95 protein-coding genes and 1 pseudogene (2 of these 96 cut by a window edge) are annotated in these 115,343 nt (G+C 70.9%); 56 read left to right on the top strand and 40 right to left on the bottom strand.

Annotated features, from left to right (window positions below; genetic code table 11):
• Nucleotides 1-1,328: the 3' portion of a threonine--tRNA ligase gene (gene thrS, locus JIG36_RS39630; RefSeq protein ID WP_203381602.1), read on the top strand. Its footprint begins 673 nt before the window's first position; the window shows 1,328 of its 2,001 coding nt (coding positions 674-2,001); the start codon falls outside the window, past its left edge; it ends in the stop codon at nt 1,326-1,328.
• Nucleotides 1,329-1,455: 127 nt separating this feature from the next.
• Here thrS and JIG36_RS39625 read toward each other — a convergent pair whose 3' ends face one another.
• The 3 genes from JIG36_RS39625 to JIG36_RS54425 all read right to left on the bottom strand — a co-directional run bounded on the left by JIG36_RS39625 (nt 1,456) and on the right by JIG36_RS54425 (nt 6,550).
• Nucleotides 1,456-2,901 carry an MATE family efflux transporter gene (locus JIG36_RS39625; protein WP_203381601.1) on the bottom strand — a complete coding sequence of 482 codons (1,446 nt, stop codon included), beginning with the start codon at nt 2,899-2,901 and terminating at the stop codon, nt 1,456-1,458.
• Between the two features lie 281 nt (nt 2,902-3,182).
• The gene (locus JIG36_RS39620; RefSeq protein ID WP_203381600.1) at nt 3,183-3,620 is read right to left on the bottom strand and encodes a MarR family winged helix-turn-helix transcriptional regulator; all 438 of its coding nucleotides are present in this window, start codon (nt 3,618-3,620) and stop codon (nt 3,183-3,185) included.
• 227 nt (nt 3,621-3,847) lie between these two features.
• Nucleotides 3,848-6,550 carry an ATP-binding protein gene (locus JIG36_RS54425; protein ID WP_203381599.1) on the bottom strand — a complete coding sequence of 901 codons (2,703 nt, stop codon included), beginning with the start codon at nt 6,548-6,550 and terminating at the stop codon, nt 3,848-3,850.
• A gap of 84 nt (nt 6,551-6,634) precedes the next feature.
• On the opposite strand from JIG36_RS54425, the gene JIG36_RS39610 reads away from it, so the two are divergent.
• Nucleotides 6,635-6,883, top strand: a complete 249-nt coding sequence (locus JIG36_RS39610) for an SCO4226 family nickel-binding protein (RefSeq protein ID WP_203381598.1) — start codon at nt 6,635-6,637, stop codon at nt 6,881-6,883.
• Between the two features lie 7 nt (nt 6,884-6,890).
• Here the strand turns inward: JIG36_RS39610 and JIG36_RS39605 are convergent, their stop codons facing one another.
• The gene (locus JIG36_RS39605) at nt 6,891-7,604 is read right to left on the bottom strand and encodes a nicotinamide mononucleotide transporter family protein (protein ID WP_203381597.1); all 714 of its coding nucleotides are present in this window, start codon (nt 7,602-7,604) and stop codon (nt 6,891-6,893) included.
• A gap of 36 nt (nt 7,605-7,640) precedes the next feature.
• On the opposite strand from JIG36_RS39605, the gene JIG36_RS39600 reads away from it, so the two are divergent.
• The 5 genes from JIG36_RS39600 to JIG36_RS39580 all read left to right on the top strand — a co-directional run bounded on the left by JIG36_RS39600 (nt 7,641) and on the right by JIG36_RS39580 (nt 16,598).
• A complete protein-coding gene (locus JIG36_RS39600; RefSeq protein ID WP_203381596.1) occupies nt 7,641-8,639 on the top strand; it encodes a magnesium transporter CorA family protein in 999 nt (332 codons plus the stop codon).
• A 78-nt stretch (nt 8,640-8,717) separates the two neighbouring features.
• The gene (locus JIG36_RS39595) at nt 8,718-11,753 is read left to right on the top strand and encodes an FtsX-like permease family protein (protein WP_203381595.1); all 3,036 of its coding nucleotides are present in this window, start codon (nt 8,718-8,720) and stop codon (nt 11,751-11,753) included.
• Nucleotides 11,750-14,761, top strand: a complete 3,012-nt coding sequence (locus JIG36_RS39590) for an FtsX-like permease family protein (RefSeq protein WP_203381594.1) — start codon at nt 11,750-11,752, stop codon at nt 14,759-14,761. Before JIG36_RS39595 ends, JIG36_RS39590 begins: the two co-directional genes overlap by 4 nt.
• Nucleotides 14,762-14,772: 11 nt before the next feature.
• Nucleotides 14,773-15,426, top strand: coding sequence for an ABC transporter ATP-binding protein (locus tag JIG36_RS39585; protein ID WP_203381593.1), 654 nt, complete (start codon nt 14,773-14,775; stop codon nt 15,424-15,426).
• Between the two features lie 170 nt (nt 15,427-15,596).
• Nucleotides 15,597-16,598 carry a fructosamine kinase family protein gene (locus tag JIG36_RS39580; protein WP_236049146.1) on the top strand — a complete coding sequence of 334 codons (1,002 nt, stop codon included), beginning with the start codon at nt 15,597-15,599 and terminating at the stop codon, nt 16,596-16,598.
• A 234-nt stretch (nt 16,599-16,832) separates the two neighbouring features.
• Here JIG36_RS39580 and JIG36_RS39575 read toward each other — a convergent pair whose 3' ends face one another.
• Both JIG36_RS39575 and JIG36_RS39570 read right to left on the bottom strand, forming a co-directional pair.
• Nucleotides 16,833-17,141, bottom strand: coding sequence for a hypothetical protein (locus JIG36_RS39575; RefSeq protein WP_203381592.1), 309 nt, complete (start codon nt 17,139-17,141; stop codon nt 16,833-16,835).
• A 116-nt stretch (nt 17,142-17,257) separates the two neighbouring features.
• Nucleotides 17,258-18,100, bottom strand: coding sequence for an ABC transporter ATP-binding protein (locus JIG36_RS39570; protein WP_203381591.1), 843 nt, complete (start codon nt 18,098-18,100; stop codon nt 17,258-17,260).
• 69 nt (nt 18,101-18,169) lie between these two features.
• On the opposite strand from JIG36_RS39570, the gene JIG36_RS39565 reads away from it, so the two are divergent.
• A complete protein-coding gene (locus JIG36_RS39565) occupies nt 18,170-19,108 on the top strand; it encodes a ribose-phosphate diphosphokinase (protein ID WP_203381590.1) in 939 nt (312 codons plus the stop codon).
• A gap of 180 nt (nt 19,109-19,288) precedes the next feature.
• Here the strand turns inward: JIG36_RS39565 and JIG36_RS39560 are convergent, their stop codons facing one another.
• Nucleotides 19,289-20,371 (bottom strand): lytic polysaccharide monooxygenase auxiliary activity family 9 protein, encoded by a 1,083-nt coding sequence (locus JIG36_RS39560; protein ID WP_203381589.1) that lies wholly within the window; start codon nt 20,369-20,371, stop codon nt 19,289-19,291.
• Nucleotides 20,372-20,612: 241 nt separating this feature from the next.
• Between JIG36_RS39560 and JIG36_RS39555 the strand changes: the two genes are divergently transcribed.
• From JIG36_RS39555 to JIG36_RS39525, 7 genes are all read left to right on the top strand, one after another.
• A complete protein-coding gene (locus JIG36_RS39555) occupies nt 20,613-21,431 on the top strand; it encodes a DMT family transporter (protein WP_203381588.1) in 819 nt (272 codons plus the stop codon).
• Between the two features lie 60 nt (nt 21,432-21,491).
• A complete protein-coding gene (locus JIG36_RS39550; protein ID WP_203381587.1) occupies nt 21,492-21,791 on the top strand; it encodes a hypothetical protein in 300 nt (99 codons plus the stop codon).
• A 23-nt stretch (nt 21,792-21,814) separates the two neighbouring features.
• Nucleotides 21,815-22,519: an SIR2 family NAD-dependent protein deacylase gene (locus JIG36_RS39545; protein WP_203381586.1), complete on the top strand. Its 705-nt coding sequence runs from the start codon at nt 21,815-21,817 to the stop codon at nt 22,517-22,519.
• Between the two features lie 68 nt (nt 22,520-22,587).
• A complete protein-coding gene (locus tag JIG36_RS39540; protein WP_236049110.1) occupies nt 22,588-24,618 on the top strand; it encodes a hybrid sensor histidine kinase/response regulator in 2,031 nt (676 codons plus the stop codon).
• A 113-nt stretch (nt 24,619-24,731) separates the two neighbouring features.
• Entirely contained in the window at nt 24,732-26,528 is a 1,797-nt protein-coding gene (locus tag JIG36_RS39535; RefSeq protein ID WP_307873092.1) for a serine/threonine-protein kinase, read from the top strand.
• Nucleotides 26,529-26,708: 180 nt separating this feature from the next.
• Nucleotides 26,709-26,939: a TM2 domain-containing protein gene (locus JIG36_RS39530; RefSeq protein ID WP_203381584.1), complete on the top strand. Its 231-nt coding sequence runs from the start codon at nt 26,709-26,711 to the stop codon at nt 26,937-26,939.
• A 414-nt stretch (nt 26,940-27,353) separates the two neighbouring features.
• Nucleotides 27,354-29,531, top strand: a complete 2,178-nt coding sequence (locus JIG36_RS39525) for a carbohydrate-binding protein (RefSeq protein ID WP_203381583.1) — start codon at nt 27,354-27,356, stop codon at nt 29,529-29,531.
• 281 nt (nt 29,532-29,812) lie between these two features.
• Here the strand turns inward: JIG36_RS39525 and JIG36_RS39520 are convergent, their stop codons facing one another.
• The gene (locus tag JIG36_RS39520) at nt 29,813-30,418 is read right to left on the bottom strand and encodes an HAD family hydrolase (RefSeq protein WP_236049144.1); all 606 of its coding nucleotides are present in this window, start codon (nt 30,416-30,418) and stop codon (nt 29,813-29,815) included.
• 201 nt (nt 30,419-30,619) lie between these two features.
• Between JIG36_RS39520 and JIG36_RS39515 the strand changes: the two genes are divergently transcribed.
• The gene (locus JIG36_RS39515; protein WP_203381581.1) at nt 30,620-31,684 is read left to right on the top strand and encodes an MFS transporter; all 1,065 of its coding nucleotides are present in this window, start codon (nt 30,620-30,622) and stop codon (nt 31,682-31,684) included.
• A gap of 30 nt (nt 31,685-31,714) precedes the next feature.
• On the opposite strand, the gene tuf is transcribed toward JIG36_RS39515, so the two are convergent.
• Nucleotides 31,715-32,905 carry an elongation factor Tu gene (gene tuf / locus JIG36_RS39510; RefSeq protein WP_203381580.1) on the bottom strand — a complete coding sequence of 397 codons (1,191 nt, stop codon included), beginning with the start codon at nt 32,903-32,905 and terminating at the stop codon, nt 31,715-31,717.
• Between the two features lie 423 nt (nt 32,906-33,328).
• On the opposite strand from tuf, the gene JIG36_RS39505 reads away from it, so the two are divergent.
• Nucleotides 33,329-34,942, top strand: a complete 1,614-nt coding sequence (locus JIG36_RS39505; protein WP_203381579.1) for a cellulase family glycosylhydrolase — start codon at nt 33,329-33,331, stop codon at nt 34,940-34,942.
• Nucleotides 34,943-34,951: 9 nt separating this feature from the next.
• Here the strand turns inward: JIG36_RS39505 and JIG36_RS39500 are convergent, their stop codons facing one another.
• Nucleotides 34,952-35,167: a hypothetical protein gene (locus JIG36_RS39500; RefSeq protein ID WP_203381578.1), complete on the bottom strand. Its 216-nt coding sequence runs from the start codon at nt 35,165-35,167 to the stop codon at nt 34,952-34,954.
• A 600-nt stretch (nt 35,168-35,767) separates the two neighbouring features.
• On the opposite strand from JIG36_RS39500, the gene JIG36_RS39495 reads away from it, so the two are divergent.
• Nucleotides 35,768-36,085, top strand: coding sequence for a MerR family transcriptional regulator (locus tag JIG36_RS39495; RefSeq protein WP_203381577.1), 318 nt, complete (start codon nt 35,768-35,770; stop codon nt 36,083-36,085).
• Between the two features lie 47 nt (nt 36,086-36,132).
• Here JIG36_RS39495 and JIG36_RS39490 read toward each other — a convergent pair whose 3' ends face one another.
• Both JIG36_RS39490 and JIG36_RS39485 read right to left on the bottom strand, forming a co-directional pair.
• Nucleotides 36,133-36,423: a PLD nuclease N-terminal domain-containing protein gene (locus JIG36_RS39490; protein WP_203381576.1), complete on the bottom strand. Its 291-nt coding sequence runs from the start codon at nt 36,421-36,423 to the stop codon at nt 36,133-36,135.
• Between the two features lie 145 nt (nt 36,424-36,568).
• Nucleotides 36,569-37,369: an SGNH/GDSL hydrolase family protein gene (locus JIG36_RS39485; protein ID WP_203381575.1), complete on the bottom strand. Its 801-nt coding sequence runs from the start codon at nt 37,367-37,369 to the stop codon at nt 36,569-36,571.
• A 219-nt stretch (nt 37,370-37,588) separates the two neighbouring features.
• Between JIG36_RS39485 and JIG36_RS39480 the strand changes: the two genes are divergently transcribed.
• Entirely contained in the window at nt 37,589-37,975 is a 387-nt protein-coding gene (locus JIG36_RS39480) for a hypothetical protein (protein WP_203381574.1), read from the top strand.
• 166 nt (nt 37,976-38,141) lie between these two features.
• Here the strand turns inward: JIG36_RS39480 and JIG36_RS39475 are convergent, their stop codons facing one another.
• The 5 genes from JIG36_RS39475 to JIG36_RS39455 are packed head-to-tail and all read right to left on the bottom strand — an operon-like array spanning nt 38,142 to nt 43,131.
• Nucleotides 38,142-39,914, bottom strand: coding sequence for a HelD family protein (locus JIG36_RS39475; RefSeq protein ID WP_203381573.1), 1,773 nt, complete (start codon nt 39,912-39,914; stop codon nt 38,142-38,144).
• 2 nt (nt 39,915-39,916) lie between these two features.
• The gene (locus JIG36_RS39470; RefSeq protein ID WP_203381572.1) at nt 39,917-40,195 is read right to left on the bottom strand and encodes a DUF6510 family protein; all 279 of its coding nucleotides are present in this window, start codon (nt 40,193-40,195) and stop codon (nt 39,917-39,919) included.
• The gene (locus tag JIG36_RS39465; protein WP_203381571.1) at nt 40,192-40,947 is read right to left on the bottom strand and encodes a ferredoxin reductase; all 756 of its coding nucleotides are present in this window, start codon (nt 40,945-40,947) and stop codon (nt 40,192-40,194) included. Before JIG36_RS39465 ends, JIG36_RS39470 begins: the two co-directional genes overlap by 4 nt.
• Nucleotides 40,917-41,516 (bottom strand): sulfite oxidase-like oxidoreductase, encoded by a 600-nt coding sequence (locus tag JIG36_RS39460; protein WP_203381570.1) that lies wholly within the window; start codon nt 41,514-41,516, stop codon nt 40,917-40,919. The genes JIG36_RS39465 and JIG36_RS39460 overlap by 31 nt, the downstream gene beginning before the upstream one ends.
• A 43-nt stretch (nt 41,517-41,559) precedes the next feature.
• Nucleotides 41,560-43,131: a S8 family serine peptidase gene (locus tag JIG36_RS39455; RefSeq protein WP_203381569.1), complete on the bottom strand. Its 1,572-nt coding sequence runs from the start codon at nt 43,129-43,131 to the stop codon at nt 41,560-41,562.
• Nucleotides 43,132-43,334: 203 nt separating this feature from the next.
• On the opposite strand from JIG36_RS39455, the gene JIG36_RS39450 reads away from it, so the two are divergent.
• Nucleotides 43,335-44,033: a hypothetical protein gene (locus tag JIG36_RS39450; protein WP_203381568.1), complete on the top strand. Its 699-nt coding sequence runs from the start codon at nt 43,335-43,337 to the stop codon at nt 44,031-44,033.
• A 65-nt stretch (nt 44,034-44,098) separates the two neighbouring features.
• On the opposite strand, the gene JIG36_RS39445 is transcribed toward JIG36_RS39450, so the two are convergent.
• On the bottom strand, nt 44,099-45,859 hold the full coding sequence (locus tag JIG36_RS39445; protein ID WP_203381567.1) for a S8 family serine peptidase: 1,761 nt from the start codon (nt 45,857-45,859) through the stop codon (nt 44,099-44,101).
• A gap of 326 nt (nt 45,860-46,185) precedes the next feature.
• Here JIG36_RS39445 and JIG36_RS39440 point away from each other — a divergent pair, with 326 nt between their 5' ends.
• Complete coding sequence (locus tag JIG36_RS39440; RefSeq protein WP_203381566.1) at nt 46,186-46,947, top strand: hypothetical protein; 762 nt, start codon at nt 46,186-46,188, stop codon at nt 46,945-46,947.
• Between the two features lie 81 nt (nt 46,948-47,028).
• Here JIG36_RS39440 and JIG36_RS39435 read toward each other — a convergent pair whose 3' ends face one another.
• Entirely contained in the window at nt 47,029-48,612 is a 1,584-nt protein-coding gene (locus JIG36_RS39435; protein WP_203381565.1) for an IPT/TIG domain-containing protein, read from the bottom strand.
• Between the two features lie 449 nt (nt 48,613-49,061).
• On the opposite strand from JIG36_RS39435, the gene JIG36_RS39430 reads away from it, so the two are divergent.
• The 7 genes from JIG36_RS39430 (at nt 49,062) to JIG36_RS39400 (ending at nt 55,800) form a co-directional block, all read left to right on the top strand.
• Entirely contained in the window at nt 49,062-50,156 is a 1,095-nt protein-coding gene (locus JIG36_RS39430) for an IPT/TIG domain-containing protein (RefSeq protein ID WP_203381564.1), read from the top strand.
• Between the two features lie 86 nt (nt 50,157-50,242).
• Entirely contained in the window at nt 50,243-51,499 is a 1,257-nt protein-coding gene (locus JIG36_RS39425) for an IPT/TIG domain-containing protein (protein WP_203381563.1), read from the top strand.
• 101 nt (nt 51,500-51,600) lie between these two features.
• Nucleotides 51,601-52,341: an NUDIX hydrolase gene (locus JIG36_RS39420; RefSeq protein WP_203381562.1), complete on the top strand. Its 741-nt coding sequence runs from the start codon at nt 51,601-51,603 to the stop codon at nt 52,339-52,341.
• On the top strand, nt 52,338-53,234 hold the full coding sequence (locus JIG36_RS39415) for a protein kinase family protein (protein WP_203381561.1): 897 nt from the start codon (nt 52,338-52,340) through the stop codon (nt 53,232-53,234). The genes JIG36_RS39420 and JIG36_RS39415 overlap by 4 nt, the downstream gene beginning before the upstream one ends.
• A gap of 14 nt (nt 53,235-53,248) precedes the next feature.
• The gene (locus JIG36_RS39410; RefSeq protein ID WP_203381560.1) at nt 53,249-54,205 is read left to right on the top strand and encodes a hypothetical protein; all 957 of its coding nucleotides are present in this window, start codon (nt 53,249-53,251) and stop codon (nt 54,203-54,205) included.
• On the top strand, nt 54,202-55,404 hold the full coding sequence (locus JIG36_RS39405) for an adenylosuccinate synthetase (RefSeq protein WP_203381559.1): 1,203 nt from the start codon (nt 54,202-54,204) through the stop codon (nt 55,402-55,404). Before JIG36_RS39410 ends, JIG36_RS39405 begins: the two co-directional genes overlap by 4 nt.
• Before the next feature lie 105 nt (nt 55,405-55,509).
• Nucleotides 55,510-55,800 carry a DUF1540 domain-containing protein gene (locus JIG36_RS39400; protein WP_184957254.1) on the top strand — a complete coding sequence of 97 codons (291 nt, stop codon included), beginning with the start codon at nt 55,510-55,512 and terminating at the stop codon, nt 55,798-55,800.
• A gap of 93 nt (nt 55,801-55,893) precedes the next feature.
• Here JIG36_RS39400 and JIG36_RS39395 read toward each other — a convergent pair whose 3' ends face one another.
• From JIG36_RS39395 to JIG36_RS39360, 7 genes are all read right to left on the bottom strand, one after another.
• A complete protein-coding gene (locus tag JIG36_RS39395) occupies nt 55,894-57,039 on the bottom strand; it encodes a DUF5925 domain-containing protein (RefSeq protein WP_203381558.1) in 1,146 nt (381 codons plus the stop codon).
• Nucleotides 57,040-57,301: 262 nt separating this feature from the next.
• Entirely contained in the window at nt 57,302-57,736 is a 435-nt protein-coding gene (locus JIG36_RS39390; RefSeq protein ID WP_203381557.1) for a nitroreductase family deazaflavin-dependent oxidoreductase, read from the bottom strand.
• Nucleotides 57,737-57,797: 61 nt separating this feature from the next.
• Nucleotides 57,798-58,559, bottom strand: coding sequence for a class I SAM-dependent methyltransferase (locus JIG36_RS39385; protein WP_203381556.1), 762 nt, complete (start codon nt 58,557-58,559; stop codon nt 57,798-57,800).
• 200 nt (nt 58,560-58,759) lie between these two features.
• The gene (locus JIG36_RS39380; RefSeq protein ID WP_307873091.1) at nt 58,760-59,962 is read right to left on the bottom strand and encodes a VWA domain-containing protein; all 1,203 of its coding nucleotides are present in this window, start codon (nt 59,960-59,962) and stop codon (nt 58,760-58,762) included.
• A complete protein-coding gene (locus tag JIG36_RS39375) occupies nt 59,959-62,406 on the bottom strand; it encodes a DUF5682 family protein (protein WP_236049108.1) in 2,448 nt (815 codons plus the stop codon). The genes JIG36_RS39380 and JIG36_RS39375 overlap by 4 nt, the downstream gene beginning before the upstream one ends.
• Nucleotides 62,399-63,460, bottom strand: coding sequence for an ATP-binding protein (locus JIG36_RS39365; RefSeq protein WP_203381555.1), 1,062 nt, complete (start codon nt 63,458-63,460; stop codon nt 62,399-62,401). Before JIG36_RS39365 ends, JIG36_RS39375 begins: the two co-directional genes overlap by 8 nt.
• A 90-nt stretch (nt 63,461-63,550) precedes the next feature.
• On the bottom strand, nt 63,551-66,322 hold the full coding sequence (locus JIG36_RS39360; RefSeq protein ID WP_203381554.1) for an SWIM zinc finger family protein: 2,772 nt from the start codon (nt 66,320-66,322) through the stop codon (nt 63,551-63,553).
• Between the two features lie 102 nt (nt 66,323-66,424).
• Between JIG36_RS39360 and JIG36_RS39355 the strand changes: the two genes are divergently transcribed.
• On the top strand, nt 66,425-67,069 hold the full coding sequence (locus JIG36_RS39355) for an NAD-dependent epimerase/dehydratase family protein (protein WP_203381553.1): 645 nt from the start codon (nt 66,425-66,427) through the stop codon (nt 67,067-67,069).
• Nucleotides 67,070-67,089: 20 nt separating this feature from the next.
• Here the strand turns inward: JIG36_RS39355 and JIG36_RS39350 are convergent, their stop codons facing one another.
• Entirely contained in the window at nt 67,090-68,094 is a 1,005-nt protein-coding gene (locus JIG36_RS39350) for a glutathione S-transferase family protein (protein WP_203381552.1), read from the bottom strand.
• 159 nt (nt 68,095-68,253) lie between these two features.
• On the opposite strand from JIG36_RS39350, the gene JIG36_RS54420 reads away from it, so the two are divergent.
• Genes JIG36_RS54420 through JIG36_RS39335 form a run of 3 tightly spaced genes read left to right on the top strand, consistent with a single transcriptional unit; the run spans nt 68,254 to nt 72,044 of the window.
• Nucleotides 68,254-70,281, top strand: coding sequence for a sensor histidine kinase (locus JIG36_RS54420; protein ID WP_203381551.1), 2,028 nt, complete (start codon nt 68,254-68,256; stop codon nt 70,279-70,281).
• Nucleotides 70,278-70,916, top strand: a complete 639-nt coding sequence (locus JIG36_RS39340; RefSeq protein WP_203381550.1) for a response regulator — start codon at nt 70,278-70,280, stop codon at nt 70,914-70,916. The genes JIG36_RS54420 and JIG36_RS39340 overlap by 4 nt, the downstream gene beginning before the upstream one ends.
• Nucleotides 70,917-70,943: 27 nt before the next feature.
• Nucleotides 70,944-72,044: a calcium:cation antiporter gene (locus JIG36_RS39335; RefSeq protein WP_203381549.1), complete on the top strand. Its 1,101-nt coding sequence runs from the start codon at nt 70,944-70,946 to the stop codon at nt 72,042-72,044.
• Between the two features lie 175 nt (nt 72,045-72,219).
• On the opposite strand, the gene JIG36_RS39330 is transcribed toward JIG36_RS39335, so the two are convergent.
• The gene (locus JIG36_RS39330; protein WP_203381548.1) at nt 72,220-73,254 is read right to left on the bottom strand and encodes a LacI family DNA-binding transcriptional regulator; all 1,035 of its coding nucleotides are present in this window, start codon (nt 73,252-73,254) and stop codon (nt 72,220-72,222) included.
• Nucleotides 73,255-73,412: 158 nt separating this feature from the next.
• Between JIG36_RS39330 and JIG36_RS39325 the strand changes: the two genes are divergently transcribed.
• On the top strand, nt 73,413-74,810 hold the full coding sequence (locus JIG36_RS39325; protein WP_438870790.1) for a DUF1996 domain-containing protein: 1,398 nt from the start codon (nt 73,413-73,415) through the stop codon (nt 74,808-74,810).
• A 121-nt stretch (nt 74,811-74,931) separates the two neighbouring features.
• Here the strand turns inward: JIG36_RS39325 and JIG36_RS52725 are convergent, their stop codons facing one another.
• From JIG36_RS52725 to JIG36_RS39310, 3 genes are all read right to left on the bottom strand, one after another.
• The gene (locus tag JIG36_RS52725; RefSeq protein WP_203381547.1) at nt 74,932-75,498 is read right to left on the bottom strand and encodes a DUF305 domain-containing protein; all 567 of its coding nucleotides are present in this window, start codon (nt 75,496-75,498) and stop codon (nt 74,932-74,934) included.
• A gap of 314 nt (nt 75,499-75,812) precedes the next feature.
• Nucleotides 75,813-76,187 carry a VOC family protein gene (locus tag JIG36_RS39315; RefSeq protein ID WP_203381546.1) on the bottom strand — a complete coding sequence of 125 codons (375 nt, stop codon included), beginning with the start codon at nt 76,185-76,187 and terminating at the stop codon, nt 75,813-75,815.
• Nucleotides 76,188-76,499: 312 nt separating this feature from the next.
• Complete coding sequence (locus JIG36_RS39310) at nt 76,500-79,535, bottom strand: discoidin domain-containing protein (protein ID WP_307873090.1); 3,036 nt, start codon at nt 79,533-79,535, stop codon at nt 76,500-76,502.
• 167 nt (nt 79,536-79,702) lie between these two features.
• On the opposite strand from JIG36_RS39310, the gene JIG36_RS39305 reads away from it, so the two are divergent.
• The 3 genes and pseudogenes from JIG36_RS39305 (at nt 79,703) to JIG36_RS39295 (ending at nt 82,490) form a co-directional block, all read left to right on the top strand.
• Nucleotides 79,703-80,059: a YciI family protein gene (locus JIG36_RS39305; RefSeq protein WP_203381544.1), complete on the top strand. Its 357-nt coding sequence runs from the start codon at nt 79,703-79,705 to the stop codon at nt 80,057-80,059.
• A gap of 186 nt (nt 80,060-80,245) precedes the next feature.
• Nucleotides 80,246-80,932 (top strand): annotated as a pseudogene (locus tag JIG36_RS39300) (response regulator transcription factor); the annotation flags it as partial.
• 241 nt (nt 80,933-81,173) lie between these two features.
• Nucleotides 81,174-82,490 (top strand): sensor histidine kinase, encoded by a 1,317-nt coding sequence (locus JIG36_RS39295; RefSeq protein ID WP_203381543.1) that lies wholly within the window; start codon nt 81,174-81,176, stop codon nt 82,488-82,490.
• Between the two features lie 85 nt (nt 82,491-82,575).
• Here JIG36_RS39295 and JIG36_RS39290 read toward each other — a convergent pair whose 3' ends face one another.
• Together JIG36_RS39290 and JIG36_RS39285 are read right to left on the bottom strand one after the other, a co-directional pair.
• On the bottom strand, nt 82,576-83,352 hold the full coding sequence (locus JIG36_RS39290; protein ID WP_203381542.1) for a DUF5995 family protein: 777 nt from the start codon (nt 83,350-83,352) through the stop codon (nt 82,576-82,578).
• 168 nt (nt 83,353-83,520) lie between these two features.
• On the bottom strand, nt 83,521-86,337 hold the full coding sequence (locus tag JIG36_RS39285; RefSeq protein WP_203381541.1) for a helix-turn-helix transcriptional regulator: 2,817 nt from the start codon (nt 86,335-86,337) through the stop codon (nt 83,521-83,523).
• A 179-nt stretch (nt 86,338-86,516) separates the two neighbouring features.
• Here JIG36_RS39285 and JIG36_RS39280 point away from each other — a divergent pair, with 179 nt between their 5' ends.
• The 3 genes from JIG36_RS39280 to JIG36_RS39270 all read left to right on the top strand — a co-directional run bounded on the left by JIG36_RS39280 (nt 86,517) and on the right by JIG36_RS39270 (nt 91,923).
• A complete protein-coding gene (locus tag JIG36_RS39280; RefSeq protein WP_203381540.1) occupies nt 86,517-87,149 on the top strand; it encodes an adenylate/guanylate cyclase domain-containing protein in 633 nt (210 codons plus the stop codon).
• Between the two features lie 185 nt (nt 87,150-87,334).
• Nucleotides 87,335-89,386 carry a DNA gyrase/topoisomerase IV subunit B gene (locus JIG36_RS39275; protein WP_203381539.1) on the top strand — a complete coding sequence of 684 codons (2,052 nt, stop codon included), beginning with the start codon at nt 87,335-87,337 and terminating at the stop codon, nt 89,384-89,386.
• 14 nt (nt 89,387-89,400) lie between these two features.
• Nucleotides 89,401-91,923: a DNA gyrase/topoisomerase IV subunit A gene (locus JIG36_RS39270; protein ID WP_203381538.1), complete on the top strand. Its 2,523-nt coding sequence runs from the start codon at nt 89,401-89,403 to the stop codon at nt 91,921-91,923.
• Nucleotides 91,924-92,054: 131 nt separating this feature from the next.
• On the opposite strand, the gene JIG36_RS39265 is transcribed toward JIG36_RS39270, so the two are convergent.
• From JIG36_RS39265 to JIG36_RS39255, 3 genes are all read right to left on the bottom strand, one after another.
• The gene (locus JIG36_RS39265) at nt 92,055-92,708 is read right to left on the bottom strand and encodes a hypothetical protein (protein WP_203381537.1); all 654 of its coding nucleotides are present in this window, start codon (nt 92,706-92,708) and stop codon (nt 92,055-92,057) included.
• A gap of 42 nt (nt 92,709-92,750) precedes the next feature.
• Complete coding sequence (locus tag JIG36_RS39260; protein WP_203381536.1) at nt 92,751-93,113, bottom strand: DUF2203 domain-containing protein; 363 nt, start codon at nt 93,111-93,113, stop codon at nt 92,751-92,753.
• 357 nt (nt 93,114-93,470) lie between these two features.
• Complete coding sequence (locus tag JIG36_RS39255; protein ID WP_307873089.1) at nt 93,471-93,806, bottom strand: TM2 domain-containing protein; 336 nt, start codon at nt 93,804-93,806, stop codon at nt 93,471-93,473.
• A 206-nt stretch (nt 93,807-94,012) separates the two neighbouring features.
• Between JIG36_RS39255 and JIG36_RS39250 the strand changes: the two genes are divergently transcribed.
• The 8 genes from JIG36_RS39250 to JIG36_RS39215 all read left to right on the top strand — a co-directional run bounded on the left by JIG36_RS39250 (nt 94,013) and on the right by JIG36_RS39215 (nt 103,503).
• Nucleotides 94,013-94,873, top strand: coding sequence for an NAD-dependent protein deacetylase (locus tag JIG36_RS39250; protein WP_203381535.1), 861 nt, complete (start codon nt 94,013-94,015; stop codon nt 94,871-94,873).
• 165 nt (nt 94,874-95,038) lie between these two features.
• Nucleotides 95,039-96,040 (top strand): LacI family DNA-binding transcriptional regulator, encoded by a 1,002-nt coding sequence (locus tag JIG36_RS39245; RefSeq protein WP_203381534.1) that lies wholly within the window; start codon nt 95,039-95,041, stop codon nt 96,038-96,040.
• Between the two features lie 91 nt (nt 96,041-96,131).
• Complete coding sequence (locus JIG36_RS39240; RefSeq protein WP_203381533.1) at nt 96,132-97,820, top strand: ABC transporter substrate-binding protein; 1,689 nt, start codon at nt 96,132-96,134, stop codon at nt 97,818-97,820.
• Nucleotides 97,821-97,894: 74 nt separating this feature from the next.
• Nucleotides 97,895-98,977, top strand: coding sequence for an ABC transporter ATP-binding protein (locus JIG36_RS39235; protein WP_203381532.1), 1,083 nt, complete (start codon nt 97,895-97,897; stop codon nt 98,975-98,977).
• Nucleotides 98,974-99,954 carry an ABC transporter permease gene (locus JIG36_RS39230; protein ID WP_203381531.1) on the top strand — a complete coding sequence of 327 codons (981 nt, stop codon included), beginning with the start codon at nt 98,974-98,976 and terminating at the stop codon, nt 99,952-99,954. The genes JIG36_RS39235 and JIG36_RS39230 overlap by 4 nt, the downstream gene beginning before the upstream one ends.
• Nucleotides 99,955-99,957: 3 nt before the next feature.
• The gene (locus JIG36_RS39225) at nt 99,958-101,040 is read left to right on the top strand and encodes an ABC transporter permease (protein WP_203381530.1); all 1,083 of its coding nucleotides are present in this window, start codon (nt 99,958-99,960) and stop codon (nt 101,038-101,040) included.
• Nucleotides 101,041-101,042: 2 nt separating this feature from the next.
• Nucleotides 101,043-102,047, top strand: coding sequence for an ABC transporter ATP-binding protein (locus JIG36_RS39220; RefSeq protein WP_203381529.1), 1,005 nt, complete (start codon nt 101,043-101,045; stop codon nt 102,045-102,047).
• Nucleotides 102,048-102,114: 67 nt separating this feature from the next.
• Nucleotides 102,115-103,503 carry a GH1 family beta-glucosidase gene (locus tag JIG36_RS39215; protein WP_203381528.1) on the top strand — a complete coding sequence of 463 codons (1,389 nt, stop codon included), beginning with the start codon at nt 102,115-102,117 and terminating at the stop codon, nt 103,501-103,503.
• A 29-nt stretch (nt 103,504-103,532) separates the two neighbouring features.
• Here the strand turns inward: JIG36_RS39215 and JIG36_RS39210 are convergent, their stop codons facing one another.
• Nucleotides 103,533-104,771: an ROK family protein gene (locus tag JIG36_RS39210; RefSeq protein WP_203381527.1), complete on the bottom strand. Its 1,239-nt coding sequence runs from the start codon at nt 104,769-104,771 to the stop codon at nt 103,533-103,535.
• Between the two features lie 100 nt (nt 104,772-104,871).
• Between JIG36_RS39210 and JIG36_RS39205 the strand changes: the two genes are divergently transcribed.
• Complete coding sequence (locus tag JIG36_RS39205) at nt 104,872-105,702, top strand: class I SAM-dependent methyltransferase (RefSeq protein WP_203381526.1); 831 nt, start codon at nt 104,872-104,874, stop codon at nt 105,700-105,702.
• A 54-nt stretch (nt 105,703-105,756) separates the two neighbouring features.
• Complete coding sequence (locus tag JIG36_RS39200; RefSeq protein WP_203381525.1) at nt 105,757-105,972, top strand: hypothetical protein; 216 nt, start codon at nt 105,757-105,759, stop codon at nt 105,970-105,972.
• 94 nt (nt 105,973-106,066) lie between these two features.
• Here the strand turns inward: JIG36_RS39200 and JIG36_RS39195 are convergent, their stop codons facing one another.
• A complete protein-coding gene (locus JIG36_RS39195) occupies nt 106,067-106,639 on the bottom strand; it encodes a TetR/AcrR family transcriptional regulator (protein ID WP_203381524.1) in 573 nt (190 codons plus the stop codon).
• Nucleotides 106,640-106,705: 66 nt separating this feature from the next.
• Between JIG36_RS39195 and JIG36_RS39190 the strand changes: the two genes are divergently transcribed.
• The 4 genes from JIG36_RS39190 to JIG36_RS39175 all read left to right on the top strand — a co-directional run bounded on the left by JIG36_RS39190 (nt 106,706) and on the right by JIG36_RS39175 (nt 109,910).
• Nucleotides 106,706-107,533, top strand: a complete 828-nt coding sequence (locus JIG36_RS39190) for an SDR family NAD(P)-dependent oxidoreductase (RefSeq protein ID WP_203381523.1) — start codon at nt 106,706-106,708, stop codon at nt 107,531-107,533.
• Nucleotides 107,534-107,621: 88 nt separating this feature from the next.
• Nucleotides 107,622-107,942, top strand: coding sequence for a hypothetical protein (locus JIG36_RS39185; RefSeq protein WP_203381522.1), 321 nt, complete (start codon nt 107,622-107,624; stop codon nt 107,940-107,942).
• A gap of 98 nt (nt 107,943-108,040) precedes the next feature.
• Nucleotides 108,041-108,763, top strand: a complete 723-nt coding sequence (locus JIG36_RS39180; RefSeq protein ID WP_203381521.1) for a hypothetical protein — start codon at nt 108,041-108,043, stop codon at nt 108,761-108,763.
• A 145-nt stretch (nt 108,764-108,908) separates the two neighbouring features.
• Nucleotides 108,909-109,910 carry an App1 family protein phosphatidate phosphatase gene (locus JIG36_RS39175; protein WP_203381631.1) on the top strand — a complete coding sequence of 334 codons (1,002 nt, stop codon included), beginning with the start codon at nt 108,909-108,911 and terminating at the stop codon, nt 109,908-109,910.
• Here JIG36_RS39175 and JIG36_RS39170 read toward each other — a convergent pair.
• The gene (locus tag JIG36_RS39170) at nt 109,884-110,066 is read right to left on the bottom strand and encodes a hypothetical protein (protein WP_203381520.1); all 183 of its coding nucleotides are present in this window, start codon (nt 110,064-110,066) and stop codon (nt 109,884-109,886) included. The genes JIG36_RS39175 and JIG36_RS39170 overlap by 27 nt on opposite strands.
• A gap of 17 nt (nt 110,067-110,083) precedes the next feature.
• Between JIG36_RS39170 and JIG36_RS39165 the strand changes: the two genes are divergently transcribed.
• Genes JIG36_RS39165 through JIG36_RS39155 form a run of 3 tightly spaced genes read left to right on the top strand, consistent with a single transcriptional unit; the run spans nt 110,084 to nt 114,085 of the window.
• A complete protein-coding gene (locus JIG36_RS39165; RefSeq protein WP_203381519.1) occupies nt 110,084-110,746 on the top strand; it encodes a hypothetical protein in 663 nt (220 codons plus the stop codon).
• A 16-nt stretch (nt 110,747-110,762) separates the two neighbouring features.
• Nucleotides 110,763-113,537, top strand: a complete 2,775-nt coding sequence (locus JIG36_RS39160; protein WP_203381518.1) for an ATP-binding protein — start codon at nt 110,763-110,765, stop codon at nt 113,535-113,537.
• Nucleotides 113,538-113,572: 35 nt separating this feature from the next.
• The gene (locus JIG36_RS39155; protein WP_203381517.1) at nt 113,573-114,085 is read left to right on the top strand and encodes a YceI family protein; all 513 of its coding nucleotides are present in this window, start codon (nt 113,573-113,575) and stop codon (nt 114,083-114,085) included.
• Here JIG36_RS39155 and JIG36_RS39150 read toward each other — a convergent pair.
• Nucleotides 114,082-115,343: the 3' portion of a DEAD/DEAH box helicase gene (locus JIG36_RS39150; protein WP_203381516.1), read on the bottom strand. The gene runs 226 nt beyond the window's last position; 1,262 of the gene's 1,488 nt are visible here — the last part of the coding sequence; the start codon falls outside the window, past its right edge; it ends in the stop codon at nt 114,082-114,084. The two genes, JIG36_RS39155 and JIG36_RS39150, sit on opposite strands and share 4 nt — an antisense overlap.

Raw genomic sequence — 115,343 nt, 5'->3', positions numbered from 1 at the left:
GTGGCTCCGAGAAGAACCCGCAGCTGCAGCGCATCTACGGCACCGCGTGGCCGTCGCGGGACGAGCTGAAGGCGTACCTGAACCGGCTGGCCGAGGCCGAGCGCCGCGACCACCGCAAGCTCGGCACCGAGCTCGACCTGTTCTCGTTCCCCGACGAGATCGGCTCCGGCCTGGTCGTGTTCCACCCCAAGGGCGGCATCATCAAGCGCGAGATGGAGGACTACGTCCGCGCCCGCCACATCGAGGAGGGTTTCCAGTACGTCGGCACGCCGCACATCAGCAAGGAGGGGCTGTTCCACACCTCCGGGCACCTGCCGTACTACAAGGACACCATGTTCCCGCCCATGGAGCTGGAGGGCGCGGACTACTACCTCAAGGCCATGAACTGCCCGATGCACAACCTGATCTTCAGGTCGCGCGGGCGGTCCTACCGTGAGCTGCCGCTGCGCTTCTTCGAGTTCGGCACGGTCTACCGCTACGAGAAGTCGGGCGTGGTGCACGGCCTGACCCGGGTGCGCGGCCTGACCCAGGACGACTCCCACTCGTACGTGACCGCCGAGCAGGCCCCGGGCGAGATCAAGCACCTGCTGCAGTTCGTCCGGTCGCTGCTCGACGACTTCGGCCTCGACGACTACTACCTGGAGCTGTCGACCCGCGACCCGAAGAGCGACAAGTTCATCGGTACGGACGAGCAGTGGGCCGTGGCGACCAAGGTGCTGGAGGACGCGGCCACCGAGTCCGGCCTCGAGCTGGTGCTCGACCCGGGCGGCGCGGCGTTCTACGGCCCCAAGATCAGCGTCCAGGCCAAGGACGCGATCGGCCGGACCTGGCAGATGTCGACCATCCAGTACGACTTCAACCAGCCGGCCCGCTTCGGGCTCGAGTTCCAGGCGGCCGACGGCACCCGGCAGGAACCGGTCATGATCCACTCGGCCAAGTTCGGGTCGATCGAGCGGTTCTTCGGTGTGCTGGTCGAGCACTATGCGGGCGCGTTCCCGGCCTGGCTGGCCCCGGTGCAGGTGGTGGGCATCCCGATCCGCGACGACCACGCCGCGTACCTGGAAGAGTTCGTCGCCAAGCTGCGGAAGGCCGGCGTGCGGGCCGAGGTCGACCACTCGTCGGACCGCATGCAGAAGAAGATCCGTACGGCCCAGCAGCAGAAGATCCCGTTCATGGCGATCGCCGGCGACGACGACGTCAACGGCGGCACGGTCAGCTTCCGCTACCGCGACGGGTCGCAGCGCAACGGCGTCTCGCTGGACGAGGCCGTGGCCCACGTCGCCGAGATCGTGAAGTCCCGGACGAGCGTGAGCCCCTCGGCAGCGTGACCGTTCCCGCCGTGCTCGGCCGTTCCCGCCGTGCTCGGCGGCGTGACTGCTCCCGCTGCGTGAGCTTGTAAAAATGGCCGGCGCCCTGTTCAGGGGTGCCGGCCATTTCTGTGTGGCGGATGCGGCCTTACGCGGCGGCCTCTTCGAGGACGGCCTCGGCGCGCTCCGGGCTGCCCTCGGCCAGGCCGCGCTCGATGGTGGCGCGGGAGGCGAACCAGATGCCCAGCCCGACCAGGAAGACCAGGCCCTCGGTGACGGTCAGGGCCCAGATGATGCCGGGCAGGCCGTACCAGAGGTTGCCCAGCAGCACGATCGGGATGAAGAGCACGCCCTGGGCCATGCCCATCACGATCGCCGGCTTGGCCAGGCCGGCCGCCTGGAACAGCGAGGTGATCAGGCCGGCGAAGCCGTTGGCGACGGTCGCGACGAGCTGGGCGGCCAGGATCGTGACGCCGATGGTGAGCACCGCGTGGTCCGACGAGAACGCCGAGAGCACCTGCTCGCGGAAGAGGAACACCGAGCCGCAGAAGACCAGCATCACGGCGCCGATGGTGATCGCGCCGGCCCGCAGCGCGGAGTTCAGGCGGGCCCGGTCGCCCTTGCCGTAGGCGTAGGCGAACAGCGGCAGGATGCCCAGCGTGACCCCCATGATCAGGAACTCGGGGACCTGGGCGATGCGAACGGCCACGCCCATGGCGGCGAGCGGGCCGTCCCCGTACGCGGAAGCCAGGTTGTTGAGCACCAGAACCGTGACGATCATGAACGCGGACTGCAGGAGTTCGCCGACCCCCACGCCGAAGACCGGCTTGACCACGTCGCCCCGCAGCGTGAACCACCGCGGCGCCAGGCTGACGTGCTCGCTGTTGCGCTGCAGCCACCAGGCGAAGTAGGCGACCATGACGCCGTTGGCCAGGCCGGTGCCGAGCGCCGCGCCGGCCACGCCCCAGTGGAACAGCAGGATGAAGACCACGTCGAACACGATGTTGGCGACCGTCGACAGAATCAGCCCGATCATCGCCTGCCGCGCGGCGCCCTCGGCCCGCACGATCTGCTCGAGACAGAAGGCGGCGGCCAGCACCGGGACGAAGGCCAGCATGACGGCCACGTACTCGCGGGTGGCGGGTACGGCGGCGGCGTCCGCGCCGAGCAACGTCACCAGCGGGTGCAGCAGGAGCAGGCCGACGCCGGCGATCACGGCCCCGGTGATGACCGAGCCCCAGACCGCGAACGACGAGACGTGCTTGATCTCGCCCGCCTTGGCCGGGTCGTGTTCGGCCGCGCCCAGCAGCCGGGAGATGAGTGCGCCGCCACCGACGCCGAAGACGCCGCCGATCGCCATGACCAGGCCGAGCAGCGGGGTGCCGAAGGTGATCGCGGCCAGCAGGGCGGTGTCGTGCTGGGAGCCGACGAAGCCGGCGTTGATCACGTTGTAGACCGCGCCGACGATCATCGCGGCGGCCATCGGCACGCAGAGGTGAACGAGAGCGCGCAGGATCGGGGCGGTGGAGAGGTACCAGCGGTTGGTGCCGACGGCGTCGGGCTGCGCTGTTGGTTCGATGGTCGTGGCGCTCATGTCAGCCTCTTTCGGAAATATCCGGGCAGCGCTGAGTCGCGGTTGCGGCGCGGTTCTGTGTCCGGAGCAGGTGGGGTCGCGGCGACGGGCCGGCGGTGATGGGCGTGCTTGTCCGCGCGGCGGCCGGTGCCGTCGCGGTGGGCTGGTGCGGGGTCTGGTGTCTAGCGGCTTGCTCGCGCGGCGGCCGGTGCCGTCGCGGTGGGTTGGTGCGGGGCCTGGCGTCTAGCTATTTCCGCGCGGCGGCCGGTGCCGTCGCGGTGGGTTGGTGCGGGGCCTGGCGTCTAGCGGGTCGGGTGGGGCAGTTCCGCCGTGATCTTCTGGAGCAGGGCCTGGAGGGTGGCGCGCTCGGTGTCGTCGAGCGGCGCCAGGATCGTCTCGTCGGCATCGCTCATCGCCGTCTCGAACCCCGCGACCAGCTCGCTGCCGGCCGGCGTCGCGTAGACGCGTTTGCTGCGCTCGTTGCCGGGCTCCGTGCGGCGCTCGACAAGCCCGCGGCGTTCGAGCCCCTGCAGAAGACTCGACACACTGGCGGCGCTGGTGCGGGTGATCTCGGCGATGTCCCGCTGGATCGCGCCCGGGTTCTGTCCCAGGTATCCGAGCACGAAGCTCTGCTCGAAGCTGAGCTCCCGCTCCCGTACCCAGTCCTCGGCCGCCTTGCGCTGAGCCCATCCGATCCAGCGGAGGAGCTCGAGCGAGGTGGTCAACCGTGGTGCGTCCATGCTTAGAAAGCTAAACGTTAGAGCTCTAACTGTCAACGCCCTAACTGATTTGCACCCGACGCCGTTGATCACCACTCCAAGATCAACGATCACCCCAGGGGCCCACCCTCCACTGGGGGAGCCCCCTCAGCCATTGTCGCGGGGAATGCTGATCAATGCGGGTGCAGAGCGTGGGCCCTGTGGACAACTCCTGTCTGTGGACAACGCCCGCGGCCGGGGCGGATGTGCTAGCGGGCGGCGACCCAGGTCGCGATCTGGGCGCGGCGCGAGACGCCCAGCTTGGTGCGGATGTGCTCGACGTGGGCGGCGGCTGTCTTGGGCGCGATGGTCAGGGCGGCGGCGATCTCCCGGTTCGTCATCCCCGCGGCCACGAGCCGGGCCACCTCGAGCTCGCGCGTCGACAGGGCGGTCGCCACCGGTGTCACGGGCGGGGTCGATGGGGCCTGCCCGGCGGCGAGGGTGAAGGCGTGCGTGGCGGCGGCCCGGAAGACGGCGGCCTCGGCCGGGCGGCGGGAACGGGTGGCGCAGCGGGCCTGATCGAGCTGGACGGCGGTGCCCTCCCAGAAACGGCGGCGGGACGACCAGGAGGCGGCGGCGGAGGCCAGGGTGTCACGGGCCTTGCCGGTCTGGCCCTCGTGCAGCTGGATCAGGCCCTCGGCGTGGTCGAGGGCACCCAGGGTGCCGGGGATGCCCCGCTCCCGCAGCAGCTCCGACGTGCGGTCGAGCCACCCTCGGGCCGCGGTCGCGCCCGAAGCGGTCAGGTAGGCGCGGACGCCCGTGACGACGTACGGGAAAAGGTATGCCGCATCTCGCACCGCCGCCGAGGCCGCGTAACCCTGCTCGCACCGCGCGATCGCCCCGGCCGGATCGTTCCGGGCCAGCGCCACCTCGGCCAGCCCCCACCAGGCGGGTGAGAGGCGCTGCAGTTCGCGCATGCCCGAGGCCAGGCTCTCGGCCGTTTCCAGGTGCGAGACCGCTTCCCCGTACGCCTGCAGGCCGAGCGCCAGATATCCGAGGACGTGCCGTGCGGTGATCTCGGTGGTGATGCCGCCCCGGCCGTCGGCCAGCGCCTGCCGCGCGGTCGTCCCGGCGGCCGCCCAGTCGCCGGTGGCCCACTGCACGTGGGCCAGGTGGGCCGCCATGTAGTGCCGGTCGTTGAACTGCTCGACCCGCTCGGCGTAGGCGATCCCGTCGGTCAGGACCCGCGCCGCCTCGTCGTACTCGACCAGCACCGACATCGAGGAGCCGAGCATCCGGAAGGCCCGGGCGGCCTGGGCCTCGAACCGCTTCCCGGCGGCCCGGGTGATCGCGTCGCGCAGCAGTCCGGTGCCCTCCCGCATGCGGCCGGCGAACAGCAGCACCGAGCCCACCGTCGCGTCCAGATCGCAGTCGACGCCGTCGCCGACGCCCAGCTCGCGGGCCGATTCGCCGTGCTCCAGGGCCTCGGTGAGCCGGCGGTCCAGCATGTACGCCGCGGACAGCGCCGCGTGGATCTCGCCGGGCCGGGCCGCCGGCGGCAGTGCTTCGCGCAGCGCCCCGGCCCGTTCCTCCAGGCTCGCGCCGAGCAGGTGCCGCACGGCCACCCAGTCGGGGACCAGCGCGGCGGCCCCGGCGGCGTCACCGAGCTCCCGCCGTACGGCGTAGGCCTCGGCGAAGCAGGCGGCGGCCTCCTCGTTCTCGTCGGTCGCGGCCAGTTCGCGGGCCAGGGCGGCCAGCAGCCCGGCCCGGTCGTGGTCGGGCAGCCGGGCCGGCCAGGTGCGCCGCGCCCGGCGGTACAGCTCGGCGGCCTCGCGGTGCGCCGACATCGCGACCGCCTCCCGGGCGGCGGCCCGCGCGTGCCGGAACGCCTCGTCCGGCCGCCCCGCCCGTTCGTAGTGGTCGCTGGCCAGCGCGTCGGGCAGACCGGCGGCCGCCTCCGCGTGCAGGCCGCGGCGCCGGTGCGGGGCGATCTCGGCGTAGAGCGCGTCGCGGATCAGGGCGTGCCGGAAGTCGTACCCCTCGCCGTCGGGCCGTGGGCGGACGAAGAACCTTCCGGTCAGCTCGCGCAGCCCGTCGTCGACCGCCGCCGGCGCCTCACCGGTGATCGTGGTGAGCCGGTCGAGGTCGAACGAGCGGCCCAGCACCGACGCCGCCTCGGCCAGCGCCCGGGTCGGCGGGCTCAGCTGCTCGGCCCGGGCCAGCACGGCGTCGGCCAGCGTGTCGGGCACCGCGCCGGGCGCGGCCAGGAACTCCTCGACGTGCAGGGGGATGCCGTCGCTGCGGGCGTGCAACGCCTCGGCGGCCGAGGTGGCCAGCCCGGCGCCGGTGATCGCGGCCGCCGTCGCCGCGGTCTCGGCCGCCGAGAACCTCGGGAGCCGCACCTCCTCGGCCAGCCGCTGGGTGAGCAGCCGGGTACGCCACTGCCGCATCGGCACGCGCGGGTAGAGCTCATCGGAGCGGTAGGTGCCGACCAGCATCAGCCGGGCCGACGCGGCGAGCCGGGCCAGGCGGGCCAGCACGTCGAGCGTCAGATCGTCGGCCCAGTGCAGGTCTTCGAACGTGAGCAGCGTCGGGCCGGCCGGGAAGGCGATCAGCTCGGCCAGGTCGGCCACGAGCAGCCGGCGCCGGCGGGCCGCGTCACCCTCGACCAGCTCGTGGAGGCGCTCGGTCAGCCGCGCGCCGACCGCCGTGGTCGCCGGGTCGCGGCGCAGTTCGGCGCCGAGGTCGGCCAGCAGCCCTCCGGCCACCTCGATGTCGCCGGGCGCGGCGCCGGCGCCGGCCACCGCATAGCCCGCGGCCCGGGCCCGCCGGGTGATCTCGGTGAGCAGCCGGGTCTTGCCGATGCCGGCCTCACCGGCCAGGAACAGCAGCTCGCCGGTGGGCGCGGCGAGGCGCCGGTCGGCGAGGGCGAGCAGGTCCTGCCGGCCGACGAGCACGGGGCTGGCCACCACGCCCGGAACTTTAGGTCAGGGAAACGGGCCTCCGTAGGTGGTCTGACCGATGTCCGACGCCCCGGCCGCGACGATTCTCGGGGCATGGCGAAATTCATGGACGTACACAGCGGATTCCACGGCGTCACGGCCGAGCAGCTGAACGAGGCGCACGAGGCCGATCTCAAGATCGAGGGGGACGAGGGCGTGCACTTCGAACGGGCCTGGCTCGACCCCGAGGCGGGCAAGGTGTTCTGCCTCAGCAGCGGCCCCAGCAAGGAGGCCGTCATGCGTGTGCACGAGCGGGCCGGCCACCCGACGACCGAGATCTACGAACTCTCCACCGAGGTCTAGCAAAGGGCTAGACCGGAAGGGCCGCCTGCTCCAGCGCGGGCGGCCTTTCCGGCTCGCGGGAGATGCGCAGCCAGACGACGAAGCCCCAGATGACGAAGCCCGCATAGACGGCGTAGAGGATGGCCGACGGGTAGTAGCCGAAGTGCAGCAGCTCGGGGACGCCCACGAGGTCGACGGCGATCCAGCAGAGCCAGAACTCGACCCAGCCACGGGCCATCGCGTACGTCGCCAGCATCGAGCCGACGAAGATCCACGAGTCGGCCAGGTAGTACCACCACGGGACCGGGAAGCCCGCGCCGATCTCGCGGAACACGACGAAGCAGAGCGCCACCGCGGCCAGGGCCAGCACGCCGTAGGAGAGGCGCTGCCGGGGCGTCGCCCATCGGGGAGAAACGGCGATTCCCTTCGTACGGCGCCGGTTCGTGTTCCACCGCCACCAGCCATAGACGCTCGCGACGAGGAAGAAGACCTGTCGTGCGGCCTGGCCGTAGAGCGGGGTGCCCTGGTCGTTGCCGACCGCCTGGCCCATGAAGACCGTGAACAGCAGCACGTTGCCGACGATGCCGACCGGCCACGCCCAGGCGCTGCGGCGCAGGCCGAACAGCGCCGAGCCGAGGCCGAAGGCGTTGCCGACGATCTCGCGGTAATAGATCGCCTGATCCGCGGTCACCTGCCACTTGGCGGTGTAGAACGTGGTCAGCAGTTGGTCGAGCCAGGTCACGGTTCAGCGTAGGCCGGGCGGGGGCATAGTGGGTACGTGACGTCCCCCTCGTGCCCGACCGCCACCCGTCTCTATGAGAACGGCAAGGTGATCGCCCAGGACTTCGGCTACGACGAGGTCTCCGGCCTGCTCGCCAAGCACCCGGGCGCGGTGCTCTGGCTCGACCTGTTCGCCCCCGAGCCGGGCGACCTGGAACTGGTCGCGAAGGAGTTCGAGCTGCACCCGCTCGCCGTCGAGGACGCGATGACCGACCACGAACGGCCCAAGCTCGACCGCTACCCGCACCACGTCTTTCTCAACGTGTACGCCGTCGACATCGCCACCAAGGACTCCGAGACGCGCTTCGGCAAGACCGAGATCAGCGCCTTCGTCACGCCGCGGGCCCTGATCACGGTCCGCAAGTCTCCCAGCGACACGTCGAAGTTCGTCGACCGATGGGAGGCCGAGACCGATCTGGACGCCGCCGACGGCGTCGGCTTCCTGCTCTACGGCCTGCTCGACGTGGTGGTCGACGGGCAATATGCGGCCACCCAGCGCCTCGACACGGCGATGGACCAGGTCGAGGACGCGCTCCTGGAAGAGGGCGGCGCGCCCCGGGCGGTCCGGATGAAGGGGATCCACCAGCGCAAGCTGCTGGCCGCCCTGCGCCGCGCGGTCGCACCCATGCCCGAGCTGGTCGGCCAGTCCATGCGCTCCGACCTCGGGCTGGTCGATCAGAACCTGCGCCCCTACTACCGCGACGTCGAGGACCACGCCCAGCACACCCTCGACGAGGTCGAGCACCTGCGCGACCGGATCGACTCGCTGCTGCAGGCCGACACCGCCGAGCAGGGCAACGTGCTCAACGACACCACCCGCAAGCTGGCCGCCTGGGCCGCCATCGTGGCCGTGCCGACCGCGCTCACCGGCTACTTCGGCCAGAACCTGCCCTACCCCGGCTACGAGAAGCTGTCGGGATTCCTGGTCAGTTCGGCCCTGATCGTGCTCGGTTCGGTCGGGCTCTACCTCTATCTCAAGCGGCGCGGCTGGCTCTGAACCACGGTTGTCCACAGGCCCCCCGCGAGCATCACCGGTGGCGTAACCTCCGGAGCAATCCAGCGGGGGGGAGGGTGGATGTTCGCGCTCATCTGGGGTGCCGTGCGCACCCGCACCACCCAGGTCCTCACCGTGCTGGTGCTCACCGCGCTCGCGGCCGCCGTGGCCGCCGCCGGGCCCTGGTTCGCCTACGCGAGCATCAACCGGGCCGCCGCCGCCGACGTGGCCGCCGCCCCCAACGAGCAGCGGACCGTCTCGGTGCAGCAGATCTCCACCATCGAGGGCGACCCGCAGGCCGCGCTCGACCAGCTCGAGTCGACCGTGCGCGGGCAGCTGCCGCTGCCCTCGGCCGACCCGATCACCGGCCTCGCCCTGCCCCTGGGCGTCCGGGCCGGCGGCGCCACACCGAGCATGAGCGTGGCCTACCGCGAAGGCTTCTGCGACCACCTGAGGCTCGACGGCCCCTGCCCGTCGCAACCGGGCGAGGCGGCGATCAGCGCCGCCGCCGCCCAGCAACTCGGCCTGACCGCGGGCGACACCCTGACGCTGCGGGCCTCCCAGAACGCCGACCCGGTGAGCCTGACGGTGGTCGCGCGCTACACGTACGCCGACGCCACCGGGCCCTACTGGAACAACCCTCTGTTCAAGGCCGAACAGGGGCTCGATCCGGCCTTCACGCCGCTCGACACGTTTCGCCGGCGCGAGCTCGCCCAGCCGACCGTCGCGTTCGACCTGACCCTGCCCGAGTCCCTGCTGCGCGGCGACGGCGGCTACCGGCTGGGCCCGGCGCTGCAAGAGGCCCAATACCGCCTCGCCGCCTCAGGTCTGCGCCTGGTCAATTCGAGCGGCCCGCTGCTCACCGCGATCAACCACGACCGCGAAGAGATCCGCCTCGGCGTCGTCGTCGCCATGCTGCAGACGCTGGTGCTCACCTGGTTCGCGATCGGGCTGGCCGGCCGTTACACCGGGCGTGACCGGCGCGGCGACGCGGCCCTGCTGAAACTGCGCGGCAGCACCCGGTCGGCGATGCTGCGCCTGGCCTGGGGTCAGCATCTGCTGCCGCTGACCGTGGGCGCCCTGGCCGGGTTGCCGGCCGGCTATCTGCTCGCCCGGTGGCTCTCCGGCCCGGTCGTCGCCCCGGCCCAGCGCGTCGAGGCGCTGCTGCTCTCGCTCGCCGCGGTCGGGGCCGTGCTGGCCGGGGGCCTGCTCGTGCTGGCCGCGGTCGAGGGCGTGGTGCTGCGCAAGCCGGTCGCCGAGCTGCTGCGCCAGGTGGGCTCGGGCCGCGGCGACTGGCGGGCCGGCCTGGCCGACCTGCTGCTGCTCGCGATCGCGGTCGCCGCCGTCTATCAGGCCCGGTCGAGCGCGCCCGGCAGCGGACTCGCGGCGGCCGCCCCGGCGCTGGTCGCGCTGGCGGTGGCACTGCTGCTGGCCCGCCTGCTCGGGCGGATCGCCGACCGGGGCGGCAGCGTGGCGATGCGTACGGGTCATCTGCGGCTCGGCCTCACCTCGGTGCAGGTCTCCCGGCAGCCCGGCAGCGACCGCGTGTTCGCGCTCGTGGTCGTCGCGGTCGCGCTGTTCGCGACGACGCTGGGCCTGTGGCGCGGCGACGTGGCCGCCCGCGCCGAGCGCAGCGGGGCCGAGCTGGGCGCCGACCGGGTGCTCACCGTGCAGGCGGCCAACCGCACGACGCTGCTGCGGGCCGTCCGCGCCGCCGACCCCGAGGGCGACAAGGCGATGGCGGCCGTGATCGACACCGGCAGCACCCCGCCGACGCTCGCGGTCGACAGCTCCCGGCTGGCCTCGGTGGCCTACTGGCGTCCCGAGTTCGGCCCGGTGGGTCTGCTGGCGGCGGCCACCGCCGAGAGCCCCGGTCCGTCGCCCGTGCCCCCGATCACCGGCGACCGGCTCACCGTGCGCGTCCGCTCCGAGGGCCGCGCCCCGGCCGCGCTCGGCCTGGCCCTGCAGAACGAGAGCAGCGGCGCCGGCGTGGCCGTGCAGTTCCCCACGCTGCGCCCCGGCGAACAGACCCTCACGGCAGCGGTCACCGGCTGCGCCGAGGGCTGCCGGTTGCTGCGCTGGGTGCTGAGCAGCCCGCCCGAGCGCAACGGCGACCTTCTGGCCGCCCCGCGCGGAAGCGCGGTCACGGTGCGGGCGCTCACCCAGACCGGCTCGCCGGTCGAGATCCTGGGCGCCGCGCAGCTGGGCGACATCGCGCGCTGGCGGCCCGGCACGGTCGGCGCGGCGCTCGACATCGCGGCCGGCGACGGCACGCTGCGCATCGCGGCCGACCCCAACAAGGCCGGCAACCCCGACATCGGCAGCCAGGTGTTCGCCGTCGACGCGGCCGTGCCGCCGCCGGTCGTGATGGCCGGCGCGATGCCCGAGGACTGGCGCTTCGACGAGCCCTGGCTGGGCTCCTACGGCGTCCAGCCGGTGCCGGTGCGCATCGCCGGGACGACCGGGGTGCTGCCCGTGCTGGGCCGCGGTGGCGTGCTGCTCGACCTCGAGACCAGCCGCCGGATCGCCGGTGACGCCAACCCTCCCGGGCGGTTCCAGGTCTGGCTGTCGCCGCGGGCCGATGCCGCGACCGTCGACGCGCTGCGCCGGGCCGGGCTGACGATCAGCGGGGAAGAGACGGCGGCCCGGCGGTCGGCCCAGTTCGCCGGGCAGGCGCCCTCGGCGATCACACGCTTCGGCATGGTCGCCGGTGTGGTCGGGTTGCTGCTGGCGGCCGCGGCCATCGCGGTGGCCGGGGCCGTCGACCGGCGCGGCCGGCTCGAGCAGCTGCGGGCACTGCGCCGTCAGGGGCTCCCGCTCGACACCGCGGTCGGGACGGCGTACGCGGGAACCTCGGTCCTGATCGTGACCGGTCTGATCGCCGGGCTGGTGGCGGCGGCGATCGCGAACCCCGTGGCCCGGGTGGCGGTGCGCGGTTTCGCCGACGGCTGGAACGTGCTGCCCCCACCCGGCGCCCTGGGCTGGCCGGCGCTGGGGATCGCGGGTGCGGTGTCCCTGGTGGTGCTCGGGCTGGTCGGGTGGCTCTCGGTGCTGCCGCTGATCCGCGGCCTGCGCGCCGGCTTCACGGGGGCCGGCTTCACGGGGGCCGGCCGATGATCCAGCTCGTTCTCGCGATGATCTGGACGCGTCGGGGGCAGGCCGTCACGCTCGCGCTGCTGGCCCTGTTCGCGGTGGCGTCGGCGGTCGCCTCACCGGCCTACCTGACCGCCATCGACCGCGCGATCGCCGCCGGTCAGATCGCCACCTCGACCGCCGCCGAGCGTGGCGTGGTGATCGCGGGCACCGTCGACAACCGGGTCCAGAGCGGCGCGCCCGACTTCGCCAACGTGGGCGCCGCACTGGTCGAACTGCCCGGTTTCACGTACGTCTACGGGTCGTCCTTCCCGACCGTGGGCCTCGAGAAGGACGCCGTCTATCCCAGCCGGCTCGTGTTCCGGCAGGACGCCTGCGCCAACGTCCGCATCGTCAGCGGCCGCTGCCTGATCGGCGAGGACGACGTGATCGTCGGGGCCGCCACGGCGCGCCGGGCCGGGCTGGCCGCGGGCGACGCGGTGACCCTGACCTTCGCCGCGTTCGTCGACGACCCGCACGACCCCTACTGGGAACCGAAGGGTGTGCCCAAGCGGCTGGTGATCGCGGGGACGTACGAGGTCGACGACACCGCGGACCCCTATTGGGGCTCGCACGGCTATTTCACGTCGATCCCGGCCCGCGGGCCCACCGAGCCGATCCTCACCGGCTCCACCACGTTCGCCACGATGGACCACGGCATGACCGACCTGACCATCGACGGCACGGCCGGCGCCGACGCGCTCGACGTCGACAACCTCGGCACGCTGGACGCCGGCCTGCTCGCGCTCACCCGCAAGGCCACCGAGATCGGCCCCAACCTGCAGGTGAACACCGAGATCCCCTATCTGCTGCAGCGCATCGAGTCGGGTCGCGAGGCCGCGCACCTGCTGGTCCCGGTGCTGGCCGTCCCGCTCGTGCTGCTGGCCTGCTTCAGCATCTTCCTCGCGGTCGGCTACGGCACCCAGGGCCGCCAGTCCGAGCTCGCGGTCGTCGCGCTGCGCGGCTCGCGGTGGTGGAACCGGTGGTGGCTGGCGACCGGCGAGAACCTGTTCGCGATCCTGGCCGGCGCCGTGGCCGGTTGCCTCGCCGGGCAGCTGCTGGTCAACGCCGTGGCCGCGGCCCGGTTCCCCGGAGTCGGCGCCGACCCGGGCTGGGCCTCCCTGCGCTATGCCCCGTTCGCCGCGCTGGCCGCCCTCGCCGCGGCCGTGCTGGCCCAGCGCCGCCAGCTGCTCAGCCCGGTCGCCACCCTGCTGCGCCGCAACCCGGTGCGGGTCAACGGCCCCCGCGCGATCGCCGTCGAGGCCGTGGTCATCCTGCTCGCCGTGGTCTGCGCGGTGCAGCTGGCCGTCTCGGGCGGATCGCTCACCGGCGTCGGCCTGCTCGCCCCCGCGTTCGTCATGCTCGCGCTGGCCCTGCTCTCCGCGCGGGCCCTGCTGCCGCTGGTCACCCGCTATGCCACCCGGGCCCTCGCGGCCGGCCGTCTCGGGCCCGCGCTGGCCGGCTTCCAGCTCTCCCGCCGCCCCGGCGCCCAGCGGCTCTTCGCGCTGCTGGTCGCGACGGTGGCCGTCGCCGCCTATGCGACCTGCGCGGTCGACGTGGCCGCCCGGGGCCGGGTCGTGCAGTCCGAGCTCGGCGTCGGCGCGGCCCGGGTGATCCAGGTCGAGCCGGTCTTCCGCAGCCAGCTGCTGCACGCCGTGCGGGAAGTGGATCCGGAGGGCCGTTTCGCGATGGCCACCACCCGCCTGCGCAGCGGCGACAGCGCCGAACCGGTCGGCCTGGCCGCCGACACCACCCGGCTGGCGGCCGTGGCGAGCTGGCCCGCGGGTGGCCCCTCGGCCCAGGAGGTCGCCCACGAGCTGCGGCCCGGCGCGCCGCCGCCGATGGTGATCGGCGGGCCCGACCTCAAGATCAAGGCCACCGCCGGTGACGTGATCAAGGGCAAGGAACTCCGGCTCAACGTCGTCGTGTCGTCGCTCGCCGACCAGGGCGAGGCGCTGGTCAGCCTGGGTGACCTGCGCCCGGGCGAGTGGACCTACGAGCAGAACGTCGCCGCCTGCTCCCGGGGCTGCCGCATCAGCGGACTCCAGTTCATGGTCAACGACAAGGTGGTCGGCGTGACCGGCCACCTGACCATCGAGAGCGTGACCAGCGGCGCGCCCGGCGACACGGTGACCCCGGCCGTTCTCGCCGACCCAAGCCGCTGGCGGATGCCCAGCTTCGGGCGGGTCAGCTCGGCTCCCGGGGGGCTGCGGGTCGACATCGACGCGCCCGGTGAGCTCCCCGAGGGCGCGTGGCTGCACCCGGTCGACACGCCCTATCCCCTTCCCATCGCGTACGCCGGACGACCGCCCTCGGGCGACGTGCTGACCGGCCTCGACGGCTTCAGTTTCGCCGTCGACGATGCGGCCGGCCTCTCCGCCGTGCCCCGTCTCGGTCAGCGCGCCACCCTGGTCGACCTCGAATACGCCGACCGGCTCGCGATCGACGCCGCCCCGGCCCTGCTGCCCGAGGTGTGGCTCAACCACAAGGCCCCGCCCGACATCGACGAGAGGCTCACCGAGGCCGGCCTGACCGTCCTCTCCGACGCCCGGGCCGCCCAGGTGCACAGCCAGCTCTCCCAGCAGGGCCCGGCCCTGGCGCTCTGGTTCCACCTGATCGCCGGCGGGCTGGCCGTGCTGCTCGGCGCCTTCGCCCTCGTGCTGGCAGCGGCGGTCGACCGGGCCCGTCGCGTCGAGGACCTGACCGCGCTCCGCATCCAGGGCCTGGGCCGCGCCACTACGAGCCGGGCCACCCTGTGGACCTATCCGGCGCTGGTCGGCATAGCCTCGCTGGTCGGGGTCGTCACCGCGCTGGCCGGGTGGGCCGCCACCGGCTGGGCCCTGCCGCTGGCCGGCATCCATCCGGCCGCCCTGCCGCTGCCGTCGTGGCCACGCGTGCTGGTGCTGGCCGGCGCGGCCGCCCTGGTCCTGTTGGTGCTGGCCGTGGTCGCCCTGACCACCGGCCGCGATCTCCGTAGCCGAATCAAGCCCTAGGGGAGACCTCGATGAAGACACTCAGCGTCGCCGGCGCCGACCTCGCCTGGGACAGCGACCTGACGGTGCTGCGCGGCGTGACGGTGGAGGCCCGCCCCGGCCAGATCCTGGCGGTCACCGGGACGTCCGGCGCCGGCAAGACCACCCTGTTGAGCGCGATGGCCGGCCTGCTGACGCCGGTCTCGGGCGAGGTGCTGGTCGACGGGGAACGCCTGACCGGCCGCGACCAGGCGGTCAAACTCGGCGTGGTGCTGATCCCGCAGGACAACGGCCTGGCCGCCATCCTGACCGCCGCCGAGAACATCTCGGTCGCGGTCATAGCCACCGGCGGCACGGCGGCCGAGGCGCGACGGCGTACGGCCGAGGCGTTGGAGCCGCTGGGCTTGTCGGGCCAGGCGAACCAGCTGATCGAGGAACTGTCGGGCGGCCAGCAACAGCGCACGGCGATCGCCCGGGGCCTGGCCCTTCAGGGCGACATCCTCCTGGCCGACGAGATCACCAGCGAACTGGACGCCGCGAACCGCCAGCGCGTGATGGAGTTGCTGCGGGCCGAGGCGACCCGGGGCGCGGCGGTCGTCTTCGCCACGCACGACCCCGAGGCCGCCGCCGCGTGCGACCGCGAACTCCACCTGGGCGACGGCGAGGCCAACTGGGTGCGGCCGTAGCTGCCGCGCCCCGGCGGGATTCACGCACCTGGCGGTTTGGGTGCGGCGCGTGCCCCGGTCGTGGCGCCGCGTTTGACGTTTTGCGTACCCGTCGGTTGGGTCGTGGCGTGCGCCCCGGCCGCGCCGTCGCCCCGTTCGACGTTGTGCCCGACCGGAGGAGAGCACTGCTGATGGCCGCGACTGCTTTTCTGGCGGAACGGTTGTCGCGGGCGGGGATCCGCGACGTCGTCTCCGTCGAGCAGGTGAGCGGTGGGCTGGCCGCGCTCGCCGGGATAGCCCACCGCAGGGACGCGCTGTCGGTCTTCGTCAAGGCGTTCGCCGAGGCGCCGGATGGTGACGCGTTACTCGCCGGTGGTGCCTTTGCCGCCTCGTCCGCAGGGCCGGGCGATGACGTTTTCGTCGCGTCCGGAGTGCCGGGCGGTGACGTTTTCGTCGCGTCTGGAGTGCCGGGCGATGACGTTTTCGTCGCGGAGGCCGAGGGGCTGGCGGCCCTGCGGGAGCTCGGCGGGCTGACGACACCCGACGTGATCGTGGCGAACCAGGAACTGCTTGTGTTGTCGCTCCTGCAGCCGAGGCCACACAGCGAGGCTTTCTGGGAGCAGTTCGCCCACGCGCTGGCCCACCTCCACACGAGCACCGTCCACGCCCGCTTCGGCTGGCATCGCGACAACTGGCTGGGCCGCCGCCGGCAGGTCAACACGTGGGCCGACGACGGTTTCGCCTTCTTCGCCGAACGCCGTTTGCTGCGCTGGCTCCCCGAACCCCGCGTCGAGGCCGCACTCGAACCCGCCGATCGCGCTGCGCTGGAACGCTTGTGTGACTGTCTCCCCGAGCTGTTGCCCCCGCGGCCGGCCTGCCTGACCCACGGCGATCTGTGGTGCCAGAACGTCATGGCCACTCCCGACGGCCGAGCGGCACTGATCGACCCTGCCGTCTCCTACACATGGGCCGAAGTGGACCTGGCCCACCTCTGGACCACGGCGCCCCCACCGGAGTCGCAGCGGTTCTTCGACGTCTACGCCGAGCTGACCGACCTCGACCACGACTGGCGGGCCCGCATGCCGATAATCCAGCTGCGGCAGCACTTGGCGGTCCTGGCCCAGTTCGACGACGACTGGGGCGCCGCCAAGACAATCCGCGCGACCTTGGCACCGTTCCGCCCCAGCCCCTGATCGACCGTCGTCGCCCCGCGCTGGCCCCGTCGTCTCCGCGCTGTCCCCGTCGTCCCGCGCCGTCTCCGTTGTTGCCCCGCGCTGTTCCCTGTCAGCGCTGGGCGAGCTGTCCGCCGAATACGACGCCTCTTCCCCGGGCAGCCGACAAACCGGCCGCACGCGGCGCCAACAGGTCCCCACCGCTGCGTGCGGCGGGGACCTGTTCCGTGGCGTGCGTCAGCGGAAGGCCGTCCGCTAGAGGAGACGGTGGGCGTTGGACACGATGCCCGACACACCTCGGACCCGCTTGCCCTGCGCGTAGGCCTCGGCGCCGGCCGCGACACCCGCAATCGAACCAGCGACGACGGCGGCCTGCTGGGCATACGCGGCCGCCGCCGGAACTCCGCCCGCCGCATAAGCCGCCCCAGCGCCATGCGCGGCCGCGGCCGTAGCACCGGAGTGACCGGCAATGACCTTCGCACCGACCGCGGCCGCCTTGGCCGCGCCGGCCTTGGCCGCGAACGCCTTCACCGCAAAGATGACGCTGAGAGTGATCGGATCCATGGAGACCCTCCTGTGGGATGCGGCCCAGGGCTCCGGGCCGGTTGCCAGGTTCGAGAACCCGCCCACCCGGAATGTTCCACCGTTCCGTCGAAGGGGTGAACGCCGCGGCACAGACCTCAGGGCACCTGCTCGGTGCCGCCGGGCACCAGCGTGACCTCGCCGTCGATGTGCTGCACCGTGAACAGCGTGCCCGGCGGATAACTGCCCAGCACCTCGGGCGGCAGCTGCACCGTGCCGTCGCCCGCGACCACCGCGAAATCCTGGCCGTCGCGACCCTCGGCACCGACCCGGCCGTCGCGGATCGTCACCGCGCGGCCCAGCCGGGCGCCCACCTCGTTGTCGTGGGTGACGACCACGATCGTCGTCTGGCGTTCGGCGTTCACCGTCTCCATCGCGGCCAGCACCTCGTCGCGGCCGGCGGTGTCGAGCCGGCTGGTCGGTTCGTCGACGAGCAGAAGGCCGGGCCCGGTGGCGATGCCGACGGCCAGGGCGGCGCGCTGCCGGCCGCCGGGAGTCAGGTCGCTGAGCCTCTGCCGCCCCTGGCCGGGCAGCCCGACCAGGTCGAGGATGCGGTCGGGGTCGTCGAGCTGGATGCCGCGGGTGTGCGCCGCACGGCGTTGCGCGAGCCAGATGTTGCGGTGCAAGGACGCGTACGGAAGGAGGTTGCGCGCCGCTCCCTGCAGGACCACGCCGATCTCGGTCCCCCGCAGGCGGGAGATCTCACCGTCGGAGAGCTTGCCCATGTCGTACGTGCCGATGTTGATCCGGCCCGCCGAGGGACGCATCAGCCCGGCCAGCAGCGCGATCAGCGTCGACTTGCCGGAGCCGGACGGGCCGACGAGCGCGAGCGTCTCACCGGGCGCGATGGACAGGTCGACGCCGGCCAGGGCCACCACGTCGCCGGCCTCGGCGCGGTAGATGTGCACCACGCGCCGGCAGGCCACGGCAAGTCCGTTCATGCGATCACGCTAGCGGTTTGGCACTCCCGGTGCAGACCCGTACGGGTGCCGCATTTTAAGGTGAGGTACGTGCGCGACATTGCCGTTTTCTCCGGATCCGCCCATCCCGACCTTGCCGCCGAGATCTGCGAGCACCTGGGTGTGCCGCTGCTTCCCACCCGTACGTCCCGGTTCGCCAACGACTGCATCGAGGTGCAGCTGCAGGCCAACTGCCGGGAGCGGGATGTCTTCCTGATCCAGCCGCTGGTTCCGCCCGTACAGGAAAATCTGGTCGAACTGCTCTTCATGCTCGACGCGGCGCGCGGTGCCTCGGCGGGACGCATCACGGTGGTCCTGCCGCATTACGCGTACGCCCGTTCCGACAAGAAGGACGCCCCGCGCATCTCGATCGGGGGTCGCCTGGTCGCCGACCTGCTGACCACCGCGGGCGCCGACCGGGTGCTCGCCATGACCCTGCACTCGCCGCAGGTGCACGGCTTCTTCAACATCCCCGTCGACCACCTGCACGCGTTGCAGGAGATGGCCCGCCACTTCCGGGGGTACGACCTGAGCAACACCGTTGTCGTGTCGCCCGATCTGGGGAACGCCAAGGAGGCGGCCGCGTTCGCCCGGCTGCTCGGGGTCGACGTGGCGGCCGGCGCCAAGCAGCGCTTCGCCGACGACAAGGTCGTGATCAGCACGATCATCGGTGAGGTGGCCGACCGCGACGTCATCGTGCTCGACGACGAGATCGCCAAGGGCAGCACGGTCTTCGAGCTGCTGGACCGTCTGCGCGAGCGCAACGTCCGCAGCGTCCGGGTGGCCTGCACGCACGGCCTGTTCGCGGCCGACGCGGTGCGGCGCCTCTCGGAGGAGAAAGAGATCGAGGAGATCGTCTGCACCAACACAGTGCCGATTCCCGTACGGAACCGGACCGACAAGCTGACGATCCTGTCGGTGGCGCCGGCACTGGCCGAGGCGATGCGCCGCATACACAACGGCGAGTCGGTCAGCGCGCTGTTCGCATAGCGGGGGGATTTAGAACGGGGGACGGGGAGGGCAGATACTCCGTCCCCCGCAGCCCTAAATGTGTGATCCGCCGGTCGAGCCGTGCTCCTTTCGCCGGGTCGAGCGCCTTGGGAGCGCTCCCAAATCACTGTAACGGCTGACGTTCCCCGGCGCCAGAGCCGGCGCCGGGGAAGCCTCCGGTCAGGTGGTCGCGGCGCAGGTCACCGTGGGCGTGGCCGCGGTTCCGGTGCCGATGAAGCCGAAGCTCGTGGTGCCTCCGGCCGCCAAGGCGCCGTTGTAGGTGGCGTTCCGGGCCACCAGCGAATTGCCACTCACCGACACGGTCGAGTTCCACGACTGCTGGACCGCGGGCGCACTGCCGTACGACAGAGTGACCGTCCAGCTCTTGATGGCCGCCGAGCCCGCGGTCACCTTGACGTCAGCCTGGTAGCCACCGGACCACTGGCTGCTCAGCGCATAGGTTGCCGAGCACGCACCGGAAGCCGGGGGCGTGGTGGTCGGCGGCGTGGTGGGAGGCGTGGTCGGCGGAGTCGTCGGCGGCGTGGTGGGGGGCGTCGTCGGCGGGGTGGTCGGAGGAGTGGTCGTCGTCCCGCCGAAGTTCACGTCACTGCAGAAGTAGTAGGACTGGTCGAGGTGGCTGGCCTGCCAGATCGTGTAGACCATGGCCCGCCCGCTGCGCCCCGACAGCGACACCGGGATGTCGATCTCGACGCCGTCGCTGCGCTGCGTCCACTGCGCGGCCGGCGTGTTGCCGATCTCGGACACCTTCGTCAGGTCCGACCACTTCAGCGCCTGGGTCACCGGGTTGAAGCCGGGCTTGGTCACGTACACCCAGATGTAGTCGGCACCGTGCCGCGCCCCGTCGAACAACTTCACGTTGAAGCTGTTGCCGACGTTGGTCGCCTTCCAGTCGCCGACGGTGTCCATCGCGTTGTAACGCCCGCCCTCGGTGTGGCCGGCGCTGCACAGCTGGCCGTCCGGGATGGCGCCCTGGTGGTTACCGGCCACCCCCTCGCGGAACAGGCCGTTCCAGTTCCACATCGCGTTGGGGTTGGCCTGCCAGGCCTGCCAGCACATCGGGTCCTCGGTGGCCATCGTGGGGTCCTGGAACTTGCTGCCCCAGCGCTCGTAGCAGCCGTAGTTGCGGGAGGCCGGGCCGGTGACGTTGCCGTGCGCGTTGGCCGGGGAAGCGGGCACGAAGAGGACGGTGAGTCCGGCGAGGAGAGCGCCGGCGACCGCACTGAACAACATTCTGCGTTTCATGAGGGCATTTGCTCCGCATGGGTCGGTGGCCCGGTGGACAGGCCAGGGGATCCGGCGGGAGCTGCCCTCAACTCCCGAGAAACACCGGCGGGTGTCGTAACACGGTCGCACAGAATTGATGTTTGTCAATACTGATCGGCCGAAAGGAGTAGATGGCGAGCGGCGACTACTGCAACGGGCGTAGTCGGTTTACTGCTCTCGGTAGATGTGCCGCGGGCGTTCGCGGACAAGGCTGGTCACCATGATTACCGCGGTGGCCCTGTGCGTCCTGTCAGCCGTGGCCTACGCGTCCGGGGCCCTGATGCAGCAGCGGGTGGCGCAGTCCTCGATGCGCGCGTTGCTGCGCGATCCGCGGTGGTGGCTCGGGATGGGCGCGAACGGCGCCGGTGCGGTGCTGCACGTGGTCGCCCTCCGCTACGGCTCGCTGACCCTGGTCCAGGCGCTCGGCGCGCTGACGCTGGTGGCGGCGGTTCCCCTGGCCGCGGCGGTCGGCCGACGCCGGGTCACCCGCGCCGAGCTCGTCGGCACGGCGCTGACCACCGGCGCGCTGGTGGCCCTGCTCGTCGTCACCGGATCGTCGAGTCAGGCGCTCACGGTGCGCGAGAGCGCCGGCGTGTTCCTGGCCGCGGCCGCCGTGATGGGCTGGGCCGCGCTGCAGCCGCGGCTTCCCGGTCTCGGCGCCGCCGCGGTGGGCGGGTTGGGCTTCGGCGTGGCGTCGGCCCTCACCCAGGCGGTCACCCTGCGGCTCGGCGCCGGCCTGGCGAGCATTGTCGCCGGGGTGGCCGCGGTCCTGGTTCTCAACGTCGCTGCCGTCTGGTTCACCCAGCGCTCCTACCGGGTGGGGCTGGCCGCCCCGTTGGCCGTCGGGACGGTGGCGAACCCGGTGGCGGCCGCCGTGATCGGCGTGGTCCTGCTGGGCCAGAGCTTCCAGGGCGGCGCGACCGGGGTCGTGGTCGCGCTGGCGAGCGTCGTGGTCCTGACCGCCGGCGTCGTGACGCTGGCACGGGAGCAGGCCCGGCCGGTGCGTGCCCGCCGTGCCGAGCACGCCCTGGCGTCATGAGGATATGAATTGCCGGCAGTCGATGGAAGGGATTGACAAGCTGCTTTACGGTACGAGGTTGTGCAGCCCTACCCGCCCCGTCGGCCGGAGCCGGAGCCCTCCTTCCTCGAGCGGGAGTTCATCGGCATCCCGATCTTCGTCCATATCGCGGCGACGGCTGTGAGCTGCGGGATCTGGCCCCTCGCGCTGCTGATCGTCTATCCGATCAGCGCGGTGAAGAGCCGGATCGACCGGGCGGTGGACCGGGTGGTCGACCCGATCGTCGACCGCCTGTTCGCGGCGGTGCTGAGGATCGTGTCCTGGCCGTTCCGCTTCCTCTACCACCGCTACCTGAAGGATGACCGCCCGAACCGGCCCTGAGGCCCGACCGGCACACTTGCCCGATGGAATCCCTCGAACGCGCGGCGGCTCTGATCGCCGGGGCCGAACGGCTCGTCGTCTTCACCGGCGCGGGCATGTCGGCCGAGAGCGGTGTGCCCACGTTCCGGGACGCGTTGACCGGACTGTGGGCGCGCTACGACGCTCAGGCTCTCGCCACACCCGAGGCCTTCGCGGCCGACCCGGCCCTGGTCTGGGGCTGGTACGAGTGGCGCCGTGAGCTCGCCCGGCGCGTACGCCCCAACGCCGGCCACGAGGCGATCGCCCGCCTGGAGCATGCCACCGTGATCACGCAGAACGTCGACGACCTGCACGAGCAGGCCGGCTCCAAAAATGTGGTCCACCTCCACGGCAGCCTGTTCGCACCACGCTGCTCGGCGTGCGCCGCCCCGGCCGAGCAGGGAGCGCAAGGGGACCCGCCTGCGTGTGAGAGCTGCGGAAACCCCGTACGGCCGGGAGTGGTCTGGTTCGGTGAGGCGCTTCCCGTCGACGCCCTCGAGAAGGCAGTGGAGGCCGCCGCCAACGCCGACGTGCTGATCACCGTCGGAACGTCGGGCGTGGTCTACCCGGCCGCGGAGATTCCCCAGGTGACGGCCCGCATGGGCGGTACCGTCATACAGGTCGATCCCGAGCCCACCCCGCTCGACCCGATCTGCACGGTCACCCTGCGCGGCACCGCGGCGGGAGTGCTCCCGCAGATCATCAGATGAATGGTTGCAAACCTGGCGAATAGGCACCACGCACCTCGTGCGGCGCGGATCATGTCGTCATGGGTGTCATGGCTTACCCCCTCCGGTACGCACTTGCCGATCTCGCCCTGGCGCTCAGCCGGGTCTCCAACGATCCGGCGGCCGTGCGGTCCACGGCCGCCCGCGCCGCCGCCGACATGATCGGTGACGGCGCCGGCGTGCAGCTGCTGCGCGACGACGGCCGCTACGACTCGATCACGTACCACCACATCGACGACGAGCGGTCGGCGTCGCTGTCGCGGGTGCTCGACCACGTCGACCAGCTCCCCGACGACGACTTCTCGACCGCGCTGGCGGCCAGCCGGCGGCCCATCGTGCTGGCGGGCGACGGCGTCGAGCCGCTGGCGGGTGAGGAACACGAGATCCACTCGGCCGTCCTGTGCCCGGTGATCGTCGACAACACGTACGCGGGCTATCTGGTGTTGACCCGGGAGGCGCCCGGCTCGTTCTACTCCACGGCCGAGGTCGAGCTGGCCCGCGACATCGCCGGCGAGCTGGCCCTGGCCTGTTCGAGCGCCCGGGCCCTGGAACGGCTGCGCGCCAGCGAGGAGCGGTACCGCCGGGTTCTCGAGACGATCCCCGAGGGTGTGCTCCAGCTCGATCCGGACGCCGTGGTGACGTACGCGAACGAACCGATCGGTGTTGTCCTCGGCATGCCGCGCTCGCAGCTCGTCGGCGTCTCGCTCCGGGGTTTCCTCAACGACCAGGGCCAGAAGGAGCTGAACCGCCGGATCAACGAGTGCCGCGAGGGCCGCTCCACGGTCGGCGGCACCCGGCTCATGCGGGCCGACGGTTCGCAGCGCAGCGTCCGGATCAGCATGATGCCGCTGATGGGCGATCACGGCGAGTTCACCGGCGTGGTCTGCATGGTCACCGACACCACCGACCACATCGACGCCCGTGGCCTCAAGCGCCAGCTCGACCACCTGCGCCGGCTCGACAGCCTGGGCCAGCTGATCGGCGGCATCTCGCACGACTTCAACAACCTGCTGACCGTGGTCGGCGGTTCGGCCGAGATGATCTCGTCGTCGGCCGAGGAGGGCAGCCAGCACCACCGGCTGGCCACCGACATCCTGGAGGCGGTCGGCACCGGCCGGTCGCTGACCCACCAGCTGCTCGCGTTCGGCCGCAGCGACGGCAACCGGCCCGAGATCATCCCGATCCCCGACCTGCTCACCGACGTCCAGAGCCTCTTCTCCCGTACGCTCGGCGAGCACATCGGCCTCGACCTGGCGTTCGGCCCCGACGTCTGGGCGGTGCGCGCCGAACGTGGCCCGCTCGAGCAGGCGCTGGTCAACCTGGCCGCGAACGCCCGCGACGCCATGCTGCACGGCGGCATGCTGCGGGTGGCCGCGATGAACGAGACGATCGAGCCCGGGAAGGGCCCCGAGGGGGTGCCGCCGGGCCGGCTCGTCCACATCGTCATCACCGACACCGGCGTGGGCATGACCGACGAGGTACGCCAGCGCGCGCTCGAACCGTTCTTCACCACCCGGCCCACCGCGGCCGGTCTGGGTCTGGCCACCACGGCCGGCATCGTGCAGGGGATCGGCGGCCACATCGAGCTGGAGTCCGAGCCGCGGATGGGCACCACGGTCCACCTCTACCTGCCCGCCGCCGAGGAGAAGACGGCCTCGGCCGTGGGCCGCCAGGGCGCGCCGACCGTGATCGGCCGGGTCCTGATCGTCGAGGACCAGCCCGAGGTGGCGCAGCTCGTGCAGCGCCTGATCGAGCCCGCCGGCTATGTCATCACGGTCGCCACCGACACCCTGCAGGCCGTGAGCCTGGTGGCCGCCGGGCAGCATCCCGACCTGCTGATCACCGACGTCGTCATGCCGACGATGACCGGCCCCGAACTGGCCGCCGCGCTGCGGACGCACCGCCCCGACCTGCCGGTTCTCTACATGTCGGGTTACACCGCGGCGTCGCTGGGACCGCAGCTGCACCTCGACGACAACAGCATGCTGATCGAGAAGCCGTTCACCCGTTCGACGCTGCTCGGGGCGATCCGCACGCTGGCGGGGACACAACCTTCGAACGAGGGCGCCACCGCCAAGTAACGGGGATTCCGCGACTCCGACCGAAGGTGCGAAACCGGGCGCAAAGGCTTGCGATCTGATCCGGACAAAACGCAGTATTCCGGGGCACTGTCCGCTTCGGAAGGACCTGTCTGGTGACCCAGGATCGCACGTCGGATCGGTCGAGCGTCGGAGTACGCGCCGACACGTACGGCACGTCGACCATGGACTTGAGCGGGCGGTTCGTCGGTAGCTCGTATGTGCTGCAGCGCCCGATCGGCCAGGGTGCCACCGGCACCGTGTGGGAGGCGCTCGATCGGGCCTCGGGCGAGTCGGTAGCCGTGAAGCTGCTGCACGAAAGCCTGCTGCGCCAGCCCAAGCTGGTCACCCGCTTCGTGCAGGAACGCTCGATCCTGCGGATGCTGCGGCACCGCAACGTCGTGCGGGCCCGCGACCTGTTCAGCGTCGGCGAGACCCTGGGCCTGGTGATGGACCTGGTCAGCGGGGGCAGCCTGCGTGACCTGCTGCGCGCTCAGCAGACCGTGCCCGCGGGCGAGGCGGCCCGGCTCACCGCCCAGGTCGCGGCGGCCCTGGCCGAGGCCCACGACCTGGGCGTGGTGCACCGCGACCTCAAGCCCGACAACATCCTGCTCGCCACCGCGGACGGCCGGCCCGACACCCGGCTCACCGACTTCGGCGTGGCGCGCATCCTGAACACGCCGAGCATGACCACACCCAACGCGGTGGTGGGCACCCCGCACTACATGTCGCCGGAGGCGTTCCACGGGTCGGCGGCCAGCCCCGCGACCGACGTCTATGCGCTCGGTGTGCTGCTCTACGAGCTGGTCAGCGGCCATCCGCCGTACCTCAGCGACTCGATCCCCGACCTGATGCGCCGGCACTGCGAGGGCAACCCGGTGCGCCGGCCCGGCATCCCCGGCCCGGTCTGGGACGTGATCATGGCGTGCATGGCCCAGAAGCCGCGCCTACGCCCCTCCGCGGCCGAGCTGGTGGCCGACCTCTCCGACGCCGCCCGCCGCTTCGCCGACGTGCCCGCGCTGCCCGCGCCGTCCATCGAGTCGCTGGTCGAGCCGTCCCGCGAGGCGCCGGTGCTGCAGCCCGCCATCGAGCCCGTACGCTCCGAGCCCCTGCTGCCGCCGCACCCCGACTCGATCGTCCCCGCGCCGCGCCGTCCCGAGCGGCGCAACGCCGTGCCGAGCCACCGCTGGGCCCGCCCCGGCATCACGATGTCGGTGATCGCGGGCGCGATGGTCGCCTCGGCGGTCGCCACCACCGCCTGGAACATGGGCCGCGACTCGGGCGAGCCCACCGATCTGGCCGCGCCGCAGGTGGTCACCGCTCCCGCCCCGTACGTCGCGTCCCCCGCGCCGGCTTCGGGCGCTGCCCAGCGCAAAGCCACCACCCAGGCTTCCGGTCGCGCCCTGACCGGCAATTCCCGGCCCCTCAACACGCCCGCACCCACCACCAAATCGACGTCAACCCCTTCCCCCGTACGGGATGAGCCCGCCCCGCCGCGACCGACGCGCAGCAAACCGCCCAAGACCCCGAAGCCCGAGGCCCAGCCGTACGGCGACTGGCAGTGCGACCAGGGCGTGGCGGTCGACTGGCGGACGAAGACCGGCGTGGTCGCCAAGCCGTGCCGCATGACCGGCCGCGACATCCGCTACCAGGCCTCGCTGACCGGCCAGGGCGGCGCCCGGGGGCGGATCACCGTGGCCGTGCGCGAGAGCGCGTCCGGCCGCACCGTGGGCCGCCCCAAGACATGCGACAACCTGAACTTCGAGGGCGACCCGCTGGCCACCCGCAACTGCGGACCCGCCGCAGTGAAGCCAGAGCGCGGCCACACCTACTCGGTGGTGGTTTCGTTCAGCTACATCCGCGACGGCCGCACGTTGGCCGGCGAGTCCCGGGGAGAAAGCTTCACCTGGTGACCGGCGGCGGCGCGCACATCTCGTCGACCGCGCTTCCCCCCGGGCACAGCGCACTGCCGGCGGCTTGGGCGCTCGGCGTTCGACGGCGCGAAAAACATGGCCGAGATCTGTTGTGCAGCGAGATCGACGTTCGCTACTGTGCGTCGGTTTTCCATGCTGACTTTGAGAACGGACATAGACATGACTGCCACGACCGCTGCTGCGACCGGCCAGAAGTCCTGGATCGTCGCCCTGCTGCTCAGCTTCTTCCTCGGCGTGCTCGGCGCCCACCGCTTCTACGTCGGCAAGATCGGCACCGGCATCCTCATGCTGATCACCCTCGGTGGCTTCGGCGTCTGGACGCTGATCGACTTCATCATGATCATCGTCGGCAAGTTCTCCGACAAGAAGGGTCTCGCCCTCGCGCGCTGACCCAGCTTCACGGCTACACCGCGCCCGGGTTCGCGTTCACCGCGCAAGCCCGGGCGCGTCGCTTTCCGGCCCCCACGTCTCCGCTCGGATCGCCGGCCGCCCCGCATCCCCGCCGTGACGGTCGCCGGTCCCGCCCACCGTCGCCGGGCACGCTCTCGTCGACCCGCCAGCTCTCCAGCCTGTCCACTTGCCAGGTCGTCCACTTTCTACGGTCCCGCCTCACGCTCGCCTCACACGCTTGCCGGCCCCGCCTCACGCTCGCCGCCTCGCCTCACACGCTTGCCGCCTCGCCTCACACGCTTGCCGGCCCCGCCCACACTCGACGGGCTCGTGACGAAGCTGTTGCGGGTTAGTTAAAGAGCTCAATAAACTCCCCTAACAGATAGCGGTTGATCTATCCGTGGGGGAGATCTGGTGAAGCGATCCTGGACGGCGACGCTGGCCGTGGCGTCGACGGCGATAACATTCCTGGCCACTGCTCCGGCCACCGCCGGCGCGGCGAAACACCGGGTTACCGGCTCGTACTCGACGGGTGCGGCCAACGCCTGGGCGCCGCTGCCCGCGACGCCGGCGGGGGCGGTGGCGGATGCGACCGTGGTGGTCGACCCGTCTCAGGAGCGGCAGCGGTACAGCGGCATCGGGTTCTCGATCGACGAGACCAGCGTGTCGAACCTGTGGAAACTCACGCCGGCCGAGCGGGAGAAAGCCGTGCGGCTGCTTGTGGATCCGCGGCACGGGGCCGGGTTCGACCGGTTCCGGCTCACCATCGGCAGCCCGGACCTCATCGAGCATCTGCCCTTCTGGTCGTACGACGAACTGCCGGCCGGGGTCACCGAGGACTTCGCGCTCCGGTACTTCTCGATCCAGCGCGACATCGACCTCCACATGGTCGACACGATCAAGTTGATCCAGAAGTACAACCCGCAGGCCACGTTTTTCGCGTCGGCCTGGAGCGCGCCGGCCTGGATGAAGACCAACAACCGGTTCACCGGCGAGGTCGCGCTCAAGCCGGGCAGCACCACCGAGCACTATCAGGTGGGCAAGCTGCGCGACGACTGCATCGACGTGCTGGCGCGGTATTACGTCAAGTACATCCAGTCAATGCGTCAACATGGAATCAACGTTGACGCCATCACCCTGCTCAACGAGCCGGGCATGGACGTCGTCTACCCGGCCATGGACATCAGCGTTGAGCAGCAGCAGAAGCTCAGCGTGGCGATCAAGCAGCAGTTCCGGCGCGCCGGGTTGTCCACAGAGCTGTATGTGCACGACTTCAACTTCTGGGACTGGCGTGATCCGAACAGCACCGCCACCAAGAACTACTACCGGATCTTCAACGACCCGGCCACGCGGCGGGCGGCCGACGCGATCGCCTTCCACCCGTACTGGGGCGACCCGGCGGTCATGCGCGAGGCGTACGAGCAGTTCGGCAAGCCGGTGCACATGACCGAGACGAGCGACCTCAACCCGGCCACCGTGCTCAGTTACTTCCGGTTGAACGCCAGCAGCTACACGCTGTGGGCGCAGGCCACCGACCAGACCGGCGGCACGCTGCACTGGACCGACAAGCGCGACAACAATGTGGACTGGGAGGAGGTCGGCCGCACCACCAAGTGGCCCGATCGGCTCGTCAAGGTCAACACCGAGACCAAGACGTTTTCCGTACGGGATGAGCTCTACCCGCTCGGCCAGTTCGCGCGCTACCTGACCCGCAAGGACGTACGCGTCGAGTCGAGCGCCCCGGCGGCCGGGGTCAGCAACGTCGTCTACCGCGACGGCGACCGGTTCACGGCGATCCTGGCCAACTCGGCGGCGACCGCCCGCAACGTCCGGATCGTCCTGGGCGGCGACTCGTTCGTGGTGACCGTGCCGGCCGGCGCCTACGCCACCTACCAGTGGAAGGCCGACCCGCCCCGCCGCGACCACACGCCCGTACTCCGTGACGTTCCGCCACTGACGGTCGACCAGTACGCCACCACGCTGTTCCGCCTGTCGGCCACCGATCGTGACCGCGACCGGTTGGCCTACTACGCAACGGATCTGCCCGCCGGCGTGTCGCTGGACGCGTCGACCGGCGTGGTGACGCTCAGCCCGACAACCTCGGGCGTGCAGCGGCTGACTTTCCACGTCACCGACGGCGCATCGCGGGACACGGTCACGGTCGAGGTCACCGTCCGGCCCAAGGGCGCCCCCATCGGCGTACGGGTGGAAGCCGAGTCGTACGCCGCGCAGAACGGCTGGACCGAGGGCGGCGCGAACTTCGTCGAGAGCAACGCGGGCGCGAGCGGCGGCAAGAACGTCGGGTGGACCGCGCCCGGCAACTGGTTGAGCTACCGGGTCGACGTCGCGCAGGCCGGCACGTACGACCTGGAGCTGCGCGTCGCCAACGGCACGGGCGCGGTGGCCGCCGACGCGATCTCGTTCCGCGACGCCGCCGGCGCCAAGCTGGCCACCGTCTCGGTGCCGGACACCGGGGGCTGGGCCGCTTACCAGTCGGTGCACGTGCCGGTGATGCTCGCGGCCGGAGACCAGCTGGTCACCGTCTATTGCGAAACCGGCGGCTTCAACCTTGACTACATCCAGCTCAGCTGACCAGGGAGGCGGTCAGGTCGCCCGCCGCCGAGCGACCTGACCCGCCTACCCGAGCAGGTCGATCCGCCCGCACGCTCAACATTGACGCGCTCGCTCAACATTGACGGGCGCGCTCAATGTTGACGGCGTGCGCTCAACGTTGACGGCGTGGGCTCAACGTTGACGGGCGCGCTCAACATTGACGGAGCGCGCGCTCAATGTTGATTTGCGCGCGGAGAAGCTGGGATGTCGGCGGGTGTCGCGGCTACGTCGGCGACGTGCGTCCTGCGTACGCGGGAAGCTCAGTTGATCTTTGACGAGTGACGCTGCCAAGGGGGCGGCACGCGGACGGCGGCCATGCCCGCGGCGGCGGCGGCCTGCATGCCGAAGTCGGTGTCCTCGAAGACGACACACCGCTCGGGTGCCACGTTCAGCAGCTTCGCCGCGGTCAGGAAACACTCCGGGTCGGGCTTGCCGTTGACGTAGTCCTCCGCGCACACCATCACGTCGAACCGGTCGAGCAGACCCAGCGCCTTCAACGAGGCGGTCACCGATTCGCGCCCGCTGCCCGACACGACGGCGAACGGCACTTTCCCGTACGCGGCCTCGATGTGCTCGAGAACCTCGGGAACCGCCCGTACGCCGGGCAGAAGCTCCTCGAAGAACCGTTCGCGGCGCTCGTTCACGGCGTCGGCCGGCATGGTCAGGCCCTGCCGGGCGTTCAGGTCGGCGATCACCGAAGCCGGCGTGCGGCCGCCCCACGCGTAGAACAGCTCCTCGCCGAACTCGGCGCCGTACTCCTCCAACGCGCGCAACCAGGCCTGATGGTGCACGGGCATGGAGTCGGCGATGGTGCCGTCACAGTCGAACAGGTATGCGTCGAACTCGCCCTCGGGCAGCGGCAACATCACGCCGATCACGATAATCCGGGCCGCTGTCCGATTCGGGGGTGCGCCGTTCGTCGGAGACGTGAGACTCACTTTCGGGGTCTCTCGGCCGACCGGGAGGACAGCGTGACCGTCACCAAGACCGAGCCGGGCCTGGGTACGAACCGGTGGATCGTCACCGCCGTGTTCCTGCTCAACGGGCTGACGTTGTCCACATAAATCGTGCGGGCGCCCTCGTTCAAGACCACCCACGACCTCAGCGACGCCCGGTTCGGGCTCTCCGGCCTGCTCTTCGCCCTGGCCGCACTGGCCTGCATGCAGGGCATCGGCCCGCTGGTGGCCCGGGTCGGCACGCGGGCCGTCCTGCGCGTCGCGCTCACGGTGATGCCGGTGCTGCTGGCCGGTCTCGCGGTCGCGCCCGGCCCGTGGTGGTATCTCGGCGGCGCGGCCGTGCTGGGCGGTGTGCACGGCGCCACCGACGCGGCGATGAACGCGAGCGCGGTCGCCGTCGAGCGGGAGGCCGGGCGGCCGATCCTCAACAGCTGCCACGCCGCCTGGAGCGTGAGCGCGGTCATCGCTTCGCTCTCCACGGCCGCGCTGGCCCACTACGGCGTCTCGCTGACCGTGCACCTAGTCGCGGCCGGGGTCGTGCTGCTGGTGGCCGGCCTGATCACCGTACGGCGGTTGCCGGACAACGGGCGGGCCGAGACCGAGCCGGATTCCCCGGTGTCGGTGCGGTCGGGCTGGAGCCGTCCGCTGATCCTGCTGGGCCTGACCGCGACCGCACTGATGATCTGCGAGGGGGCGGCGCTCGGCTGGGGCGGCATCTTCCTGCACGAGGTGCGCGACGCCTCGGTGAGCCTGGCCGCGGTCGGAATCACCGCCTACACCGGCGGCCAGACCCTGGGCCGGCTGGTCGGCGACCGGCTCAGCGGGCGCGGTGGCGGCAACCGGCTGTTCCGCCTGGGCGCGGTGGTCGCGGCGGCCGGTTTCTCGGTGGCCGTTCTGGCCCCGCACGCGGGGGTGGCGGCGGCCGGGTTCGCGCTGGCCGGCCTCGGCTCGTCGGTGCTGGTGCCGCTCACCTTCAGCGCCGTCGGCCGGCTGCCCGGCGCGTCGACGGCGGCGCTGGTTTCGCGGCTGACCACGTTCACGTACACCGGGATCCTGCTCGGCCCGGCCCTGATCGGCTGGGTCGCCGGGCAGATCGGGCTGGCCGCCACCATGACGGTGGTGATCCCGCTGCTCCTGTTGGTCGTCCTGGTCCCGCGCCCAGGAAAGGACGGGTGACCGGTCGTAAACCGGCCACCCGTCATCGCGCTAGTCGAGCAGGCCCGTAACCGTGCCCGCGGCGACCGTGCGGTTGCCCTCACGGACGGCGAAACCGACGCCCACCTCGAGCGCGACCGGCTTGCCGAGCGTCACCGTGACCTTGTCGAGCGTGTCGCCCGGCATGACCAGGTCGACGTCGCCCAGGTCGAGCCCGCCGGACACGTCCGTGGTGTGGAAGTAGAACTGCGGCCGGTAGTTCGCCTCGAACGGCGTGTGCCGGCCACCCTCCTCCTTCGTCAGCGCGTACATCCGCGCCTCGAACTTCTGGTGCGGGGTGACGCTGCCGGGCACCGCCACCACCTGTCCGCGCTGCACCTGCTCGCGCTTGATGCCGCGCAGCAGGATGGCCGCGTTGTCGCCGGCCTCGGCCGTCTCGAGCGACTTGCCGAACGTCTCGAGACCGGTCGCCACGGTGGCGATGGTCGGCCCGAGCCCGACGACCTCGACCGGGTCGCCGACGCGCAGCGTGCCGCGCTCGATCTTGCCGGTGACCACGGTGCCGCGGCCGCTGATCGTGAGCACGTTCTCGATCGGCATCAGGAACGGCTCACCGAGTTCGCGCGGCGGGATCGGCACGTACTCGTCGACCGCGTCGAGCAGGTCGCCGATCGACTTCACCCACTGCGGGTCGCCCTCGAGGGCCTTCAGCGCGCTGACCCGCACCACGGGCACCTCGTCACCGGGGAACCCGTACTCGCTGAGCAGCTCCCGCACCTCGAGCTCGACCAGGTCGAGCAGCTCCGGGTCGTCCACGGCGTCGCTCTTGTTGAGCGCCACCACCAGGTAGGGCACGCCGACCCGCTGGGCGAGCAGCACGTGCTCGCGGGTCTGCGGCATGCTGCCGTCCTGCGCGCTGACGACGAGGATCGCCCCGTCGACCTGGGCCGCACCCGTGATCATGTTCTTCACGTAGTCGGCGTGGCCCGGCATGTCGACGTGCGCGTAGTGCCGGTTCGGCGTCTCGTACTCGACGTGCGCGATGGTGATGGTGATGCCGCGGGCGGCCTCCTCCGGGGCCTTGTCGATGCCCTCGAACGCCACGTACCGGTTGGAGGCCGGGTCGCGGTCGGCGAGAACCTTCGTGATGGCGGCGGTCAGGGTCGTCTTGCCGTGGTCGACGTGACCCATCGTGCCGATGTTGACGTGCGGCTTCGTACGGATGAACTGGCTCTTGGCCATTTTTTCTCAGTCCTCACTGGATGTAAGGGCAATGTGGGGATGCGCGCCTGTTGCCAGGCAGGGCGCGCCAGAACCGCGCACGGTGGGACCACCCTCCCCCTACGGTTCTGCTGCTGGTGGGGAAGGGTCAGATTCGCGTATCGGCGCCGCTGATTGTGCTCACGCACACGGGAGCCGCCGCGAGGGGCAGCTGCAGACCGGGTGCGTACATGTGGATCACGGTAGGCCAGAACGCCGAACCCCTCCACCGTATTTCCGCCCCGGTGACAGACGCCCGGTGACAGGCGCGCCCCGATGACAGACGCGCCCGGTGACAGGCACGCCCCGACGGCAGACGCGCCCGGTGACAGGCAGCCATGGTGGTGACAAGACATCGATGCCTTGCGATGATGGGAGCGCTCCCACGTCAACGAAAGGCAAACCGTGAAATCGAGACTGAGAAAGGCCGGCCTGGCGTTCCTCGCCGCCTCCATGGCCTTCGCCGGAACCGTCTACGGCGTGACGAGGGCCTCGGCCGACGTCGTGGCCACCTTGAACGCCTCGCAACTGGTCGCCGACATGGGCGCCGGCTGGAACCTCGGCAACTCCCTGGAGGCCAGCAACAACGGCGTCCCCAGCGAGACGGCCTGGGGAAACCCGGTCGTGACGCAGGCCCTGATCGACCGGGTGCGGGCCTCGGGCTTCAAGACGATCCGGATCCCGGTCTCGTATCTGGGCAACATCGGGGCCGGCCCGAACTACACGGTCAACGCCGCCTGGCTGGCCCGGATCAAGGAGGTCGTCGACTACGCCCACGGCCGCGGCCTGTACGTGCTGATCAACATGCACGGCGACGGGTACAAGACCGTCACCGGGTCGTGGCTCATCTGCGACGCGGCCGACCAGACGACGGTCAAGGACAAGTACCAGAAGGTCTGGCAGCAGGTGGCGACCACGTTCCAGGGCTACAACGACCACCTGATCTTCGAGTCGATGAACGAGAACTTCGACGGCCAGTACGGCAACCCGACCCAGCCGTGCTACTCGAACATCAACGCGTACAACCAGATCTTTGTGGACACCGTACGGCGGACCGGCGGGAACAACGCGTCCCGCTGGCTGCTGACACCGGGCTGGAACACGAACATCGACCACACCGTGGGCAGCGGCTTCGTGCTCCCCACCGACCAGTACCGGTCGTCGTCCATCCCCGCGAGCGAGCAGCGGATCATGATTTCGGTGCACTACTACGACCCCTGGGACTTCGCGGGCCAGGAGGACGGCACGATCACGCAGTGGGGTGCGGGCGCCACCAACCCGGCCAAGAAGTCGACGTGGGGCCAGGAAGACTTCATGGACGGTCAGTTGAAGAAGATGTACGACAAGTTCGTCACGCGGGGCTATCCCGTGTTCGTCGGCGAGTACGGCTCGATCGACAAGACGACGTACGACTCGGCGAACAACCGCTACCGGGCCGACTACGCGCGCACCCTGGTGGCCACCGCCAAGAAGTACGGTGCGGCCACTGCCTACTGGGACAACGGCTGGAACGGGCAGCACGGTTTCGGCCTGTTCAACCGCAGCTCGGCCACCGTGACCCAGCAGGGCATCATCGACGCCATCATGGGTGCCGTCGGTGGAGGCCAGCCCACCACGCCGCCCGCAACGACCCCGCCGGCGACGACTCCGCCCGCCACGACTCCGCCGGCCACGACGCCGCCCGCGACCACGCCGCCCGCGGGCAACGGAACCTGCCGGGTCAGCAACGCGGTCAACGCGTGGAACTCCGGCCTGACCAACACGGTCACCATCACCAACACCGGCACCGCCGCCGTTAACGGCTGGTCGCTGGTCTTCACCCTGGCCGCCGGGCAGACCATCGTCTCGGGCTGGAACGCCGGCTACGCGCCGACCAGCGGCACGGTGACCGCGTCCAACGTCAGCTACAACGGGACGCTCGCGCCGGGCGCCTCGACCAGCATCGGCTACCAGGCCAACCACACCGGCAACGCCGCGGCGCCCAGCGGGTTCCGGCTCAACGGCGTCGCCTGCAGCTGAGTCAGGCTGCTACTGACCGAGACGGTCAGCCGGCGACTTGAGGAGCTCGGGGTTGTCGTCGGGGGCCACGAAGACCGGCTGACGCAACTGGTCCGGCAGGCCCGATCCGCCGTGGATGACCAGCGGGACGGCACTGGCCTCCTGGGCCTGCCGCAGCGCGCACCAGGCCGGAACCGTCGGCCGTCGGCACCGTAAACCGTCGGTAACCGTCCATCCGACGGCCATGGCCGAAGGCGGCGCGACGGTCGGTCAACCCTCGGGAACCCACCGAGAAAATCTGGTCCCTGGAGACTCCACTTTCTCGGTGGAGCTGGGTAATGTTGCCGTCGTTGACGAGGAAAACGGTAGAAAACGCCGACGACTGAGTCCTTCCAGGGGCTCGCTCCGCGTCCGCGGGGCAAGGTAAGAAGGCACCACAAGACCTTGACGTCATTCCAGGTCAGGGCAGCTGCAGGCAGGGCCGATGCAGGTTCGGGGCTCTGCCTGATGCAGGAATCCGCTGTGCGGACCGGGCCGTGAAGTCGCGTGGGTCCCGTCCGTGGGCGGACTGCTGTTGCAGGCAGGTAAGTGAAGCAGAGGAAAGGGAGGGCTGGACGCCGTTGGATCGCCCGCCGTCGAGACGTAGTCCGAGGCTTACGGTGGACACCGTGGTCACATCGAACGTGAGGTGGTCTCCGGTCACGCTTATGCGATCCTCGCACCCGCTGATAGCGACGTGGTGCGGAAAAGAGAACCCGACGAACCTGTCGGTAGATGGTGTATTCAACCTGTAATCCCGGGCCCCGGCGCTGTCTGCGCCGGGGCCCTCGTCACGTAGAGGGATCTATGGCCCCATCCGAAGAAATGTTCGACGACGACGACTACCCCGCGTACACGATGGGCCGCGCCGCGGAGATCGTGGGCGCGTCGCAGGACTTCCTCCGCCGGCTCGACGAGGCGAAACTCATTGCCCCGTCCCGATCGGGCGGGGGTCACCGTCGCTACTCCCGATATCAGCTGCGCCTGGCCGTACGGGCGCGCGAGATGGTCGACCAGGGCACCGCCCTCGAGGCCGCGTGCCGGATCATCATCCTGGAGGATCAGCTCGAAGAAGCGCTCCGGCTCAACCGGGAGCTGCAGGAAGGCCAGGCGGGCGCCGTCTGACCTGCACACACGGTCCTTCTCCAGCGTGAGGAGGGCCGTTTCGCATGTCAGCGGTCGGGGTCACGCTCGTCGAGGGCGGCCGCCAGGGACTTCAGGAACTCAGGGTTGTCGTCGGGGGCCACAAATACCGGCCTCGCGCGCAGCGGGACGGAGGGGACCGGGCGGCCCTTCACGAACCACGCGATCGCCCCGATCGGGGAGATCAGCAGGATGGCGAACATCCAGGCCGTCCAGGGGGCGGTCCGGATCGCGCTCTCGTCGGCACGGAGACAGTCGACCAGCGCGATGAGCACGAGGGCGACGTCGAGCAGCAGCAGGAGAGCGAAGACCTGGGCCATGGGACAAGACGATCCCGGCCGGGGGAGTGATCCAGCGGTCCCGTACGGGTGCGATCGGGTCGCGCCTGGACGTCTCGGGACGCTTCACAGCGCCCCGAGACGTGGCCGGCGGCTCGGTGCTGACGAGAGTGCCGCAGAGCGACTGTTACAGCGCGCTGATCAGCGCCGGCAGGTATCCGTTGGTGTAGCCGTTGAGGTTGGGGTGGAAGGAGTTCTGCGGCGGCACCACGGTGAGGCCGTGCAGGTAGGGGTTCGACGAGCAGATGCCGTGACCGGCGAACTCGTCGCGCACGTCGGAGAACGTGAAGCCGGCCGCGGCGGCCCGGGCCGCGATCACGTCGTTGAGCACCTGGGCGCCCTCGTTGAGCGAACGCCGCTTGGCCAGGCTCATGCCGGCGATGCCGCACGACGCCGACGAGGTGTCGAACAGCGTCGGATAACCCAGGACGATCACCCGCGCGTCGGGGGCCTTGCGCTTGATGGCCCCGTACGTCGCGTCGAGCTTGGCGGGCAGCGAGGAGGTGATGTCCGTACGGGCGGAAGTGACCTGGGCGGCGCAGGACGCGTCGGTCCCGACCTGGCAGCCGAGAACGGTGGAGGCGAAGCCGGCGTCGTTGCCCCCGATCGTGATGCTGATCAGGTCGGCCGATCGGCTCAGCAACGGAACCTGCAGGTTGCGGACGTCGCCGGTCTCGGCACCCCCGCAGCTGAGATTGGTGAACGACTTGGGCTTGTTGCGGGCCGCCCACTGGCCGGGATAGCCCTGTTTGCTCTGGAAACACAGGATGCTCTGGCCGGGCGCGCCGACTCCCGAGGAGTAGGAGTCGCCGAGCGCGACGTAGTCGGTGGACGCGTAGCTCGCGGCCGCGGCGGCGGGTGCGGCTATGCCGAGGGTGAGCAGGGACGAGGTGACGAGCATGCCCAGGGTGGCGAGACGTCTGCCCATCGGGTGGCCTCCGGTCCGTGGGGGAGAGGAAGCCGGAGCGCTCCGGTTACTGAACGGTAATTGAGGGCCTTGATAAAAGACAGACGGTGACATTCCCGTTACGGAGTAGTAACGTACGTCGATGTGACCTGCATCGATGGCAGGCGGTGACAGCGCATTCACACGACTGCCACAGCCGATCTTCAGGCTGCCCTCAGCCCGCGCGGCTAGGTTCCTCACATGGAAGAAGAACGGGCACGTCGGATCGTCGAAACGCTGCGAGCGCGCAACGTCTTCGCCCATGTGAAGCTGCCGCAGGCCGGCATCACGCAGTACGGCATCCGCGTCGTCCTGCCCGACGGCCGCGAGGCGATCTGGGACAACGACGGCACGGCCGGTCTCGAGGCCCAGATCATGCGCAACGGCATCCTGGTCGGCTTCGTCCCGTCGATCCCCGAGTCGGAGAACTTCGGCGACGGCCAGATCATCGAGGCGATCGCCACCGCCGACTACGACCGCCCGGTCGGTCGTTCCACCCCGTCGTCGTCACCCCGTCCCGCGCCGCCGGCCCGGCCGCCCGCGCCCGTCTCGCTCGCGCAGCGGCTGCGGGGCAGTTTCCGAGGCTGAAGTTGGCGGAAACAAAACGGAGCGGCTGATCAGGGCTGAAGTCGACGGAAACAAATCGGAGCAGCAGCCGGCGGAAACAAACCGGAGCAGCCGAGCGGTTGAAGTCGGCGGAAACAGGCTGGAGCGACTGGCCGGGGCTCGGGCGGCGGGTAGCGGAGAGCGGCGGCTACGGGTCGGGGCTGATCAGCTCGATCAGGCGGTCCAGCGCGACCGGCCAGAGCTCGGGCGTCAGGTTGGAGAGCAGCGTCTCGGCCAGCGCGTGCGCGACCGTGTTGATCCGCTCCTCTACCGCGGGGTCGAGCGGAACCGGGGCCAGGGCCGGCGCGACGGGCTCGGGTTCCGGAACGGCTTCCGGCTGGTCCGACGGCGTCGCCGGCTCGGACGAAGGGGCCGACGGGATCGCCGGCAGATCCTCCGGTGCACCCACCAGATGCAGATACCCCGTGGCCCGGGTCAGCGCGATGTACAGCAGCCGATGCCCGCGCGGATCGTCGTCGACGATGAACCCCGGCTCGACCACCACCGCCGCGTCGAACTCCAGCCCCTTGGCCTCGTGCGGCCCGAGCACCGTGATCGCCGGGCTGCGTTCGTCACCCGGGGACGACCGCCAGGGCAGCTCCTCGGCCCGCAGCAGCGCCTCGACCTCGTCACGGCAGCGCGGCGGGCAGACGATCGCGACCGACCGCCCGTCCGCGGCGTGGTCGGCGGCCGCGGCGACCACCACGGTGGCCCGATCGGCCGGGTCGACCGGCGCGATGACCGGGTCGGCCGGACCCTCCCTCACCGTGGTGGGCGGTTGAACACTCGGCGCGGCGGTCGGCAGCAACTCGGCCGCGAGGTCGAAGATCTGCCGGGGCACGCGGTAGCCGAAACGCAGCTCGCGGTGCACGTGGGGCATCTCCGACGGCAGGTGCGCCAGCACGTCGTGCCAGTCGTCACGCGCCCACGGCCCGGTCGACTGCGCCATGTCGCCGACCACGGTCAGGGAACCGTTCGACGAGCGCCGCGACACCGCGCGCAACTGCATGGGCGAGAAGTCCTGCGCCTCGTCGACGACCACATGGGCGTACGTCTGCGGCTCCTGCCCCGACAGATGCTCGGCCTCGTCGAGAAGCGGCAGGTCGGCGTCGCTGAACGGCGGCTCCTCGCCGTCCAGCCGGTAGAGCGCGTTGATCTCCCGGTCGGTGAACTCGCCACCGGCGGCCGCGGTCAGCAGCGCCCGCGAACCGAACAGCTCGGCCAGGAACGCCGCCGCGTCGAACTCCGGCCACAACCGGTCGGCCAACAGATCGGCCGCCTCGAGGATGAGTTTCGGGTCCTGGGTGCCGGCCACCAGCGCCGCCCGCAGCAGCCGCCGGCGATCACCGGGCGTCGCCTCGCTCGCCTTCGCCGTGGTGATCACCCGCTGGATGGTCGCGGGTTCGAGCTGAACGACCTTTCCCCGTACGACGATCAGGGCCGGCACCTTGCCCAGCTGCTCGCGGTGCTTCTCGATCGCCCGGCCGAGCAGCCCCGCCATCCGGGCCTCGCCCTTGAGCCGGGTCACGTGGGGCTGTTCGGGCCGGCCGGTGGCGGCCTTGGGCAGCAGCCCGTCGATCGAACTGTGCGCGACCCCGGCCCAGCCCCACCCGTCCAGCAGCCCGCGGGTGCGCTGCGCGAACGCATGCGTCGGCCCCACCACCAGCACCTCGTTCGCGGCCAGCCCCAGGTCGGGCTCGGCCAGCAGCCAGGCGACCCGGCGCAGCGCGGTGTCGGTCTTGCCCGTCCCAGGGCCGCCCTGGATGACCAGCACACTCTCGGGCGCCGTACGGATGAGCTCGGCCTGGGCGGCACGGATGGTCGCCACGAAGTCGGGGCCCGCCTCGTCGGGGGTGGCCCGCGCCATTTCGGCGAGCAGCGGGTCGTCCGGCGGCCCGGTCACGGCCGGCCCGGTGGTCAAGGTCAGCTGCCTTCGAGCGGCACTTCGAGCCGTACGCTGCCCCGCAGGTCGAGAAAGACCCGGTCGGGGGCGCGTACCACCCGGATGACGACGTCTTCGCAGTTCGGGCAGCGCGCGACCAGCCCGGGGGACTGGTGCCACAGCATCAGCGTGCCGACCGCGTCCGTGTGGGTGCAGCCCGCGCACATGTAACGGGCCGCGGTCACGTCCACCGCGAAGATCTCGCGTAGGTCGCCCGCCATCGCGTTGCCGTCGAGTGGCATCCCCGATTCCTGCGTCACGACGTACCCCCGAATCTCTCGGTGCGGATCCGGCGTGGGTCGTGACCGAGTGCGACCAGGATGTCGGCCGCGGTCTCGACGAACGTCGTGGGACCGCAGACGTAGCAGTCCGGTGCGAAGTCCGGCGGCCAACCGTACGTGTTCAGCGCCGCCACGTCGATCCTCTTCGGGGGCGAGGGCCACCCGTCCGGCGTCTTCCGCGTGTACACGAAGTGGACGTCGAGACCGGGGTCATCCCGTACGCGTCGTCGCAGTTCCTCGGCGTAGAGCACATCCTCCGGCGTACGGACCGAATAGATCAGCCGGAAGAGCTGGCGCGCGCCCGCGGTTGCCCGGGCCCGCACCATCGCCATCAGCGGCACCACGCCCGAACCGCCGGCGACCAGCAGCACCGGCGACGTCTGCTTGTCGCGCCACACGAACCAGCCACCGACCGGGCCGCGCAGCTCGATCTGCTCGCCCACCTCGACCACGTCGGTCAGGTAGGGCGACACCTCGCCGTCGTCGAGCCGCTGGATGGTCAGCTCGACCTTGCCGTCCGGGTGCGGCCAGGCCGAGGCGATCGAATAGCTGCGCTGCGCGCGATATCCGTCCTCGGCCGTCAGCCGCACGTCGATGTGCTGGCCGGGCAGGTGGCCCGGCCAGTCCGGCACGTCGAGCACGAGCGTGCGCGCGGTCGAAGTCTCCCAGCGGGACCCGGCGAGCGTCGCCGCCCGCCAGGTCAGTCGCCCTGATACCGCTGTTCGCGCCATGGGTCTCCGTACATGTGGTAGCCCGCGGCCTCCCAGAAGCCGGGCTCATCGTCACCCATCAGCTGCAGGCCGTTGACCCACTTCGCTGATTTCCAGAAATAGAGGTGCGGGACCACGAGCCGCGCCGGGCCGCCGTGCTCGGGTTCCAGATCTTCGCCATCGAACTTGTACGCCACCCAGGCCTTGCCGTCGAGAAGATCCTCCATCGGTACGTTCGTCGTGTACCCGCCGAAGCTGTGGACCATCGTGTAGTCGGCCGAGGACTCGACGTCTTCCAGCAGCGTGTCGAGCGAGACGCCGCGCCACGTGGTGCCGAGCTTCGACCACTTGGTCACGCAGTGGATGTCGACCGTGACGTCCTCGGCCGGCAGCGCCTGGAACTCGGTCCAGTTCCAGCTCGTCTTGTCGCCGGTCTCGGTGGTGATGGTGAAGCGCCAGCGGTCGAGCGGGATGCGCGGGGTCGGTCCGGCCGAGAGCACCGGAAAGTCGTGTGTCAGGTATTGACCGGGCGGCAGGCCGGGCACCGACTCACGCCGTCGGCCGCCGAATCCCCTGGAGATGATGCCCATGGAAGATGAGTAAACCGCATGATCATTTCCTGGGACAGCACTCTCAGAGCCGGATCGTGAAGCTTGTGGTCCCGGACACGACGACACGATGTTCCAAACCGGGGACAAGGCCGTCGAAACGCGCCACCTTGGTCGCCGGGTAGGTCAGCACCGTCGTCCACTCCTGACCGTCGAGGCGCTGGAGCTGGACCGGGTCGCCCTCCACGCCGACGATCACGACGATGAGGCGGCCGGGGCCGGGACGGACGAGCCGGATGTCCGGAACGGCGGGCGCCGACGGCGTGGGCTGCGCGGTCCGGGAAGGCGTGGGCTCCGTCGTCTGTACGGGCGCGGGCGTGGCCGGTGCGCTGGTCTCAGGCGTTGTCGAAGGCGTTGAAGGCGCAGTCGTGGTCGCGGTCGGGGTCGGCTTCACGGTCGGGCTCGCGGCCGGCGGCGTCAGGGTGGCCAGCGCCGCGGCGGCGTCGATGCGGCCCGCGCCGAAGTCGTCGTCGCGTCCCGGCTCGCCCAGGTCGACGGCCGACTCCACGATCGTCTTCTCCACCTGGTCGGGGCTGAGGCCACGGTCGGCGCCCCGCAGCAGCGCGGCCAGCGCGGCCACGTGCGGCGAGGCCATCGACGTGCCGTTCATGCGCATGTAGCGGTTGCCCGGAAACGTGCTGACGATGTCGCTGCCGGGAGCGGCCACGTCGACGTACCCGCCCCGGTTGGAATAGGCGGCGACGGCGTCGCCGGAGTCGGTGGCGGCGACCGCGATCACGCCCGGGTCGGCGGCCGGATAGCTGGTCGGGCTGCCGGTGCGGCGGGAGTTGCCGGCCGCGGCGACCACGACGACACCCTTGCTGCGCGCGTACGCGACGGCGTTGGTCACCGCCCCGACCTGCGTGGTGGCGCTGACCGACAGGTTGATGACGTCGGCGCCGTGGTCGGCCGCGTACGTGATGCCGTTGGCCACGTCCGACATGTAGCCGTTGCCGTTGGCGTCCAGAACGCGTACGGGAAGGATCTGGGCGTCCGGGGCCATGCCCGCGATGCCGTCGCCGTTGCCGGTGAGCGCGGCGATGGTGCCGGCCACGTGGGTGCCGTGCCCGTGCGGGTCGGCGGACCGGCCCTCGGTGCCGGTGACGAGGTCGACGCCGGGCAGCACGTGCCCGGCGAGGTCAGGGTGCGTGGCGTCCACGCCGCTGTCGACGACCGCCACCGTCACGCCGGCGCCGGTCGAGCGCGGCCAGGCGCCGTCGGCCCGCACCCGGGCGAGGTCCCACTGCGCGGGCAGCAGCGGGTCGGTGGCGGCGATCGACACGGGGACGTCCGCCTCGACGCTGACCGCGCCGGGCGCGCGCTGCCCGTCGGCGACCAGGGCGGTGGCGGAGCGCCGGTCGGTGGCGGTGCGGACCGACACGACGGGGCGGCCGGCCCGGTCGACCGTGGTGCTCACGACCCGTACGGGAAAGGTCTGGGAAACGGTGGCCGGGAGCAGGCGCTCGGGCTGGACGTGGAGACCGGTCGTGATCGCCGGCCAGGCCGGCTCGCGCTCGGCGTGGGTCAGCGCGACCCCACCGGTCACCGCCGCTGCCACCGCTCCCGCCGCCGCACATCCCGCTACGAACTTCCGCATGTCTGACCCGCCTCCCGTTGGCTTCGGTCAGGCATTTCGGGCCGGTCGGGTGTCGTGGCGGGAAGCAACGTGGTGTGGCTCGGTTGCCGGTCGTTTCACACCCTCGCGTGCCGCTTGGCAGTTGACCGTCGCAAAGCCAATGGGCGGCCGCTTGGCTGGCCGTTTTGGAGCTATTTGTCCGCCTCGGGTGGCAGCATGGGTTCGTGCCGGACAACCACGGGATGACAGTGCACGACGAGAACGGTGTCTACCGCTCCGGGATCAGGGAGCGTCGCATTCAGCGGCGCAAACAGTTCGGGGTCGGGCTGGCCGGGCTGGCCGTCTTCGGCGCGGCCGGGGTCTTCGGCGTGCAGGCGATCCAGCTCGCCCAGAGCACGACGACCCGCGAACCGAAGGCGATGACGCCGCTGGTCTCGCCGTCGCCGTCGCCCTCTCCCACGGTCTCGGCCGCCAAGCCGCCCCGGCAGCGCGCCCGGTCGCTCGGGCCGGGGAAGGTCACGCGTTCGGGGGCCCGGCAGGAGGCCAGCCCCACGCCGACGCCGTCCCCCTCTGTCTCGGCCGTGTCGCCCTCGGGTGGGGTGGCGGCCGCCGACGCCGTGAACCGGCACGACGAGAACACCGGTCGAGGGGTCATCCGGGTGACGTCGGCCGGTTTCGACCTGACCGGGCAGCCGGAGCTGTCGATCGTCGGCGACTCGGGCTGGCTCGTGGGCCGGGCGCGATGCACCAAGACCGTACGGAACGAGCCCGGCAGCCGGCCGCGGATGGAACCGTCGACGCTGGTGTGCTGGCGGGTCTCGGAGGACCGCAGCGTGGTGACCGTCGCCGTGACGCAGCGTGGCCGGCCGTCGTCGGGGGAGAGTGTCGCGGTGCTCGAACGGGAGTGGGCCCGGCTGGGCTGAGATGCGTGTGGAAACGCCGAGGGCCCCGGAATTGCCGTTCCGGGGCCCTCGGCTGCTTCTGGGTGTTACCGCCGCTTCACGGTGACGACCGGCTTCTGCACGGTCTTGGACTTCTTCGCGGCCTGGCCCGTCGCGCGGACCGTGAACGAGGTGACGGGCGAGGTCACCGCGTTCGACGTGGGGGTGGCCGTGACCACCAGGCGGATCTGGAAGCTGGTGGTGGCCTTCACCTGAACGGCGACCCGTCCGTACGAGTCGGTGGTGGCCTTGGTCCAGCCGATGCTCGCCGAGCCGGTGGCGTTGACGCCGATCTGCACCGGCTTGTTCGCCCAGGCGACGTCGCCGGCCGTGACCGTGTAGGTGATCATGGCCGCGCTGTTCTGCGCGACCGAGGTCGACGACGTCGCGACCCGGACCACCGGGGTGGCGCTCGTCGTGGTCTTGCTCGGGGTCGGGGTCGCGGTGGTAGGCGCGATCGTGGCGGGCGCGGTCGTCGGGGCCGTCGTGGCCGGGGCGCTGGTGCTCGGGCTCGCGGTCGGCGTCGTAGTGGCCGGGGCCGTAGTGGTCGGCGTCGTGGTGGCGGGGGTCGTGGTGGCCGGCGTCGTGGTGGTCACCGTCGCCAGCGCGGCCGCGGCGTCGATCCGGCCGTAGCCGAAGTCGTTGTCGCGGCCCTTCGCGCCCAGGTCGACGGCCGAGGTCTCGAGCGCGCTCTGCACCTGGTCCGGCGTGATCGACGGCTGGGCCGCCTTGAGCAGCGCGGCCACGGCGGCCACGTGCGGCGACGCCATCGAGGTGCCGCTCATGCTCGCGTACCCGGTCTTCTTGCCGAGCGCGGTCGGGTAGGTGCTGAGGATGGCCGTGCCGGGCGCGGCCACGTCGACGTAGCTGCCCGAGTTCGAGTAGGTGGCGACCTTGTCGGCCGAGTCGGTGGCGGCCACACCGATGACACCGGCGTCGGCGGCCGGGTAGCTGGTCGGGCTGCCCTTCTCCCGCTCGTTACCGGCCGCGGCGACAACCACAACACCCTTGCTGCGCGCGTACGAGATGGCGGTCGACACCGCGTTGACCTTCGACTTCGACCCGAGCGACATATTGATCACGTCGGCGCCGTGGTCGGCGGCCCAGATGATGCCCTCTGCGGTGTCCGACATGACGCCCGACCCGTTGGCGCCCAGAACCCGTACGGGCATGACCTTGGCGCCTGGAGCCACCGCGCTCACACCGACCCCGTTGCCGGTGACCGCCGCGATGGTGCCCGCAACGTGCGTACCGTGCCCGTTGGGGTCAGTGGTGCCACCGGCCGTGTTGGCGATCGCGTCGTATCCCGCGACCAGGTTGCCCACCAGATCCGGGTGCTTGGCGTCGACACCGCTGTCCAGAACAGCTACGACCGTGCCTTCACCGGTCGACTTCTTCCAGGCGTCGGCGACCGAGATCTTGCTGAAGTCCCACTGCTGCGCACGGTAGGTGTCGGTCCCGCTGGGCACCTCACTGGCGGTGACCACGGCGTCGAGCTCGACACCAACGGCGTTCTTGGCCTTCTGGCCGGCCTCAACGGCACTCTCGGCGCCGGCCTTGCTGGTAGCAGTCGTCACCTTCACAACCGGCTTGCCGTTCGCGTCCACGCTGGTGGTGACGACGCGTACGGGCTTCTGGGCAGACACCGTGGCCGGCACAAGCTGAGCCGCCGGCTCACTGAGGTTGTACGTGGCAGGCCGCCACTCGGTCGCCGCGGTGGTGGTCGCGGGCAGCGCGATGGCGGCGACGCCGGCCACCGCCCCTACGGCCAGAGTGCCCACCGCATAGCGACGCAGGTGCTTCCTCATACGTGTCCTCCCCTAGGTCAGTCGGAGAGAACACTCGGCAGCCATATTCGGTCTGACAGAACTTCGTCCGGTGCAGCTCGGTTGCGCCGGTCAGGTGGAGGCTTGGTTGTGCCGGTCATGTGGTGTCTTGGTTGCGCCGGTCAGGTGGTGTCGGCCGGTTTCGGCACCTCGCGCGGGAGCCGTTGCCACGATGAGGGTTCGGGCTCGCACAGGCGGGCCGTCGGCCGTGGGGCTGGGCCGCGTGCGCGAGGTGGCCGGCACGGGCAGCGCTCCCGCCGCCGCGTGGTCAGCCGCGGGCCATCAGCCGCAGACCGGGAGACGTGTACGTGGATACGGAAGACGACGCTCAGCGCACCCCACCTCAGGGCACCCGACCTCAGGGCGCCTCGCCGTTCCGGCGCCGGATGGTCATCGGCGGGATCGGGCTGGCCGCGGTGCTGGGTGGCGGGGCCTACCTGATGACGGCGCAGGTCTCGGACCGCCAGGCGACGACGTCGGCCCCGGACGTCGCGCCGGTCCAGCCGGCCCCGACAACTTCGGCCGCGCCGGCGACCTCGGACGTGGCGCCGCCGCCGAGCGTGTCGGCGACCGGGATGACCAGTGCCGGCACTGCCCGGCCTCCCGCCGAGCCTTCGCCGTCGCGTTCGCCTTCGCCTGCACGGTCCGAGGACAGCGCGGCCGTGCGGCGCGAGATCGACCGTGCGCGGGCCCAGGCGGCGAAGGACGGGCATCCGCTGCAACGGCCCCTTCAGCAGAAGGCGCAGGCGGTGCCCGGCAGCCAGGTCTCCACCCGCACCGAGCCGACGTCTGAGGGAACCATCCGGATCAGCACCGCCCGGGCCGACCTGACCGGCCAGCAGGACCAGTTGATCGCGGGCGACGGCGGAAAGCCGGTGGGGAGCGCCCGGTGCACCCAGAAGGTTCGCTTCAGCGAGGGCGCGCCGGCTCGCGAGGTCGCGAACCTGCTGCTGTGCTGGCGGATGTCGGCCGACCGGAGCGTCGTGACCCTGGCCGTGGCCAAGGAGGGAACACCGTCGTCATCGATCAGCACCGCCACGATCGACCGGGAGTGGGCGAGGCTGGACTGAGTCTTTCACTGAACAAACAGCAAACGGCCGGCCCGCGGATTGCGGACCGGCCGTTTTGACTATCGGCTCAGCGAAGCCTCATCAGTAGTCGGCGACCGTGAAGGTCGAACCGCTGGTGATGATGGACTTGACGTACGCGTCCGAGGTCTGGGCGTCGACCGAGCCGTTGTTCACGACGGTCACGGTGTAGGTGCCGTTCGGCACCTGCGGGCCCGGGTTGTTGGTGATGACGTATGAGCCGGTGGCCGTTCCCGAAGCCGGGGCGGACATGGTCGCCGTGGTCGCGTTGGTCACGGCCGTGATGGTCGTGCCGGCCGGGATGTTGTTGCCGGAGATCGTGCGGCCGACGTCAACCGCGTTGAAGGCGGCCGAAGCCGTCGACGTGATGGTGGCGGAGTTCGCCGTCAGCGTCGCGTCGGTGAAGCTCCGGGACGGAGCCAGGGTGATCGCCGTCGCCGACGAGACCGAGGCCGACTTGTTAAGGGTCGCCTTCGTACCGTCGATGAGCGAGGAGATTACGGTTCCGGCCTGGATGCCGGTCACGCCGGACACGGTCTGGCCGATGTCGGCCAGGGTGAAGGAACCGCTGGTGGCAGTGAACGTGGTGCCGCTGATCGTGCCGGTGACGTTGCGCGTCGAGGCCAGCGGGACGCCGTTCAGGTAGAGGCTGCAGACCAGGTTGGTGTCGCTGATCGCCAGCACATTCAGGCACTCGGTGACCTGACCAGTGGTCTTCGAGGTACCCGACCGGGCGGGGTTGTAGTCACCCCGGACCAGGTAGACGTGAGCGTTGGAGTCGTTCGGGGTTACACCGTTGGACGTCGAGAAGTCCATCGACGAGAAGCCGACGCCCTGAACGTCAAGATCGGTCCGCACGCGAGTGTTGGGCGAGGTGGTCGGGCTCGAGACCACACCGTTGGTGTAGGTGAACGCGGCCGAGCGGGTGAGCGAACCGCCGTTGGGCACGGCGACGACAACCGCGTAGGGGCCGCCCGCAGCCTTCGCCGGGATGGTGCCGACGAACGAGGTGGCGTTGGAAGCGAGGTTGGTTCGCGTGACCGACGTGCCGCCTACGGTCACAGTGGCGTTGGCGAGGTTGGTGCCGGCGATCGTGATCGTCCCGCCGCCCTGCGCCGGCGACGTCGCCGGGGTGATCGAGGTGACCGTCGGGGTCGGGCCGACCGTGTAGTTGCGGGCGGGGTTGGGGGTACCGTCCGACGCCGATGCCAAGGGCGTGTTGGAGGCGGTGCCGTTGTAGGCGCAGACGCTGAAGGTGCCGGTGGTGCCGGACAACGAGTTCGCGGTGGTAACGCCGGACGGAACCGTGACGGCCAGCTTCGACGTGGAAACCACTCGAACATCGGCGGGTGCGACGATCGTGCCTGCCGTCGGGGTGCCGTAGGTGGTGGGGCAGGTCGCTGCGCCGGCGAAGACCACGGCCGTGGTCCCCTGCACGAATGCGTTTGTCCCATCGACCAAGGGGGACGGACCGGAGAGCGTGACGGAATTGCCACCGCCGCTGGGGCCGAAGGTAGGAGCGACGGTGGCCGTCTCAGCCGCCGCCCAGCTCGGGGTCGCGGTGAACAGGACGGCCGCTGCGCTCACGCCGACGACGGCTCCCAGGCGAACCGCCTTCACGCGCAACGGTGTTTTCTTTTCTTGCATGGGTGGGCCTCCTACGGTCTCTGCGGACCGCTTCGGTGGATTTTGTGGCCCGGACCCATAAGTGGATGCGGCGGGCCGTCTCGCCGGAAGCGTAACCAAATCAGAGATGGCACATGGTGAGAGTTTTGAACTCGAACAGAGAAAGTCGACCGGTTCGCTTATCACAGTTTCCGACGGTCGGTGACGTTTTCCGGAAATTCGCGTGCCCAACGTTCTCCGAGTTAAATTCGTAACTGCCGAAACTGCGTGAATGCTGCGAGTTACGCTCCCCTGCGAGACGGCCCGACCGGCTTCCGGGCAATGCGGGCCTGCAAAAAATCCAACCGACGCGGTTCGCAAGACCGTAGGAGGACAAACGCATGCGCAAGTCCCGCATTCTCGCCAGTTCGCGCGTCTCGAGCGCGGAGCCGACGCTCCAGTCCCAGCTGATGCGGCGTCGCGCCATCGCCGTGGCCGGTGCGGCCGCGATGGCCACGTCGGCCTTCATCATGCCGTCGCCCGCGCACGCCGCGCTTTCCGGCACCATCGCCGTCACCTCTCCGAGCAATGCCAAGATTGCGGCCGACACGGCTAAGCAGGTCGTGCTTCTCACCGTTTCCGGCGCTGGTGCGCCCGTCCTGTCCGAGGACACCGTGACTGGCGTCGATCTCGGTGGCGACGCGGCCTGCCAGAATCTCGACACCTACGTCGTTACGAGTGCGACCACCATTTCCGTCAAGACGCCCACGGGTGGTTGCCCGGTTTCTTCGGGCGGCACCGCTGAGCCCATCGTCCTTCGCATCTCGGGCGACACGCTTACCAAGACGAGCGCCATTACCTTTGTCCCGCCGCCGGCCATCGCCGCCGTCGGGGACAACCCGGTAATCACCGACAACAGCGTTTCTCTCCTGCCCGCCAACCAGGTGAAGACCTTCAACTCCGCGGGCGGTCAGTACGTTCGCATCACCGCCGACGCCGCTTTCGCTTTTGATCCGAGGTCCAGTGCCGCGCTGTCGGTCAACATGGGCGGCAAGGCCGGAACGGACGTCAAGGTCTATGCCACGGCGACCGGCACTACTCCGCTCGCGAACACCGTTGCCGGCAGCGTCGGCAACGCCCTGACGTTCAAGACCGCTTCCGGCATGACGACCACGGACCCGCTGGTCACCATCACGCAGAACGGCGTCAGCAAGTCGTTCCTGCCCGCCGCGACCGGCGTCTCGGTGGTCACACCGCCGACGGTCACGGGGCTGAGCTTGACCTCGGGCCGAGCGGGCGACGCGACCGCGGTCACGGTCAAGGGCACGAACTTCGACAAGGTCGGCGGGAACTACGGCACGACCACTCTGGTCAAGTTCTGCGGCCAGAACGCGACCTTCGCCGCGACTCCGGTCAACGCTGCGGGCACCGAGATCTACGCCATCACGCCGACCGCGGTCACCACGATGCTCGGCGCGAGCAAGTACGCCGGCCCGTGTGACGTTGTGGTCACCAACTCGACGCCGTCGGCGGGCAACACCAGTGCGGTCAACGCCGCGGCGTCCTTCACCTTCGTGAAGGAATAGTCCGGCCGGTAACCAGCAACTTCGGCGGTCTGTCCGGCCCTCTCGGCCGGGCAGACCGCTGCTTTTTCGAGGAGGGTTGTTCTCCCATGAACCGGAGTTCTTCGAGCCGGGCCGGGCTGGCCCTGATCGGTGTCACGTCGCTTGTCCTGGCCGCGACCGGCGCGCCCGCGTCGGCGGCGCCGGCGTTGACGATGACCTTGAGCAGCACCACCGGGCCGGGCGGCGGCGCGACGATCGTCGGCTCGGTCACCGCCAACTCGGTGACCCCGGTGCCGTTCCCGGCCGGCACCAACCCCACGGTGCAGTTCCAATACGTCGGTACCACCGCGGCCTCCAGCGCCTGCAGTGCGTCGGCCAAGGTGGTGAGCCCGATCGTGGTCTCGAACCTGCTCACGACCGCGGGGACCCTGACCGTCAACCCGGCCGCGGTCAAGCGGATCAGCACCACGAAGATCGTGTTCCAGGTGCCGTCCAGTCCGTACCCGGTCAACGACGCCAACGGGAATCCCAGCACCGTCAACCCCAACGGTCTGGTTCTCATGGGTGGGCAGACCTCGTCCCGGTGGAGCGTCTGCGTCTACGACAGCGACAACGTCACCACCAGCACGCTCCTGGCCACGGCGACCTACACCCTGGCGATCAAGCCGACCATCACCTCGATCCTGCCGGCGAGCAGCCCGGCCGGCGGCGGCCAGACGATCACCGTGAACGGCACGGGCTTCGCCGCCACCTCGGTGGCGACCACGGCCACGGCCGGTGGGGTGGCGCTGACCAACGTCAAGGTCGCGGCCAACGGCAACAGCTTCACGGCGACCACCGGCCCCCGGGCGGCCGGTGACGGGCTGCCCGTCGTCGTCAACGCGCCGGGCGGCACCGTGAGCAGCCTCGACCCCGACAACAACAGCCAGACGAACGACCCGCCGATCCCGTTCAGCTACACCAACGGCATCTCGATCACGCCGAATCAGGCGGCCGCCGGCACACAGGTCACGATCGACGTCATCGGCGCCGGTTTCTCCAGCCTCACCTTCGACGCGGGTGCGGCGCCGATCGGCAGTGGGGCGCACGTGTTCCTGGTCAAGGACGCCTACGTGGCGAACAGCAACCGGGGCGTGGCCGAGTGCACGGGGGTGTCGGTCATCCGCGACACCGAGCTGATCTGCACGTTGGACCTCGCGGCCGACCAGTTGAACCCGGCGAACAGCGCGACGATGCCGGGTGTCGCGATCGCCGAGGGGGCGTACGTGCTCACCGTTGTCGCCGACGGCGGCACCGGCGCCGGGGGGAGCGCCAACCCGACGATCGTCAGCAGCGGCGCCACGTTCACTGTCGGGCCCTACTGACCGAACCGCGCCACGGCTTGTATTGACAAGCCGTGGCGCCGCCGTGTTAGGTTCTTCTCGCACCGAGAAATACTCGATCTGAGAACAACCTGGAGCACGGGATGGGCGAGAAGGAATTCCTGGCCTCGTACGACCCGGGGGCATACCCGGCGGTCGCCGTCACCACCGACGTGGTGGCGCTGACCATCCGCGATGCGCGGCTTTGTGTCCTGCTTGTCGAGCGCGCCGAGCACCCCTTCGCCGGTCGGCGGGCGCTTCCCGGTGGGTTCGTCCGGCCCGACGAAGGGCTGGACGCGGCGGCGCTGCGGGAACTGGCCGAGGAGACCGGCGTCGGCGCGCTCGAGCGGGTTCATCTCGAGCAGCTCAAGACGTACGGGAATCCGGGTCGTGACCCCCGCATGCGGGTCTTCTCCGTCGCCTATCTGGCCTTCGCGCCCAGCCTGCCCGACCCGAGCGCCGGTGGGGACGCGGCCGGCGCCTACTGGGTTCCGGTCGAAGAGGCCACCAACCTCGCCTTCGACCACGACGACGTGTTGGCCGACGGGCTCGAGAGGGCTCGCGCCAAACTCGAGTACACGCCGCTGGCCACCACCTTCGCGGGGGACGAGTTCACGATCTCGGAGCTGCGGCAGATCTACGCCGTGGTGTGGGGCGAGGAACTGCACGCCGGCAACTTCCACCGCAAGGTCCTGTCGGTGCCGGGCTTCGTCGAGAGCACGGGCGAGACCGCGACCCGGGGTGGCGAGCGCGGCGGACCCAAGCCCAAGCTCTACCGCGCCGGCGACGCCCGTCTGCTGCACCCGGCGCTGCTGCGGCCGACCCGTGAGGACGACGTCCGATGAGGTTCGCCGAAGCGGTCGAGCGGATCGAGCGGGCCACCTCGTTCGGCGAGCTGGGCGGGGATGGAGAGGCCACCTACCGGGCGTACGCGAAAGCCGTCCATCCGGATGCCGTGAGCGATGACCGGACCGCGATCGCCACGCACGCCTTCGCCACCCTGTCGCGGCTCTACCACCAGCGGAACCAAAGGGTCATCACCGGTGACATCGCCGATCTGGCCGCGGGGGAGAACGGGACGCTGACCAAGGTGCCCCGCAGTCCGGCCGACAACGACCTGATGGAGGCCGAGGCGGACGCCCTCAAGATCCTGCGAGACAAGGGCGACCCCCAGTACCGGCCGTACGCACCGAAGCTGATCGAGACGTACCTGCACGAGGACGCCGAAAGGAAAAGACGGCGTATCAACGTACAGGAACGGCTTGTCGGTTTTGTGCCACTGACCGCGGTGGCTAAGAAAAGGGACCCGCGCGACACGGCCTGGATCTGGCGCCGCCTGCTGGTCGGCCTCGGCTGGGCCCACCGAGCCGGCGTGATCCACGGCGCCGTTCTCGAGGAACACGTTCTCATCCACCCCGAACAGCACGGCCTGGCCCTTGTCGACTGGTGCTATTCCGGCGCCAGTGTGAAGGCGATCGTCGCGCGGCAACGCGACGCCTACCCGCCCGAGGTGCTGAACGAGAAGACCGCCAGCCCGGCCACCGACATCCACATGGCGACCAGCCTCATGGTCCGCCTGAGCGAGGACCTGCCCAAGCCGTTGCGCCGGTTCGCCGACGGCTGCCTGTACGACGCGCCCCGCATGCGGCCCCAGGACGCCTGGCGCCTGCTCCACGAACTCGACGAGACCCTGCACAACCTCTACGGGCCGCGCAAATTCCGGCCCTTCACGATCTGACGGAGGACAGAACCATGGGAAGCGGACGCTGGTCCACCGACGTGTACACCGCCGCCGACAACTACCGCCGGGCCACCGGCGCGAGCGCCTTCGCCTACAGCGACAGCGGGGCCCGGCAGGCCCACGCCGCGCTCGACCCCAAGGGCGTCACCAAGCGGGAGAGCCGCGACAGCGACGAACACCCGTTCAGCACGCCGATCGCCGTGCTGTTCGACGTCACCGGTTCGATGGGCGGCGTGCCCCGCGTGCTGCAGACCAAGCTGCCCCAGCTGCTGGGCCTGCTGACCCGCAAGGGCTACGCCACCGACCCGCACATCCTGTTCGGCGCGGTCGGCGACGCCACCTGCGACCGGGTCCCGCTGCAGATCGGGCAGTTCGAGTCGGACAACCGGATGGACGAGGACCTGGCCCGCATCGTGCTCGAGGGCGGTGGCGGCGGTCAGATGACCGAGTCGTACGAGCTGGCCATGTACTTCATGGCCCGGCACACCTCCCTCGACTCCTACGAGAAGCGCGGCCGGCGCGGCTACCTGTTCCTGATCGGCGACGAGATGCCGTACAAGAAGGTCAACCCGCGGGAGGTCGAGAAGTTCATCGGCGAGCGCACCGAGCCGATGAGCACCGAGGCCCTGGTCGTCGAGCTTCAGCGGACGTTCGACGTCTACTACCTGCTGCCCACCGCGGCCGGTCACGGCGGCAACCGTGACGTGCTGAAGCGGTGGCGCGGGCTGCTCGGACAGAACGTGCTGGAGCTCGACGACCTGGACGCGGTGTGCGAGACGATCGCGCTCACGGTGGGTCTCGGCGAGGGAACGATCGACCTCGACGCCGGCCTCGACGACCTGGTCGACGCCGGTTCCGCACACCGGAACACGGTCGGCAAGGCGCTGGCTCCGCTGCAGCGTGGCGGCGTGGTGCGGCGGGGCACGCTGCCGGTCGGCAACGCGGCTTCGGGGAACGAACGACTGTGAGCGAGCACGTCGCGGTGGTCGACCTCGGTTACGGGGACGCGGGCAAGGGCACGGTGGTTGACGCTCTGTGCGCGGCCTCGGACGTACGGGCGGTGCTGCGCTTCAACGGGGGAGCGCAGGCCGCACACAACGTGGTCACCGAGGACGGCCGGCAGCACACGTTCGCGCAGTTCGGTTCGGGCACGCTGCGTGGCGTGCCCACCCACCTGACACGCTTCGTGGTCGTCGATCCGCTCGCGCTGGCCTCCGAGGCGGCTGTTCTAGGCAACCCGTTCGAGCTGCTCACGGTGGATGGGGACGCCCTGCTCGCCACTCCGTGGCATCGGGCGGCGAACCAGCGCCGGGAGCTCGCGCGCGGCGGCGGGCGTCACGGTTCGTGCGGCATGGGCGTCGGCGAGACCATGGCGTACGCGCTGAGTCACCCGCAGGCGCCGCGCGTCTCCGACACCCTTTCCCGTACGGGACTCCGCCGTCGCCTGGCGGCGGTGGAGTCCGACCTCGGGCCGGCCGGGGTGCCCCTCGACGATGTGGTCGACGCGTTCCTGGCTTTCGGCCGCACGGTGTCGATCGTCGGTGCCGAGTTCACCGGACGCCTGCTCGGCGAGGGCCCGTGTGTCTTCGAGGGGGCGCAGGGGGTGCTGCTCGACGAGTGGCGCGGCTGGCACCCGCACACGACCTGGTCGACCACGACGTACGACAACGTGGCGTCGCTCTGTGGCGATTTCAAGCGGATCGGCGTCGTGCGCACCTACACGACCCGGCACGGCGCGGGCCCGTTCGTCACCGAGGACCCGGCGCTCGACCTGCCCGAGGGCCACAACGCGACGGGGGAGTGGCAGGGCGCGTTCCGGGTCGGGCACTTCGACGCGGTCGCCCACCGGTACGCGGTCGAGGTGGCCGGCGGGGTCGACGCCTTGGCCGTGACCCACCTGGACAGCCCCGGCCGCTGCCCGGCGATGCGGATCTGCAACTCGTACCTGCTCGACGGCGAGCCGTGGAACCGGATCGTCCCCGGCCCCGCCCGTGATCTCGAATACCAGGAGGCGCTCACGGCCCGCCTGAACCGGGCGCGGCCGGGCCCGCTGATCCGGCCGGACGACTGGGCCGGGGCCATCGAGAGCCTTCTGTCGGCCCCGGTGGAGATCGAGTCCTACGGACCCGGCGCCGCCGACAAGAAGCTCTTGAATAGCATTTGTTAGGGACGCCTTACCTAAACAATTAAAATCGTGGTGTAGTTTCGGCATTTCCGGGAAATGGTTTATCGTCGACGTGACCGGGTTGCGGAAAATGGAGGCGACGAACTCATGACTCAGATGCTGGAAATGCCCCGCGTGCAGACCTGCACGGTGACCAGCTGTGGCTACAACCACGACGGGTGCACCGCCTTCGCGGTCACCATCGGCAGTGCGATCTCGGCCGAGTGCGACACCTACGTGACCGGCGACAAGGGGGGCACCGGCAAGGCGTTGGCGCAGGTGGGCGCGTGTAAGCGCTCCGACTGCACGCACAACCAGAACCTCGAGTGCAAGGCCCCCGCGATCGTGGTCGGCGAGTCCGGCGACAAGGCCGACTGCATGACGTACGAAAAGGGCTGACCATACGCTCGGTAATGCGCCCGCCGTTGCTCCTCGCGACGGCGGGCGCATTTGTTTTAGGTTAGCCTCTGTGCGGTTTAGGCTAGCCTTCCTTTACAGATACATACCCGTGCTGGGTTCCGGTTTCGGAACCGTTACCGGCTCGCTACCGGTCTTGAGCGCATACAGTTCGGCGAGCGTCGCGCCCTGAGCGCCGATGCCGCGCGACGTGCCCAGCCAGGCGACCGCTTCGGCGTACGGGAGACGGCCGACCTCGATGCTGGCCAGGCACCGCCCCGGGCGCACGACGGCCGGGTGCAGCGACGCCAGGTCCTCGTTGGTCGTGATCGCGATCAGCGCGTTGCGGCCCTGACCGAGCAGACCGTCGGTGAGGTTGAGCAGCCGCGACAACGACTGCCCGGCGCTCGCCTTGGCCTCGCCGCTGATCAGCTCGTCGCAGTCCTCCAGCATCAGCAGGCGCCAGCGTGGCTCGTCCTCGTCGTCGCTGCCCAGCGCCACGCTCATCAGATAGGCGGGGTCGTTGAACAGCCGTTCCGGGTCGAGCACGCAGTCGACCTGGCACCACGAACGCCACTGCTGGGCGAGCGCGCGCAGGGCCGTCGTCTTGCCGGTGCCGGGTTCGCCGTGCAGCAGCAGGAGGCGGCCGCTGATCGTCTTGGCGTCAAGCGCCATCAGCCGTTCCAGGGTGGCCGCGACCGGGCTGGCGTAGTTGCGGCGGATCGTCTCCCACGGCGCGGCGTCGATCTCCCGCGCGGCGCGGCGCGGGCCGTGCTGTCCGAAGTGCCAGAACCCGATCGGCACGTTGTCAGGAGTCGGCTCGGGCTCCTGGACGGCGTCCTTCACGGCCGCCTCGAGGATGGTCTCGGCCAGTTCGGCGCTGACCGCGGTGACCGTGACCCGGGCGCGGCGGCTCTGCTTCCAGCGGTTCACGTGCAGCGTCCAGCCGTCGCCGACGGCGAGCCGGCCCTGGCCGTCCTCGTCGAGCGCGTCCCGGACGACGCGGGCGTCCTCGACGGTCAGGGGTGCGTCGGCGCGCACGTTCTCCAGATACTTGCTGCGGCCGTACGGCTCCCGGCCCGTGACGAAGGCGTCCAGCGCGAGCAGGTCCACCACGTCGACCAGGCGGTCGCCGTCGTCCACCGCACCGGCCAACGGCAGGGTGGCCGACACGGGCGCGGTGGGCGCCTGATCGACGTGCCGGCTGCCGAGCCGGTCGACGGACTGGTGGGGAGTACGCATACAACGATGATCGTCCGTCGATGCCGTTATGGCACCCGGTTTTCCCTCAGTTCACCCGCGTCCCCTACCGTCGCGTCCCCCGTCACAGCGTGCCCCGCGGCCGGGTCTCCGGCTGTCGCGTCCCCTGTCTTGCGGTCGGGTGTCCGGCCGTCGCGTCCCCTGCCTTGCGGTCGGGTGTCCGGCCGTCGCGTCCCCTGCCTCGCGGTCGCGCTTCCTCCGCCGCGTCCCCTGCCTTGGGGTCGCGCTTCCTCCGCCGCGGCTCCTACCGCCGCGTGAGGACGAACACCGGGATGAGGCGGTCGGTCTTCTTCTGGTACGAGGCGTAGTTGGGGAAAGCCGCAACCGCGCGCTCCCACCAGACCGCGCGCTCGTCCCCCTCGATCTCGCGCGCCACGTAGTCGTGTTCCTCGGTCTCGTCGCGCAGCTCGACGTGCGGCTGCTTGCGCAGGTTGTAGACCCACACCGGGTTCTTCGGGGCCCCGCCGAGCGAGCCGACCACCGCGTATTCGCCCTCGTGCTCGACCTTCATCAACGGCGTCTTGCGCAGCTTGCCGGTCTTGGCGCCCACGGAGGTCAGCAGCACCACCGGATAGCCGTTCAGCTCGTTCCCGGCGGTGCCGCCGCTCTCTTCGATCTTGTCGGCCTGCTTGCGGGCCCAGTCGGAGGTGCTGGGCTCATATTCTCCAGTCAAAGGCACCAACCCAGCTTAGGCGCGCCCCTGCCCACCCGATCCCGAGACGTCAATCACCACGCGGGTTTCAGCGCAGGCCGACGACTGCCGCGTCCGTGCCGCCTCGCCACAGCACGCCGGCCTCGCTGAAGCCGGCCACCCGCAACGCGTCGACGTGCCACAGCGCGGGCGGCGTCCACTCCTGACTGTGCCGCGTCTGTGGATAGATGCGCTCGCGCTCGACCGCCTTGGGCGCCAGGAACTCGTCGGCCGCCGCGCGCGCCCACCAGTCACCCCACGACGTAGCTGCGCCCGCGGCATAGCGCGCCTCACGCTCGGCCCGGCCGTGATCGCGCAGCCGCTCCGACAGCGTGGGCAGCGACTCCTCGGGCATGTGGTCGGCGTTCACGAAGATCCCACCCGGCCGCAGCACCTCGCGAACCTCCCCGTAGAGCGCCGCCACCCGCTCGGCCGGCAGCCAGTGCAGGGCGGTCGCGGTCAGCACGGCGTCGAAGCCCTCTTCCGGCAACTTCGCCCGCCACCCCGGGTCACCCAGGTCGGCGTCGACCACCGTGCCGCGGTCACGCAGCGAGGCCGAGGCGATCGCCATCAGCACCGGATCCTGGTCGAGCACCGTGACCCGCGCCCCCGGGAACCGGGCCAGCGTGCGCAACGAGATCGTGCCCGTGCCGCCGGCCAGATCAAGCACTCGCGGCGCCGAGCCCTCGGTCGTGGCAGCAACCGCCTCGAGCATCGCGGCGAACCGCTCCTCCCGATCGGGCAGGAACGCCTGCTGCTGCCGATCCCAGCTTTCCTGCCACACACGAGGGTTGCTCAAGTAAGCACTCATGACGTACACGCTAGTTACCGCACCCACCCCTCACAACCCTCGTCCCGCCCGCCGCGACACCCCTCCCAAGCCTCGCCGCCGACACCGTCGGGAGCCCTGCCGCACGCCGCCGCACTCCCCGCCGGGAACAGCCGCCCGCTGCCGCCCGCGCGCCCACTCCGCCCCGCGTTCGCGATGCGCCTGCGACCGCGGCCACGGCGTCACCTGCCTCCGCCCTCCCGGCGCTCGTCCGCGAACCGTTCCGCGAACGCCTTCAGATCGCGGCGCTCGATCGCGGCCGCCATGAGGTCGGGGAAGGCGTCCGGCGTACACGCGAAAGCCGGCACACCGAGCGCCGCGAGCGCCGCCGCGTTCTCGTGGTCGTAGGCCGGCGCCCCCTCGTCGGAGAGCGCGAGCAACACCACGACCTGCACCCCGGCCGCCGTCATCTCGGCCACCCGCCGCAGCATCTGGTCGCGCACGCCACCCTCGTACAGGTCGCTGATCAGCACGAAGATGCTGTCGCGAGGCCGCGTGATCAACTGCTGGCTGTACGCGATGGCCCGGTTGATGTCCGTGCCCCCGCCCAGCTGCGTGCCGAACAGCACCTCGACCGGGTCTTCGAGCTGCTCGGTCAGATCGACGACGGCGGTGTCGAAGACGACCAGCGACGTACGCAGTGACTTCATCGACGCCAGCACGGCCGCGAACACGCCGGAGAAGACAACCGAAGCCGCCATCGAGCCCGACTGGTCGACGCACAGCACCACATCGCGCTGCACGGCGGAGGTGCGACGCCCGTACCCGATCAGCCGCTCCGGAATGACCGTGCGGTGCTCGGCCTGGTAGTGCTTGAGGTTCGCCTGGATCGTGCGGTTCCAGTCGATGTCGGCATGCCGGGGCCGGTTGATCCGGGCGGCCCGGTTGAGCGCCCCGGTCACCGCGGCCCGGGTCTTCTGCTCGATCCGCTTCTCCAACTGCTCGACCACCGTACGGACGACCTGCCGGGCCGCGTCCTTGGTCTTGTCGGGCATCACGCGGTTCAGCGAGAGCAGCGTGCCGACCAGATGCACATCGGGCTCGACGGCGTTCAGCATCTCGGGTTCGAGCAGCAGCCGGGTCAGGTCGAGCCGCTCGATCGCATCCTGCTGCATGACCTGGACGACCGTGCTCGGAAAGTACTCCCGGATGTCCCCGAGCCAGCGCGCCACCTTGGGCGCCGACCCGCCCAGCCCCGCCGACCGGCGGCTGCTGCGTTCCCCGTCGCCCTCCCCACCGGAGTCGTAGAGCGCGGACAACGCGGAATCCATCGCCCCGTCCCGGCCCTCCGCCTTGCCCAGCGCTTCCTCGGCCGGCCCGCCGAGAACCATCCGCCAGCGCCGCAGCCGTTCCCGAGCCGTCTCGTCCACGGTCTCGTCACTCACAAGGCCTCCCCGGCCGTCACGTCGTGGCCCAGCAAAGCCCGGAGCGTGGGCAGCACCAGATCGGCCCGGCCCGGATCGAAGCCGAGCCCACCCGCGGTCGCCCCCGGATCACCGGCCCGCGGCCCGGCCACCCGCTCTCCGATGGCCCGCCGCTCGCCGGTCTCGAACGCCCCGAACGTGCGCCGCAGCAACGGCAGCACATCGTCGAACGCGTCGGCCGCAATGTCCGCGAGCCAGTCGTCGAGCAGCGCGAGCAGTGCGTCGTCGTGCACCAGCAGCAGCCCGCCACCGGACAGGAACCCCTCGACCCAGGCCGCCGCGTGGGCCGGGGCAGTTCCGACGGTCAGCGGCAGACGCATCCGCCGCCGCACCTCGGCGCCGTCGAGCCGGCCCGCGTCGAGCAGTAGCCGGGTCAGCCGCCCGGCGAGCAACCCGTGCAGGTCGGCCCGCCCGGCCAGCGACGCCAGCGTGGAGAGCCAGCGTTCGCGCAGGTCGTCGTCTTCGAGCAGGCCGACCGCGGAATGCACCCCGTCGATCCGATCGCGCAGCATCTTGGCCGCCTCGTCCGAGAGCGAGCCGACCGCCGACGGCAGCGCGGCGCAGACCCGGCCGAGCAGGCTGGTGGTCACGGTGGCGAGCCCGGCCACGTCCGTACGCCGCACATCGCCGTATCTCAGCGTGCGCGCCAGCGCCGGGATCGCCGCCATCAGGTGGTTCACGTCGGCGTCGAGCGCGGCCCGGGTGTCGAGGGAGGCCAGCACCCGCGGGTACGCCTCGGCGAGATCGGCCAGCAGGCAGGTCTCGACCAGCGCGGTCACGTCGGCCAGCGTCTCGGCCTTGTCGGCGGCCCGCACGACCTTGGCCGTGGCGGCCGCGGCCACCGTGGTGCCGTACATGCTGCCCTCGACGAGGCTGACCGCGAACTCGGGCTGCCATCGCAGGCGCCATTCCTCGCGGAACGTGCCCGTGCCCCGGCGGGTCGCGGCGGGTTCGCCCCACGGCACCCCGATCGTGCGCAAGCGGTGCAGCAGACGGCTGCGTTTGAGGTCGGTCTCTTTCCGCAGGTCGAGGTCGAGCGCGCGCTCCAGCGCCTCCGGCTTGAGCCGGGCCGAACGCTGCTGGGCGGCCAGATCCTTCGCCAGCGGTACGGAGGGCATGTCGTCGGGCACCCCACCGAGGCGTTCACCGACCACGAGCTTGCGGGTGATCAGCTCGACCCGCAGCGGTTCGCCGTCGCACATGACCGACTCGGCCGCCTCGGTCACCTCGGCCAGCCCGGCCAGCGGCCGCCCGCGCAGCGTCGCGAGCGCCTCGGCCAGCCGGGCGGCCTCGATGATGTGGGCGGAGGAGGTCGGCACCCCTTCGGCCCGCAGCACCCCGGCCGCGTCGACGAGCCAGCGCGGCACCACCTCGTCGGCCGAGGTGAACAGGTGGTGGTACCAGCCCGGCGAGCTGACACCCGCGCCGTACCCCGACCACGACGCCAGCCGCCCGTAGGTCCACGGCACCCAGGTGAAGTCGACCTTCGCCTTCCGGCGTCCCTTGAGCAGCGCGTTGTCATCCTTGACGGCAACCTTGCGGGCCAGCGCCGGCACGTGCCACGCCCCGCAGACGACCGCGATGTCCTCGTACGTCTTGCGCACCTCACGGAGCACGCTCCGCATGTACGCCTCGCGCACCAGGTCGTCCGGGTCTTCCGGCGACGCCTCGCGGATGGCCGTCATGGCCTCGGCGATGGCCTCGAACGCGGGCATTCCCCGATGCTCCACAACGTCTTCCCACCACCGCTCGGGATCGTCGTACCCCGCCGCGGCCGCCAGCTCCCCGATCGGATCAACCGGCCGCACCGCCCGCGCCGGCTCCGCCTCACCCTGGTCCGCGTCGGCTGGGTCCGCGTCGTGTCCACCCGGCTGTCCAGCGCCGACGTCGGCGTCTGAGGGGCCCAGCGACTCCGCGTCGGCCTCATCGGCGTCCGGCCCGTCAAGCGACTCCGCCGGCGCGCCAGGCGACGGCAGCGGCTGCGCGACCGGCCCGGCCGGCGCCACCGGCGTGTCCGGCGTGTCCGGCGTGTCCGGCGTGTCCGGCGTGTCCGGCGTGTCCGGCGCGAGCCTCGCCACCGGCGCGTCACCGGCCAGGCGATAAGCGAACGGCAGGTCGAAGAACCGGACCGGCACCCCCCGCTCGACCGCCCACCGGATCGCCTGCCACTCCGGCGAGAACACCGCGAACGGCCAGAACGCCGCCCGCCGCGGATCGTCGGACGCATAGCCCAGCAACGCCACCGGCGGCTCCAGCCCGGCATCGGCCACCCAGCGCACCAGCGCATCGGCCTCGGGCGGGCCCTCGATCAGCAGCACGTCGGGCGGCTGCCGTTCGAGTTCCTGCACCACGGCCCGGGCCGACCCCGGGCCGTGGTGACGAATGCCGTAGAGACGCTCAGGCATCGCGGGCGGCCCGGTAGAAGTCGCGCCAGTCGGACCGCTCCCGCACGACGGTCTCCAGGTATTCGCGCCACACCACACCGTCGGAGACCGGGTCTTTCACGACCGCGCCGACGATGCCCGCCGCCACGTCGGCCGGGTGCAGACGGCCGTCGCCGAAGTGCGCGGCCAGCGCCATGCCGTTGGTGATCACCGAGATCGCCTCGGCCGTCGACAGCGTGCCGGTGGGCGACTTCAGCTTGGTGCGGCCGTCTTCGGTGAGGCCGCTGCGCAGCTCGCGGAAGACCGTCACCACGCGCCGGATCTCGTCGAGCGCGGCCGGCACCTCGGGCAGGTCGAGCGACTTGCCGAGCTGGGCCACCCGCCGGGCGACGATCTCGACCTCGTCGTCGGCCGAGGCCGGCACCGGCAGCACCACCGTGTTGAACCGGCGCCGCAGGGCGCTGGACAGCTCGTTGACCCCGCGGTCGCGGTCGTTGGCGGTGGCGATCAGGTTGAAGCCGCGCTGCGCCTGCACCTCGGTGTTCAGCTCGGGCACCGGCAACGTCTTCTCGGAGAGGATCGTGATCAGCGCGTCCTGCACATCGGACGGCACGCGGGTCAGCTCCTCGAGCCGGGCGATCGTGCCGGTCTGCATGGCCCGCATGATCGGGCTGGCCACGAGCGCCGCCTCGGACGGGCCCTCGGCCAACAGGCGGGCGTAGTTCCACCCGTAGCGGATGGCCTCTTCCGCCGTGCCGGCCGTGCCCTGCACGAGCAGCGTGGAGTCACCCGAGATCGCCGCGGCGAGGTGTTCGGAGACCCACGTCTTCGCCGTGCCGGGGACGCCGAGCAGCAGCAGCGCCCGATCGGTCACGAGCGTGGACACCGCGACCTCCATGAGACGGCGGGGTCCCACGTACTTCGGGGTGATCTTGGCGCCGTCGCCGAGCAGATAGGTCACCACGGCCTGCGGGGACAGCCGCCAGCCGGGCGGGCGGGGCCGGTCGTCGGCGTCGGCGAGCAGGGCCAGCTCTTCGGCGTACTGGTCCTCGGCGTGCGGGCGCAGTGCGGTCACGTGTAACTCCTTGTTCTCGGCCAGAACCGCAGGTTATCGCCTGCCTCTGACAAGAAATCGGCGTCGGGTCGTCCGGTGTGGAAGGTGGGATCAGGAGGCTCTGAGCTCGTCGAACATCTCTTGGCGGAACGTCAATGTGCGGGCCAGGTCGGCCACCGGCCGTACGCGGGAGGAATCACCCGAATCCTGGTCGAGCTGCAACGCGAGGCGGGACACCAGATCGGCGTACGCCGGAGGCATGGCCAGCCCGGCCTCGCGGCACAACTCGCCCAGCTGCCACGTGTGCCGGTCGGTGCGGGCGCGGTGGGCGATCGTCTCGAGAACGGCCACCGACAGGTGCTCGGGCCACCGGCCGGGATGGATCGCGAGCAGCCGGTTCGCCAGCCCGTCGTCGCGGCGCAGTGCTTCGGCGGCCATCCTTCCCAGCTCGTCGGGCGGAAGAACGAGATGCAGGTCCCACCGTACGGATTCCCGCAGCGCCCCCGACACGTCGGTGAGCAACGCCGTGGCCCAGGCGGCATCCTGCTGGACGACCGCGGCCTTCGCCCAGCCGTGCAGCAGCGGAGCCTCCCAGTCGTTGCTGCGCACCAGCCGCAGCATCGTGGCCGGATCGGACCACGTGTCGAGCGGAGTGGCGGCGACGATCTCTTCCAGCAGCCAGGCGCTGACCCCGATGCCGCGCGCGGGCGTGGACGCCACACCGTCGCGGCGCAGTCCCGCGTCGAGCTCCTCGGGCGGCGACACGACCAGACGGTCGGAGCCGATCATGCGTCGTTCGCGCCGCACCATCGTCAGGGCGCGCTCGGCCATGCGGCCGCGCAGCTGCGAACCGGGCAGCCGCCGCAGCAGGTCGAGGGCGGCCTCGCGCACCTCCTTGCGGCGGTCGTCGAGGGCGCGCTCGAGGAACGGGTCGTCGTCGGTGGACAGGCCGGTGGAGAGGGCGCCGACGAACCGGGCCCGGTCGTCGGACGACTCCTCGGCCCACGTGCTCTCGACCAGCTCGCGGGCCCGGGCCGGGTCGGTCGACCGCAGCTGTGTCAGGTAGCCCACCCGTTCGCCCGAACTGCCGGTGTGCCAGTCGGGGAGGACCACCGCGACCTGCGCCTCGTCACGCAGCCAGCGCCAGTCGACACGCATGCCGGCCAGCCACGCGCCCCGGCGACCGGCCACCCGGGCCAGGGCCGGCCGGACGATCGAGTTGCGGCGGCCCGCGTCGAGCAGCGCCGGCAGGGCGGACGGCGGCACGTGACCACCGCGCTCGGCCGCGGCGGCGAGCCACTGGCTCAGCAGTTCCTGGGCGAGCTGAGCGCCACCCGGCACGGCACCACTCAGGATGCGTTGCAGGCGGAGGCCGGCCGCGGAGGGCAGCGGCGCCTCCGTCTCGCCCGGCGTGGCGTGCACCGCCTCGTGGCCGTGGCCGGGCAGTGCCCCCGCCCGCCGGCGGGTCAGGGCCACGGCGGCGGCGTCGAGCAGCGCGGCCTCGCCCGTCCAGGGGCGGCGGTTGGTGCCGACCAGGGCCGACGCCAGCAACTCGGGCGGCAGCTCGGGGTGGCGTGGCGCGCCCGCATCGGGCAGCGGGGGAGCGGCGGCCACGAATTCGCCCCCGGCCCACGCCGCCAGCGGCCGCAGACCGGCCGGCGACCACTCGGCGGCCACGGTCGCCGGATGCCCGCCGGCCGCGGCCAGAAGCCACCACGGATCACGGTGCCCCGGCGCGAGCGGAAGGGCGGCGCCGCTCTCGTCGACCAGCCAGCCGTCGCCGCTCGGCACGACACCGGCGAGCAGCACCGGCGCGTCGAACCGCCAGGGCTCGGCGGCGACGGTCTCGCTGTATCCGGCCAGCGCCCCGGCCAGGGGCAGGGCGCCGCTGGGCTCGCGGAACGGCTCGGCCGCGCTCGCCTTCTCGGCCACCAGGGCCCGCAGCGGCGCCGAACCCGGATAGAACGCCAGCTCGCCGCGGAACTCCGTGCCCGGCACCAGATCGGAGGTCATCGGCTGGCCCGGCGCCGCGAACGACAGCACCAGCGCGAACCGGCCCTGCGCCTCGCCCCGCAGCCACGTGCGCCGGGTGGTCAGTGCGCCGTCGTCGATCTCGACCTGGCCGAGCACCTGCCACCGGTCGGAGACACGCGGCCCGGCCAGCACCTCTTCGGTGGCGACGGGGAATCCGATGCGGCTGCGGACGGTGGCGGCCAGCTCGGGCGGCAGCTCGGCGAGCCGGTCGTAGCCCGAGACGAGCAGCCGCAGCAACGCCAGCTCGCCCAGGAGCCGGTCGGCCCAGTGCGGCCCGATGCCCGCGATCGTGCCGAGCCGGCGCACCGCGTTGGCCGCACTCGGCGCCTGAGCGTCGACCAGACGAGCGGCCATCGCCTCGTACGGCTGGTGGCCCGAACGCTGGGCCCCGGCCAGCCCCTGCCGGATCTGGTCGTCGAGCCACCGGCGCAGCTCGGCCATGCCACCCGCGACCCGCTCGGCGCGCTGCTCGACCCGCTTGGCGGCGGCGACCGGATCGGGCGCGGAGGCCGTCTTGGGCTTGGCCGCGGCCCGGGCCGCCCGTGCGGCCTGCCACTCCTTCGCGAACTCGGCGGCCGGCGCGTCAGCCACATCGGACTCGGCCCACAGCATCAGCAGCGCCAGCGAGTGTTTGCACGGGATCTTGCGGCTCGGGCAGGAGCATTTGAACGCCGGGCCGGTCAGGTCGACGCAGACCTGATAGTTGCGGCACTGTCCCCACAGGATGTCGTCGAGCCGCCCGGTCGCCGACCAGGAGGCCGGGAACGACAGGCTGCGGGCGGCCTTCACCGACGAGGCATCGGGGGCGAGTGTCTCGACCTGAGCTGCGGACCATCGTTCGACTGGCACGGGGAAACCCTAGGCCGCCCGTACGACATTTTCGGCCGCCCTGCTCACGCCGCCCGCAGGCAGTGAAATGATCAGTGGAGAGGGCTCACCGAGGGGGGAACGATGAAGGTCGTGGTCTTCGGGGCGACCGGCATGGTCGGCCAGGGCGCGCTGCGCGAGAGCCTGCTCGCTCCCGACGTCGAACAGGTGCTGGCGGTCGGCCGGACCCCGACCGGCGTCTCGCACCCCCGCCTGCGCGAGGTCAGCCTGAAGGATTTCGCCGACCTCACCCCGATCAAGGAGGAGCTGCGCGGCTTCGACGCCTGCTTCTACTGTCTGGGTGTCTCGTCGGTCGGCATGGATGAGGCCACCTACACCCGCATCTCCTACGACTACCCGATGGCCGCCGCGCGCACGTTCGCCGAGCTCAACCCGCAGACCACTTTCGTGTACGTCTCCGGGGCCAGCACCAACCCGAACAGCCGCCAGATGTGGGCCCGGGTGAAGGGCCGCGCCGAACTGGACATCATCGAGCTGCTGCCCAACGCGTACGCGTTCCGCCCGGGGATGATCCAGCCCACGCACGGCGTCCGCTCGAAGACCAACTGGTACAACGCCGTCTACACGGCCGTGGCGCCGGTGGTCCCGCTGCTCGAGCGCATCGCCCCCAGATACGTCACCACGACCGACAAGCTCGGCCAGGCCATGCTCCGGGCGGCCCGGGTCGGTTACGCCAACCACATCGTCGAGAACGCCGACTTCCGCTGACGCCACGGCCGCGCCGCGGGTCAGGCGGCGCCGTGACCCGCGGGGACCACCTCGGCAAGCTTGGGCGGCGGGGGCGGCGTGCCGTCACCGAAGGGCCGGCCGCCCAGCTTCTCGCGGCCGTGCTCGGTCAGCCAGCCCGACAGATCGGGACCGGCGGGCACGATCCCGGTCGGATTGATGTCCTTGTGAACGATGTAGTAGTGCTGCTTGATGTGCACGAAGTCGGTCGTGTCGCCGAAGCCGGGCGTCTGGAACAGGTCACGGGCGTAGGCCCACAGCACCGGCATCTCGGTCAGCTTGCTCCGGTTGCACTTGAAATGCCCGTGATAGGCGGCGTCGAAGCGGGCCAGCGTCGTGAACAGCCGGACGTCGGCCTCGGTGATCGTGTCGCCGACCAGGTAGCGCTGCCCGGCCAGCAGCTCCGAGAGCTTGTCGAGACCGGCGAAGAGCCTTCCGTACGCCTGCTCGTAGGCCTCCTGCGTGCCCGCGAACCCGGCCCGGTAGACGCCGTTGTTGACGTCCGCGAACACGAACCGGTTGACCTTGTCGATCTGTTCACGCAGCTCGGCCGGGTAGAGCTGGGGCGCGCCCTCCCGGTGGTAGCGGGTCCACTCCAGGGACAGGTCGATCGTGATCTGCGCGAAGTCGTTCGTGGCGACCTGCCCCGTCGGCACGTCGACCATCGCCGGCACCGTGATCCCCTTGTCATAGCCGGGGAACCGCTTGAAGTAGGCCTCCTGCAGCCGCTCGATGCCGAGAACCGGGTCACGGCCGTCCGGGTCCAGGTCGAACGTCCAGCTCCGCTCGTCGTGGGTGGGGCCGGCGATGCCCATCGAGAGCACGTCCTCGAGGCCGAGCAGCCGCCGGACGATGATCGCCCGGTTGGCCCACGGGCAGGCGCGGGCGACCACGAGGCGGTAGCGGCCGGGCTCGACCGGATATCCGTCCCGGCCGTCCGCGGTGATCCGGGTCGTGATGTACCGCTGGTCCCGGTTGAATTCGCCCTTCGGGTTCACATACGCCATGGAACCATCCTGCGGCCCGCGAGGCCGATGTGCCCGGCGAACGCCCACCCCCATACCTTCGTACGGGGTCGGGCTCTCGCGGCACCCCACGAATGTCCCGGGTCAGGCAGGACATTTGCCCGCTGCCCGCGGGACACCGCGGCTGCGACGATGACCCGCGTGACGCACGACGACCGAGCATCCCGCACACCAGCCGCCGTCGCGGTCGGCCTGGGCCTGGCCGTGCTGGTTGTCGCGACCATCCTCGACCTCCAGGTGCCGGGCGAGCATCGCGAGCTCACCCAGACCGAGATGGTGTGGACCGTCGGCCTGCCCGGCCTGGGCCTGCTCATCCCCGGGGCGATCCTGCTGCGACGGCTCCCGCGTCATCCCGTGGCCTGGCTGCTCGTCGGCTCCGGGCTGCACTGGATCTTCGATGGGGCCGCCGCGACCTGGCTGGCGTATGCGACCCTGAACGACCTGCCGGGTGCGAGCGCCGCGTTCTGGATCTACAACCGCCTCGGCGCCGCGCTGCTCATCTGGCTTCCGCTGCTGCTGTTCATCTACCCGAGCGGGCGCTTTCCGAGCGGGCGGTGGCGCCTCGCGGCGTACGGGGGAATGATCCTCGCGTCTCTGGCCCCGCTGGCCACTCTGGTCGTCCCCTCGCAGGTGGCCGACGCCCGCGCCGGTCAGCCGTCACCGGCCGTGTTCGCCGGGCTCGGCCTCGACCCGGCCTCGCTCCCGCTGCCCGACGGCTGGTGGCTCCCGCTGCTCACCGCCATGTGGATCGCCCTGCCGCTCGGCATGATCATCTCGTTCGCGGTCGTGGTCCGCACGTTCCGGCGCACCACCGGCGACGAACGTCTGGCCCTGCGCTGGCTGCTCTGGGCCGCCCTGGCCGACGTGCTCGTCTTCCTGTCCGCCCTGGTCCTGCCCGCCTTCTCGGGCATCGCGATCGGTCCCGCGGTGGGGCTGACCGGCGCCGCGATCACGATCGGCCTGGTCCGGCCCCGCCTGGTCGACGTCGACCGGCTGCTCGGCGGCACCGCCCTCTACGGCGCCATGGCCGCCACCGTCCTGGTCGTCGACGCGTGCATCCTCGGCGCGACCGGCGCCTTCCTCGGCAGCCGGATGGCCGAACGGGACGCCGCCGTGGTCGCCATGCTGGTCGTCACCGCCGGCTACGGCCCGCTGCGTCACCGGCTCTGGATCGCGATCCGCCGGCTCGTGCTGGGCCGCCGCGACGACCCTTACAAGGTGGTGGCCGGCCTCGCCGAGCAGCTGGAACGCTCCGAGTCGCCGTCCGACGAACTGCTCGCCGTGGCCCGGGCCGTCGCCGAGGCGTTCCGCCTGCCCTACGTCGAGGTCGAGGTCAGACGGCCCAGCGGCGAGCAGCTGGTGGCGACCGTGGGCGAGCCTCGGGCCCCGACCCGCATCCTGCCGATCACCTATCGCGGCGAGACGGTGGGCCGGGTGATCCTGCCGGCCCGGGCCCGCGACGACCGCCTGCTCACCGACGTCGTCCGCCAGGCGGCGATCGCGGCCCGCTCGGCCCATCTGGCCCAGGAACTGCAGCGCAGCCGCGAGCAGATCGTCGCCGCCCGCGAGGAGGAACGCCGCCGCCTGCGCCGCGACCTGCATGACGGCCTCGGCCCCACGCTGGGCGGGGTCGGCCTGCGGATCGATGCCGCCCGCAACCTGGCCGGCCGCAAACCAGAGGAGGCCGACCGCCTGCTGCGTCAGGCCCGCGAAGACGTGACCACGGCGGTTTCCGACGTACGCCGTCTTGTGCACGACCTGCGTCCGCCCGCGCTCGACGACGTGGGACTGCTGGGGGCCGTGCGGCAGCAGGCCGCCCGTCTCAAGGCGCCCGGCCTGACCGTCACCGTCGACGGGCACGACGACCTCGACCAACTGCCGGCCGCGGTCGAGGTCGCCGCCTACCGCATCGCATCCGAGGCCCTCACCAACGTCGCCCGGCACGCGTCCGCCACCACCGCGCACATCACGCTCGCGGTCCGTGCGGGCGCCCTCGAGATCGAGGTGACCGACGACGGCGTCGGCATCCCGCCCGGCACGCCCAGCGGGGTCGGTCTCGTGTCTTTGCGTGAGCGCGCCGCCGAGCTGGGCGGCGACTGCCGCATAGAGTGCCCCGACGGCCGCGGAACGGTCGTGCGGGCCCGACTGCCGATGGGGGTGCTGGTGTGATCCGGGTACTCGTCGCCGACGACCATCCGATCTACCGCGACGGGCTGGCCGTGCTGCTCGCCTCCGTCGACGGTCTCGAAGTGGTCGGCACGGCCGCCGACGGCGTCGAGGCGGTCGCGGCCGCGACCCGGTTGCAGCCCGACGTCGTGGTGATGGACGTGCAGATGCCGCGGCTCAACGGGGTCGAGGCGACCCGCAGGCTCGCGACCGACGCCCCCGGCGTGGGAATCGTGGTGCTCACCATGTCCGAGGACGACGGCACCGTCTTCGCGGCGGTCCGCGCGGGCGCCCGGGGCTATCTCGTGAAGGGCGCCGAGCAGGAGGAGATCGTCCGCGCGATCACCACCGTGGCGGCCGGGGGAGCGGTGTTCGGGGCGACGCTCGCGCTGCGCATAGCCGAGTTCTTCGCCGCCGGCCCGCCCGCCCCGACCGAGGCGTTTCCGCAGCTCACGGCGCGCGAGCGAGAAATTCTCGACCTGCTCGCGGCGGGCCGCTCCAACGGCCAGATCGCCGCCGCGCTCTATCTCTCGCCCAAGACCGTGCGCAACAACGTCTCGAACGTGTTCGCGAAGCTTCAGGTGGCCGACCGGGCCGAGGCGATCGTCCGTGCCCGCGAGGCCGGACTGGGCCACTGACGGCCCGGAATCTGACAGAGTTGGCAGGTGTCCACCTCGATCAAGGGCTATCTGACGCAATGGACGGTGTTCGTTCCGATCATCGCCATTGTCGCGCTCGTGTTGACGTGGGGCCGCGAGCTTCCGGCGGCCGTGGTGGTGATCGCCGCAGTGCTGCTCGGCGGGGCCGTTCTCGCGGCCGTGCACCACGCCGAGGTGGTCGCGCACCGGGTCGGCGAGCCGTTCGGTTCGCTCGTGCTGGCCATCGCGGTCACGATCATCGAGGTCGCCCTCATCGTCACGCTGATGATCAGCGGCGGCGAGAAGACGCAGTCACTGGCCCGCGACACGGTCTTCGCGGCCGTGATGATCACCTGTAACGGCCTGCTCGGCATCTCGATCCTGGTCGGAGCCCTGCGCCGGCACGTCGCGGTCTTCAACGCCGAGGGCACCGGCGGCGCGTTCGCCACGGTCGCCACCCTGGCCACGCTCAGCCTCGTGCTGCCCAGCTTCACCACCAGCCGCCCCGGCCCGCAGTTCTCCCCGGCCCAGCTGGCGTTCGCGGCGGTCGCCTCCCTCAGCCTCTACGCCCTGTTCGTCATGGTTCAGACCCGCCGCCACCGCGACTACTTTCTCCCGATCACCACGAGCGGCAAGACCATCGACGCCGAGGAGCACCTCGACCCGCCGACCGGCCGCACCACGCTGATCAGCCTGGGCACGCTGATGGTGGCGCTGATCGCCGTCGTGGGCCTGGCCAAGGGCGTCTCGCCCACGATCGAGTCGGGCGTCGCCTCGATCGGGCTGCCCCACGCCGTCGTGGGTGTGGTGATCGCCCTGCTGGTCCTGCTCCCCGAAACGATCGCCGCGGTCCGCTCGGCCGCCCGCGACCGCGTGCAGACCAGCCTCAACCTCGCCGTCGGGTCCGCGATGGCCAGCATCGGCCTCACCATCCCGGCGATCGCCATCGCCATGATCTGGCTCGACGGCCCGCTGCTGCTCGGCCTCGGCGGCACCCAGATGGTGCTCCTGGCGCTCACGGTCGGCGTCGGCACCCTCACCATCGTCCCCGGCCGGGCCAACGTCCTCCAGGGCGGCGTGCACTTGGCGCTGCTGGCCGCGTTCCTCTTCCTGGCCGCCAGCCCCTAGCCGCAGACGTACGCCTCGTCGGCTCCTCCAAAAGCACCAGGGCAGCTCTCCGCCTTCGGCGGCTGCCGCACGCGAGCTGCGTGAAACTCAAGGCCGCAAAAGCGGGCGCCGGCCGTGGGGCGGTGGTCACCCGGGCCGCCTCCCGTTCGCGGCACACGTCCAGCGGCGGCCGCGGTCAGGCGGAGTCGCGCTCGATCAGGGCGGGCTCGTAGATCACGGACGAGACGCGCATGGCCGGGTCTTCGATGCGGGCCAGGAGCAGTCGCGCGGCCTCGGCGGCCATGTCTTCGAGCGGGTGACGGACCGTTGTCAGCGCGGGGGAGGCGGCCACGGCGGCGCTGCTGTCGTCGAAACCGACCACCGCCACGTCTTCCGGCACGCGCCGGCCGGCCTCCCGAAGGGCGGCCAGCGCACCCAGCGCCATCAGGTCGTTGGCCACGAAGACGCCGTCCAGTTCCGGGTTGCCGGCCAGCAGGGCCCGCATGGCGGTCTCGCCGCTGTCGCGGGTGAAGTTGCCGGTCTCGGTCGGCACCCAGCCGTGGCCGCGGCGGGCCATCGAGCGGCGGAAACCGGCGATGCGGTCGCTGCTCGCCGGCACGTCGGCCGGGCCCGAGATCATCGCGATGCGCTGGCAGCCACGGGCCAGCAGGTGCTCGGCGGCCAGTGTGGCGCCGGTGTCGTTGGCGAGGTCGACGTAGTCGATCGGCACCGGCTCGGAGGGCCGCCCGATCAGCACCGCCGGCACGCTGCCCTCGGTGAGCATGCGGGGCAGCGGGTCGATCGGCGGCAGCGACAGCACGATCGCGCCGTCGGCCTGGCCGTTGCGCAGGTCGCCGACGAGTCGTCTGCGCTGGTCGTCACTCCCGACGATCTGCAGGGCGAGCTGCACGCCCTTCTCCCGCAGCACGCTCATCAGGCCGCCGACGACCCGCCCGAAATAGGGGTCGGCGAAGAAGCGGCCCATGAACGGGTCATCGTCGTGCGCCTCGGAGTCGGAGACGACCAGCGCAACCGTGCCCGTACGGCGGGTGACCAGTGACCGCGCGAGGCGGTTCGGCACGTAGCCGGTGCGCCCCACCGCGTCCCACACGACCTCGTGCAGCTGGGGGTCGACGTTGCGGATCCCGTTGATCACGCGGGAGACGGTGGCCCGGGACACCCCGGCGATCCGGGCCACGTCCTCGAGAGTCGGGAGCCGCTCGGTTCGCATAGACGTCTTTATAGCACAGGAGGAGAGCGCTCTCCCTGAGCCTGATACGCGAACGGCGCCAAGTTCCGGAACCAGCGGAAACCCGCGTACGTATTGACGCCCCTGACATCGTGGCGTAACACTCGGAAAGCGCTCTCCAATCCCCGAAGGAGACCTTCGTGAATCCCCATCGACCCAGGCGCATCCTGGCCCTGAGCGCGGTCGCGGCCCTCACCGTGACCGCCGTCCTCACCGGTGTCCACACCGCCTCGGCGGCCGACACCCTTATCTCGCAGGGAAAACCCACGCTCGCGTCGTCGACCGAGAACGGTGGCGCGCCCGCCGCCGCGGCCGTCGACGGCAACACCACCACCCGGTGGGGCAGCGCGTGGAGCGACCCGCAGTGGCTCCGCGTCGACCTCGGCAGCACGGCCACCGTCTCCCAGGTCAAGCTCACCTGGGAGGCCGCGTACGCCAAGGCCTTCCAGATCCAGACGTCGGCCGACGGCACCAACTGGACGAACGTCTACAGCACGACCACGGCCACGGGCGGCACTCAGACCCTGTCGGTCAGCGGTTCGGGCCGCTACGTCCGCATGTACGGGACGCAGCGCGGCACCGGCTACGGCTACTCGCTGTACGAGTTCCAGGTCTACGGCACCTACACGTCCACGCCGCCGACCAGCGGTCCCGGCTACGTGATGGCCAACCCGCCCGTCACCGGCGTGGTCCCGTCGACCGCCGTGCCGCCGGACACCAACCCGCCGACCACGCACCACGAGTTCCAGATGAACTGCTCGGTGAGCCGCACCAACCTCAACGACGACCCGATCGTCTTCCCGGGCCTGGCCGGCGCCTCGCACTCGCACACGTTCATGGGCAACACCACCACGAACGCGAACACGACGGTCAACAGCCTCAAGGCCGGCAGCACCTCGTGCATCACGCCCGGTGACAAGACCGGCTACTGGATGCCGACGCTGCTCAACGGCGACACCGCCGTGCAGCCCGTCGGCCGCCAGACCATCTACTACAAGTCCGGTGTCATCGACTACCGCAGCGTGCGCCCGTTCCCCGAGGGTCTGCGCTACGTGGTCGGCAGCCCGACCGCCAGCCTCGAGGACTTCCGCAACCATCCGGGCGCGGTGGAGGGCTTCGAGTGCGGTGACCTGTCGTTCAACTGGGACATTCCGGCCAACTGCGCGCCGGGCACCCAGCTGAACGTCCGCTTCCAGGCCCCCAGTTGCTGGAACGGTCTGCACCTGGACACGCCCGACCACAAGAGCCACATGGCGTACCCGGTTCTCGGCGTCTGCCCGAGCTCGCACCCGGTGGCCGTCCCGATGATCGAGTTCAAGATGGCGTGGCCGGTCAGCGGGAACATGAGCAACGTCCGCTTCTCCAGCGGTCGCGGCTTCTCGTTCCACTACGACGTCTTCAACGCGTTCGACCCGCCGACGCTGGCCGCCCTCACCCGCCACTGCATCAACGGCGGCCTGCAGTGCGACCCGCGCGGTTTCGACCTCTACAAGCCCGACCGGGGCGCGGCGCTCAACGAGAACTACGTGTTGCCGTGACCATCGAGCTCGAGGTGACCCGTTTCGACAACGCCGAAGCGTGGTGGCGGGGCAGCCCGCCGGTCGCCTGAACAAACGGGCGCCGTCTTCGCGACGGCGCCCGTTTTCGTGCCGTACACAATCAGGGCGCGCTGCTCGGGATTGTGGACAACGCCACTTCCCGGGTGCGCAGAATCTGCAATGCCAAACTGCGCGTCTGGGGCTCGACCCCCGATTTGTCCTCACTGCGGGCGAGGCTCTGGCTCTGTTCGAGATGGGCCTTGATGAGCTTGGCCACCGTGGTGTCGAACGCCTCGCCGACGAGCTGCTTGGCCCCCGCCAAGTCTTCCGGAGTGACCATGCCCGGCATCGGCATGCCCTTGTGCGGGTTCTCGGCCGGCAGCCCGGCGCGCGTGTGCAGCTGCCGCAGAATGCTCAGCTCGGCCTCGGTGAACGCCTTGACCTGCAGCGCCATGGCCAGCGTCGCGGCGTCCTGGGTGCGCTTGGGCGTCAGCTCGAGCAGCGGAAGAAGCTCCTCGTCCATCGCGATGTTGATCTCGATCCAGGCCAGGTCGGTGCCGCCGAACCCGGCCACGGCCCCCTGCACGCTGGCCTGTGGGGCGGGCGCGCCCTCCGTGCCGGTGCCCGAGCTCGAGCAGCCCGCCAGTCCAAGTACCGCAACCATCAGAAGGCGGGGAACATATTTCACGTTCGCGAGTCTGGCCGTTTAATGCCACCAGTGTCAACGATTCGATATTGATAGATGGCAACGGGACCGTAACAATGGCCCACCCTCATAGAACGCTCTCATTTTCTGTTATTCAAGCCGCCGACTCCCGTCTCCGGCTTCCGCCGGCACCCACAGTCGAGCCCCCGCCGCGCCCGCGGCCCAGGGCGCGCCGTACTCAGTGTCGAGCCCTCGAGCCGCGCCCCGGGCACGGACCGGTCTGCCGCGTCCGTGGCTCGAGGCGCCGGCTGTGTCGCGCCCGCAAGGCCTACGCAGAGCCGCCCTGACCGTGCCTCCTAGGCCTTCTCCCAGAGGCCCACCAGATTGCCCTCGGTGTCGTGGAAATACGCGCTGAAGCCCATGTCGCCGACCGGCTGACGGCCGATCGCCAGCTTGCCGCCCAGCTTCTCGATCGTGGCGACGGCCTCGTCGATGCTGGCCACGCCGATCGTGACGATCGGGGCGGTGATCGGGCCCTGGCGGGCCATCATGCCGCCGTTGATGCCACCGGGCTCGGCGGGCCGGCCCTGCTCGTTGGTGGGTGTGGTCGTGACCATCGTGTATTGGAACTGGGGCATCGAGTCGAGCTCCCAGCCGAAGGCCTCGCGGTAGAACGTCGTGGCACGCTCACCGTCGTCGAACGGCAGCTCGAAATGGATCACCTTGTCCATGTCGCCACCTCCTCGTCAGCAGACCCTAGGCCTGTCGCCTCGGCGGCAGAAGGGCCGAAAGTACGGGGTCACCCGCGAGAATTCACGCCGCGAGCCCGGCAAGCAGCCGACGTCCGTCGAACGGGAATTGACGCCGTGAGTCCGGCAAGCAGCCGGCGTCCCTCAAGCGGGAATTCGCTCCGCGCGCCGGTAAGCAGCCGGGGTCTCTCGAGGCGTCTTACGGGTATGGACATTCGCGTCACGGCCGCCCGGTGGTGGTCCCGCATGAAGAAGGGCGCCGCGGCTCTCGCCGCGACGCCCTCATCCCCCGAGTCAGCGGCGATAGACGCCGAACTCCCACAGCGAGTAGCCATAGGTGGTCGCCCGCGCGGTCCCGTTCATGCGGACGTATCGGCCCGTGCCCGACACGCTCAGCTCGTCGAAACCGCCGTCCCCGCCGGCCGTCGAATAGATCGTCGTCCAGTTGGTGCCGTCGTTGGAGGTCTGGATCTGATAGCCGGTGGCGTAGGCCGCCTCCCACGCGAGCCGCACGTGGTTGAAGGACTGCACCGAGCCCAGGTCGACCTGCAGCCAGGCCGTGCCGACCCATTCACTGGCCCAGCGGGTGCCATAGTCGCCGTCCGTCGCGTACGAGGGAAGCTGCGGCCCGTTGGTGCCGGTGGGCTGATAGGTCGACGCCGTCGTGGTCTTGCCGCGCGACAGGTTGGTGCCGGTCTCCGGCGGCGCCACCACGCGGATCGACTTCTGCTCGATGCCGACGTTGCCCTGCCCGTCGAAGGCGTAGACGTAGACCTTCCACACCCCGAGCCGCTCGGGCGCCTTGGCCGTGAACGAGCCGTTGCCGTTGTCGGTGAAGGTCACGTTGGTCAGCCCGGTGCCGCCGCCCGCGTACTTGTCGGAGTACATGAGGTTGTAGCGGATGAGGTCACCCTGCGGGTCGGTGGCGTTCACCGACACATTCAAAGACCCTCCAGCCGGTACGGCGGTCTGGTTGGCCACCGTCATGCTGGTGATCTCCGGCGGCGTGTTGGCCGGCGTCTGCCCGGTCCAGGCCTTCTTCAGCGAGTAGTAGCCGTGCCGCCGCCACCCGCCGGTGGTGGTGTTGAGCCACACCCCGCCGAAGTCGTTCTCGAGTCCGTAGTGGAACTCGGTCGCGCCCAGCGCCACGGTCGGGTGCGCGTTGATCGTGGCCCAGCTGCTCGCGTACTGGTCGCGCTTCTTCAGGTCGCTCGGCTCGGTCGGCACCCCGTTCACGTCGTTGGGCACCTCCCACTCACCCTCGGGGCCGGCCTCGGTGATGATGTACGGCTTGGTGTAGTTGCCGGCCACCCAGTCGGGGTAGATGTTGCCGATCGCGCCGTAGGAGTTGACCGCGAGCAGGTCGAGCGCGGGAGCGTACTGCTTGTAGTAGGGCCAGGCTCCGGTGTAGGCGTCGGTCGACGTCACCGGGTGGTTGGGGTCGGCCGCGTGGATCGCCACCGCGAGCTCGTTGACGAACTTCGCGTAGCCGATCCGCCGCGCCTCGACCTCGGCCGCCGAGAGCCCGTGGTCCTGCATGGTCAGAATGACCTCGTTGCCGACGTCCCAGAGCAGCACGCCCGGGTTGTTCTTCAGCGTGTTGACCCGGGCCACGATCTCGGCCTTGACCGAGTTCTTGTAGGCGGTGTCGTTCACGTAGTCGGCGCCCTGGTTGAGCCAGTGCCCGACGATCACCTTGATGCCCTGTCGCGAGGCCCGGTCGAGCAGCGTCGGGGTGTTCGCGTCGTCGACGCCCCAGGTGCGGATCGTGTTGACGCCCATGTTCTTGAGGTCACGCATGTAACCGTCGGCGGCGGCCTGCGGCGGGCCGTAGGTGAGGCCCTTGACCTGGTAGGGCGCGCCGTTGACCTGCAGCTGCCAGTTGCCCTGGCTCCCGGTCACGCGAACCACGTTGGGCTGGGTCGGCGCGGCCGGGTCGGTCATCGCCGGCGGGACGGTGCCGGTGGCCGTGCGGGCGACGCTGACCGAGTCGACGCTGAGCACGCCACCCGAGGTGGTGTCGGCGGTCGGGGTGGTGCGCCCGGCCAGCGCGTTCGGCAGGGAGCCGCCGATCGCCAGGTCGAGCCGCAGGAAGAAACCGTGGTGCACGGCCGCGTTCCAGGCCGCGACGCCGACCTGCGACTGGCGCACGATCCAGGTCTGCCGGCCGTCGAGGTAGAAGCGGATCTCCTCGTCGGTCTTCGTGCGGTCGATGATCTGGGTGTACTCGTGATAGCCGGTCTGGCAGCCGGTGCAGCTGGCGAACCCGGAGGAACGGCCGTTGTACTCGGCGCACACGCCGTCGGGGGCGGTGCCGCAGTGCAGGGTCTGCGCGAGCTGGCTGCGGCCGTTGACGTTGGTCATGATGTCGGTCTCGCCGACACCCGGCCAGTTGTTGTAGTTGCCCCGGTAAGCGGCGCCGGTCGCCCGGAAGCCGGGCCAGTAGCCGAGCGCGTTGGCGACGTCCGGCTGCTTGAGCACGGCGGTGAACTTGGTCTGCTGGCCGGCCAGGGGCTCGAAGTCGGTGCGCTGGGTCTCGAGCCGGCCCGAGGTCCAGTTGCCGTTGCCGTCCTTGATGGCCTTGATGTTCAGCCGGCCGTTGCCGTCGAGCGAGACGTTGGCCGTGCTGTTGCTGGCCGTCTCGACCTCGCCGGTGCCCCAGTTGGCGGCGCCGCCCGGATAGCTGGTGCCGGTGCGCATGAGCCAGTTGGCCGACGACGGCGAAGTGCCGGCCGCACCGTCGAACTTGTCCTCCCAGACCGTGGTGAAGTCACCGGGAGGCTGGGTCGGAGGGGTCGTCGGCGGGGTGGTCGGGGGTGTAGTCGGCCCGGTCGTGCCGTAGACCTTGAACTCCCACAGCGAATATCCGTAACCGCCGTTTCGGGTCGTGCCGTACATGCGGACGTAGCGGCCGCTGCCGTTCACGGTGAGCGTCTCGGTGCCGCCGGTGCCACCGGTCTTCGTGTAGATCGAGGTCCAGTTGTTGCCGTCGGCCGAGGTCTGGATCTGGTATCCCGTGCCGTAGGCGTTCTCCCACTGCAAGACGACCGAGGTGATGGTCGAGGTGGCGCCGAGGTCGACCCGCAGCCACTGGGGATCGGAGAACTGGCTCGACCAACGGGTGCCCGGGTTGCCGTCGGTCGCGTTGGCGGCCACGGTGTCCACGGTCTCGTTCGACGAGGAAGTGGTGGGTTTGCCTTGCGAGAGCAGGGTGTCGGCGGCGTAGGCGCTGCCGTGCGCGGTGACGGCGAGGCCGGCCGCGGCGAGGGCGGTGACAACGGGGATGGCGAGGCGGCGCCACAGTCGTGGCGGGGAGGAAGCCGTGTTCACGGAAACTCCTGGGGATGTAGGGGACGCCTTGGGGAAAGCGCTCTCCATGAATGGCCGCAGTGTTACGCCGGGCTTTCATGCGTGTCAATAGTCGCCCGCGAGTCGTGCCCGTCCTTGCCACACAAATCGGGGTGTATCCGGCGCCGGCGATGGCGGATAACAGTTTCTTGGAGAACGCTCTCCAAAGCACGTTCCAGAGTGGGGTCAGAGCACGCGGTCAAGGCGCGGGCGGCACAGGCGGCGCGGGCGGCGCGGAGCTGCGCAAGACCGGCGAGCTGCTCGAAGACCACGGTCTCGCGTTCCCCTCCACCGCCAAGACCGTCTCCTACGACGACGGGCAGGTCGCGGTGACCGACGGGCCCTACGCCGAGAGCAAGGAGTCGCTCGCCGGGTTCTGGATCATCGACGTTTCCGGGGAGGAACGGGCCGTGGAGCTGGCCGGCCGGGTGGCTTTCTGGGCGCGTCAGGTGGAGCTGCGCGAGGTGCACGACCGGGCGCCCGAGTTCGAGTCGAACCCGGAATGACCGATCGGGCCGAGCACCTGCTACGCGAGCTGGCGCCGCAGGTGCTCGGCGACCTAACCGGCGGGCGGGCCGGCGCGGGAGCAGGGCGCGGCGGGAGCTCCGCACGGCGTCTCCTCACTGACGGGATCGCGCAGCCCTTACGTTGCTCGAACACTGGCGCGGGTGGGTGGACGGCAGAATGGTGCGGTGACCGATGCTCCGGGTAAGGGACTTGTTCTTGTCATCGAGGACGAGCGGCCGATCGCTGACCTGGTGCGCCTCTATCTGAGCCGGGACGGGTTCGGCGTTCACGTGGAGCATGACGGGACGGCGGGGCTGGCCGCGGCGCGTAAGGTGCGGCCGGTCGCCTGCATCGTCGACATCGCCCTGCCGGGGCTCGAGGGCACCGAGATCGTGAAGCGGATGCGCGCGGAGGGTGACTGGACCCCGGTCATTCTGCTCACCGCGCGTGACGACGAGGTGGATCGGATTCTGGGGCTCGAACTCGGGGCCGACGACTATGTGACCAAGCCGTTCAGCCCGCGCGAGCTCGTCACCCGGGTGCGGGCCCTGCTGCGGCGGGCCGCGGGTCCGCCCGACGGTGGGGTCGTACGGACCCTCGGGCCGCTCCGGCTCGACCCGGCGCGGCGGGAAGCGACCGTCGACGGGGTTCCGCTCTTCCTCACGCCGACCGAATTTGATCTGCTCCAGCATCTGCTCGTCCGGCCGGGCCGGGTGTTCACGCGCGACGAGCTGCTGGGGGCCGTGTGGGGGTACGCGCCGGCCGCCGGCACCCGCACCGTCGACGTGCACGTGGCTCAGGTGCGCGCGAAGCTCGGCGACGCCGCCACGCTGATCCGCACGGTCCGCGGCGTCGGCTACACCGCGGACGCGACCACCGGCCACCCACCGGACGCGCCGAGAGAAACAGCGGACCTGCCGAGAGGAGCAGCGGACGCGCCGAGAGGAGCAGCGGACGCGCCGAGAGGAGCAGCGGACGCGCCGAGAGGAACAACGGGCCCGCCGAGAGGAACAGCGGACGCGCCGAGAGGAACAACGGGCCCGGCTAGAGGAACAACGGGCCCGGCTGGAGGAACAACGGGCCCGGGATGGGGCGCGACAGACACGGGACCAGATGCGTAAGACCCTGACCGGCCAGGTCGTGCTGGTCACCGTCGCCACCGCGATCGTGGCCGTGCTGATCACGGCGGCCGTCGCTGTCCCGGTCTCGATCCGGTCGATCAACACCCAGCTGCGGGCCGAGCTGCAGGAGAAGAGTGCCCTCGCCGTGGAGCTGCTGGCCACCGAACGCCCGGTCGCCCGCGAACGGATCGTCCAGTCCCTGCGCCGCGACGGGATCGACGTCTATCTGATCCGGCGCGGCGCCGTCGACCAGGCCGGGTTGCCCGACCGGGTCATCCGGCAGGTGGCCGGCGGCGCCCTGGTCGACACCCGGGCCATGGTCGACGGCCGCCCCTCGTTCGTCGCCGGCCGTCCGCTCTCCGGGGTGAACAGTGGCGTCGTCCTCACGCGCCGGGTCGCCGAGGGCACCGCCGGCCGGGTTCTGAGCACGGTCTGGATCGCGCTGCTGGCCGGCCTGGTCGGCGGCATCCTGGCCGGGGCGGCGCTGGCCCGTTTCATCGCCCGCCCGATCCGGCGCGCGGCCCGGGCCGCGGCCCGGCTCACGGCGGGGGACCGTTCGGTGCGCATCTCCCGCAGCGGTCCGGCCGAGGCCGCCGAGCTCGCCGACGCGGTGAACCAGCTGGCCAGCGCGTTGCAGGTCAGCGAGGGCCGGGAGCGCGAGTTCCTGCTGTCGGTCTCGCACGAGCTCCGTACGCCGCTGTCGACCCTGCGCGGTTATGCCGAGGCGCTGGCCGACGGCGTCGTCGGCCCGGACGGCGCCGAGAAGGCCGGCGCGACCATGCTGGCCGAGGCCGAGCGTCTCGACCGGCTCATCTCCGACCTGCTCGTGCTGTCCCGTCTCGAGGCGGCCGACCTGCCGATCGACATCGTCCCGGTCGACCTGGTCGATCTGGTCGGCGCCGCGGGGGAGGCCTGGACGACCCGCTGCGGCGCCGACGGCCCGGCCGTACGCGTCGAACTGCCCGGCCACCCGGTGCTCGTGAACACCGACCCGGCCCGCGTACGACAGGTGATCGACGGCCTGTGCGAGAACGCGCTCCGAGTCGTCCCCGCCGGGCAGCCGCTGATCCTCGCCGTGAAGGGCTCCACCATCGAGGTCCGCGACGGCGGCCCCGGCTTCACCGACGACGACCTGAAGGTGGCCTTCGACCGGGGCGCCCTCAACCGGCGTTACCGCGGCATCCGCAAGGTCGGCAGCGGCCTTGGCCTGGCCTTGGCGGCCCGCCTGGTGACCCGGCTCGGCGGCCGCATCACCGCAGGCCACGCCCCCGAAGGCGGAGCAATGTTCACGGTGGAGCTGCCGACTTGAAGAGGACGGGTGGAGCTGCCGACCTGAAGAGGAACGGGTGGAGCTGCCGACCCGAGAAGGAACGGTGGAGCGGCCGGCCCGAGGCCTACTGGAGGAACGCTCCCAGCGGCGAGAGCAGCAGCTTGTTGACCCCGGCGGCCGTGTTGTCGAGGCTGGTCCGCTCCCGGTCGGTGGCGGCCATGTCGTGCCGCACCCCCCACAGCTTCTGGGCGTTGCGCCACGCCACGTTCCGCGTGTATTCGATCGCCTCGCCCTGCCACCAGTCGTCGAGACAGCCGTTCATCATGTCGATCAGCAGCTGCCACTTCTCGAGGTAGCCACGCCGCAGCCCCGGGATCGACTCCGCGAAGATCTCGTTGATCTCCAGGTAGTCGTGGTGCTGGTCGCTGTCGTCGATCGGGTCGCGGCCCAGGTGGTCGAACGTCGTCACCAGCGCGAACGGCAGGTCGAAGTTGATGTGCGCGTTCACCCCGGCGCAGGCCGACGGCAGCGGGCGGCAGTCCGGGCCCGGGATGCGGGTGAACAGCGCCGTCCACACCTGCGGGCAGCGCGGGCTGGATCCGGCGCCGGCCCAGGCCCGCAACGCGTCGAAGTAGCGCGCGGCGAACTCCACGTCGAGCCGCGACAGGAACGCCGGGTCTTTGAACTTGCCGGCGTAGAGCCGCTCGAGCACGCCCTCGGTGATCGTCAGGTAGAGCTTGTTGAAGTCGCACAGCGGGTTCTCGCCCAGCAGTGGGGGCACCCGGGTCAGGATGGCCTGCAGCTCACGCAGCTGCTCGACCACGCCGGGTACGTCGTCGGGGTGGTTGCCCAGGAGATCCGCCATCTCCTGCTGCGCCGGTCCCCAGACCGACTGCGTCATCGGTTCTCCTCCACAAACCTCGGCGGAGGGCCCCCTAGCACCGCCCGGCGACGGTGGCCGCCGGGCGGTGCTCCCCCGTGGCCACAGACTTCCAAAGGTGGCCTACGTAGGGATCGGTAGATCTACGTAGTCAGGCGTACGTATCCGCGCCCGAAGATAACGAAATGGTCACGCCGCGGTGAGGTAAACCCGGCTTGCCTGTACGCGGGTGCGCACCTGGAGCTTGTCGAAGATGTGCCCGACGTGGACGCCGACCGTGCGCTCGCTGATGAACAGCCGCTCGCCGATCTCGCGGTTGGTCAGCCCCTCGGCCACCGCGGCCAGCACCTCGCGTTCCCGCAAAGTCAGCATGCCGAGTTCGTCGGAGGAGTCGAGCGCCGGCGACGGGGCCGGCATCGGCACGGTGGGCACATCGTCGGCCAGCGCCACCCGGTGCCGCTGGGCCACCGAGACGATCTCGTTGCGGAACGGCTGGGCGCCCATCGCGATCGCCGTCGCGTACGCCTCGCGCAGCGCCGTGGTCGCCGCCGCCCGCCGTGACCTGCGCTGCAACGCCGCCTCGGCCTGCCGCAACCGCGAATAGGCGGCCGGGTAGGGCTGACGCCGGCGGTCCCACGCCTGCACCGCCCGCGCCCACAGGTCGGGCTCGTGGCGGCCCTCGGCCCGGCTCAGCTCGGCCGCGCACAGATCGAGATAACCGTCGATCGTGGCCCGGACCGGCGCCGCCGCGTTGCCGACCCCGGCCGCCATCCGCTCGACCGACACCTTGAGCCGCCGCAACGCACCCGGGTCGACCGGCTGGCCCGCCGCGTGGGCCTCGGCCTCGGCGCGCAGACCGTGCCAGGCCAGCACCCCGATCAGCACCAGGTCGTCGGAGCGGGTCTCGGTGAGGCCGCGCTGCACGGCGGCCCGCGCCTCGGCGTGCCGGGCCTGCCACATCGCCAGCCCGGCCCGCAGCGTCAGCATCGGCAGCACGTGCCGCGCGCCGCCGCCGGCCAGCAGGGTGGCGACCGCGTCGAGGTCACGGTGGGCCGCGTCGACGTCGCCGAAGCCGACCCACAGCTGGCAGCGGGAGAGCAGCAGCTCAACCGCGTCGGCCCCGGACGGGCGGTGCCGCATCGCGTCGTCGAGCACGGCGTCGGCCTCGGACCACTGCCCGACCCGGAACAGGCCCTTGGCGGCGATGGCGAGCAGACGTGTCTGATAGGTGCGGCCGGCCCCGAGCGAGGCCAGCCGCTCCGCACCACGGCGGGCGACCAGCACTCCCTCCTCGATGCTGTTGAGCGGGCCGGTGAGCAGCTCCGCGAGGTGCAGATAGGCCACACCCAGCTCGTCGGGGTGGCCACTGCGCTCGGCGATCTCGACCGCATGCCGGATCACGGCCAGACCGGCGTCGGGGTCTTCGCGGAACGCCGCGCTGAAACCCAGAGCGGCCGACGCCCGTACGAGGTCCGCGGTCGAGCCGTTGACCTCCGCCATCTCGAGCGCCTCCTGTGCCCGCGCGTTCGCGTCGGCGTAACGGCCCAGGTGCAGCAGCAACTCGGCCAGATAAGCCGCGGCCGACGCGCGCTGCCGCAGCGAGCAGTCCGGCGACGACAGCGCACGCTCGTATTCCTGCTCGGCCGTGGCCGTGCGCCCGGCCGCGGCCAGATAGCGCGCACGGCGCAGATGCAGGTCGCACCCGCCGGGCGCGTCGGCCCGCAACGCCAGCTCGTCGAGCCGGGACAGCGCCCGCAGATGCTCGCCGCACTGATGGGCCGACTCGGCCGCGTGAGCCAGCAGCTCGGTGCGCTCCGGAGCCTCGTCGGTGGTCAGCTCGAGGGCCGACGACCAGTATCGATGCGCTTCCGTGAAGCCGTAGAGAGCCTCGGCCGACCGAGCCGCGGCGACGACCGAGGGCAGCGCCCGGGCCGGCTCCCCCGCCTGCTGCCAGTGGTGCGACAGGCGGGCGTGGTCAGGGCCGGAATCGCCCTCCTCGAGCGCCTCGGCGAAACGCCGGTGCAGCGCCGCCGCCTCGGCCGGCAGAACCTCGGCCGCCAGCACCTCGGCGACCAGGCGGTGCCGCAGGCGGTAGCCGTCTTCGGCGCTGGCCACGAACCGGTGCGCGACCGCGACCCGGACCGCCTCGATCAGTTCGGCCTCGGCCAGCGGCACGACCCGGGCCAGCACGGCGTGCTCGGTCGGCTCGACCCCGGCCGCGATCGCGTGCACCACCGCGTGGGCGTTCGGCGGCAGCTCGTCGACGCGGGACAGGAAGATCTCGCGCAGCGTGTCGGACAGCTCGACCCGGCCGTCGCGCAGGTCACGGGCCAACTCCTCGGCCACGAACGGGTTGCCGCCGCTGCGCTTGTAGACGCGGTCGGCGTCCTCCGGCTCGACCGTGTCACCGGCGACCGCGGTCACCAGCTCGACGGTCTGGTCACGGTCGAGCGGCGCGAGGTCGACGACGCGTACGGACCGAAGCCGCCGCAGCTCGGCGAGCACCTTGCGCAACGGGTGAGCGCCCTGCAGAGCCTCGGCCCGCACGGCGGCCAGCACGGCGATCTTCACGTCACTCAGGCCGGCCAGCAGATAGAGCAGCAGCTGCCGGGTGCTGCGGTCGGCCCACTGCAGGTCGTCGAGCACGAGCAGCAGACGCTGCTCACCGGCGACCGCGTGCAGATCACGGGAGACCCGATCGAGCAGGTCACCGGCGTCGGCGGCCACCGCCCGGCCACTGTGGCCGGACTGCCGCAGAGCCTGCAGAACCGGGTGCAGCGGCGAGGCGTCACCGATGTCGAGGCAGGTGCCGGACAGCACGGAAAAACCCGCGTCACGCATCGCCCGGGCGGTCTCGCGCAGCAGCCGGCTCTTGCCGACGCCGCTCTCCCCGGTGACGAACACCGCGGAGGTTCCCCCCGGTCCCGCGTTGCGCAGGTCGGAATGGATTTGGGTCAACAGGTCAGCGCGTCCGACCAGTGGCCCGTCCTCCTCCTCGCTGGCCATGAAGGTCACCCTAGTGCCCACCGACCTGGAACGTTCTCGGCGGTTCGGTCTGTTCTCGGTCACATGACTGACGGGGGAAAGAACTGTCGGAGATACGTCGTTCTGCGGATCCGGTAGTGGACTGCGCCTGACACCGTTCTTTCTCGGGGCACAGCAGTGATCTGGGGGAGCGTGAAGACATGACCGCAATCGCTATGGCGGAGCAGGAGCGGCGTCAGACCGTCACCGTCCTCTTCATCGACATCGTGGGGTTCACCTCACTGGTCGACGACCTGGACTGCGCGGTTGTCCGCGCGTTGCAGCGCGACTACTTCGGCATCGTGTCCGAGGTGGTCCGCGCGGGTGGCGGAGTGGTGGAGAAATACGTCGGGGACGCGGTGATGGCGGTGTTCGGCACCGGCGCCACCGGCTTCGGCGCGGAGGCGGCCGCTTCGGCGGTCCGGGTGGGCCTGTCGGTCCAGGAGGCGTTGAGGGGGCAACTCCTGGCCGGCAGGTTCTCCGTACGTACGAGGGTGGGACTCGCCACCGGCGACGTGATCGTCGACGTGGAGGCGACCCGCGACTACGGGCACGGGATGATCAGTGGAAGCGTGGTCAGCACGGCCGCCCGACTGCAGGCCTACGCGCCGCACGACACCGTCGTGGCATGCGCGCAGACCCGGGCGGCGGCCGGTGACCTGATCGCGTTCCAAGAGCTTCCCCCCGTACGGGTTCCGGGCAAGTCCCGCGCCCTCGATCTGTTCCGGGCGCTCGAGTCGCACCGTGCGCGCTCGGCCAAGCGGCATCTGTACGCGGTGCCGGCGGCGGCTTAGAAGCTGAGCGACACGGGTACGTCAGCCCCTCGTACCCGTGTCGTAGCTCACCGACCGTAACTTTTATCCGTATCATCCCGTTCGTGCGAGGGCCGTCCCGGCTCGGCGAACGAAGGTTGTCGGAGGGTCCCGGTAGGCTCGCCGCGTTCTGACCACCACCTTGGGCCGATCGGGAGTGCCACCTCGTGACCGCGGAAATCCTGTACGGGGCTGATGACCTCACGCACCTGGAGGGACTGGACGCCGTCCGGAAACGCCCGGGCATGTACATCGGCTCGACCGACAGCCGAGGCGTCAACCACCTCGCCAACGAGATCATCGACAACTGCACCGACGAAGGTGTGGGCGGCCACGCCACCAAGGTCGCCGTCATCCTGCACGCCGACGGCTCGGTCCAGGTCGACGACGACGGCCGCGGCATCCCGACCGCCGTCAACACCAAATCCGGCCTCAACGGCGTCGAACTCGTGCTCACCCGGCTGCACGCCGGCGGCAAGTTCGGCGGCTCGGGCTACAAGACCTCCGGCGGCCTGCACGGCGTCGGCGCCTCCGCGGTCAACGCCCTGGCCCTCCGGTTCGACGTCACAGTCAAACGCGACGGCAAGGTCCACGAGATCTCGTTCCAGCGCGGCGTCCCCGGCTCCTTCGACGGCCCCGGCCCGCAGGCCCGCTTTCATCCCGAGTCCGGGCTGCGCGTCGTCCGCCGGATGAAGCGCGGCGAACCCAGCGGCACATCCATCCGCTACTGGTACGACGCACGCTACTTCGAGACCGGCGCCCGGCTCGACGTCGACGCCGTCCGCACCAAGCTGCGCAACACGGCCTTCCTGGTCCCCGGTGTGATCTATTCGCTGCGTGACGAGACCGCCGAAGAGACCACGAACGAGACCTTCCACTTCCCGCAGGGCCTCACCGACATGGTCGAGTTCCTCACCCACGCCGGTGACAAACCCGTCTCCGGCATCCTCATGGTCACCGGCGAGGGCACCTACAAGGAGAACGCCGCCGACCAGAACGGCGTGATGCAGTCCAATGTCGAACGCCGGGCCGAGGTCGAGATCGCCTTCCGGTGGGGCACGGGCTACGACCGTACGGTGGAATGCTTCACCAACACGATCCGCAACATGCACGGCGGCACCCACCGCAAGGGCTTCGAACGCGCCCTCGTCCGCGCGCTGACCGAAGCCATCCGCAACACGCGTGGCCTGCTCAAACCCAAGGAAGACCCGCCCGTCCTCGACGACCTGCTCGAAGGCATGACCGCGGTCATCCACGTGCGCATCCCCGAGCCCCAGTTCACCTCCCAGACCAAAGACGAGCTGTCCACCGCCGGCATCACCCGCGTGCTGCAGGGCCTGGTCGAACAACACGTCAAAGAATGGATCGACGGCCGCAAGACCAAGGCCGAAGCCCGCACGGTACTGCAGAAGGTCGTCGACGCCGCCCGCGTGCGGCTCACCCAGAAGCAGCAGAAAGACGCGGCCCGCCGCAAGACCGCCCTCGAGGGCGCCTCGATGCCGCCCAAGCTGGTCGACTGCCGCGCCACCGGCATCGCAAGATCGGAACTCTATATCGTGGAGGGCGACAGCGCCCTCGGCACCGCGCGTATGGCCCGAAGCTCCGAATACCAGGCACTTCTGCCCATCCGCGGCAAGATCCTGAACGTGCAGAAGGCCTCGCTGCAGCAGGTCCTCGACAACAACGAGTGCTCGGCCATCGTCCAGGTGCTCGGGGCCGGCTCGGGCCGCACGTTCGACCTGCCCGCGATGCGCTACGGCCGCGTCATGATCATGGCGGACGCCGACGTCGACGGCTCCCACATCCGCACGCTGCTGATCACCCTGTTCGCGAAATACATGCGCCCGGTCATCGAACAGGGCCGCCTCTACGCCGCGATGCCCCCGCTGCACAAGGTCGTCACCAAGGGCCGCAACGGCGAGACGCTCTACACCTACACGCAGCAGGAAATGGAAGCGACCGTCGCCCGCATCGAACGCGGCGGCAAACAGGTGCAGAAGCCGGTGCCCCGGTTCAAGGGCCTCGGCGAGATGGACGCCGACGAGCTGTGGGACACCACGATGAACCCGGCCACCCGCACCGTCCGCCGCATCACTCTCGACGACGCCGACCGCGCCGAGGCCACGCTTGAGCTGCTGATGGGCGAGCGGGTCGAACCGCGTAAGAACTGGCTGATCGAGGCGGCAGGCCGCATCGATCAAGAGACGATCGACGCCTGAGAGGTCGAAGCTTCATGGCACGCCGCAAGAACACCGACAACCGCGTCGACCTGTCCGCTTTCGACCAGGCCGGCGCCCGCGTCATCGACAACCCGCTCACCACCGAGGTCGAAGACTCCTACCTGGAGTACGCCTACTCGGTCATCCATTCCCGCGCCCTCCCCGACGCGCGCGACGGACTCAAGCCCGTACACCGCCGCATCCTGTGGTCGATGTCCGAGCAGGGCCACCGCCCCGACCGGGCATATGTCAAGTCTGCCCGAGTTGTCGGTGATGTGATGGGCAAGTACCACCCACACGGAGATGTCGCAATTTACGACGCCCTCGTGCGGCTGGCCCAGGACTTCTCCCTCAACGCGCCGCTGATCGACGGGCACGGTAATTTTGGATCGCCCGACGATGGCCCGGCCGCCGCGAGATACACCGAAGCGCGGATGTCGCGTGAGGCGATGCTGCTGGTCGGGGAGCTGGGCGAGGGCACGGTCGACTTCAAGTCGACCTATGACGGCTCTGATCTGGAGCCCAAGGTTCTGCCCGCGGCGTTCCCCAACCTGCTGGTCAACGGCACGTCGGGCATCGCGGTCGGTATGGCCACCAACATGATTCCGCACAACCTCGGTGAAGTGGTGGCGGCGGCGCGGCACCTGATCACCAACCCTGAGGCGAACCTCGACAAGCTCATGCGGTTCGTGCCGGGGCCCGATCTGCCCACCGGTGGTCAGCTGCTCGGGCTCGACGAGGTGCGGCGGGCCTACGAGACCGGGCGCGGCGTGGTGCGTATGCGGGCCAAGGCCCAGACCGGGCCGCTCGAGGGCGGGCGTGGGCGGCAGGCCATCACGGTCACCGAGCTTCCCTACGGTGTGGGCACCGAGAAGATCATTGAGGCGATCACCGACGAGGTGAAGGGCAAGCTGATCGTGTCGGGCCCGAAGCGCGGGCAGCGGCAGGCGGCGCGGCTGCAGGGCATCGCCGACGTGAAGGACCTGACCGACCGTGAGCACGGCACCCGGCTGGTCATCGAGTGCAAGGTCGGTGTGAACCCGCAGGCGCTGCTGGCCGACCTCTACCGGCTGACTCCGCTCGAGACGTCGTTCGGCATCAACAACCTGGTTCTGGTCGACGGTCAGCCCCAGACGCTGGGTCTCAAGGCGCTGCTCGAGGTCTTCGTGCAGCACCGCTACGACGTGGTGACCCGGCGCACCGAGTTCCGCCGCACCAAGCGGCAGGACCGCCTGCACCTGGTCGACGGTCTGCTCATCGCCCTGATCGACATCGACCGGGTGGTTGCGATCATCCGGGGCAGCGACGACGCGGCGGCCGCCAAGGCGTCGTTGATGCAGGAGTTCAGCCTCAGCGACATCCAGGCCACCTACATCCTCGACACCCCGCTGCGGCGGCTCACCCGGTTCGACCGCATCGAGCTCGAGACCGAGCAGGAGCGGTTGCGGGCCGAGATCGCCGAGCTGAGCCGCATCCTCGACAACGAAGACGTGCTCAAGCAGGTCGTCTCCGACGAGCTGGCCGAGGTGGCGTCCGAGTTCGGGTCGCCCCGGCGCACCACGCTGATCGACGGTGACCTCAAGGAGGTGCTGGCCGCGTCGGCGCCGGCCGGGCCGCTCGAGGTCGCCGACGACCCGTGTCAGGTGATCCTCTCGGCCACGGGCCTGATCGCCCGCACGGCAGCCGAGAGCGAGGAGGCCACCGAGGGACGGCGCCGTTCAGGGCGGGTCAAGCACGATGCCGTACGGGCGGTGGTGCACTCGACCGCACGCGGCCGCATTCTGCTGATCACCAACCGGGGTCGCGCCTTCAAGACCGACGTGTTGCCGCTGCCGGTGCTTCCGGAGCAGATCGGCACGGTGTCGATCCGTGGTGGCATGTCCGCCTCCGAGCTGGTGCCGCTCGAGAAGGGGGAGAAGGTCGTCGGCCTGGCCCCGTTGACGGCGGGTGGCTCGCCCGGCATCGCGATGGGCACCCGGCAGGGCGTGGTCAAGGTGTGCGCCCCCGAGTGGCCGGTGCGGTCCGACGAGTTCGAGGTGATCACGCTCAAGGAGGGCGACGAGGTTCTGCAGGCCACGTGGCTCACCGACGGCGCCGAGTCGCTGGTGTTCGTCACGTCCGACGCGTCTCTGCTGCGCTTCCCGGCCAAGACCGTGCGGCCGCAGGGCCTCAAGGGTGGCGGCATGGCCGGCGTCAACCTCGCGGCCGAGGCCGAGGTGATCTCGTTCAACGCCGTGGTGACGGCCGACAACGATCATGGTGAGCCGATGGTGGTGACCTCGACCGGCACCCAGGTCAAGGTGTCGCCGTTCGCGTCCTATCCGGCCAAGGGCCGGGCGACCGGTGGCGTGCGGGCGCAGCGGTTCCTCAAGGGTGAGACGCGCCTGACGGTGGCGTGGGTGGGTCCGCGGCCGGTCGCGTCCAGCAACACGGGCGACCCGATCGACCTGCCCGGCCAGGACGCCCGCCGCGACGGTTCGGGCGAGGCCGTGATCATGGGCCCGCAGATCATCGGTCACCTGATCGAGCGGGGCTGAGGCCGGCATCGCGAGGCGCGCGTGGGACGGCCGCGCGCGCCCGGCGTAGCGGTGTGTTGAACGGCCGCCCGCCCGGCGCCGCGGGCGTGCTGGAGAAACAGCGTGCTGGAGGAAGCGGCGCGCTGGAGTGGTCACCAGGGCGTGTCGGGGCCGACGTCGAGCAGGTGGACGACGCGCAGTGCGCGCCGGACGGCCTGCTTGACGGAGTCGATGTCGGGCCACGAGTCGCGGGGTTCGAGGGTGAAGAGCTCGTGGCCGCGCACGGTGAAGGGCGGGATCTCCCCGGCCAGGAACGACTGGCGCAGCAGCGGCTGCTCGAGCCGGGGCGAGTCGCCGACCACGACCATGGGGAGCCGCATCGCCATCGGCGGCTCCTCCAGCGGCAACCGCACCACGACGAAGACCCCGTTGCCCTCGAAGCTGCTCGACGCGGCCCCGAAGGCTCCACCCTTCCACCGCACCTGACCGAATGTGATCAGCATGCCGTGTAGCTCGCCGCTCCAGGCGAACCGGACCCGGCTGCTTCCCTTGAGGTGCAGGTCGTGCCACGGCCATTGCCGGGAGCGGGGGTCGACGGGTACCCAGTGGCCGGCCGCGGCCCACCGTACGAGCGCGCGCAGATGGAGCGCACGGTTGACGGCGATTGCCGTCGTCCAGCCCAGAATCAAACCGAACACGACGCTGCAGCCGGCGAAACCCCGCTCGGCGACGCCCACGGCCACGAGGAGCACCGTGGGCACGGCCCAGGTGAGGGCGATCAGCCAGGCCCGCGTATCGATGCGCATCGCGATCAGGGTCGCAGATCCGGTCGACCCTGATCGCGCAGGTCACGGTATCCGGCGGCGGCCGGCGAACCCCAGGTCGGCGCGGTGGTACCAGTCCAGCCCGTCCTCGCCCTCGAGCCAGCACAGGTCCACGTCGGCCCCGTCGATCTCGGACGGGAAGTCGACCAGCAGCGGGGCCAGGCTCTTGAGCACCGCTCCGGTCTGCTGCACGACGGTCATCAGATCGTCCAGCCGCGCCGTTGCGGCCTTCCATTCCGGCATTCCGCCCAGCGGTGTCGGCGGCCCGCCGGCCCCGACCACCGCGCCGAGCTCCGCCGCGTCGGCACGCAGCGCCACGATCTCTTCCAACACGGGCCGTAGCTGCTCGAGCTCGTCCCGGGCCTCGCTAACCGTGAATAGCCCCATGTGCAGAGACTGCCAGCCCCGACGCCAAGATCCCACTACTGGGAGACGGATTTTTCCGCCCCCGGGCCCGGTCTTCCGACACGCCCGGCAACGGGTGCGCCGGATCGGCCGACACGCCCGGTGAGGATCAGTCGACACGCGCGGTGAGGATCAGTCGGCACGCGCGGTGAGGATCGGTCGGCACGCGCGGTGAGGATCGGTCGGCACGCGCGGTGAGGATCGGTTGGCACGCGCGGTGAGGATCGGTTGGCACGCGCGGTGAGGATCGGTTGGCACGCGCGGTGAGGATCGGTTGGCACGCGCGGTGAGGATCGGTTGGCACGCGCGGTGAGGATCGGTTGGCACGCCCAGTGAGGATCAGTCGGCACGCCCGGTGACGGGTGCGCTGGGTTCGATGAGGCCGTAGCGGGACATGACCGCGGCCCGGCGCTCCCGGTTGACCGCCCGGACGCGGCGGCCGACGAAGAGGCCGTCGATCAGGGTCCAGACTCCCAGGCCGCCCAGCGTGAAGAGCATGGCGATCGAGCGGCCGGTGTCGCCCAGGTAGAAGCGATGGCCGCCGATGAGACCCACGACGGCCCACAGGGCGTAGGCGACGCGCGCGTCCTTGCGTACGGAATCGAACTCGGCCTCGGCCCGTAGAACACGGATGCGCTCCCACTCGGGTATGCCGGTCAGCGGGGGAGGGGCCACGCCCGAAGGAGTGGTCGCACTCGTGGGGAGGGATGCGCCTGCGGGGAGGGGCGCGCCCGACGGAGGGACCGCGCCCGACGGAGGGATCGCGCCCGACGGAGGGACCGCGCCCGAGGGCAGGGCCGCGGGTGAAGAGGGCACGCGCGGCGGAGGGTCGGCGGGCTCGGTCACGGACGGAACGATAGTCGGCGAGAGAGTATGGGAGCGTGGACCTAGAGGTTGTGGAACAGGTCGCCGAGCTCGGTGCGTGGGTGGCCGACGGCGGCGTGGTGATTCTGAGCGGCGCCGGCCTCTCGACCGACTCCGGCATTCCGGACTATCGCGGCCCTTCCGGGTCGGCCCGGCGCAGCACGCCCATGACCTACCAGACCTTCACCCGTGACCCGATCGCCCGCCGGCGTTACTGGGCCCGCTCCCACCTGGGCTGGCGCACCATCGGCGAGGCGCGCCCGAACGACGGCCACCGGGCCGTGGCCGAGCTGCAGCGGCGCGGCCTGGTCGGCGGGATCATCACGCAGAACGTCGACGGTCTGCACCAGGCGGCGGGCGCCGGCGACGTCGTCGAGCTGCACGGCAACCTGGCCCGCATCACCTGCCTGGACTGCGGCGACCTGACCCCGCGCGAACACCTGGCGGCGCGCCTGGACGCCGCCAACCCGGCCTTCGACGCCGCCGCCATCGCGATCAACGCCGACGGCGACGCCGAGCTCGACGACACCGATCTGGACGGGTTCCTGGTCGTCGACTGCGACAGCTGCGGCGGAATGCTCAAACCGGACGTCGTCTACTTCGGCGAGACGGTTCCCCCGCAGCGGGTCGAGCGCAGCTTCGCCCTGGTTGAAGACGCCCGTACGCTGCTGGTTCTCGGATCTTCGCTGACCGTGATGTCGGGCCGCCGCTTCGTGTTGCGCGCGGTCAAGGAGGGCATCCGCGTCGCCATCGTCAACCGGGGTGTAACCCGGGGCGAGCCGTACGCGGGACTCCACGTGGATGCCCCATTGGGCATTGTTCTGCCGAACATCGTCGATGCGCTGTCGACCGTTTCGCCCGCAAAAACCGGCGTTTGACCAGCGGTTAACGCGGGGGGTCCCCCTCGGTTATGGGACTGAAACCTAAATAATTCACTGGCCCGGTTGACGTGACTGGGCTCACTGGCGTTAACTGCCGAAACCGCTTCCGAAACCGGTTCCGAAATCCGGTCGCAACGAAGTGGTGACACGTCAGGAGGACCAGTGCCAATCACCATCGCCGATGTGGCGGCCCGGGCCAAGGTCAGCAAGACGACCGTGTCCCGAGTGCTCAACGGCAAGGGTGAGCTGGACGAATCCACCGCCGCGCGGGTCCGGGCAGTGATCGACGAGCTGGGCTACGTGCCGAGTTCGCGCGCCGTCGGGCTGGCCCGCGGGCGGACCCGGGTCGTCGGCATGCTGGTGCCCTCGCTCACCTGGCCGTGGATCGGTGAAGTGCTCCAGGGTGCGGTCGATGTGCTCGAGACCGAGCGGTACGGCCTGCTGCTGTTCACGTGCAACCGCGGCGAGGAGTCGATGCGCCAGTTCGGCGCGCAGGTGTCCGCCAAGTCGTTCGACGGCCTGCTGGTCATCGAGCCCGAGGGCACCCTCGACTACATCGCCACGCTGCACCGCCGTGGCCTGCCGGTCGTGCTCATCGACGACCGCGACCAGACCTCCGGCGAGATCCCGAGTGTCGGCACCACCAACCACGACGGCGCCGGTTCGGCCGCGCGGCACCTGCTCGAGATCGGGCGGACGAGGCCTCTGGTCATCGCCGGTCCCGAGCAGTTCGGCTGCACCCGGCAGCGCCTGGCCGGTTTCGCCTCGGTGTTCGCCGAGGCGGGGCATCCGATCACCGAAGACCGGCGGCTTCCGGGCGACTTCACGGTCGCCCGCGGTGTGGCCGGCGTCCAGGCCGCGATCGAGTCCGGTGTGGAGTTCGACGCGGTGTTCGCCCACAACGACCTCTCCGCCATCGGCGCCATGCAGGCGCTGCGCGATGCCGGGCGCCGCATCCCGGAGGACGTGGCAGTGGTCGGATTCGACGACATACCGACTGCGGCGCACACCCAGCCGCCGCTGACGACCGTGCACCAACCGCTGCGCGAGATGGGTGAGGCCGCGGCGCGGACGCTGCTCGCCCACTTCGAGGGCACACCCCTGCCCAACCGCCCCACCGTCATCCCCACCACCTTCACCACCCGACCCTCCACCACCGCCTGATCCCACAAAGACCTGGGCGCCGGCGCGAGCCGGTGCCTCGATAACGCACGCCCCTCTCACCCCGATTCCGTCACATTCGAGGAGTTTTGTGATGCAGCGAAGGAAACTTTTCGCGTACGCCCTGGCGGGTGTTCTCGCCACGGGCGGCCTGGCCGCGTGCGGCGACTCGCCGAACAGCAACAACGCCAACAACGCGAACAAGTCGTCGGTGGACTTCCTCAAGATCGGCATGCCGAACGGCACGCAGACCGAGAACCACAACCCGTTCGCCGGCACCTCCTCGGCGAACGCCCTCGGTTACAAGTGGATGATCTACGAGCCCCTGACCCAGTGGAACCCGGTGCGCCCGGCCGAGCCGGCCGTCCCGTGGCTGGCCAGCGGCGTCAAGTGGGCCGATGACTACAAGTCGGCCGAGGTCACGGTGCGCGACAACGCCACCTGGTCGGACGGCCAGAAGCTGACCGCCGAGGACGTGGCGTACACCTTCAACCTGCTCAAGAGCAACGAGGCGCTCAACCAGAACGCCATCCCGTTCGACCAGATCACGGTGGCCGGCAACGTCGTCAAGGTGACGTTCAAGACCCCGCAGTTCGTCAACCAGAACAAGATCATGGCGAGCACCCCGATCGTGCCCAAGCACATCTGGGAGAAGATCTCGGACCCGGCGACCGACGTCAACAAGAACCCGATCGGTAGCGGCCCGTACACGCTGAAGTCCTTCACCCAGGCCGGCGTCACGCTGTCGGTGCGCACCGAGGGCTACTGGCAGAACCTGCCGCAGGTCAAGGAGCTGCGGTACGTCTCCTACGCCGACAACAACGCCCAGGGCACCGCGCTGGCCAACGGCGACTCGGAGTGGTCGTTCGTCTTCCTGCCCAACCCGAAGGCGACGTTCATCGACAAGGACCCGGAGCACCACAAGGTGTGGGCGCCCGGCGTGCTCGGCATCCACGGTCTCTACATCAACACCACGATCAAGCCGTTCGACGACGTGAAGCTGCGTCAGGCCATGAACATGGTGATCAACCGGACCGACATCTTCACGCAGGCCGAGGCCTCGTACTTCCACCCGGAGATCAAGAGCGTGACCGGCCTGCCGCCGGGCGCCGGTGACGCGTTCATCGCTCCGGAGTACAAGGGCAAGGAGTTCTCGAACGACGTCGAGGGCGCCAAGGCTCTGCTGCAGAGCGCCGGCTACAAGCTCAACGGCAAGGTCCTCAGCGACCCGTCGGGCAAGCCGGTCAAGATCAAGCTCAGCGACCCCGCGCCGTGGTCGGACTACCAGACCTCGCTCGAGATCATCAAGAGCAACTTCGCCGAGATCGGCATCGAGGCGACCGTCGAGAAGCCCAACCAGGACGTGTGGGACAAGAACGTGCAGACCGGCGCGTTCGAGGCCTCGATGCGGTGGACGAACGGTGGCGCCACGCCGTACGACATCTACCAGACCGTCATGGACGGCGACATGCTCAAGCCGATCGGCACCGCCGCTCAGCAGGGCAACTTCGGCCGCTTCAAGAGCCCGGAGGCGACCGCCGCGCTCAAGGCCTACGCCAACGCCACCAGCGACGAGGCCCGCACCACGGCGATGAACGCGATCCAGAAGATCTTCGTCGAGCAGGCCCCGATGTTCCCGGTCGGCGCCGACAACGTGGGCGCGGCCTACAGCGACAAGAACTGGACCGGCTGGCCGACCGACGCCGACCCGTACTCGGGTGCGCAGCCGACCCAGCCGTACGTCTCGCTCATCATCAGCAAGCTCCGCCCCGCCGGCTCCTGATCGCCGACGCCGCTCCCCGTGCCGCATGGCGCGGGGAGCGGCATTCCGCCACCCCCCGCAAAGGAAGCAACGCCATGACGTCGGTTCAAGACGCCAAGGCGCCGGCCGGCGAGGTGGTGCTTGAGGCGATCGGCCTGACCAAGCACTTCCCCGTCCGCCGGCGACTGCGCCAACTGTTCACAAGGGAGCAGAACGCGGTTCACGCCGTCGACGACGTGAACCTCACTCTGCGCCGCGGCCAGGTGGTCGCGCTGGTCGGCGAGTCCGGCTCGGGCAAGTCGACCGTGGCCCGCCTGCTGGCCCAGCTCTACCCGCGCACCGGCGGCGACATCCGTCTGCACGGCGAGACGACCAAGGTCAAGGGCGGCAGCGCTTTCCGGTCGTACGCGGCCCGGGTCCAGATGATCTTCCAGGACCCGTTCGCGTCGCTGAACCCGGTGCACACGATCCGGTACCACCTGTCCCGGTCGCTGAAGATCCACCACAACGCGGGGAAGACCGACGAGGACCTCGAGAACGCGCTGCGTGACCTGCTGACCCGGGTCAGCCTCACGCCGCCCGAGCGTTACCTCGACAAGTTCCCGCACGAGCTCTCCGGCGGTCAGCGGCAGCGCGTCGCGATCGCCCGCGCCCTCGGCGCCAACCCGGAGGCGCTGCTCGCCGACGAGCCCGTCTCCATGCTCGACGTCTCGATCCGCCTCGGCGTGCTCAACCTGCTGCGCGACCTCAAGGAACGCCTCAACCTGGCGATCCTCTACATCACCCACGACATCGCCTCGGCGCGCTACTTCGCCGACGAGACCCTGGTGATGTACGCGGGCCGGATGGTCGAGGGCGGCGACAGCGAGACCGTCACCCAGACCCCCGCGCACCCGTACACCCGGCTGCTGATCGACTCGGCGCCCGACCCGGACCGGCTGGCCGGCGACGTGAACGCGCTGGAGGAGGACCGGGGCAACGGCGAGCCGCCGAGCCTGATCCGCCCGCCGTCCGGCTGCCGCTTCCACCCGCGCTGCCCGATGGCCATGAACCGCTGCACCACCGACCTGCCGGTACGGCTCGAGATCGGCGACAAGCCCGGTCACTGGGCCGCCTGCTGGCTCTACGACGAGGCCACGGTGGCCGCCTCGACGCCCGGAGAGGCGGTGGCGAAGTGAAGTACTTCCTCCAGCGCATCGCGTTCTACCTGTTCACCGCGTGGGCCGCGATCACCCTGAACTTCTTCATCCCGCGCCTGGTGCCGGGCGACCCGGTGCAGTCGCTGATCGCGAAGTTCCGCGGCCAGCTGAGCACCGAGGCCATCAACTCGCTCTACGTCCTGTTCGGCCTGGACGACGACAAGGGCCTGTGGGCGCAGTACATCGACTACTGGAAGCAGCTGTTCCAGGGCGACCTGGGCCTGTCCTTCACGTTCTTCCCGTCGCCGGTCTCCGAGATCATCGGCGACGCGCTGCCCTGGACGGTCACGCTGGTCGGCATCACCACGGTGATCAGCTTCCTGATCGGCACCGGGCTCGGCGTGTTCGCGGGCTGGCGCCGCGGTTCGTGGACCGACGGCCTGCTGCCGGTCACCACGTTCTTCTCGTCGGTGCCGTACTTCTGGCTCGGCATCATCGCGATCTACCTGCTGACCGGCCCGGACAGCTTCTTCCCGTCGTCCGGCGGCTTCGACTCGGCGCTGGTGCCGGCCTGGGACCAGTACTTCATCCCGAGCGCCATCCAGCACAGCCTGCTGCCCGCGCTGACCATCCTGATCTCGTCGGTCAGCGGCTGGATCCTGAGCATGCGCAACATGATGGTGACGGTGTCGTCCGAGGACTACATCACCGTCGCGCACGCCAAGGGACTCTCCGAGCGCCGGGTGGCGGTCAGCTACGCGGCCCGCAACGCGCTGCTGCCCAACATCTCCGGCTTCGCGCTGTCGCTGGGCTTCATCGTCGGCGGCACGCTGCTGGTGGAGATCGTGTTCTCGTACCCGGGCCTCGGCTTCATCCTGCTGCAGGCGCTGGGAGCCAAGGACTACCCGCTGATGCAGGGCATCTTCCTGGTCATCACCATCTCGGTGCTGGTCGCCAACCTGCTGGCCGACCTGGCCTACCTGCTCCTCGACCCGCGCACCCGCAAGGAGGGCTGATCGATGACGACGATCCCCACCTCGAGCACCGCCCAGGTCATCCCCGGTCAGGGGGCGATGGCCGCACCCGATGGCGCCAAGCCGGCCAAGGCCAAGCGGCAGCGCTTCCTGTTCCTCAAGAACAAGAAGGCGCTGTTCGGCCTGATCATCCTGGGCCTGTACGTGCTGTTCGCGATCATCGGACCGTGGATCACGCCGTACGACCCGGACGCGCGCAGCAACGACCTGATCCAGCCGCCGTCGGCCGACCACTGGTTCGGCACCACCCACCTCGGCCAGGACGTGTTCAGCCAGGTGCTCGACGGCACCCGTCCGGTGGTGTTCGTCGGCTTCCTGGCCGGCGCCATCGCGACCGTGCTCTCGGTGATCATCGGCATCACCGCCGGCTATCTCGGCGGCAAGACCGACGACGCCCTGTCCGCGCTGTCCAACGTGTTCCTGGTGATCCCGGCCGTCCCGCTGATGATCATCATCACGTCGATCCTGGACAGCGCCAGCAACCTGCTGATCGCGCTGATCATCGGTCTCACCTCGTGGTCGTGGAACGCCCGGGTGCTGCGGGCGCAGACGCTCTCGCTGCGCCGGCGCGACTACATCGAGGCGTCCCGGGCCACCGGCGAGAAGACCTGGCGCATCGTCGGCTTCGAACTGCTCCCGAACCTGACCGCGGTGATCGCCTCCGGCTTCATCGGCACGGTCATCTTCGCGGTGCTCTCGCTGATCACCCTGGCCTTCATCGGCATCGTCTCGGCGGCCGGCTGGAACTGGGGCACGATCCTGTTCTGGGCGCAGGGCCAGCAGGCGCTCGCCCAGGGCGCGTGGTGGTGGTTCGTGCCGGCCGGTCTCGCGATCGCGTTCCTCGGCACGGCGCTCTCACTGATCAACTTCGCGATCGACGAGTTCGTCAGCCCGCGCCTGCGCAGCGCCGGCAAGACCAAGCTCAAGACGGCCTCCGGCGGCACCGTACGGATGCGGATCGGCTTCACCCCGGTGCTGTCGAACTCGGCCGAGCCGCACACCCAGGCCCGGGCGATCCCGATCAACACGGACGGCGCGACGCCGGTGGCCCGAAAGGTGGGCAAGTAAAGATGGAACCGGTTCTCGAGATCCGCAACCTCAACGTCGAGTACGGCCTCGGCGACAAGGCCGTACGCGCGGTCCGCGACGTCAACCTGACCCTGCACCGCGGCGAGGTTCTCGGCCTGGCCGGGGAGAGCGGCTCCGGCAAGTCGACGCTGGCCTACGGCCTGACCCGGCTGCTCGCCCCGCCGGGAGTGATCACCGGCGGCGAGGTCATCTACCACCCCGAGAAGAGCGACCCGTACGACGTCCTCGGGCTCTCGGACAAGGCACTGCGCGCGTTCCGGTGGGCCGAGACGGCGATCGTGTTCCAGGGTGCGATGAACTCGCTCAACCCGGTGCACAAGATCTCGACCCAGCTCACCGACGTGCTCAAGGCCCACGACCCCAAGATGAGCGAGCACAGCCGCAACGCCCGGGCCCGCGAGATGCTCAAGCTGGTCGGTATCGCGGCCGACCGGATGGACGCGTACCCGCACCAGCTCTCCGGCGGCATGCGGCAGCGCGTCATGATCGGCATGGCGCTGATCCTGCAGCCCCAGGTCGTGATCATGGACGAGCCGACCACCGCCCTCGACGTGGTGATGCAGCGGCAGATCCTGGGCCAGCTCATCGAGCTGCGCGAGCGGCTGGGCTTCTCGGTCATCTTCATCACGCACGACCTGTCGCTGCTGGTCGAGTTCTCCAACCGGATCGCCATCATGTACGGCGGCCGGATCGTCGAGGAGGCGCCGGCCAACACGATCTATCGGGACGCGCTCCACCCGTACTCGAAAGGTCTGCTGAGCTCTTTCCCGGCCCTGCGCGGGCCCCGCCGCGAGCTGGCCGGCATCCCCGGGTCGCCGCCCGACCTGGCCGGCATGCCCAGCGGCTGCTCGTTCCACCCCCGCTGTCCGAAGGCGTTCGAGCCGTGCTCGACGCACATCCCGGTGCTCGGGCGCCCGGACAGCCCGGACGGAGCCGCACGTTCCGTCGCGTGCTGGCTGCATCCCACGGAGCAACCCGTCGGATGAAACGGGGCCGGTCCACTTTTCCGCGAGTGGGCCGGCCCTTTTAACAATCCCCGCTTACTGGAGAGCCATGAACCCCACCACCACGAAGGTCCCGCTCGCCACCGGTCTCCCGCCGCAGTTTCTCTGGGGGGTCGCGACCGCGTCCTACCAGATCGAGGGCGCGGTCGACGAGGACGGCCGCACCCCGTCCATCTGGGACACGTTCTCGCGGGTGCCCGGCGCCGTGGCCAACGCCGACAACGGCGACGTGGCGTGCGACCACTACCACCGGATGCCGCAGGACGTGGCGCTGATGAAGGGCCTCGGCGTCGACAGCTACCGGTTCTCGGTGGCCTGGCCGCGGGTGCAGCCGCACGGCCGCGGGCCGGTCAACCCGGCCGGTCTCGCCTTCTACGAGCGGCTGGTGGACGAACTGCTCGAGAACGGGATCGCCCCCTGGGTGACGCTCTATCACTGGGACCTGCCGCAGGAGCTCGAGGACGCCGGCGGCTGGCCCAACCGGGACACGGCCTACCGCTTCGCCGACTACGCGATGCTGGTCTTCGACAAGCTGCAGGACCGGGTCGACACGTTCACGACGATGAACGAGCCGTGGTGCTCGGCCTGGCTCGGCTACAACATCGGCGTGCACGCGCCCGGCCGCCAGGACTTCGACGCCTCGCTGGCCGCCACCCACCACCTGCTGCTCGGCCACGGCCTGGCGACGCAGCGGATGCGGGCCGCCGAGACCCGCCCCCACACGTACGGCATCACGCTGAACATGGGCACGGCCGACCCGGCGGGCGACACCGAGCTCGACCGGGACGCCGCCCGCCGCGCCGACGGCATGGGCCTGCGGCTCTACCTCGACCCCCTGCGCAAGGGCGAATACCCGGCCGACGTGGTCGCCGACCTGGCCGCACGCGGCTCGGCGATGCCGGTCCAGGACGGCGACCTCGAGATCATCTCGACCCCGTTCGACGTGCTAGGCGTCAACTTCTACTTCGGACAGGACTTCGCCGGCACCGACGAGAAGGGCAACACGCACGAGGCGAACGGCGAGCCGGTCGTCCGGCCCGTGCTGCCCGGCACCGCGCGGACGGCGATGGACTGGCCGATCACCCCCGAGCGCTTCACCCAGCTGCTGGTGCGCCTGCACCGCGACTACCCGGGCCTGCCGCTGGTGATCACCGAGAACGGGGCCGCCTTCGACGACAAGCCGGACGCGTCGGGTTACGTCACCGACGACGACCGTACGGAATACCTCGCCTCGCACATCGCCGCGGTGGCGGCCGCCCGCGAGCAGGGGGCCGACGTCCGGGGCTACTTCGCGTGGTCGCTGCTCGACAACTTCGAGTGGGCGTACGGCTACGACAAGCGGTTCGGCATCGTGAGCGTCAACTACCAGACCCAGGAGCGCACGCCCAAGCAGAGCGCCCTCTGGTTCCGCGACTCGATCGCCGCCCTGCGCGCCTGACCCCTTGGCCGGACGGGCCGGTCGAGTCTCTAGCGGCGGGCCCGGTCGCCCGGGCGGCGCTGGCGGGGAGTGAACGCCAGCACCGGCTCGGGCGGCTCGGCCAGCCCGCCCTCGGCCAGCAGCTGGGCGATCGGCAGGGTGGCGGCGCCCATCGCGACCGCGTCCGAGCCCAGTTCGCCCACCGTGATGCTGGTCTGCGCGTACGGGCGGCGCAGCGCGTGCCGGGCCGCGGCCTCCCGGATCTCGGGCAGGAAACGCCGGGCGAACGCCGATCCCGTGTCACCGCCGACGACGATGCGCTCGGGGCTGAACAGGTTGATCAGGTCGGCCAGCCCGGCGCCCAGATAGCCCGCGGTCTGCTCGAAGACCGCCGTCGCGTTCCCAGGCAGCTCGTCGCGCTCCAGATAACTGTGCAACAGCGTTTTCCCGTACGGCTCCCCGGTCGCGGCCGCCAGACGACGGCCGATCCGATCGGCGCCGATGTAGGCCTCCAGGCAGCCCCGCGCCCCGCACCGGCACTCGTCGCCGTCGTAGATCAGCGTGGTGTGACCCCACTCGCCGGCGTTGCTGTTGGCGCCGCGGTAGTAGCTGCGCCCGTCCATCACGACGGCCGCGCCCACCCCGGTCCCGATCATCACGATCACCGCGTGCCGGGCGCCGCGGCCCGCACCGAACCACATCTCGGCCTGGCCGTGCGTCTTGGCGCCGTTCTCCACGAAGATCGGCACCTCGGTGCCCGCCCCCAGCATCGCGCCCAGCCGGACCGCGTCCCACCCGGTCGACTGCGAGTCGACGACACCGTCGCGGCCCACGACACCCGGGACGCCGACCCCGAAGCCGAGCACGTCGGCCGGGGCGACACCGGTCTGCTCCAGCACCTCGCGCAGGCCGGTCAGGATCCGGCCGGCCACCTGCTCGGGCTCGTCGTCGTGCTCCAGGCGCACCGCGGCCAGGCGGGTCATCTCGAGGTCGTACAGCTCGACCAGCACGCGTGTCTCGCCCACCTCGGCGCCCACCACGTAGCGGAAACCGGGCCGGACCCGCAGCAGCACCCGTGGCCGCCCGCCGTCCGAACCGACCAGGCCCGCCTCCTCGACGAGACCTTCCTCGATCATCTCGCCGATCAGATTGCTGACACTGGCCTGGCTCAGGGCCGTGCTCGCGGCCAGCTGCTGCCGGCTCTGCAGACCGCCGTGGAACAGGTCGGTGAGCAGGCCGGCCCGGTTCGCCCGGCGGACGTCACGCACCGTCGTACGCCTGGTCTCCAAACCCGCACCCCTTGTCGCTCAACCGTCTGAACTGCCATCTAACGCCAGTCCGCCGGAAAATCGTAAGCCGACGGCATTCACGACGGCATATCGTGCCCGAGTGACCGACTATCGCGAGCTGAATCGCGCCAACTGGGACGACCGCGCGGCCGCCCACGCCGCCTCACCCGGTTATGCCGTCGACCGTTTCGCCGCCGACCCGGCCTATCTCAGCGAGGTCGTCCGGTTCGACCTCCCGCTGCTCGGCGACATCGCGGGCCTGCGCGGCGTCCACCTGCAATGCCACATCGGCACCGACACGGTGTCGCTGGCCCGGCTCGGCGCCACGATGACCGGGCTCGATTTCTCCGACAAGTCGCTCGAACAGGCCCGGCGCATCGCCGCATTGGCCGGGGCCGATGTGACCTTCGTGCGGTCCGACGTCTATGACGCCGTGTCCGCGGTGGGGGAGGGCTACGACCTCGTCTACACCGGCGTGGGCGCGCTCTGCTGGCTGCCCGACATCCGCCGCTGGGCAGCCACCGTCGCGGCGCTGCTCAAGCCGGGCGGCCGGCTCTTCATCCGCGAGGGCCACCCGGTGCTGTGGTCGCTCGACTACGACCGGCGCGACGGGCTGGTGGCCCTGGAACACCCCTACTTCGAGACGGTGGAGGGGCAGGTCTGGGACGAGGCCGGCACCTATGTGGAGACCGACGTCGAGTTCGCGCACAACAAGACCGTCGAGTGGAACCACGGGCTCGGCGAGATCGTGACCGCGGTGCTGGAGGCCGGCCTGACGGTGACCGGCCTGGCCGAGCACACGAGCGTGCCGTGGGAGGCCCTCGAGAACGGCCAGATGACCGACATCGGCCACGGCGAGTTCCAGCTGGCCGACCGCCCCGACCGGCTGCCCCACTCCTACACGCTCCAGGCGGTGAAGGCTCCCGTTTAGAGATCAATCGCTGATGGGTATCCGGGTGCCATCCCCACGGCATAGGAGGCCCCGATGCGCGCAGGCTCGATCGGCGGGCTGATTCTCATCATCTGGCTCGTGCTGGGCGGCGTGGCCGCCTACGAGCGAGGCTATTTCTCCGACACCAGCGACACCAGTTGCGCCGAGTTCGGCACGATCGTCGTCACCACGGTGGCCGGCCCCCTCAACTGGGCCGGCGTCAACCCGAAGATCACGTGCGACGTCGACGTCCCGCCACCCAGCAAGTAGCAGCACCGACACATGGCGCCGGTCCTCCGATCGGCGCCATCGTCGTGTCCGGGGCCGGCCCGGGCCGGCGCGGCCCACTCGCCAGTAGCCGCGGTCAGGCCCGCGCCTGGACGGCGGCCATCGCCCGGTCCAGGTGGCCGGCCAGCGAGCCGTCGGCGGCCAGCCAGGTCTGCTGGGCCACCACCAGGCACGCGAAGGCGGCCGCGGTGACCGCCCGCGGCGCCGGATCTTCGGCGGCGTAAGGGATTCCGGCCGCCTCGGCCCGGGTCACGAGCTCGGCCGCCACCGGCTCCTGCATGCCCTGCAGGAGCCGCAGGTAGACGCCGAGCAGAGCCGGTGTCTCGAAGACCATGCGCTGGACCGCCCGGGTGTCACCCTCCTCGTCGACCACGTCGAGAACGCGGCGCAGCGAGACCCAGACCGGCTCGCCGAGCGGGCGTGCGCGCAGGATCTCCAGCATGCGGCCGGAGCGCACCTCGAACTTGCCGACGACGATGTCCTCCTTCGTCGCGAAGTAGCGGAAGACGCTGCGCTTGGACATGCCGACCGCTGCCGCGATGTCGTCGATCGTCGTCGCCTCGTAGCCGCGCTCGGCGAACAGCCGGACGGCCGCCTCGCCGATCTCCAGCTGCACGGCGCGGCGGGTGCGTTCGCGGAGGTTGGGCATGGCGTGCACCTTATCACCTGAAGCCGTAGTTGACACCAAGTGACATGTTTGGCGTACGGTGTTGGTATGACGGCGAGGACAGTGGTGATCACCGGAGCGAGTGACGGCATCGGTGCGGCGGCAGCCCGGCAGCTCGCGGCGAACGGCCATCGGGTCGTGGTCGTGGGGCGGTCGGAGAAGAAGACCCGCGCGGTCGCGGAAAGCATCGGGACCGAGTGGTTCCGGGCCGACTTCACGCGCCTGGACGACGTACGGAAATTGGCTCTGGATCTGAACGCCGCCTGCGCGCGGATCGACGTGCTGGCCAACAACGCGGGCGGGATCTTCGGGGCCGCGAAACGGACCGGGGACGGGTTCGAGACGACGTTCCAGATCAATCATCTGGCGCCGTTCCTGCTCACAAAACTGTTGCTGGACAAGCTGATCGCGTCACGGGCGACGGTGATCCAGACCGCGAGCGTGGGTGCCCGGCTGGCCCCGCGGATCGACCTGGACGACCTGAACATGGAACGGCGGTTCGAGTCGATGCGGGCCTACAGCGCGTCCAAACTCGAGAACATTCTCTTCACCCGGGAACTGCACCGGCGCTATCACGACCGGGGCCTCAACGCGGTCGCCATCCACCCGGGCAACGTCGCCTCCGGTTTCGGGGCCGGAACCGACAACCGGCTGGTCCGGGTGATCGCCACCAACCGGCTGTTCCGGCGGTATGTGCTGACCACGCCCGAGAAGGGGGCCGACCAGTTGGTGTGGCTCTCCGAGGCGCGGCCGGGTGTGGACTGGCAGCCCGGTGGTTACTACGAGAAGCGCAAGCCGGCGCGGACCAGCGCCCAGGCCGCGGACGCCGATCTGGCCCGGGGACTGTGGGAGCGATCAGATGCGATGGCGGGCTGACCAGACCTCGTACGGGGGAAATGTCACTGACTGGCCGTAACTCGGATGAGCCATGCGCGTTGCGGCGGGAAAAGGTAGGTTGATCGGTGTGACGGCCGTGGCGCGAGTGCTTCCCCGAGACTGGGACGGGCACCGCTTGCTGCGCTTTCTCGCCGGGCTGGCCATGCTGGCCCTGGCCTTCGCCGCTCACCTCGCTCCGGCCCGGCTCGAGACCGCGAGCGCGACCCCGGCGCCGCCGTCCGCCGTGGCCAGTGTCACCGAGCAAGCCCCGGCCCCGGCCACCGTGGCGGAGCCGGTCACCGTCCCGCTGCCTGCCCCGGCCCCGGCCCTGCTGGTCGCCGCGGCGATCGTCGTTCTTGCCGGCGTCACGATGCGCACCCGGGCCGTCCGCGGCCCGCCCCTCGCCTGACGCACCAGTTCCGTGCCGGCGGCTGACCGCTGCCCGCGGCGAGAGCCGCCCCACCCAGCGTTGTTTTCGGGAGATCCGCGTCTGCATGTGAGGTTGCGATGGAAACCGCCCTGCACAGCTTCTTCGTCTCCATTCCTCAGGCCGCCGCGCTGTGGCTGGTCATCCTGCTCGCCATCGCCGTGGCGGCGGTCTATGTGGCGCTGCCCCGCAGCGCCCCACCCCGGCCGTTGACCGAGGCCGAGCGGGACAAGCTCCGCTTCGCCGACGAGGTCGCGGTGGCGGCCGAGCGGGCCGCGGCCACCGCCGCCCGTCTGCGCGCCGAGTGGGCCACCGCGCAGGAACAGGTCGACGCCGCCTGGCTGGCGTTCGACGAAGCCGACCGCCGCTCCCGCGAGACCACCCAGGCCGCCGCGTTCCCGCTGATGAGCCGGCGCCGCAAGCCGGGGGAGAACGCCGACCGGCAGCGCTACCTGCACCACGCCGCCATCGCCGCCTGCCGCAACCGGGAGATCTCGATGGCCCAGCTCAACGACGTGCTCGCGCACCGCGGCTGGAACCCGCGTCTGCACCCGGTGGTGCAGGAGGGGTTGCTGCGCAACGCGATCCGGGCCCACCGCATGTCGCAGTACGAAGACGCCCAGAAGCGGGAGCAGGCGGCCTGGGTCGAGTCCGAGCTGGCGGCGGACGCCCTGCGCAGCCTGCGGGCCGAGGCCGCGGCGGCGATCGTGCGCTCGGCCACGGCCGAGGAACCGGCTGGCGACGAGTGGTTCGCCGACCAGTGGGCCACCGGTGAGATGCCGGCCACCAAGGCGTACGCATAGCGTCCCCAGTGGAGGCGGGGGCGTTCAGCCGCGACTGCCAGGTTAGGCAGGTACCGTAACCGGGCAGGATGACCGCCGACACCTACGGGCAGGGGGCCAGAGCGTGGCATCAACTCCGGCGGGCGGGCAGCCGCCCGCGATCCGGATGCACCGGGCCGCGCGCGTGGAGGACGCCCTCCACGAGATCGTCGAGCGCCGGCTGCGCAACCGGGGCTGGCGGCCGGTGATCACGGCCTACACGGGTTACGGCGCGCCCGGCTGGGCGCGCGTCATGGCCCGGGTGGTGCTGACCCGGGGCACACCGCACCGCAAGACGCTGGAGAAGGTCCGCGGCTGGCGCAGCTTCACCAGTTCACCGGTGCACAACACGGTCGTGAAGATCCAGATCGGCGACAGCATCACCGAGACCCGCACCGACCGCAGCGGTTACGTCGACTGCCGGGTCAAGGGTGACCTCGAGCCGGGCTGGGGCAGCGTCCGGCTGTTCACCGAGGGCGCGGCGCCGGCCGAGGCGCCGATCCGGGTGGTCGACCCGGAGTGCCGCTTCGGCCTGATCAGCGACATCGACGACACGGTCATGGTGACCGCGCTGCCGCGTCCGCTGCTCGCGGCCTGGAACACGTTCGTGCTCGACGAGCACGCGCGCATGGCAGTGCCGGGCATGGCCGTCCTCTACGAACGGCTGATCACGGCGAACGCCGGCACCCCGGTGTTCTACCTGTCCACCGGCGCCTGGAACGTCGCGCCGACGCTGTCCCGTTTCCTGTCCCGCCACCTCTACCCGGCGGGCCCGCTGCTGCTGACCGACTGGGGGCCCACGCCCGACCGGTGGTTCCGCAGCGGCCAGGACCACAAGCGCACCACGCTGCAGCGGCTGTCCCGGGAGTTCCCGAACATCCGCTGGCTGCTGATCGGCGACGACGGCCAGCACGACCAGGAGATCTACTCCGAGTTCGCGCACGCCCATCCGGAGAACGTCGCCGCCGTCGCGATCCGCCGGCTCTCGCCCACCCAGTCGGTGCTGGCCGGCGCCATCCCGGGCCCGTCCGGCAACCCCGAGGCGGTCGGCTCCGGCGGCAAGACATGGTTCACCGCGCCGGATGGGGCCGGATTATGGTCGCTACTCCGCGATACTGATGTCGTCTGAGTCCGCGGCGGCCGCCTCGGCGACCCGCTGGTGCAGGCGGTCGCGGATCTCGTCAGGGGTGTACTGCCGGCGTTTGCGCTCCGACCGTGCCACCACCACGCCCGTTGCCGCGACTCCCGCCAGACCGGCCAATCCCACTACCTTCCACCAACGCATCACTTGAGGATAGACACGTGGACGCCGCCATCAGCCTCGATGAGGCCATCGACCTGACCCGGACCGGGGATATCTGGATCTTCCGTGGGCGCACGGGCGCCGACCGGGCCATCCAGACGCTGACCAACAGCCCGGTCAACCACGTCGGAATGTCGATCGTCGTCGAGGACATGCCGCCCCTCATGTGGCACGCCGAGCTGGGCAAATCACTGCCCGATCTCTGGTCCGGCACGTTCCAGCGCGGGGTGCAGCTGCACGACCTGCGCGACGCGGTGACGATCTGGGCGCACCGCTACGGGCAGCGGGGCTGGCTGCGTCAGCTCGAGCCCAGCGTGCCCAAGGAGATGGAGGACCGGGCGCTCAAGACGGTGGCCCGGCTCGACGGCACACCGTTCCCGTCCTCGGCTCAGCTGGCGTGGCGGTGGGTGCGTGGCCGGGTGCCCCAGGTGCGGCCCCGGTGGCGCCTGCGCGGCGGCCGCGGCCCGGCGACCGAGGCGGCGCTCGAGACCGCGTACTGCGCCGAGGTGGTCGCGGTGACGTACGAGGACATGGGCCTGCTGCCCCGGGGACGCCAGCCCAACTGGTATGACCCGGGACGTTTCTGGAGCGGCGACGACCTCGATCTGATCGACGGATTCACCCTTTCCGACGAGATCGAGGTGGACATCCCCGACGCCTAGGGTCCACCTTGTCCGCATGGGAGTGCGGCTGGTGGGACGGGTGGCCGAAGTGGTCGCCCTCGACCGGCTGCGCGCCGCGGCCATGCGGGGCGCCGGCGGGGTGGCGCTGCTGGTCGGCGAGGCCGGCATCGGCAAGACGGCGATCGTCGAGGAGGCGGTGGCGCGAGCCGTCGCGGCCGGGGTCACCGTGCTGGCGGGCCGGGCCGACCCCGACGAGGGCGCGCCGAGCTTCTGGCCGTGGACGACCCTGTTGCGCAACGCGCCCGACGGCCTGTCCCCGGCCCTGCTGACCCTCACCGCCGAGGGCGGGCCGGCTGCGACGGCGCGGATCCGAGCCGCCGAGGGCGGGCCGGCTGCGACGGCGCGGATCCGGGCCGACACGGGTGAGACGGCCGCGGCGGCCCGGTTCCGGGTGGTCCGAGCCACGGTCACCGCGCTGGTCGAAACCGCCGGGAAGCAGCCGCTGGTGCTCGTGCTGGAGGATCTGCACTGGGCCGACGATGCCTCGCTGGCGCTGTTGGCCGCCCTCGCCCGCGAGATCGACCGCGCGCGGATCCTGGTGATCGGCACCACGCGCGGCGCCTCGGACGGGGTGACGCCGCCCTCGGCCCCCTCCCGGGAAGGCGAGATCGCGGATCTGTCCCCGGTGGAGGTGCTGACGATCGGGCCGTGGGATGTCGCGGCGGTCGGTGACTATCTGGTGGCGCAGGCAGACCGGGTGCATCCGAGCTGGGCGGCCGCGGTGCACCGGCTCGGTGGGGGCAACCCGCTCTACACGCGGGAGCTGGCCCGTCTGCTGGCGCGGGAGGACCGGCTCGCGACCCCGGCCGGCGCGTTCGACCTGCCGGACGGGCTGCGGCGGCTCGTGGCCCGGCGCACGCATCAGCTGACGCCGGAATGCCGGGAGATGCTGGACGTGGCGTCCGCCTACGGGTCCGAGATCGACGTCGCGGTCCTGGAACGGGTGGTTCCGGTCGGTGCGCTCGGCGAGGCGGTGGCGGCCGGCGTGCTCGTCGACGATCCGTGGATGCCGGCCCGCGTGCGGTTCGGACACGATCTTGTGCGGCAGGCGCTCTACGACGGGCTCGGCCGCGACCAGCGGATCCGCGCCCACGCGGCCATCGCCGATGCGCTCGGCACGCCCGAAGGAGCAGGCGGGGGGAGTCTGGCCGAGATCGCCCGGCATCGGGTGCGCGCGGCCGTGGACGACATCTCGCGGGGGCAAGCGGTGCGTGCCTGCGTGGCGGCGGCCCGGGCGGCGGCCCGCGGGCTCGACCACAGTGAAGCCGTGCACTGGCTGGGCCGGGCGCTCGATCACGCGCCCGGCGACCCCGGGTTGCGGTTGGAGCGGGCGGAGGCGGCGTACCGGAACGGGCAGTTGGATGTGGCTCTCGCCGACTGCGAGGCGGTGGTCGACCACGTGGGCGCGGCGGCCGCGCTGGTGATCCGGGGGCTGGGCGGGCCGCTCGGACCGGCGCTGCTGCGGCTGTGCGAACGCGCGCTGGCCCAGGAACTGGACGACGGCGACCGGGCCAAAGTGCTTGCGCAGTACGCCTTCCTGCTCGCCGAGGACCGCGACCCCGAGCGCGCCGAACGGATCGGCCGTGAGGCGATGGCCCTGGCCGAGGCCTCCGGACGGCCCGAAGCCCTGGTCGCCGCCGTCCACGCCCGGCACGAGACGATCGACCCCGCCCAGCGCCTCGGCGAGGTGCGTGAACTGGCCCGCCGCAGCTGCGAGCTGGCCGGTCCGAGCGGGCAGCCCGACGCCGAGCTGTGGGGACGCACCTGGCTGCTCGACACGCATCTGGCGACCGGCGACCTCGGTGCGTACGACGCCGAGACCGGTCGCCTGGCGGGCCTGGTCGACCGGCTCGGCTGGCCGGTCGCGCACTGGCATCTGCTGCGCGCCCGGGCCGCCCGCGCCCTGCTGGCCGGGGAGCTCACGGCGGCGTACGGCTTCGCGACCGAGGCCCGCGATCTCGCCCTGCGCTCGCAGGACGCCTCGGCCCCGTACCTCTATCTCGCGTTCCTCAGCGGTCTCGCGCCGTTGACCGGTGACTACGCGTGGGCCGACGCGATCTCGTTCGGGGGCAACGAGATGCCGATCGCGACCATCCAGATGGGACAGATCGCGATGGGCCGGGGCGACCGGGAGGGCGCGCTCGACGCGGTGCGCCGTCTGCGCCTCGTGATGCCGCGGCTGCCGGAGGACGGGCGGCGCACGTTCGTGACCGTGATGACCGGAGAGGTCGCGGCCTGGGTGGGCGAGCTCGACCTGGCCGCCGACTGCTACACGCGGATGCGGCCCAGCGCGGGACTGTTCCTCAACTCGATGTCGAGCTGCCACGGCGCGATCAGCCGGTCCCTGGGGGCGATCGCGGCCGCGCTGGGCCGGCCCGAGGCGCAGGGGCACCTGGCCGAGGCGGTCGCGATGGAGGAGCGGATCGGCGCGCCGGCTTTCCTCGCCCAGGCCCGGATTCCGTACGCCCGGAGCCTGCGCACCACCGATCCACGCCGCTCCCGTGAGATCGCCTCGGCCGCGCTCGCCACCGCCCGCAGGCTGGGTCTGGCCGCACTGGCCGGGCCGGCCGCCGAGCTCGCCCGCGACGACCTGACGGTGCGGGAACGCGAGATCGCCGGGCTGGTCGCCGAGGGCCTGTCCAACCGGGCCGTCGCCGAACGGCTGGTGCTCTCCGAACGCACCGTCGAGACGCACGTGCGCAACATCCTCGGCAAGCTCGGGCTCGCCAACCGGAACGAGCTACGTGCCGCATCTCAGTACCGGCACTGAGTTCCGCCGGGCCGGCGGCCGCCAGGCTGAGCGGCATGACGACATCAGTGCGAACCATCCCGCGGCCCGGCACCTACACCCTCGACCCCCGGCGCTCGACGTGCCGGCTCACCGCCACCCACGTCTTCGGCTTGAAACCCGTGACGGCCACCGTCGATCTGCGCGGCGGCACCGTGACCGTCGCCGATGATCCGGCCGCGTCGACCGCCTCGGCCGTGCTCGAGGCGGGCAGTTTCCGCAGCGACGACGAGCGCCGCAACCGCGACGTCACCGGCCGGAAGTTCCTCGACGCCGAGCAGCATCCGACGATCGCCTTCCGCAGCACCGGTTGCCGCCGGGGCGAGAGCGGCTGGCTGCTCGACGGCGTCCTGCGGGTGCGGGGCGTCGACAGCGCGGTGACACTCACCATCGACGTCGCCGAGTCCACGGGCGACGGCTGCCACTTCGTGGCCTCGGCCACGGTCGACCGGGTGGCCGCCGGAATCGGCACGGGCCGGGCGATCATCGCCCGGCCCGTGCGGATCCGCCTTGATCTGAGGGCGAACTAGCGCGCGCTGCGCCGTCCGCCGACGCGGGTGCCGGCCGAGAATGCGGCCGCGCCGCCGCCGGACTGGCTGGTGTGGACGGGCTTGGACCCGCTGCGCGTCTGGCCCGCGTGGGACGACGCCGAGCGCTGCTGGCCCGCGTTGCCGGCCCCGCCGGCGCCGCGACGACCGCGCGACGACGAGGACTTCTGAGCCGGCACCGCGGCCTCGGACGGGCCACGTCCACGGCCGGCGCCGCCGCGGGCCCGGCGCGGGCGGGAGCCCGAAGGGGCGGCCGTGCGGGCCGGAGCGGCGGCGGCCGGAGCCACCGGCGCGGGCTTGACGAACGTGCGCTCGCCCGGCGCCAGCTCGGCCAGCAGCGGGTCGCCGGGGCGGGTGCGGCTGGTCTTCGGGCGCACCCCGGCCTTGCGGGTCAGGTCGCGCACCTCGGACTGCTGGTCGTCGGTCATCAGCGTGATCACCGTGCCCTGGTTGCCGGCCCGGGCCGTGCGGCCCGAGCGGTGCAGGTAGGCCTTGTGCTCGACCGGCGGGTCGGCGTGGATCACCAGGCCGACGTCGTCGACGTGGATGCCGCGGGCCGCGATGTCGGTGGCCACCAGCGTCTCGGCGCTGCCGTCGCTGAACGCGGCCAGGTTGCGGTTGCGGGCGTTCTGGGCCAGGTTGCCGTGCAGCTCGACGGCGGGCACCCCGGCCGCGACCAGCTGGCGGGTCAGCACCTTGGCCCGGCGCTTGGTGCGGGTGAAGACGACCGTACGGCCGGGGGCCGCGAGCAGGTCGACCAGCACCGGGAAGCGGTCGTCACCCCGTACGTGCAGAACGTGGTGGGACATCTCGACCGGCGCCTCGGTGGCCGAGTCGACCGAGTGGGTCACCGGCTTGTGCAGGAAGCGCTTGACCAGCACGTCGACACCGTTGTCGAGGGTGGCCGAGAAGAGCATGCGCTGGCCGTCGCGCGGGGTCTGCTCCATGAGCCGGCGCACGACCGGCAGGAAGCCCAGGTCGGCCATGTGGTCGGCCTCGTCGAGCACGGTGATCTCGACCGAGTCGAGCGACGCGTGGCCGTTGCGCAGGTGGTCGTCGAGCCGGCCGGGGCAGGCCACGACCACGTCGACGCCGGCCTTCAGACCCTTGATCTGCGGGTTGGCGCCGACGCCGCCGAAGACGGTGATCGTGCGCAGGCCGAGCTTGGCCGCCAGCGGGGCCAGCGTCGCGTCGATCTGGGTGGCCAGCTCGCGGGTCGGGGCCAGGATCAGCGCACGCG

The organism is Paractinoplanes ovalisporus (assembly GCF_016834655.1).
GTDB lineage: Bacteria > Actinomycetota > Actinomycetes > Mycobacteriales > Micromonosporaceae > Actinoplanes > Actinoplanes ovalisporus.
Note: the sequence above shows the minus strand (reverse complement) of the source record. Positions and strands in the feature narration are given on the sequence as shown.

What these genes read in the sequence shown, in the direction of transcription:
- JIG36_RS39215 (WP_203381528.1), top strand. Translation starts at nt 102,115, where the DNA reads ATGAACCCCACCACCACGAAGGTCCCGCTCGCCACCGGTCTCCCGCCG.
- JIG36_RS39585 (WP_203381593.1), top strand. Translation starts at nt 14,773, where the DNA reads ATGAAGACACTCAGCGTCGCCGGCGCCGACCTCGCCTGGGACAGCGAC.
- JIG36_RS39560 (WP_203381589.1), bottom strand. Translation starts at nt 20,371, where the DNA reads ATGAAACGCAGAATGTTGTTCAGTGCGGTCGCCGGCGCTCTCCTCGCC.
- JIG36_RS39590 (WP_203381594.1), top strand. Translation starts at nt 11,750, where the DNA reads ATGATCCAGCTCGTTCTCGCGATGATCTGGACGCGTCGGGGGCAGGCC.
- JIG36_RS39160 (WP_203381518.1), top strand. Translation starts at nt 110,763, where the DNA reads ATGGGAGTGCGGCTGGTGGGACGGGTGGCCGAAGTGGTCGCCCTCGAC.
- JIG36_RS39295 (WP_203381543.1), top strand. Translation starts at nt 81,174, where the DNA reads ATGCGTAAGACCCTGACCGGCCAGGTCGTGCTGGTCACCGTCGCCACC.
- JIG36_RS39155 (WP_203381517.1), top strand. Translation starts at nt 113,573, where the DNA reads ATGACGACATCAGTGCGAACCATCCCGCGGCCCGGCACCTACACCCTC.
- JIG36_RS39570 (WP_203381591.1), bottom strand. Translation starts at nt 18,100, where the DNA reads ATGAACGGACTTGCCGTGGCCTGCCGGCGCGTGGTGCACATCTACCGC.
- JIG36_RS39540 (WP_236049110.1), top strand. Translation starts at nt 22,588, where the DNA reads ATGGCTTACCCCCTCCGGTACGCACTTGCCGATCTCGCCCTGGCGCTC.
- JIG36_RS39280 (WP_203381540.1), top strand. Translation starts at nt 86,517, where the DNA reads ATGACCGCAATCGCTATGGCGGAGCAGGAGCGGCGTCAGACCGTCACC.
- JIG36_RS39200 (WP_203381525.1), top strand. Translation starts at nt 105,757, where the DNA reads ATGCGCGCAGGCTCGATCGGCGGGCTGATTCTCATCATCTGGCTCGTG.
- JIG36_RS39595 (WP_203381595.1), top strand. Translation starts at nt 8,718, where the DNA reads ATGTTCGCGCTCATCTGGGGTGCCGTGCGCACCCGCACCACCCAGGTC.
- JIG36_RS39170 (WP_203381520.1), bottom strand. Translation starts at nt 110,066, where the DNA reads ATGCGTTGGTGGAAGGTAGTGGGATTGGCCGGTCTGGCGGGAGTCGCG.
- JIG36_RS39235 (WP_203381532.1), top strand. Translation starts at nt 97,895, where the DNA reads ATGACGTCGGTTCAAGACGCCAAGGCGCCGGCCGGCGAGGTGGTGCTT.
- JIG36_RS39220 (WP_203381529.1), top strand. Translation starts at nt 101,043, where the DNA reads ATGGAACCGGTTCTCGAGATCCGCAACCTCAACGTCGAGTACGGCCTC.
- JIG36_RS39270 (WP_203381538.1), top strand. Translation starts at nt 89,401, where the DNA reads ATGGCACGCCGCAAGAACACCGACAACCGCGTCGACCTGTCCGCTTTC.
- JIG36_RS39580 (WP_236049146.1), top strand. Translation starts at nt 15,597, where the DNA reads ATGGCCGCGACTGCTTTTCTGGCGGAACGGTTGTCGCGGGCGGGGATC.
- JIG36_RS39495 (WP_203381577.1), top strand. Translation starts at nt 35,768, where the DNA reads ATGGCCCCATCCGAAGAAATGTTCGACGACGACGACTACCCCGCGTAC.
- JIG36_RS39290 (WP_203381542.1), bottom strand. Translation starts at nt 83,352, where the DNA reads ATGACGCAGTCGGTCTGGGGACCGGCGCAGCAGGAGATGGCGGATCTC.
- JIG36_RS39285 (WP_203381541.1), bottom strand. Translation starts at nt 86,337, where the DNA reads ATGGCCAGCGAGGAGGAGGACGGGCCACTGGTCGGACGCGCTGACCTG.
- JIG36_RS39195 (WP_203381524.1), bottom strand. Translation starts at nt 106,639, where the DNA reads ATGCCCAACCTCCGCGAACGCACCCGCCGCGCCGTGCAGCTGGAGATC.
- JIG36_RS39520 (WP_236049144.1), bottom strand. Translation starts at nt 30,418, where the DNA reads ATGTTGCCGCTGCCCGAGGGCGAGTTCGACGCATACCTGTTCGACTGT.
- JIG36_RS39435 (WP_203381565.1), bottom strand. Translation starts at nt 48,612, where the DNA reads ATGCAAGAAAAGAAAACACCGTTGCGCGTGAAGGCGGTTCGCCTGGGA.
- JIG36_RS39625 (WP_203381601.1), bottom strand. Translation starts at nt 2,901, where the DNA reads ATGAGCGCCACGACCATCGAACCAACAGCGCAGCCCGACGCCGTCGGC.
- JIG36_RS39490 (WP_203381576.1), bottom strand. Translation starts at nt 36,423, where the DNA reads ATGGCCCAGGTCTTCGCTCTCCTGCTGCTGCTCGACGTCGCCCTCGTG.
- JIG36_RS39190 (WP_203381523.1), top strand. Translation starts at nt 106,706, where the DNA reads ATGACGGCGAGGACAGTGGTGATCACCGGAGCGAGTGACGGCATCGGT.
- JIG36_RS39260 (WP_203381536.1), bottom strand. Translation starts at nt 93,113, where the DNA reads ATGGGGCTATTCACGGTTAGCGAGGCCCGGGACGAGCTCGAGCAGCTA.
- JIG36_RS39480 (WP_203381574.1), top strand. Translation starts at nt 37,589, where the DNA reads ATGGAAGAAGAACGGGCACGTCGGATCGTCGAAACGCTGCGAGCGCGC.
- JIG36_RS39180 (WP_203381521.1), top strand. Translation starts at nt 108,041, where the DNA reads ATGGAAACCGCCCTGCACAGCTTCTTCGTCTCCATTCCTCAGGCCGCC.
- JIG36_RS39240 (WP_203381533.1), top strand. Translation starts at nt 96,132, where the DNA reads ATGCAGCGAAGGAAACTTTTCGCGTACGCCCTGGCGGGTGTTCTCGCC.
- JIG36_RS39395 (WP_203381558.1), bottom strand. Translation starts at nt 57,039, where the DNA reads ATGCGTACTCCCCACCAGTCCGTCGACCGGCTCGGCAGCCGGCACGTC.
- JIG36_RS39400 (WP_184957254.1), top strand. Translation starts at nt 55,510, where the DNA reads ATGACTCAGATGCTGGAAATGCCCCGCGTGCAGACCTGCACGGTGACC.
- JIG36_RS39175 (WP_203381631.1), top strand. Translation starts at nt 108,909, where the DNA reads ATGCACCGGGCCGCGCGCGTGGAGGACGCCCTCCACGAGATCGTCGAG.
- JIG36_RS39425 (WP_203381563.1), top strand. Translation starts at nt 50,243, where the DNA reads ATGAACCGGAGTTCTTCGAGCCGGGCCGGGCTGGCCCTGATCGGTGTC.
- JIG36_RS39375 (WP_236049108.1), bottom strand. Translation starts at nt 62,406, where the DNA reads ATGCCTGAGCGTCTCTACGGCATTCGTCACCACGGCCCGGGGTCGGCC.
- JIG36_RS39610 (WP_203381598.1), top strand. Translation starts at nt 6,635, where the DNA reads ATGGCGAAATTCATGGACGTACACAGCGGATTCCACGGCGTCACGGCC.
- JIG36_RS39355 (WP_203381553.1), top strand. Translation starts at nt 66,425, where the DNA reads ATGAAGGTCGTGGTCTTCGGGGCGACCGGCATGGTCGGCCAGGGCGCG.
- JIG36_RS39385 (WP_203381556.1), bottom strand. Translation starts at nt 58,559, where the DNA reads ATGAGTGCTTACTTGAGCAACCCTCGTGTGTGGCAGGAAAGCTGGGAT.
- JIG36_RS39265 (WP_203381537.1), bottom strand. Translation starts at nt 92,708, where the DNA reads ATGCGCATCGATACGCGGGCCTGGCTGATCGCCCTCACCTGGGCCGTG.
- JIG36_RS39330 (WP_203381548.1), bottom strand. Translation starts at nt 73,254, where the DNA reads ATGCGAACCGAGCGGCTCCCGACTCTCGAGGACGTGGCCCGGATCGCC.
- JIG36_RS39315 (WP_203381546.1), bottom strand. Translation starts at nt 76,187, where the DNA reads ATGGACAAGGTGATCCATTTCGAGCTGCCGTTCGACGACGGTGAGCGT.
- JIG36_RS39445 (WP_203381567.1), bottom strand. Translation starts at nt 45,859, where the DNA reads ATGAGGAAGCACCTGCGTCGCTATGCGGTGGGCACTCTGGCCGTAGGG.
- JIG36_RS39350 (WP_203381552.1), bottom strand. Translation starts at nt 68,094, where the DNA reads ATGGCGTATGTGAACCCGAAGGGCGAATTCAACCGGGACCAGCGGTAC.
- JIG36_RS39420 (WP_203381562.1), top strand. Translation starts at nt 51,601, where the DNA reads ATGGGCGAGAAGGAATTCCTGGCCTCGTACGACCCGGGGGCATACCCG.
- JIG36_RS39465 (WP_203381571.1), bottom strand. Translation starts at nt 40,947, where the DNA reads ATGGCGCGAACAGCGGTATCAGGGCGACTGACCTGGCGGGCGGCGACG.
- JIG36_RS39460 (WP_203381570.1), bottom strand. Translation starts at nt 41,516, where the DNA reads ATGGGCATCATCTCCAGGGGATTCGGCGGCCGACGGCGTGAGTCGGTG.
- JIG36_RS39575 (WP_203381592.1), bottom strand. Translation starts at nt 17,141, where the DNA reads ATGGATCCGATCACTCTCAGCGTCATCTTTGCGGTGAAGGCGTTCGCG.
- JIG36_RS39620 (WP_203381600.1), bottom strand. Translation starts at nt 3,620, where the DNA reads ATGGACGCACCACGGTTGACCACCTCGCTCGAGCTCCTCCGCTGGATC.
- JIG36_RS39555 (WP_203381588.1), top strand. Translation starts at nt 20,613, where the DNA reads ATGATTACCGCGGTGGCCCTGTGCGTCCTGTCAGCCGTGGCCTACGCG.
- JIG36_RS39410 (WP_203381560.1), top strand. Translation starts at nt 53,249, where the DNA reads ATGGGAAGCGGACGCTGGTCCACCGACGTGTACACCGCCGCCGACAAC.
- JIG36_RS39415 (WP_203381561.1), top strand. Translation starts at nt 52,338, where the DNA reads ATGAGGTTCGCCGAAGCGGTCGAGCGGATCGAGCGGGCCACCTCGTTC.
- JIG36_RS39545 (WP_203381586.1), top strand. Translation starts at nt 21,815, where the DNA reads ATGGAATCCCTCGAACGCGCGGCGGCTCTGATCGCCGGGGCCGAACGG.
- JIG36_RS39455 (WP_203381569.1), bottom strand. Translation starts at nt 43,131, where the DNA reads ATGCGGAAGTTCGTAGCGGGATGTGCGGCGGCGGGAGCGGTGGCAGCG.
- JIG36_RS39225 (WP_203381530.1), top strand. Translation starts at nt 99,958, where the DNA reads ATGACGACGATCCCCACCTCGAGCACCGCCCAGGTCATCCCCGGTCAG.
- tuf (WP_203381580.1), bottom strand. Translation starts at nt 32,905, where the DNA reads ATGGCCAAGAGCCAGTTCATCCGTACGAAGCCGCACGTCAACATCGGC.
- JIG36_RS39500 (WP_203381578.1), bottom strand. Translation starts at nt 35,167, where the DNA reads ATGGCCGTCGGATGGACGGTTACCGACGGTTTACGGTGCCGACGGCCG.
- JIG36_RS39530 (WP_203381584.1), top strand. Translation starts at nt 26,709, where the DNA reads ATGACTGCCACGACCGCTGCTGCGACCGGCCAGAAGTCCTGGATCGTC.
- JIG36_RS39485 (WP_203381575.1), bottom strand. Translation starts at nt 37,369, where the DNA reads ATGGGCAGACGTCTCGCCACCCTGGGCATGCTCGTCACCTCGTCCCTG.